Below are 115,343 nucleotides of genomic sequence, written 5' to 3'. Positions count from 1 at the left end.
ATGCGCAAGGTGATCGGGTACGTGCACCGACACATGGCGCAGCGACCCCAGGGCGACGTGAGCGACACCAGGTGGCGGCACTCCCTGATGAACTGGGGTCACGACCCGCTCAAGAAGTGACGTCCAGCACGTCAGCCAGAAGAGTGAGGGTGTCCGGCACCGAGCGGTAGTAGACCCAGGTGCCCCGCCGGTCGCAGTCGACGAGGCCGGCCTCGCGCAGGATCCGCAGGTGATGCGAGATCGTCGGCCCGGTGAGCGGGAACTCCCCGCTCAGGTCGCACACGCAGATCTCGCCCTCCGGCGCCGAGGCGATCATCGAGAGCAGGCGCAGGCGGACCGGGTCGCCGAGAGCCTTGAACATCCCGGCGATCACGCCCGCCCGTTCCGCCTCGACCGGGCCGCGCACCAGCGTGACACCGCCGGCCCGGGCGATGATCGAGAGCACCAGCGATTGCCGGGCGGCCACTTCCGGGGCGCTGAGCCCTTTTGGGGCGCTCGGCTCATTCGGGGCGCTCGGCTTCTTCGGGGCTCCCAGCTTCTTCGGGGCGCTCGGCTCGTTCGGGGCGCTCGGCTCGTTCGGGGCGCTCAGCTCGTTCGGGGCTCCCAGCTTTTTCGGGGCGCTCAGCTCGTTCGGAGCGCTCTGCGAAGGCCTGGCCTCCTCCGGGGCGACGATCTCCATCGACATCGATCCACTCGGCATCGGACCAGGGTCCCAGATCACCGCAAGCCGCGCGGGGCGAAACACCCGTTAGTGATCGGCTCCGTTCCAGTCGCGGCCGACGCCGACCGACACCTCCAGCGGCACCGAGAGCGGGTAGGCGCCGCCCATCTCCCGGCGGACCAGCTCCTCCAGCTGCTCGCGCTCCCCGTTCGCCACCTCGAACACCAGCTCGTCGTGAACCTGCAGCAGCATCTTGGAGGCGAGACCGGAGTCCCGCAGCGCCTCGTCCACCCGCAGCATCGCGATCTTGATGATGTCCGCCGCGGAACCCTGGATCGGCGCGTTCAGTGCCATCCGCTGGGCCATCTCACGGCGCTGCCGGTTGTCGCTGAGCAGGTCCGGCAGGTAACGGCGGCGGCCCAGGATGGTCGCGGTGTACCCGTCCTTGCCGGCCTGGGTGACCACGGCCTGCAGGTAGTCGCGCACCCCGCCGAACCGCTCGAAGTACTCCTCCATGAGGCCGCGCGCCTCCTCGGTGGAGATGGTCAGCTGGTTCGACAGGCCGAAGGCGCTCAACCCGTACGCAAGGCCGTAGTTCATGGCTTTGATCTTGCGCCGCTGGTCGGGAGTGACCTCGTCGAGGCCGACGTGGAAGACCGACGACGCGGTGGCGGCGTGGAAGTCGGCGCCCGAGTTGAACGCGGCGATCAGCGCGTCGTCGCCGGACAGGTGCGCCATGATGCGCATCTCGATCTGGCTGTAGTCCGCCGTCATCAGCTGCTCGAGGCCCGGGCCGACCACGAACGCGCGGCGGATGCGCCGGCCCTCTTCGGTACGGATCGGGATGTTCTGCAGGTTCGGGTCGGTCGACGAGAGACGCCCGGTGGCCGCGACCGTCTGGTTGAAGGTGGTGTGGATGCGCCCGTCGTCGGAGACGGATTTGAGCAGGCCGTCCACCGTGGATTTCAGTTTCGCCACGTCGCGGTGGCGCAGCAGGTGGGCCAGGACCGGGTCGCCGGTCTGCGCGAACAGGCTCTGCAGCGCGTCAGCGTCGGTGGTGTAACCCGACTTGATCTTCTTGGTCTTGGGCAGGTTGCGCTCGACGAAGAGGATCTCCTGGAGCTGCTTGGGCGAGCCGAGGTTGAACTCCCGGCCGACCACCTCGTGCGCCGCCTGCTGCGCCGCTTTCACCTCGGCGGCGAAGTGCGACTCCAGCTCCGACAGGTAGTCCGTGTCCGCGGCGATGCCGAGCCGCTCCATCGCGGCGAGCACCACCGACAGCGGCTGCTCGATGTCGGCGAGGATCCGCATCGACTCGCCGCCGTCGCGGGACAGCTCGGTGGTGAGCACGTCGGCCAGGTCGAGGGTGGCGCGGGCGCGCAGCATCAGGTTCATCTCGGCGGCGTCGTCGTCACCGCCGAGACCGTCCAGCGTGAGCTGGCCGTCGGCCGGCTCGTCGACCCGCAGCTCCCGCTTGAGGTAGCGCAGGGCCAGGTCGTTCAGGTCGTAGGCCCGCTGGTCGGGTTTCGCCAGGTAGGCCGCGAGCGCGGTGTCGGTGGCGACACCGGCCAGCTGCCAGCCGTGCGCCTGGAAGGCGAGCAGGGCGGGTTTCACGTCGTGCAGCGCCTTGGGACGGCCGGGCTCGGCCAGCCAGGCGGCGACCGCGCGCTCGTCGTCCTCGTCCAGCGTGGAGGGATCGAACCAGGCCGCCGGGCCGCTGCCGGTGGCGACCGCGACGCCGGTGAGCTCACCGGTGCCGCGCCCGAACCGGCCGACCACCGCGACGCCGACCGGGTCGGTGCCGGCGAACTCGCGCAGCCAGGCGGACACCCCGCCGGTGGGCAGAACCACGCCGTCGAGGTCGAAGCCGGACTCGGCCTCCGGCTCGACCGCCTCCAGGTACGAGTAGAGCCGCTCGCGCAGCACCCGGAACTCCAGCGCGTCGAAGACCGAGTGCACCGCCTCGCGGTCCCACCCGTGCCAGCGCACGTCCTCCGGGCGCAGCGACAGCTCCAGGTCGCAGACCAGCCGGTTCAGGTCGTAGTTGCGCATCACGTCGGCCAGGTGGGCGCGCAGGCTCTCGCCGGCCTTGCCCTTGATCTTGTCGACGTTGGCGATGATGCCGTCCAGGCCGTCGAACTCTTTGATCCACTTGGCGGCGGTCTTGTCGCCCACGCCCGGCACGCCGCTCAGGTTGTCGCTGGTCTCACCGACCAGGGCGGCCTTGTCGCGGTAGCGGTCCGGCGGCACGAAGTACTTCGCCTCGATCGCCTCCGGGGTCATCCGCCACACCTCGGAGACGCCGCGCACCGGGTAGAGGATCGTGACGTGCTCGTTGGCCAGCTGGAACGCGTCGCGGTCGCCGGTGGAGATGACCACCTCCATGCCGGACTCGCGGGCCTGGGTGGCGAGCGTGGCGATGACGTCGTCAGCCTCGTAGTTCTCCTTCTCCACGACCGGGATGCGGAGCGCCTCGAGCACTTCCTTGATCAGGCTGACCTGGCCCTGGAAGGGCTGCGGCGTCTCGGCACGGCCGGCCTTGTAGTCAGCGTATTTCTCGGTGCGGAAACTCTTTCGGCTGAGGTCGAAGGCGACCACGATGTGCGTCGGCTTCTCGTCGCGCAGCATGTTGATGAGCATCGACGTGAAGCCGAAGACGGCGTTCGTCGGCTGGCCGGTCGCGGTGCTGAAGTTCTCCACCGGCAGCGCGAAATAGGCCCGGTAGGCCAGCGAGTGGCCGTCGAGCAGCAGCAGGCGGGGAGTCTTGGCATCGTCGCTCACGTCGGTGAACTCTAGTCGCCGGGTACGACAGTCTTGGCTGTCACTCCCAATCGTCTGACACTTGCGGAAGGTTACGGATAGGCAACTGTCCTGTTGCAGGCCGCGTCCAGCCCTAGTGCAGCGGTCGTCCGCCCTTTAAGTTTCCACAGCATCAGCGTCATGGCAGTGGGAGCCCACCAACGCGCCCACCGCGCTGGACAAAGGAGAATTGATGATTCGCCGCAACTTCGCATGGCGCAGTGTCGCCGTGCTGGGTGCCGCTTGCCTTGCCCTGGGCGCGTGCTCGAACGACGGTGACGAGCCCGAGAGTGGCTCTTCCTCGGCCCCCGCGGCCGCTGCCGGCGACGGTGTGCTGAAGATCGGCACCCTGCTGCCGCAGACCGGTTCGCTCGCGTTCCTCGGCCCGCCCGAGTTCGCCGGCGTGGACCTCGCCGCCAAGGACATCAACGCCGCCGGTGGCGTCCTGGGCAAGGACGTCGTGGTCAGCGACACCGACTCCGGCGACACCACCACCGACATCGCCAGCCAGTCCGTGAACAAGCTGCTCGCCGAGAAGGTCGACGTCATCATCGGCGCCGCGTCCTCGTCGGTGTCCCTCTCCGTAATCGACAAGATCACCGGTGCGGGCGTGGTCCAGATCTCGCCGGCGAACACGTCGGACCAGTTCACCACGTACAACGACAAGGGCCTCTACTACCGGACCGCGCCGCCGGACGTGCTGCAGGGCCGTGTGCTCGGTGACCTCGTCGTCGCCGACGGCAACGCGACCGTGGGCATGATGGTTCTCCAGGACGCGTACGGCACCGGCCTCGCCAAGAGCGCCCGCGCCGCGATCGAGAGCGGCGGCGGCCAGGTCGTCGCCGAGGAGGTCTACGACCCCAAGGCCGCCGACTTCTCCGCCGAGATCGGCAAGATCAAGCAGGCCAACCCGTCGGCGATCGTGCTGATCGGCTTCGACGAGACCAAGAAGATCGTCCCGAAGCTGGTCGAGGCGGGCCTGACCGCGAAGACCAAGAAGTGGTACTTCGTGGACGGCAACCTGTCGAACTACGGCTCCGAGTTCCCGAACGGCACCTTCGAGGGCGCCAAGGGCACCCTGCCGGGCGCCAAGGCCGGCGAGGACTTCCAGAAGAAGCTTCTCGAGGTCGACCCGGCACTGAAGGACTTCTCGTACGCCGCCGAGTCCTACGACGCTGCGATCCTGACCGCCCTGGCCGCCGAGGCCGCCAAGAGTGACGCCCCCGGCGACTACTCGAAGCAGCTCTCCGCGGTCAGCAAGGACGGCGAGAAGTGCACCACCTTCCAGCAGTGCAAGGAAGCGCTCGCCGGCGGCAAGGACATCGACTACGACGGTGTCAGCGGCCCGATCCAGTGGAACGACGCCGGTGACCCGGCCGAGGCCACGATCGGCATCTACCAGTACGGCGCCGACAACACCTACAAGAACGTCAGCTACCAGAACGGCAAGATCGACGGCTGATAGCACGCTGGTTGTCGGTACGTCTGCTCCACCGTTTCAGCGAGAGCCCCGCCATTGGCGGGGCTCTCGCCCTTTGTGTGGGTGCCGGCTTGGGTCGCGAGGCTTTGCGGGCGCTCTGATGGGGCTGGGGCCGCCGTTCGTAGTCACCTGCGGCGCGGGCGAGGGGCGACCGATCTTGCGGGGCTTGTGGGCCGGCTGGGCCCGCGAGGCGGCCGGGCGGGGTGAAGCCGGCCGGGCGGGGTGAAGCCGGCCGGGCGGGGTGAAGCCGGCCGGGCGGGGTGAAGCCGGCCGGGCTGAAAGAGCCGGCCGGGCTGAGAGAGCCGGCCGGGCTGAGAGAGCCGGCCGGGCTGACTCAAGAGGCGTCCGGCAGCGTTGACGGCCAGCCGTGGCCCGGGACCCCCACATTCGCTCCGGCAGCTAGGTCAGCGGCACAGGATGGGTACGCGATACGGCCCGAGCCGTCGCTGGCGCAGGGAATCCTGCCTTGGAGCATGCGTGAACTACGGCTCGCATACCCCAGCCGTCGCTGGTACAGGGAATCCGAGCCCGGAAGCATGCGCGAACTACGGCTCGCGTGCCCGAGCCGTAGCCGGCGCAGGGAATACGCGCTTTTGACCTGCCCTGGCTACGGCTCGGTCGGGGCACGGGCGCCTCACTGCCGCGGATGGCGCGCATCGCCGATCGAGGCGAGCTGGAGTCGTGCATCACGGGCCAGACTTGCCAAGATCTCGGCGGGCCGGGCGGCACATGCGGGCAGGCCCCGGAACCCAACGGTTCCGGGGCCTGCCCTGACGGTGTCAGGCTCGGGCGGGTGTCAGGCTCGGGCCAGCGTGCCCAAGTAGAGCTCGATCACCTTCGGGTCGTGGATCAGGTCTCGGCCGGAGGCCGTGTAGGCGTTCCGGCCCTGGTCCAGGACGTAGCCACGGTCGCAGATCTGCAGGCACCGGCGGGCGTTCTGCTCGACCATGATGACCGTTACGCCGGTGTCGTTGATCTGCTTGGTGCGGAAGAAGACCTCGTCCTGCATGGCCGGCGACAGACCCGCCGACGGCTCGTCGAGCAGCAGGACGCTGGGCTCCATCATCAGGGCCCGGCCCATCGCGACCATCTGGCGTTCGCCGCCGGAGAGCGAGCCGGCGCGCTGCTTGCGCCGGGTGCCGAGGGCGGGGAACAGTCCGGCCACGAAGTCGAAGCGCTCCTTGAAGCGCTTCGGCCGCAGGAACGTACCCATCTCCAGGTTTTCCTCGATGGTGAGGGTTCCGAAGACGTTGTTGGTCTGCGGCACGAAGCCGATGCCCTTGGCGACGAGCTTGTTCGCCTTGACGTTGGTGATCTGCTCGCCGCGCAGGGTGACCTGCCCGGAACGGATGGTCACCAGGCCGAAGAGGGACTTCAGCAGGGTCGACTTGCCGGCGCCGTTCGGGCCGATGATGCCGACCAGCTCGCCCTCTTTGGCGTACAGGTCGCAGCCGTTGAGGATGTTGACGCCGGGCAGGTAGCCGGCGGTCACGTCGTCGACGCGGACCAGGGCGCCCTCGGCCGCGGCCAGGTGCGCTCCGCGGCCTTCGACCTCGTTGCTGGAGACTGCGTCACTCATCGGTCTTGCCCCCTTCAGACTTGCCCGAGGCCGGCTCCGCGGAAGGACCCGCCGCCGGCTCCGCGGACGAAGCCGCAGCCGGCTCCGCAGACGAAGCAGACGAAGCAGACGAAGCGGAAGAAGTAGACGAAGCGGAGGAAGCGGAAGAAGACCCGGCAGCGGCGCCCGGAACCTCGGCCTCCGCCTCGGCGGCGTCGTGCTCGGTGCCGTCGTGGTGCGAGCCCAGGTAAGCGTCGATCACCCGCGGGTCGGCCATCACGGTGTCCGGCGTGCCCTCGGCGATCACCTTGCCCTGGCCCATCACGATGACCCAGTCGCTGATGTCGCGGACCATGTCCATGTCGTGCTCGACGAAGAGCACGGTCATGCCGTCCTCGCGCAGGCTCTTCACGTGGCCCAGCAGGGACTGCGTCAGCGCCGGGTTAACACCGGCCATCGGCTCGTCCAGCATGACCATGTCGGGCTGCACCATCAGCGCCCGCGCCATCTCCAGGAGCTTGCGCTGACCGCCGGAGAGGCTGCCCGCGAAGTCGCCCCGCTTGGCGTCGAGCTTGAACCGGGCGAGCAGGCTGTCCGCCCGCTCGGTGATCTCCTGTTCCTGCTTCTTCCAGATGCCGGGGATGAGCGACTTCCAGAAGGACTCGCCCTTCTGGCCGGTGCCGCCGAGGCGCATGTTGTCGATGACCGACAACCGGGACAGCGCCTTGGTGAGCTGGAAGGTGCGGACCATGCCCCGTTGCGCGACCTTGTGCGCGGGCACGCCGGCGAGCGGCTTGCCGTTGAACTTCCACTCGCCCTCGTCGGGACGATCGAAACCGGTCAGCAGGTTGAAGAACGTGGTCTTGCCGGCCCCGTTGGGGCCGATCAGTGCGGTGATCGCGCCACGCTGGATCTCGATGTGGCCGACGTCGACCGCGGTGAGGCCGCCGAAGCGGCGCACCACGGAGTCGGCGACCAGGATCGGGTCCGGCTTGGCAGCGCCGGGCTCGTGCGGAACATCCTTGAGCGCTTCCCGCGCCCGGAGCACGCCGGGCAGAACGTCTGCTCCGGTCGCGGCGGGCGGAACCTCGGCGGGCGAAGCCGCGCCGGGCGAAACGGTGACGTCATCGGCCATCGAGCATGACCTCCTTCTTGTCGCCGAAGATGCCCTGCGGGCGGAAAATCAGCAAGAGTATGAGACCGAGGCCCACCAGGATGTACCCGACGGCGCCGGCCTGGTTGCTGTTCATCAGCCAGGACGGGATGTACCCCTCCGCGATCGCCTCCGGCAGCACCGCGTTGACGAGCGTCAGCAGGAACCAGAAGATCATCGAGCCGACGACCGGCCCGAAGACCCGGGCGGCCCCGCCGAGGATCACGATCGTGTACATGTAGAACGTGAACTCGGTGCCGTAGGTGTCCGGCTGGATCGCCGCGTTCTTCAGCGCGATGATGAAACCGCCCAGCGAACCGAGGACACCGCCGAGGATCAGCGACTGCATCTTGTACGAGACGACGTTCTTGCCGAGGCTGCGCACCGCGTCCTCGTCCTCGCGGACCGCCTTGATGACCCGGCCCCAGGGGCTGCGCATCGCCAGGAAGACGATCAGGAGCGAGATCGCGACGAGCGCCCAGCCGACCGTCATCACCCAGAGCTCGCGCTGGTCGAAGCTGATGATGGTGCCGATGTCCAGCGAGGAGCTGTACGGGTTGAGGGCGAAGAAGTCGTCGGAGAACGCCTGGAGGCCGTCGGAGCCGCCCGTCCACTCGCTGAGGGATACCGACCGGAAGAGCAACCGGACGATCTCCGCCGCGGCGATCGTCACGATCGCCAGGTAGTCGGCCCGCAGCCGCAGCGTCGGGATACCGAGCAGCAGTGCCAGCACGAGGGCGCCGGCCAGGCCGACCCCGATGCCGATCCAGAACGGCAGGCCGAACGTCGCCACGGTCATCGCCATGCCGTAGGCGGCGACGCCGAGGAACGCGGACTGACCGAAGTTCAGCAGGCCGGTGTAGCCGAACTGCACGTTCAAACCGATCGCTGCCAAGGCATAAGCGATCATCGTGGCGTTGATCAGCGACTCCAGGGAGACGCCGAGGATGATGTCCCAGCTCATCGTGCCTCCCTCAGCCAATCCGCTCGCGACGGCCCAGGATGCCCTGGGGCCGAACCAGAATGATGACGATGAGCACGGCCAGAGCGCCGACGTTCTTCAGCTCGGACGGGATGATCAGCGTCGACAGCTGCGTGGCCAGTCCGATGACGAGGCTACCCAGCAGCGCGCCGAACGCCGTGCCGAGACCGCCGAGGGTGACGGCGGCGAAGACGAGAAGCAGGATCTGGAACCCCATCTGGTAGTTCACGCCCTGGAAGATGCCGAGCATCGCACCGCTCAGCGCGGCGAGGGCGCCACCGATCATCCAGACCAGCCGGATGATGGCGTCGACGTTGATGCCGGACGCCGCGGCGAGCGACGGGTTCGTCGAGACCGCCCGGGTCGCCTTGCCGAGACGGGTCTTCACCAGCGCCAGCGAGACGATGATCAGCACCACGATCGCGACCGCGTCCATGATCAGGTTCTTCGGCGCGACAGCGATCAGGCCGAGGTCGATACCGGGCTGCGCCACGTAGTCGGCGTACTGCCGGGTCTGGCCGCCGAAGAAGTACAGGAACAGGTAGCGCAGCATCAGCGCCGCACCGATCGAGATGATCATCATCCCGATCAGGCCGGTCCGGCGACCGCGCAGCCAGCCCCAGAAGAAGCGGTCCTGCAGCCAGCCGAACAGACCGCCCAGCACGACGGCGCCCGCGACGGACACCCACAGCGGCAGGTTCGCCGTGACGTTGAACAGGAACGCCATGAGCGCGCCGAAGGTGACCAGCTCGCCGTGGGCGAAGTTGGTCAGGCCCATGGTGCCGAAGATCAGCGAGAGGCCGAGAGCGGCCAGCGCGATGATCAGACCGAAATGGATACCGGTGTAGACGAGGTCGAGGACCCGGGACAGGTTTGATGAACCGGGGATCTCCTCCTGCTCCTCGGCGCCGGGTGCGGCCGCCGAACCGAGCGGGAACAGCACGTTACGTGCGGCGCCCTCGAAAACACTCAATGTAAGACTGGAACGACCGGTGGTGACGGTGACACCCTGCGGGAGCGTCGCGGTATCGAGGTCCACCTTGTAGGTGCCCGGCCCGGGGACCCCGACTGACCACTTCCCGTCAGCCCCGGAAGTCGAATCACCGATCGAACTGCCGCCCTCGTCCGCCACCTTGATTACCACACCGGCCACTGGCTGACCGGCATTGATCAACGTGCCCTGTAGCGTCTCGCCCTCGGCCAAGGCGCTTGTGGCGCCGAAACCCAGGGAAGTGAACAGGAATCCGAGAACGGCCGTGAAGATGATCACGGCTCTACGCAACGATGCTCCTTGTGTTTAGCAGCAGAAATCCCCGCCAGACGTCTCGCGAAGGACTGGCGGGGATCATAGCCTGCTCAGGAGCGCTGCAGCCGGTCGTAACAGAGCCGTTACGAAGCCTCAATCTTTGGTCAAGTGCCAATCCGGCAACAGTGGCCTGACCAGGCGGCTGGCACCGCATGGTCCGACCCGGGCGGCTGGCGCCGCACGGGCCACCGCGGTCAAGGTAGTCGATATCAACCCGCGGCCGGGGCCTCGTCCTCGGACTCCTTGAGGATGCGGTCAGCGACCTCGCGCATCGTCATCCGGTGATCCATGGCGGTCCGCTGGATCCACTTGAAGGCCTGCGGCTCGGTCATCGCGTATTTCGTCATGAGCTCGCCCTTGGCACGCTCCACCGACTTGCGGGTCTCCAGGCGATCGGTCAGACCGGCCACCTCGGACTCGAGGGCGGCGATCTCCGAGTACCGGGAGAGGGCGATCTCGATCGCCGGCACCAGGTCGGATTTCTGGAACGGCTTCACCAGGTACGCCATCGCGCCGGCCTCGCGGGCTCGCTCGACCAGCTCGCGCTGGCTGAAAGCGGTCAGCATGACCACCGGGGCGATCCGGCCGGCGGCGATCCGCTCGGCGGCGGCCAGGCCGTCCATGATCGGCATCTTGATGTCCAGGATGACCAGGTCAGGCTTGAGGTCCTCGGCCAGGCGCACCGCGGTCTCGCCGTCGCCGGCCTCGCCGACCACGTCGTAGCCCTCCTCGACGAGCATCTCGGCGAGGTCGAGCCGGATCAGGGCCTCGTCCTCGGCGATGAGCACCCGCTTGCGCTCGGCACCAGCCTGCGTGTCGGCCACGGAAACCCCTACTCCCAGAACGTCGATGTCGCGACACCCCGGTATGCGGGTACCGCCTCCCTAAGCCTAGTAGGTAGGCTGTCGAGGACTCATCCGGGCGTGACCATCTCACGCCCTGATCAGTCGTGCCACGATGAGTGGCCGGCCCCTGTATTCCAACTGGCAGAGAAGATGGTCTCAAACACCATACAGTGTGGGTTCGAATCCCACCGGGGGCACAAAATCCGCATCTCAGCAGCGTTCTGACGCCGGTCGATGAGCCGCGTGTCGTTCCGGGCAGGTTCCCCGAAATTCCGGGCGGAACAATAAAAACGCTCCTTGGGTACGCCTTTCCGGCGGTCACCAATTTCCGGCCGATAACCGACGCGTTACCGGCCGGAAAAACGCGTGCTTCGAGACCGACCGCAACCGGAGTACCGCGAATCTGAGCGAACGCCGGGCCACGGCTCGCACTGGATGCTGTCATGACAGGGACAGCTTCAGCGGGAGGCCTCATGTTGTGGTCCGGATCTTCGCCTCTGACCGTCGCACGCGGGAGCATGTGGGGCTTCCTGATGTTCGCGGGCGCGGCGTGGCTGGCGGTCGGCTGGGCGGTGATGCGCCTGGAACCCATCGACATCGCCGCGGTGGCCGGTCCGATGATCCTGTTCGGTGCGGTCTGCGAGATGGTGCGCGCGCTGGCCGGCACCCGGACCTGGTGGCTGAACGCGGCGCTCACCGTGATCTTCGGCGCGACCGGCGCCGTGCTGATGACCGCGCCGGACTCGACGTACGCGACCCCGGCCTCCCTGGTCGGCTGGTACCTCATGGTCCGCGGCGCGGTGGACGTCGCCGTCGGGATCATGACTCGTGGCTCGGACCGGGTGTGGAGCCTGCTCGTCACGATCGGCGTGCTGGAGACCGGCCTCGGCTACTTCTCCGCCGGACCGTTCGCCCGGACCGCCGACCTGATCATCGTGACGCTCGGCGCCCTGGCCGTCCTCCGCGGCATCGCCGACCTGGTCACCTCGCTGCGGCTGCGGGAGGTCGCGCACACGATGCGCAAGAACGTCCTGGAGCTGCCGCCGGAACGCTCGGCCGGGCTGACCGGATACACCGCCGGACGCACCGACTACGAGTCGACGCCGCCGCGGGCGCGGCACCGGGCCAAGGAGGACGCCTCGGACATTCCCGCGCTGGCGCCCCGGGGCGGGACCGGTGAGATCCCCGGCGGCACGTATCACGACCATGTGCTGCGCACCACCGCCGACCTCGACGCGATGCTGCTGCAGGCGGGCATCACCGGTCCGCGGGCCGGCGCCCGTCACGCGGAGCCGGCCGACCTGCCCTCGGTCCCGGATACCGCGGAGGGCGTCACCGCCACCGAGATCGCCCCGGCCGGCCGGGGCGGCGACGAAGGCAAGAAGGCAGGCTGAGAACCCTGTTCCCCGGCCCCGCCGGTGGTGGATCCGCAGAGACGGCCAGTCGCCGGGCCGGGATCCACGACCGGCGGGGTGCCCCGATGAGAGGTCGGGCGCCACCCGGCGGGGTGCCCCGAGAGGTGGTGGTCAGGCTCCGACGCGGCGGAGCAGGCCCTCCTGGACGGCGCTGGCGATGTGCCGCCCGTCCCGGGTGAACATCCGGCCGCTGGCCAGACCGCGAGCGCCGCTGGCGGACGGGCTCGTGCTGTCGTAGAGGAACCACTCGTCGGCGCGGAACGGCCGGTGCAGCCAGAGCGCGTGGTCCAGGCTGGCGCCGATCACGCCGCCCGGGCCCCACACCTCGCCGTGCGTGGAGAGCACCGCGTCGAGCAGGGACAGGTCCGACGCGTAGGTGAGCGCGCACGCGTGGATCAGCGGGTCGTCCGGCAGCTTGCCGTTGATCCGCATCCACACCCGCTGCTCCGGCTGGACCTCCCGGTCGCCCGGCGGCACCCAGCCCGGCACGCCGAGGTACCGCACGTCGACGGCCTGCGGGGAGGACTTGAACATGCCCATCCGCTCCGGGTAACGCTCCACCCAGTCGCGCATGGTGGGCACGTCCTCCGGCGCCGGCACGCCGGTCGGCGGCGGGGTGTGGTGGTCGAGCCCCTCCTCCGGCATCTGGAACGACGCCGACATGAAGAAGATCGTCTTGTCGTGCTGCTTCGCTGTCGAGCGGCGCACCGAGAACGACCGGCCGTCCCGGATGGTCTCCACGTGGAACGTGATCGGGACGCTCGGGTCACCGGCCCGGACGAAGTAGCCGTGCAGGGAGTGCACCTGCCGGTCCGGGGACACCGTCCGGCCGGCCGCCACCAGCGCCTGCCCGGCGACCTGGCCGCCGAACACGCGCTGGGCGCCGGTCTGCGGGCTCTCGCCCCGGAAGGTGGCCGGGTCGACCTGCTCCAGATCGAGCAGTTCCAGAAGCTCGTCGACCGCGGCCTGTCCCTGAAGCGGCAAGGTCACACCGTCGCCGGGTCGACGAGCGAACCGAGCTGGTGCACGCGCAGGGTGTTCGTGGAGCCGGGCGCGTTCGGCGGGGAGCCGGCCACGACGACCACGTAGTCACCGGGCTTGGCCAGGCCGAGGCCCAGCACCTTCGCGTCGACCTGGCGGAACATGTCGTCGGTGTGCTCGACGAAGTCGGTCAGGAAGGTCTCCACGCCCCAGCTCAGCGCCAGGGTGTTGCGGATCTCCGGGACCGGGGTGAACGCGTAGAGCGGGAGGTCGTGGTGCAGACGCGCGAGCCGGCGGACGGTGTCGCCGGTCTGCGAGAACGCGACCAGGGCCTTCGCGCCGATGTTGCGGGCGATCTGCGACGCGGCGACGGTCAGCGCGCCACCGTGGGTACGCGGGTCGTGCTGCAGGCGCGGGACGCCCATGCCACCGGCCTCGGTGGTGGTGACGATCTTCGCCATGGTGCTGACGGTGAGCACCGGGTACTTGCCGACGCTCGTCTCGCCGGAGAGCATCACGGCGTCGGTGCCGTCGAGCACCGCGTTCGCCACGTCGGAGGCCTCGGCGCGGGTCGGACGCGAGTTCTCGATCATCGAGTCGAGCATCTGGGTCGCGACGATGACCGGCTTCGCGTTCTCCCGGCAGAGCTGCACGGCGCGCTTCTGCACCAGCGGAACCTGGTCCAGCGGGAGCTCGACGCCGAGGTCACCGCGGGCGACCATGACGCCGTCGAAGGCGAGCACGATGGCCTCGAGGTGCTCGACGGCCTCCGGCTTCTCCACCTTGGCGATGACCGGGACCCGGCGGCCCTCCTCGTCCATGATCTTGTGGACCAGGTCGATGTCCTCCGGCGCGCGGACGAACGAGAGCGCGACCAGGTCGACGCCGAGGCCGAGCGCGAAGCGCAGGTCCTCCTCGTCCTTGTCGCTCAGCGCGGGAACGCTCACCGCGACGTTCGGCAGCGAGACGCCCTTGTTGTTGCTGACCGGGCCGCCCTCGGTGACCAGGACGTGGATGTCCTCACCCTGGACGTCGGTCACCTCGACAGCGACCTTGCCGTCGTCGATCAGGAGGCGGTCGCCGACCTTGACCTCGTGCGGAAGCTTCGTATAGGTGCAGGAGACCCGCTCCTTGGTGCCGAGGATGTTCTCGCTGGTGATGACGACCCGGTCGCCGGTCTCCCAGCGGTGCGGCCCGTCCGCGAACTTGCCGAGCCGGATCTTCGGGCCCTGCAGGTCGGCGAGGATCGCGACGGCGCGGCCGGCCTGCTCCGCGGCGGAGCGGACCAGCTCGTACATCTCCTTGTGGTTCTCACGAGTGTCGTGGCTGAAGTTCATCCGGGCCACGTCCATGCCCGCCTCGACAAGGCCGAGCATGCGCTCCGGCGACTTGGTGGCGGGTCCCATCGTGCAGACGATCTTTACGCGGCGTGTCACGGCCATCAGGCTAGTCCTTCTCCCCGGTCGGCTCGGCGGCCGACCCCCGGCAACGGCATGAACTGCGGGTGTCGACGGCGAGGTCAAACCCGCGTCCACACGGGTGAGCTGCGTCGTCCGGCGGGCTTCGGCGACCGCGGGTTCAGCTTATCGGTCGGCTTCCGGCGGCCGTCGGCACATGCCGGACCCCCACCCGGGTACGTCCGGACGGCCGCTCGCCTTAACGCTCGGTAACCAAATTCAGAATTTGCTTCGGGTACGCGCAAAATGGCGTCCCCCGAAGCCCCGGAAATGACGGCGGCCCGCCGCAGAAAATTGCGGCGGGCCGTCGTAACGGAATTGCTCAGACCGACAAGGGCTGCGAATCCGATCGCACCGGGGCGGGCAGTTCGCCGGCCGCGCCCAGGTAATCGTGGATCGCCGACGCGGCGGCCCGGCCCTCGGCGATCGCCCAGACGATCAGCGAAGCGCCCTTGTGCATGTCACCGGCGACGAACACGCCGTCGGCCTCGGTCTGCCACTGCCGGTTCGCGTCCAGCACGTTGCGCCGGTTGCGCTCGAGCCCGAACTGAGCCAGGAGCGGCTGATCCTCCGTACCCTCGAATCCGATGGCGAGAAGGACCAGATCGGCGCGCAACTCGCGCTCCGAGCCCGGCTCGATGACCACCGTGCGCACGCCGTTGATCCGCTGCACTTGGACGTTCGCGATCCGGATCGCGGTGAGGTTGCCGTCGGCGTCACCGACGAACTCCTGCACGGCCACGCCGAAGACGCGGTCGCCACCCTCCTCGTGCGCGGCGTAGTTGCGCAGGATCAGCGGCCAGGTCGGCCACGGGTCCTTGACACCGGTCCGGGCCTCCGGAGGCAGCGGGTACTGGTCCAGCTGGGTCACCGACGCGGCGCCCTGGCGGTGGGCCACACCGAGGCAGTCGGCGCCGGTGTCGCCGCCGCCGATGATGATCACGTGCTTGCCCTTGGCGTCGATCGGCGTGGTGTCCTGCAGGCCGGCGACGATCCGGTTCGCCGGAACCAGGTGCTCCATCGCCAGGTGCACGCCCTTGAGCCCACGGCCCGGCGTGTCCGGGGTGTCCCGGCCGGCCAGCGCGCCCGCGGCCAGCAGCACCGCGTCGTAGCGTTCCCGCAGGTCGTCCGCGGTGATGTCGACGCCGACGTTCACCCCGGTCTGGAAGACGACGCCCTCGGCCTCCATCTGTGCGAGCCGGGTGTCGATGACGTCCTTCTCGATCTTGAAGTCGGGGATCCCGTACCGGAGAAGGCCGCCGATGCGGTCGTCGCGCTCGTAGACAGTGACCGCGTGACCGGCTCGCGCCAGCTGCTGGGCGGCCGCCAGGCCGGCCGGACCGGAACCGACCACCGCGACCGACTTGCCGGACGACGCCGGCGCCGGCTGCGGCACGAGACCGCGCCCGAAGGCGTGGTTCGCGATCTCCACCTCGACCTGCTTGATGGTCACCGGGTCGTCGGCGATGCCCAGCACGCAGGCCGCCTCGCACGGCGCCGGGCAGAGCCGGCCGGTGAACTCCGGGAAGTTGTTCGTGGCGTGCAGCGACTCGATCGCCGACTCCCAGTTCCCGGTACGGACCAGGTCGTTCCAGTCCGGAATCCGGTTACCGAGCGGGCAGCCGTCGTGGCAGAACGGGATGCCGCAGTCCATGCAGCGGGTGGCCTGGTCACGGATGAGCTCCTCGCCCGCGGGCGGGTACACCTCTTTCCAGTCCATGATCCGCAGCGAGACCGGGCGGCGCTTCGGCAGCTGCCGCTCGTAGCGGAGGAAACCGTTCGGATCAGGCACTGGTAACCCCCATGACCGCCTCGTCCACATTGCGACCGGCGGCTTCGGCGGTCCTGATCAGTTCCATCACGCGCTTGTAGTCGCGCGGCACCACAGCGGTGAATCGCTCCACCGCGACGGCCCAGTCCTTCAGCAGCTTGCCGGCGACCGACGAGTCGGTCTCCGCGTGGTGCTTCTCGACGAGCGAGCGCAGCACGTCGCGCTCCTCGCCGGTCAGCGGCGCCAGGTCCACCAGCTCCGGGTTGACCAGCGACGCGTCCAGGTCGAGCACGAACGCCTTGCCGCCGCTCATGCCGGCCGCGAAGTTGCGCCCGGTCGCGCCGAGAACCACCACGACGCCGCCGGTCATGTACTCGCAGCCGTGGTCGCCGACGCCCTCGACGACGGCCTGGCCGCCCGAGTTGCGCACCGCGAACCGCTCGCCGACCCGTCCCCGGAGGAACAGCTCGCCGCCGGTGGCGCCGTACAGGATCGTGTTGCCGGCGATGGTGTTCTCCTCGGCGACGAACGACGCGTCCTCGGCCGGGCGCACGATCACCCGCCCGCCGGAGAGGCCCTTCGCCACGTAGTCGTTCGTGTCGCCGATCAGCCGCAGCGTCACGCCGCGCGGCAGGAACGCGCCGAACGACTGGCCACCGGTGCCCCGCAGGGTGAACGAGATGGTGTCGTCGGGCAGGCCGTTACCGCCGTACCGCCGGCTCACCTCGCCGCCGAGCATCGCGCCGACGCTGCGCTGGTCGTTGCGGACGGCGACCTCGGCCCGGACCGGCGTGCCCTTGATCAGAGCCGGCTGGGCCAGCGCGATCAGCTCGTTGTCCAGCGCCTTCTCCAGGCCGTGGTCCTGCGCCACGATGCCGCGCCGGGACGCGCCCTCGGGCAGCTCCGGCACGTAGAGCACCGGCGCCAGGTCCAGGCCCTTCGCCTTCCAGTGGTTGATCGCCGGAACGACGTCGAGCACCTCGGCCTGGCCGATCGCCTCGTCGATGCTCCGGAAACCGAGCTCGGCCAGGATCTCCCGGACCTCCTCGGCGAGGAACATGAAGAAGTTCTCCACGAACTCCGGCTTGCCGGTGTACCGCTCGCGCAGCACCGGGTTCTGCGTGGCGATGCCGACCGGACAGGTGTCCAGGTGACAGACCCGCATCATGATGCAGCCGGAGACGATCAGCGGAGCGGTCGCGAAACCGAACTCCTCGGCGCCGAGCAGCGCCGCGATCACCACGTCCCGGCCGGTCTTGAGCTGGCCGTCGACCTGGACGGTGACCCGGTCCCGCAGCTTGTTCAGCAGCAGCGTCTGCTGGGCCTCGGCGAGGCCGAGCTCCCACGGGGTGCCGGCGTGCTTCAGCGAGTTCAGCGGGGACGCGCCGGTGCCGCCGTCGTGGCCGGAGATCAGGATGACGTCGGCCTTGAGCTTCGCGACACCCGCCGCGACAGTGCCGACACCGATCTCACTGACCAGCTTCACGTGCACCCGGGACGCCGGATTCACCATCTTGAGGTCGTGGACCAGCTGGGCCAGGTCCTCGATGGAGTAGATGTCGTGGTGCGGCGGCGGCGAGATCAGGCCGACGCCCGGGGTGGCGTGCCGGGTCTTGGCGACCCACGGCCACACCTTGTTGCCGGGCAGCTGGCCACCCTCGCCGGGCTTCGCGCCCTGGGCCATCTTGATCTGCAGGTCGTCCGCGTTGACGAGGTATTCACTCGTCACGCCGAAGCGGCCGGAGGCGATCTGCTTGACCGCGGAGCGGCGCTCCGGGTCGTACAGGCGCTCGACGTCCTCGCCGCCCTCGCCGGTGTTCGACTTGCCGCCGATCCGGTTCATCGCGATGGCCAGGGTCTCGTGCGACTCGGCGGAGATCGAGCCGTAGCTCATCGCGCCGGTGGCGAACCGCTTGACGATCTCGGAGGCCGGCTCGACCTCGTCGATGCTGATGGGGGTGCGGTCCGACTTGAAGCGGAAGAGACCACGGAGGTGTCCGGCCTCAGCGGCCAGCGTGTCCACCTTTTCCGTATATTTACGGAAAACGTCGTATTGCTTCGACCGGGTGGCGTGCTGCAGGAGGAACACCGTCTCCGGGTTGAACAGGTGCAGCTCGCCCTCGCGACGCCACTGGTACTCGCCGCCGACCTCGAGACGCCGGTGCGCCCGCTCGGCCGGGTTCGCCGGGTACGCCTTCTCGTGCCGCGCCTTGACCTCGGCGTGGATGCCGGCCAGACCGACACCGCCGATCCGTCCGGACGTGCCCGCGAAGTACCGCTGGAGCACCTTGTTGTCCAGGCCGACGGCCTCGAACACCTGGGCGCCGCAGTACGAGGACACCGTCGAGATGCCCATCTTGGACATGATCTTCAGGACGCCCTTGCCGAGCGCCTTGACGTAGTTGCGGATCGCCGCGCGCGGCTCCACACCGACCAGCGCGCCGGTCGCGATCAGGTCGTCAACGCTCTCGAAGGCGAGGTACGGGTTGACCGCCGCCGCGCCGAAGCCGATCAGCGTGGCCACGTGGTGCACCTCGCGGCAGTCACCGGACTCGACGACGAGCGCGACCTGGGTACGGGTCTGCTCGCGGACCAGGTGCTGGTGCACCGCAGCGGTGAGCAGCAGCGACGGGATCGGCGCCAGGTCCGCGTTGGAGTCGCGGTCGGAGAGCACGAGGATGCGTACCCCGTCCTCGATCGCCTCCGAGACGTGCCGGCAGATCTGGGTGAGCCGGGCCTTGATGCCGGCCGCGCCGTCCCGCAGCGGGTACAGGCCGGAGACCCGCACCGCCTTGAAGCCGGGCAGGTCGCCGTCCTCGTCGATGGAGAGCAGCTTCGCCAGCTCGTCGTTGTCGATCACCGGGTACGGCAGGACCACCTGACGGCAGCTCGCCGGTCCCGGGTCGAGCAGGTTGGCCTCCGGGCCGATCGTCATCGAGAGGCTGGTCACCAGCTCCTCGCGGATCGCGTCCAGCGGCGGGTTCGTCACCTGCGCGAACAGCTGGTGGAAGTAGTCGAACAGCAGCCGCGGCCGGGTGGAGAGCGGCGAGATCGGGGTGTCCGTGCCCATCGAGCCGAGCGGCTCCGCGCCGGTCCGCGCCATCGGGCCGACCAGGATCTTCAGCTCTTCCTCGGTGTAACCGAAGACCTGCTGACGGCGGGTCACCGAGTCGTGCGTGTAGATCACGTGCTCACGGGCGGGCAGGTCGCTGAGCTCGATCAGGCCGGCGTGCAGCCAGTCCGCGTACGGCTCGGCGGCCGCCAGCTCCCGCTTGATCTCGGCGTCGTGCACGATCCGGCCGGCCTCGGTGTCGACCAGGAACATCTTGCCGGGCTGCAGGCGGCCCTTCGCCACCACGCGGGCCGGGTCGACGTCGATGACGCCGGCCTCGGAGCCGAGGATCACGAGACCGTCGGCGGTGTGCCACCAGCGGCCCGGGCGCAGACCGTTGCGGTCCAGCACCGCGCCGATGATCGTGCCGTCGGTGAACGCCACGGCGGCCGGGCCGTCCCACGGCTCCATCAGGCTCGCGTGGAACCGGTAGAACGCGCGGCGCGCCGGCTCCATCTCCGGGTCGTTCTCCCACGCCTCGGGAATCATCATCAGCACGGCGTGCGGCAGGCTGCGGCCGGCCAGGTGCAGCAGCTCGAGCACCTCGTCGAAGCTCGCCGAGTCGGACGCCTCCGGCGAGTTGATCGGGAAGAGCCGCTTGATGTTGCCCGGGATGTTCGGCGAGGAGAGCAGCGCCTCGCGGGCCGCCATCCAGTTCTTGTTGCCGCGGATCGTGTTGATCTCACCGTTGTGGGCGATCAACCGGTACGGGTGCGCGAGCGGCCACGACGGGAACGTGTTCGTGGAGAACCGGGAGTGGACCAGCGCGATGGCGCTGTCGACCAGCTCGTCGGTCAGGTCCGGGAAGAACGCCGGCAGCTGCTCGGGCGTGAGCATGCCCTTGTACGTGATGGTCCGCGAGGAGAGCGACGGGAAGTACATCGCGATGCCACGCTGCGACGTCTCCCGCTCGGCCTGCTTGCGGATGCAGAACGCCACCCGGTCCAGCTCGATGCCGGACAGCTGCTCACCGGCCGGGCCGGCGGGCGAGGCGGAGAGCCGGTGCGCGGCCAGGAAGACCTGGCGGATCGCCGGGCGCGCGTCCTCGGCGGTGGCGCCCAGGTCGGACGGGTCCACCGGGACGTCACGCCAGCCGAGAACCTCACCGCCCTCGACGAGCACGTACTTCTCGAAGATCTTGATCGCCCGGGCCGCGTCGTCGGGGTCCGTCGGCAGGAACACCAGACCGGCGGCGTACGCCCCGGCCGGCGGCAGCTCGAAGCCGGCGGCGGCACGGAAGTACGCGTCCGGGATCTGGATCATGATGCCGGCGCCGTCGCCGGTGTTCTGCTCGGCGCCACGGGCGCCCCGGTGGTCCAGGCGAATAAGCGCCGAAAGGCCCTTGGCGACCACGTCATGGGAGCGACGTCCGTGAATGTCGGCAACAAAGGCCACACCACACGCATCACGCTCGTACGCCGGGTCGTACATCCCCTGGGGGTGCGGATATGCCACCGGGCCTCCTGTCGTCACTGGTGTTTCATTCTGAGGTCGGGACGACGTCGGCCCTGCAAAGTCTCTTGAGTCTACGTTAAGAGCCACTGATCTCCGCCAGATGCGGATTGATCACACCTCGCACCGATAGGCGGAGGAACTGAATAGCACAGCCGGTGCCGGGACCGGTAGTCTCGCGCGATGGCGCCAGTGGATTCCGGCATCTTCGACCGACTCGAACGGTTCTACGACGCTTTGCCCCGCCCCTGGGCGCGGATCGAGGAGATCGGTGCGCTGACTCTCTTCGTCCGCGAGGGAGAGGGCTGGCAATACTATGCCCGTCCGCGGCCGGGTTCGCACACCCCTTCGGCCGCGGACCTCGTCGAAACCCGCCGCCGGCAGCGCGACCTGGGCGTTCCCGAGGTTTTCGAGTGGGTTCACGAGAGCAGGCCGGACCTGCTCGCGGTGGCCCGTTCGGCCGGGCTGGACGTGCTGCTGGCGCCCCTCCTGGTGCTGGACCCCGCGGCGCTCGTACCCGATCTCCCGATCCGCGGCGCCAAGATCCGCTACCTGGACCCGGCAGCCGCCAGCTTCGCCGCCGACCTGGGCGCCTCCCGCGCGGTGGCCCGCCTCGGCTTCGGCGCGCCGGCCTACCGGGCGCCCCTGGAGATGGCGGAGAACACACTGGTCATCGACGGCGCCGGCCCCGCCGAACGGGACGCGGCCGAGCCCCCGAGCGAGGAGGCGGTGCGGCACGCGCGGGCCATGTTCGAGAGCGGCAACTACGTCACAGCCGTCGCCGAGGCCCCCGACGAGGGCATCCTCGCGACAGCGACCGGCCAGCGGGCCGGCGACGTCGCGGAGATCGTCGGCGTGGCCACCCTGCCGTCGGCCCGCAATCGGGGGTACGCGTCCCAGCTCACCGCCACTCTCACCGGCCGGCTGCTGGCCAGCGGGGTCGATCTCGTCCTGTTGTCGGCGGGAGACGACGACGTGGCCCGTCTGTACACCCGCGTCGGATTCCGCCGCGTGGGCACGGCCTGCATCGCCACGCCGGCGGCGGCGACGCTGTGATCTTCCAGGCCCGAGCGACTATCTCACTCTTCCCACAATTTGGTACGCGGTAAGCAGCCGAGCTCTGACCGATCCTTACCGCAGGAATCGTTGTTAGCGCTCACAGCGCTGCGGGCCGCCCGCATCGATCGGGTGAATCCCGTTCCCACAATCTGATCTTGCGCCCGAGCATCCCCGCTTCGCCCGCCGCCGCCCCGGTGGTCAGCCGGGCGGGGACCAGTCGGCGGCCGGGTTCAGGGTCCGTCCGAGGATTCTCGGGCGCATGTGGTTCAGCGCCGCGTCCCGGGCCCTCAGCGCCAGCCGGCCCCGCGCCTGCACCACTGCCGACATCCGCCGGTTCTGCCGGATCACGGTCGTGGTCCGGGGGCGGCGCAACCGGCTGTACTCCTCGATCGCCGCGACAAGCCGCTCCCCCGGCGCCGCCTCCGCTGCCAGGACCCGCAACGTCGCCGCGTCCTCGAACGCCAGGCACGCGCCCTGACCCAGGTGGTGCGGCATCGCGTGGGCCGCGTCACCGATCAGCACCACGCCGCCGGGTCCGCACCGGAAGCCGTACGCCCGGGGCAGCGGCCGCAGCTCACGCACACCCTGCGGGATCACATCCTCGGGCCGGGTCGCCTCCAGAAGCGCACCGACCGGCTCGTGCCACCCGGCGAACCACCGGCGCAGCAACGCCAGCTGGGTAGCCGCCGACTCGGGCCGGGCCGCCCCGGCAGCGGTCGCCACCCAGTAAACGGCGCCCCGGTACCCGCCGCCGCGGTAACCGCCGCCCTGGTACCCGCCGCTGTTGTAGCCGCCGCTGTTGTAGCCGCCGCCCGGAAAAGCCACGCCGCCGCCAGGATTGCCCACGCCGAGCGGAACAGCGACGAACCGGTACCCGGCCCCCAGCGTCTCCCCGCCGACGAACCCCGGCAGATCCGGCACCCGGAAACTCGGAACGACCGCCTGCCACGCCGCCAGCCCGGTACCGAGCGCCACCGCCTCCGGCGCCACCACCGCGCGCACCCGGCTGTCGATGCCGTCCGCCCCGACGACCAGATCAGCCTCGATCATGGTCCGGCCGTCGCCGGCCGACGGGCGCCGGTCGCGGCCGGCCAGCACGGTCGTCACGTCGAAGCCGGTCCGGATCTCCACCGTGTCGCCGAGTCCGGCGATCAGCGCGTCGTACAGGTCGCCCAGCGGGACGACGACCGGCGCCGGGCCCGTGCCGGCCCGGGATCGGGGCGCGATCAGCCACTGCCCGTCCGGGCGGCGAACCCCGCCGTCCGGCAGCGCCGACCAGATCGCCGGCCACCCGCCGTCCGGGTCGAGCGATTCCAGGGCGCGCTGCCCGTTGGGCCAGAGCACGACAGCGGTCGGGGACGCCACCACCCGCTCCGCGCGTTCCAGGACGACGACCCGCCAGCCGGTCCGCGACAGCGCCCCTGCGGCGGCGAGCCCGGACATGCCCGCGCCGACGACTACGGCCGTACGCATGACGCGGGCCGGGCGTCAGTTCTTGTCGTCCGGCGAGGAGGCCGTCGGTACCGACTCCTCCGCAGCGGAAGCCGGATCCGAGGCCGAGGCCGGATCCGAGCCGGCGGGTGCGGGCGCGAGGAACCCGGTCCGCTGGTACTCCCGGAACCGCTGCTCGTCCACCACCTGATAGGCCACCGGCGTCTTGGCCCCGCCCGTCTGCTGACCACCACCCGTGACGTCCACCTGCGAGACGTCGCCGGCGGAGTCCTCGGCGTCCGGCCCGGCGGGCGCCGTCTCCGGCGCGTCGATCGGCACCACGTACTCCCGCGGGCCGCGCACCACCACGAAGTAGACGGCCGCCGCCAGGAACAGGATGATCGCGGTGAACACGTTGAGCCGGATGCCGAAGAACTGGTTGGCCTCGTCGGTGCGCAGCATCTCGATCCAGCCGCGCCCGGCGGTGTAGAGCATCACGTAGAGCGCGAACGCCCGCCCCCGGCCGAACTTGAACTTCCGGTCGAGCAGCCACACCACACCGGCGATGCCGAGGTCCCAGACCGCCTCGTACAGGAAAGTGGGGTGGTAGAGCTCCGGCTTGGTGACCGGCTCGCCGTCGATCATGGTGGCGTGGCCGGGGTTGGCCGAGTCCATCTCGTGGATCTCGAGGCCCCACGGCAGCGTGGTGACCTTGCCGTAGAGCTCGTTGTTGAACCAGTTGCCGATCCGGCCGATCGCCTGGGCCACCGGCAGCGCCGGGGCGAGCGCGTCGGCGAAGACGCTCAGCGGCAGGCCGATCTGCCGGGCCGCGATCCAGGCGCCGAGCGCACCACCGGCCACCGCGCCCCAGATGCCGAGGCCGCCCTCCCAGATGTAGAAGGCGCGGATCGGGTCACCGCCGGCGCCGAAGTAGTCCTGCGGCGAGGTGATCAGGTGGTAGATCCGGGCGCCGATGATGCCGAACGGCACCGCCCACACGACCATGTCCAGCGAGGTCCACGGCGCCACGCCACGGTTGCGCAGGCGCTTCTCCATCAGGAGCGTGGCGACGACCATGCCGGCGATGATGCAGAGCGCGTATGCACGGACCGGGAAGGGCCCGAGATGCCACACGGACGTCGTCGGGCTGGGGATGGCGGCGATGTTCACGGGTGCACACGCTACCGCCGCGACGCTGGAAGGTGAGTGCCGGGCAAGGCTCCGATTTCGTAAAGCCGAGCCCGGTATCTCAGCGCCTTCTCAGCAGGCTCGGACACCCTCGGCCAGCTCAGCGCTCAGGGCGCGCAGCCGGTCCAGTCCGGTCCTGCGGTCCGGGGCGTCCAGCACGCAGCGGATCAGCGCGCTGCCGACGATCACGCCGTCGGCGAACGCGGCCACCTCGGCGGCCTGTGCGCCGTTGCCGACACCGAGACCGACGCCGACCGGCATCGACGGGTCCGCCGCCCGGATCCGGGCCACCAGCTCCGGCGCCTGCGAGGAGACCGACGTGCGGGCCCCCGTCACGCCCATCAGCGCGGTGGCGTAGACGAAGCCGCGGCAGTTCGCGACGGTCATCGCGAGGCGTTCGTCGGTCGAGCTCGGCGCGACCAGGAACGTACGGTCGATGTGGTGCTGATCCGAAGCGGCGATCCACTCGCTCGCCTCGTCCGGGATCAGGTCGGGCGTGATCAGCCCGGTGGCCCCGGCCGCCGCGAGGTCACGGGCGAACGCGTCGACACCGTACTTCTCGATCGGGTTCCAGTACGTCATCAGCACCACTGTGGCGCCGGCCGAGGCGACCGCGTCGATGATCTTCAGGGTGTCCCGGGTGCGGACCCCGTTGGCGAGCGCGATGTCGCTCGCCTTCTGGATCACCGGGCCGTCCATGACCGGGTCCGAGTACGGCAGCTCGACCTCGATCACGTCGCACCCGGCCCGGTGCATCTCGATCATCTGCTCGATGCTGTCGTCGACCGTCGGGAAGCCGGCCGGCATGCAGCCGACCAGCACCGCGCGGTTCTCCGACTTGGCCTTGGCGAAGGTGGCCGCAATGCTCACGTGTTCTCCCCGGGTACGACCGTCTCGACCCTGTCGAGAATGCCGAAGTAGGCGCCGGCCGTGTGCACGTCCTTGTCGCCGCGCCCGGACAGGTTGACCACGATGGTCGGGGTCCGGCCCAGCTCCTCGCGCAGCCGCGGCGCGATCTTCGCGGCACCGGCCAGGGCGTGCGCGCTCTCGATCGCCGGGATGATCCCCTCGGTACGGCAGAGCAGCTGGAACGCCGTCATCGCCTCGGCGTCGGTGACCGGCTCGTACGTCGCCCGCCCGGTGTCGTGCAGCCAGGCGTGCTCCGGGCCGACGCCCGGGTAGTCCAGGCCCGCCGAGATCGAGTGCGACTCGATGGTCTGGCCGTCGTCGTCCTGCAGCAGGTACGTCCGGTTGCCGTGCAGCACGCCCACCGAGCCACCGGTGATCGACGCCGCGTGCCGGCCGGTCTCCACGCCGTCGCCGCCCGCCTCGAACCCGTACAGCCGCACACCGTCGTCCGGCACGAACGCGTGGAAGATGCCGATCGCGTTGGAGCCGCCGCCGACACACGCCGCCACGGCGTCCGGCAGCTTGCCGGTCAGCTCCAGGCACTGCGCCCGCGCCTCGACGCCGATGCCGCCGACGAAGTCGCGGACCAGCTCCGGGAACGGGTGCGGCCCGGCCGCGGTGCCGAGCAGGTAGTGGGTGGTGTCGACGGTCGTCACCCAGTCGCGGAGCGCCTCGTTGAGCGCGTCCTTCAGGGTGCGGGAGCCGTTCGTCACCGGGATCACCGTGGCGCCGAGCATCCGCATCCGCGCCACGTTGAGCGCCTGCCGCTCGGTGTCCGTCTCGCCCATGTAGACCACGCACTCGAGGTCGAGCAGCGCGGCCGCCGTGGCGCTCGCGACACCGTGCTGACCGGCGCCGGTCTCGGCGATCACCCGGTGCTTGCCCATCCGCTTGGCGAGCAGCGCCTGGCCCAGCACGTTGCGCACCTTGTGGGCGCCGGTGTGGTTCAGGTCCTCCCGCTTCAGCAGGATCTCCGCGCCCAGTTCCGCGGAGAGCCGGGTCGCCCGGTACAGCAGCGACGGCACGCCCGCGTAGTTGAGCAGCAGGTCCTGGAAGCGCGCCTGGAACTCCGGGTCCGCCTTCGCCGACCGGTACGCGGCGTCCAGCTCGTCGAGCGCCTTGATCAGCGCTTCCGGGACGAACCGGCCGCCGTACCGTCCGAAGTGACCGGCCAGGTCCGGCAGCGACTCGACGCTCATCGGACCGGCCGCGGCGTCGCCGGGTGGTTGCCCGCGTTCACCAGCTCGGCGACCGCGTCCCGCGGCGACTTCTGAGTGACCAGGCCCTCGCCGACCAGCACCGCGTCGGCGCCGGCCGACGCGTACCGGATCAGGTCGTGCGGGCCCCGCACGCCGGACTCGGCGATCTTGACCACGTTGTTCGGCAGGCCCGGCGCGATGCGCTCGAAGACCGACCGGTCCACCTCGAGGGTGCGCAGGTCGCGGGCGTTGACCCCGATGACCTTCGCGTTCGCCTCCAGCGCCCGGTCCGCCTCCTCCTCGTTGTGCACCTCGACGAGGGCGGTCATGCCCAGCGACTCGATGCGCTCCAGGAGGCCGACCAGAACGTTCTGCTCGAGGGCCGCGACGATCAGCAGCACCAGGTCGGCGCCGTGCGCCCGCGCCTCGTGCACCTGATAGCTGGAGACCACGAAGTCCTTGCGCAGGACCGGGATCTTGACCGACTTGCGCACGGCGACGAGGTCGTCCAGCGAGCCGCCGAACCAGCGGCCCTCGGTGAGCACGCTGATGCAGCGCGCGCCACCGGCCGCGTACTCCCCGGCCAGCTCGGCCGGGTCCGGGATGTCGGCGAGCGTGCCCTTCGACGGCGACGAGCGCTTCACCTCGGCGATCACCGCCACGCCGGGCTTGCGCAGCGCGGCGTACGCGTCGATCGCGGGCGGAGCAGCCGCCGCCAGCTCACGCACCTTCTCCAGCGGCGTGCGCTCCTGGCGCGCCGCTACGTCCTCACGCACACCGGCGAGGATTTCCTCGAGAACGTTCTGCGGAGCTTTCGCGGGGCCGCCACTGCCCGCTTCCGCCTGATCGGATGTCACGTAATGACTCCCCTCTCCGGGTGTCTTCGGCCCGATGCTAGGAGGTGACGGCCGTCCCCGCCCGGCCGGGGTATGGCGCGCCTCACGGATCGGGGTGGGGCATAATGCCAGGCTGCCCCGGGAAACTGTTTTCTCCCTCACATCCTCCGGCAAGTCCTCATGCCGTTGCGCTGGGCCCCTTCCCCCGAACGGCCGATACCACGGCGCGTTGACCCTGATGTCACCGTGCGGAAATAGGACTCCACCATCATGTGACTCGGGCAGACTTGTCCCGGCAGCTCGTGCTTCCCGCACGCGTTTGCCGCCAGCCGGACGATGATTGCGGAGTCGACCTCATGGCCACTGCCGTTTCCCTCCAGTCGAGGCCCACCCCCACGCTGGGTTTCGCCACCGTCTCCCGGACCCTGGTCGCGCTCGCGGCCGATGTCGTCACCGAGGTGCAGAAGGTGGTGGTGGGCCCGGACAAGGTCCGCACCGCGCGGGACAACGCGTGGGCCGCCATCCAGGCCGACCGCGCCCGCGCCGAGGCCCGCGCGGAGACCAGCCGCGCCGTCGCCGCCATGATCAAGTCGAACCCGCGGCAGGCCGTCCGCGTCCAGAAACTGGTCGCCGCCCGCTGAGACGCCCCCGGAGCAGCCGCTGAAACACCCCAAATGGGTGAATCAGCGGACAGTGGGATCTTCCCCTCGGTCCAGCGCGTCCCACAGCGTCCTGCTGTCGGCCGAGACATCCGGTTGCGGCGGCGGCGCGCTGCTCCGCTCGTACCTCGCTGACATGGCCGACCAGAGATGGCCGTGCCGCGCGGCAAGCACCCCGCCCGCCGCGACGGCCGCGCCTCCCAGCACGCACGCCACCGGCCAGATCGCGGCCGCGGCGCCGGCCTCGCCGGCGTCCAGCGTGACGCGCGCCAGCACGCCGCCGGCGACGATGCCCGCGCCGATCAGCGCGAGCAGCACGCCCAGCCCGCGCCGCACCCGGCCGCGGGTGGCGAGCAGCGCCCCCGTCCCGGCCAGCGCGACCACCGCCAGCCCGATCAGCCACGGCTGGGACTCCGCGCCGGTCTGCTCGGTGCGCAGGTCGGAGAGGCCGGTCCGGTGCTCGACCTGGACCGACCAGACCCGGGTCACGGCATAGAGGGTGAGACCGGCGCCGGCCAGGCAGGCGGCGATCGCGGCGAGATGGGTCCGGCGGCTGGTCATCGTGCCGCGCGCAGGGTCTCGGCGGAGGCGATCGCGGCGAACACGGCGGCCGCCTTGTTGCGGGTCTCCTGCTCCTCGGCGGCCGGGTCGGAGTCGGCCACGATGCCGGCGCCCGCGCCGACGTAGGCGACGCCGTCCTTGAGCAGCGCGGTCCGGATCGCGATCGCCATGTCCATGTCCCCTGCGAAGCCGAAGTAGCCCACCGTGCCGCCGTAGAGGCCGCGCCGGGTCGGCTCCAGCTCCTCGATGATCTCCATGGCCCGCACCTTGGGAGCGCCGGAGAGCGTGCCGGCCGGGAACGTGGCGGCCAGCGCGTCGAACGCGGACCGGTCGGCACGAAGCTTGCCGACGACAGTGGACACGATGTGCATGACGTGGCTGTACCGCTCGATGCGGGCGAACTCCGGCACCTCGACCGAGCCCGGCTCGCAGACCCGGCCCAGGTCGTTGCGGCCCAGGTCGACGAGCATGACGTGCTCGGACCGCTCCTTCGGGTCGGCGAGCAGCTCGGCGGCGAGCGCGGCGTCCTGCTCCGGGGTGGCGCCCCGCCAGCGGGTGCCGGCGATCGGGTGCAGCAGCGCGGTGCGGTTCGCGCTGACCTTCAGGTGCGCCTCCGGCGACGAGCCGACGATGTCGAAGTCGTCGAAGCGCAGCAGGTACATGTACGGGCTCGGGTTGGTGGCCCGCAGCACCCGGTAGACGTCGAGCGCGTTCGCGTCGGTCGGGCGCTCGAACCGCTGCGCCACCACGATCTGGAAGCACTCGCCGGCCCGGATCGCCTCCTTCGCCGTCTCCACCGCCTTCTGGTAGTCCCCCGGCGCGGTCCGGCTGACCGGGTCACCGGCCGGCCTGCGGTCGACCGTGGAGACCATCGGCGGGGTGGGCCGGGACAGCGCGGTCGTCATCGCGTCCAGCCGGCCGACCGCCTGGTGGTAGGCGGCGAGCCGGGCGGCGTCGCCGGCGTCCTCGGCGAGCACCGCGTTCGCCACCAGCAGCGCCGAGCCCTCGTGATGGTCGAGCACCACCAGATCGGTGGCGAGCATCATGCCGAGCTCGGGCAGGGGCACGTCGTCGGCCGCGGTGGCCGGGATCCGCTCGAAGCGGCGGACCAGGTCGTAGCTGAGATAGCCGACCATGCCACCGGTGAGCGGGGGCAGGCCCTCGGCGGGCGCGGCCCCACCGGTCAGCGCGGCCACCGTCTCCCGCAGGGCCGCGACCGGATCACCACCATGGGGTACGCCGTCCGGCGGCGTCCCGAGCCATTCCGCCTGCCCGTCCTTCTCCACCAGCGTCGCGGCGCTGCGGACACCGACGAAGGAGTACCGCGACCAGGCGACGCCCTGCTCCGCCGACTCCAGCAGGAAGGTGCCCGGCCCACCGGCCAGCTTGGTGTAGACCCCGACCGGCGTCTCCCCGTCCGCGAGGAGCTTGCGGGTGACCGGCACGACCCGTCGCCGGCGCGACTCGCTGAGGAAGCCGGCCTCGTCCGGACTCACCACTCCGCTGGTCATCACGCCTCCACGGGAAGGTCGTCGGTGAAGCAGGTGTGCGTGCCGGTGTGGCACGCCGCGCCGGTCTGCACCACCGTGACCAGCAGCGCGTCGCCGTCACAGTCCAGCGACACCTTCCGTACCTGCTGATGGTGGCCGGAGGTGGCGCCCTTCACCCAGTACTCGTTCCGGCTGCGGGACCAGTAGGTGGCGCGGCCGGTGGCGAGCGTGCGGCGCAGCGCCTCGTCGTCCATCCAGGCGAGCATCAGGACGTCGCCGGTGCCGTGCTCCTGCACGATCGCGGCGATGAGTCCGTCCGGGTTGCGCTTGAGCCTGGCGGCGATCGCCGGGTCGAGGGTCGTCTCTGTTTCGGGTACGGGCACGGACTGGATTCTCCCCCATCGGTCCGCGGGCCGGTAACGACCCGCAGGGGGCCCACGATCCGGTAACCGGGGGTGTGCTGGGCCTTGCGGAGCGGTACCGTCGCCCAAGCGCGGTACGTGCCTGACTACCCGGCACCCGCCGCCCTGGGCGAGTCTGCGCACGTCGAGGACAGCCTTCGGTGGGTGCGCACTCGCGAACGGGAGTGGTGACAACCGAAATGGACCCGACGTCCAGCCCCGACAACACCCGGCCCGCACCCGGCCTCGCCCGCTTCTGGCAGGTCCGTCCCGATGCGGACGGCCCGGCCCCGGCGGCGTACCCGGCCGGTGAGGACGCGGAGATGGTGGCGCTCGGCTCCCGCCGCAAACCGGAACCTCCGGAGACGCCGGCCGACCTGCTCGCCGGTTATGTGCGCCCGGCCGCGCCGATTCCGCCTGCCACACCGGTTCCGCCGGTCGCGCAGATCCCGATCGCGCAGGTCCCACAGGCCCCGTCCGCCGACCCGTTCGGCCTGAATCGGGCGGCCCGGCGGTCCGGTCAGCGCCATCCCGCCGGTGGCCGTCCGTTCTCCGGCCCACCGGCCCGCGATCCTGATCACTCAGTCCCGACGGACGACCAGCCCGCGCCGGCTCAGGACGTAAAGTCCCAGGAGCCGGAGGCCGGTGGCCCGGCGCCGAGCCGGGACGGCGCCTTCGGCGGGTTCCGGCTCGGCGGGACCGGGCGGTTCCTGTTCGGCGGCCGCGCCCCGGCCGCCGCCGAGGCGGGGCCCGCGCCGGAGTCCGCGCCGGAACTCCCGGAGGCCCAGCTCACGGAGGCCCGACCCCCGGAGGCTCAGCTCCAGGAGGCCCAGCTCACGGAAGCTCCGGTTGCGGAAGTCGCCGAACCCGGCGACTCTCTAGTCGCTGAAAAACCGGACGGCGACGAGCCGTCCGGAGCGACACCGGCGGACGGACCCGCGGCGGAGACGCCGCCGGACGCCGATCAGGACGCCGCCGACAGGGCGGGGCCCAGCGACGAGAACGGACGTGAAGACATGAACGGACGGGCAGGGGCGCCCGGTTACGCCCAAACCGGCGAGGCGTCGGGCCCGGACGGCCAGGCGGCGCCCGGCGACTCCGGCGACAACGGCGAGGAGAAGCCCGCCGCTGCCGCCGGCTGGGCGACGGTGCCGAGCGCGAACCACCCCGTCACGCCGACCTCGGGCAGCCCGGCTGCCGGGCCGGTCTCCGGCGCTCCGGTCTCGCCCGGGTTCGCGTACCCACCGGCGCAGGCGTTCACTCCGGACCACCCACCGCTCGAGCCGGTCTCCGGCGCGCCCCACGCGGACGCGCCCGAGCCGGTGGCCGAGCCGGCCGCCGACGCTCCCACCTCGGGCGCGCCGGTCTCCAGCGCGACAGCCGCGGCGATTCAGTACCCGACCGTGCAGATCCCGGCGACGCGTACCCCGCCGGACCTCACGGCCGACCGGTCCAGCGAGACGGTGGCGCTGCCGCCGGCCGCCGACGGCGGGTACGGGTTCGGCGCGAGCGGCTACAGCCTGGGGCGCTCCGGTGAGGCGTTCGGCGTCGCATCGGTGACCCCGGCCGCGCCGGGCGTCGGTTCGGTGACCCCGCCGCCGGCCGAGTTCACCTCGTTCCCGTTCCCGGACTCCGGCGTGACCGGTCTGTCCGTGGGCGGCGCCCGCCGCGGCGGCGATGAGAACGGGCACCCGCCGGCACACCGCTCGGCCAGCCTGGAGGACGTCGAGCCGGTGCGCCGGGCCGCCCGCCGGGCGACTCCGGACGAGGAGCCGGCCACCTACCGGACCGAGGTCGCCCGCACGGTCTGGGACGAGGACGCGGCGCGGCACTTCCGGGCGGCCTGGCACGAGGTGAAGGCCGAGTTCGTCGACGACCCGGTCAACGCGCTGACCCGGGCGCACGACCTGCTCACCGACGCGGTGAACGAGCTCACCGAGGTGCTGCTGGCGGAGCGGGACGACCTGGACCCGCTGCGCGGCACCGACACGCCGGACACCGAGAGCATGCGGATGGCGATGCGCAACTACCGCGAGTTCCTGGAGCGGATCCTCTCGCTGTAAAGCCGTACAGCTGTAAAGCCGTACAGCAATGTGAGAACGACGACGACGGGCGGCACCGGAAGGTGTCGCCCGTCGTCGTTGTGGTTTGGTGTGCTCTGCCGTCCGCGGCACCGGCCGGCAGAGCACGAAGGTGGGGTCCCGCAGCCCGACGGCGGCAGAAGGGGGCTGCGGGATCCCACCCGCTCGAGGAGCGCCCGTCAGGCGCTAGGCGGCCGGGTGACCGGCCGTGCTGTCCGACGCGGTGCAGCGCCGGCAGAGGATCGGGTGCAGCAGGTGCGCCAGGTCGTGCCGGTCCGTGACCGGGCGCGGGAAGGCCAGCCGGGCGCTGCGGTTCTTGCCCATCCGGACCACGAAGCCGTACCTGTCCATCCGCACCACGCGCGGCTCGTCACCGGGCTTGGCGGCCGGTCCGAGCTGGCGTTTCACGTAGTCGCTCATCTCCTCGACGTGATGGTCGGCGAGGTCGGCGATGAGGTCGAACTCGACGGCCCGCAGCGGGTCCGGGGTCGCCTCGGCGTATTCGTCCGGGTCGATCTCGATGAGGTTCTCGTTGCGCTCGTACCGGACCTCGGCCACGTCCATCCGGTACAGGAGCTGGCTCTCGCCGATGTCGAGCAGGTCACCGCAGGCGTCGGTGTCCGCGTAGTCGAGCGCGGCGGCCCGGGCGTCGTCGCCGGTGAGCTGCACGGCCCAGCCGGAGACCCACACCCGGCCGAGGGTCGGGGAGGACGCCATCGGCGGCACGTCGCGGATGTCGAGGACGAGCGCGGTGTCGTCGTTCCCGTCCTGTGGCCGAAGCGCGGCGGCGAGGGTACCCTCGCTGGGCACGAGTAGGAGCACACGCCCCTGCGCGTCGGTGACGTGCCGGACCGGGACGGGCCCCGGACGGCAAGCGATGTGTGCGACGGCGGGCAGGTGACCGGCGGAAAGCGTGCGCGCGATCTCGGCGGGACTGGGTTGCATGACGAGCACCTCCGGGCACCGGTTAGGCTTACCTAAGTTAGGCAAGGCTTACCGTAACAGGAGATCTCTGTTGAACAACTCTCGACCCAAGGCGAAGCTCTCGCGAGCCCTCGGAATCCCGCTGACGCGTAAGTGCGTCAAGTACTTCGAGCGTCGTCCGTTCCCGCCGGGCGTGCACGGCCGGGGACGCCGGAAGAGCTCGGACTACCAGGTCCGGCTCCTGGAGAAGCAGCGGCTTCGCCACCAGTACAACATCAGCGAGGTCCAGATGCGGGCCGCGTTCGACGCCGCGCACAAGGCTGAGGGCAAGACCGGCGAGACGATGGTCACGCTGCTCGAGCGCCGCCTCGACGCGACGGTGTTCCGCGCCGGCTTCACCCGGACCATCTACCAGGCCCGCCAGCTGGTCGTGCACGGTCACTTCACCGTGGACGGCAAGAAGGTGGACCGCCCCGGCTACAAGCTGAAGCCGGGTCAGGTCATCGAGGTCAAGGAGACCAGCCGGCAGAAGCCGCCGTTCCAGATCGCCGCCGCCGGCGCGCACCTGGACGGGCCGACCGCGCCGTACCTCTCCACCGCTCTCGAGGAGCTGCGCACCACCGTGGTCCGGGCGCCGCAGCGCTCCGAGGTCCCGGTTCTCTGCGACGAGCAGCTGGTCGTGGAGTACTACGCCCGCTGATGAGGCGGCTCTCGAATCGCTGAGATGGCGGGTTTCTCGCCGCGGTTGCCGGCAGCACACGCTGACAGCAGCCGCGGCGGGCGACGCGCTCATCTCACCGGCGCACGTACTTGCCGGTCAGCGCGTCTGTTCCAACCAGCTGGCGTAGAGCTTGGCGTAGATCGAATCCTCCTCGGCGACGAGGCGTGAGTGCGGGCCGCGTTGCACGACGCGGCCCGCGTCCACGACGATCACCTCGTCCGCGGCCTGGGCCGTCGACAACCGGTGCGCGATCGCCACCGTGGTCCGCCCGCGCGTGACAAGGTCGAGCGCGTGCTGCAACCGCACCTCGGTGGCCGGGTCCACCGCACTTGTCGCCTCGTCGAGCACCAGCAGATCCGGGTCGGCGACATAGGCCCGTACCAGAGCCACCAATTGCCGCTCCCCCACGCTGAGCGCCTCGCCGCGCTCGCCCACCGGGGTCTCGAGCCCGGCCGGCAGGCCGGCGAGCCAATCGCCGAGCCCGAGTTCGTCGAAGGCCTTGCGCAGGTCGTCGTCGCTCAGCGACGGCTCCGCGAACCGGATGTTCTCCGCCACCGTGGCGTCGAAGAGGAAGCCGTCCTGCGGCACCATCACCACCCGTGATCGCAGCGACGAGAACCGCACGTCGGTGAGGCGAACCCCGCCCAGCAGAACCTCGCCCTCGGAGGGGTCCATCAGCCGGGTGAGCAGCTTCGCGAACGTGGTCTTGCCGCTGCCGGTCTCCCCCACCACCGCGACCTTGATCTTCGCCGGGATCTCCAAATCCACGTCCGACAGCACGATCGGGCCGCCGGGATAGCGGAACGACACATGGTCGAAGCGCACCGACAGCGGTCCGGCCGGCAGCGGCACACCCCGGTCGTCCGGGTCGGCCACGTCGGGCTCGACGTCGAGCACGTCCAGGATCCGGCTCCAGCCCGCCACCGCGTTCTGCGCCTCGTTCAGCATGTCGGTGGCGATCTGCACCGGCTGGATGAAGAGCGTCACCAGGAACAGGAACGCGGTGAGCTGCCCCACCGTGAGGCCACCGTCCACACCGAGCAGCGTGCCGACCACGACCACGCCGGCCAGCGCCAGCCCGGCGCCGATCTCGCCGCTGGAGAAGCTGGTCACACTCGTCTTCAGCGCCCTCTGCTGCGCCACCCGCAGGTCGTCGATCGCGGTGTCCAGGCGACGGCCGGTGCGGTCCGCCACCCCGTAGGAGCGGATCACGGTGGCGCCGACCACGCTCTCGGCGACGGCGCCCAGCATCACGCCGGTGCGCTCGCGCACCGTGCGGTAGACGAACGCGAGCCGTTTCTGGAAGAGCCGGATCACCGCGACCGCCGGGCCGAACGCGAGCAGCACCACGATGGTGAGCTGCCACGAGTAGATCGCCATCACCGCTGTCGAGACGATCAGCTGGCCGCTGGCGAGCAGCAGCTGGATGCCGCCGGTCTGCAGGAACTGGGAGATCTGGTCGACGTCGCTCGTCACCCGGGACACCATCGAGCCGCGCCGCTCGGACTGCTGGTGCAGCATCGACAGATCGTGGATGTGCCGGAACGTCCGGGAGCGCAGCGCGCCGAGCGCCGTCTCGCTGACCGTGAAGAGCCGCCGGGTCATCAGGTACCCGCAGAGCGTGGAGATCATCAGCGCGAGCAGCGTCAGCAGGACCACGGTGAGCACGACGCCCGGGTCCGGGCCGCCGGGCGCGTTGATCCCCCGGTCGATGCCCTGCTGGATCGCGATCGGCACGGAGACCCGGCCGCCCATCTGCAGCAGCGCGAGGCCGATCGTGCCGGCGAGGCCGGTGCGCAGCTCCGGGGAGAGCGCCAGCCCCCGCTTGATCGTCGCGACGGTTCCGTCGGCGCTCATCGCTCCTCCGCCTTCTCGTACGCGGTGACGAGGTCGGCGTATCCCGGCTGCGCCGCCATCAGCTCACGATGTGTCCCGGTCGCCACCACCCGGCCCTGGTGCAGGTAGACCACCTGGTCGGCGAGCGCGATGGTGGCCCGCCGGTACGCCACGACCAGGATCGAGGCGCCCGCGTCCCCGTCGCGCAGCGCACCCAGGACGGCGGCCTCGACGCGCGGGTCCACGGCGCTCGTCGCGTCGTCCAGGACGAGCAGACGCGGCCGTCCGGCGAGCGCGCGGGCCAGGGTGAGCCGTTGCCGCTGGCCGCCGGAGAGCGAGGTGCCGCGTTCGCCGACCTCGGTGTCCAGCCCCTTCGGCAGGCCGGCGGTGAACCGGTCGGCCTGTGCCAGCCGCAGCGCGTGCCGCACCTGGTCGTCGTCGACCCCGGGCCGGTCCAGCGCGATGTTGCCGCGCACCGTGTCGTCGAAGACGAACGGGATCTGCGGCACCAGCGCGGCCGCTCCGGCCAGGGCGGCGGCGGACAGGTCGGGCAGCTTCACCCCGTCCAGGGCGATGCCGCCGGAGTCCGGGTCGACCAGCCGGATAGCGAGGGCGGCGATGGTGGACTTGCCGGAGCCGGTCGCGCCGACCAGGGCCACGGTCTTGCCGGGCGGGACGGTGAACGTCACGTCCTCAAGGACGTAAGGAGGGCCTTCAGTCCGTTCTTGGGCGGTGGCGGGGTGGTTGGACGGGCCGTCGGCGTATCGGTAGCTGACCTGCTCGAAGCGGAGCTCGGCGGGGCCACTCCCGGGGAGGTCTGCTTGCCCGTACTCGAGGTCGCCCTCGGCCGAGAGAACGGCCTGGACCCTCTCCCACCCGGCCACGCTGCGCGGCAGCTCGCCGATCACCCACCCGATCGCGCGCACCGGGAACGCCAGCACGGTGAACAGGAACGCGACGCTGACCAGCTCGGCCACGTTTATCGCACCGGTCTGCAGCCGCCATGTGCCGATCAGCAGCACGGCGAGCGTGCCGACACTGGGCAGGCTGTCCATCAGCGGGTCGAAGACGCCGCGCAGCCGGCCCACCGAGATCAGCGCGTCGCGCAGATCGGTGACGAAGACGCCGAACCGGCGTGACTCGTCCGCTTCCCGGCCCATCGTCTTGACCACGAGGGCGCCGTCGAAGCTCTCGTGCGCCACCGCGCTGACCTTGGCGCGCATCTGCTGGGCGTGGATCTGCCGCGGCGACATCCGCCGGGAGTAGGCCAGGTTCAGCGCGAACAGCGTGGGGAAGAGCGCGACGCCGACCAGCGCGAGCACCCAGTCGGTGAGGAAGAGCGTGACCACCGCACCGAAGATCATCACGATCGTGCCGACCGCGAACGGCAGCGGCGCGATCGGGCTGAAGGCCGCCTCCACATCGGAGTTCGCGTTGGAGAGCAGCGTGCCGGTGGCATGCCGCTGATGCCAGGCCGGCGGCAGCGACAGATAGCGGCGGGTCACCGCGCGCCGGTACCGCGCCTGGAGCCGGAACTGCATGTACCCGGCGCCGAGCCGGCGGCCGAAGATGCTCGCCACCCGCAGCCCGCTGATGCCCACCAGCAGCGCCACGACAAGCGCGAGCGAGGCGGTGCGCACGCTCCCTGCCGCGAACGCCGGCACGATCACATGACCGGTGACGAAACCGACCACGTACGAGTTAGCGATGATCAAGAAACCGAAGACGCTGCTGCCGATCGAGCTGATGACGAAGAGCCGTGGCTCGGTGCGTATCGCCTGGCCGAGCACCCGCAGTCCCCGTCCCAGCACGTCATTGCTGGCCCTGCCGCTCAATTTCCTACCCGACTGGTAAGTGTTCGCCGAGGCTTCCGGCCTTACCTGTCCATCCTGCCGAATCAACAACTCGTTTACATTGTGTGCAGCGTTACACCGACTAGGATCGACCGGTGACGAACTATGCCCGCCGGGAACGTGCTCTCCTCGCCGACCTGCTGCTCAGCGAGGGCCCGGACGCGCCGACGCTCTGCGAGGGCTGGACCACACGCGACCTGGCCGCGCATCTCGTCGTCCGGGAGCGCCGGCCGGACGCCTCGGCCGGCATCATGATCAAACCCCTTGCCGGGTACGGGGAGAGGGTCCGCCTGTCCCGTGCCGCCCTGCCCTACGAGCAACTCGTCGACCAGGTGCGCAACCCGCCGTCCTGGGGCCTGATGACCAATCCGGTGGTCGACCCGCTCGCCAACACGCTGGAGTTCTTCATCCACCACGAGGACGTGCGCCGGGCCACTCCGGGCTGGGAGCCGCGCTCCCTGACGCCGGAGTTCGAGGCCTCGCTGTGGCGGACCGTGAAACTGATCTCCCGCGCCTCGCTGCGCCGGCTGGGCATCGCCGCCGAGATCACGCCGACCGGCCGGCCGCCCGCGCTGACCGGCGACAACCCGCAGGTCTCGGTGCGTGGCGACGCCGGGGAGCTGGCGGTCTTCTTCTTCGGCCGGCAGCGCGCCGCGCGAGTCACCGTCGAGGGCGATCCGGCCACCGCCGACCGGCTGCGCACCGCGAAACTCGGCGTTTGACGGTGGCGCTCGGTCACGGCGCGTATCCCGGCCGCGTCACTCTGCCCTGACAAACAGCTGTGAGCCCGGCGGCGCTCTGGACCTCACATGGGGGCTGACTAGGATAGAGGGCGTTCCGCCGGTGAAGTTGGTTGATCCCGCAGTCTAGCCGTGGTGCCGGACACATATTACTGTGCGGTAACACCGACGTTACCAGCTCCCCGTTCAGGTCGAAGGCGGCACCCGATATGGCTCTCGCGGTTCCCTACCGGTCAATTCCGGACATGCTCTTTCAGCGCGTGGCCAAAACCCCCGATGCGCGGGCGCTGGCGAAGCCGAACGCGACCGACACCGGTCCCGAGTGGCTGACGTGGCGTCAGGTCGGCGACCGCTGCCGGGCCATCGGCGCCGGCCTGCGCGAGCTGGGCGTCGGCCTGGAGGACCGGGTCGCGATCCTCTCCAACACCCGGCTCGAGTGGATCCTCGCCGACCTCGGGATCAACGTCGCCGGCGCGGCCGCGACCACCGTCTACCCGACCACCGAGCCGGAGGACACCCAGTTCATCGTGTCCGACTCCGGGTCGAAGGTGCTGATCGCGGAGAACGCTAAGCAGGCGCTGAAGATCTCCGGCATCGAGACGGCCGTGACCAAGGTGGTGATCATCGAGGGGCCCGCCGACGCCGGCGCCACCCCGCCGCAGATCACCCTGACCGAGCTCGAGGAGCTCGGCGCCGCGGCCCTGCGGGCGAACCCGTCGCTGATCGACGACGTGGTGTCCCAGCTCGGTCCGGACAACGTCGCCACCCTGATCTACACCTCCGGCACCACCGGCCGTCCCAAGGGCGTCGAGCTGCTGCACAAGGGCTGGACCTGGGAGGGTGTGGCGCAGGAGGACCTGGGCCTCTTCTCGCCGGACGACCTGCACTACCTGTGGCTGCCGATGTCGCACGCGTTCGGCAAGACGCTGCTCTGCGGCATCGTGCACGTGGGCGTCCCCACCTACGTCGACGGCCGGGTGGACCGGCTGATCGACCTCCTCGCGGTGATCAAGCCGACGCTGATGTGCGCGCCGCCCCGGATCTTCGAGAAGGTCTACAACAAGACCGTCACGAGCGGCACGGCCGGCAGCGGCCTCAAGCCGAAGATCTTCGCCTGGGCGGTCGCGACCGGCAAGAAGAAGGTCGCGCTGGAGCAGGCCGGCAAGCCGGTCCCGGCGGGCCTGGGCCTGCAGTACTCGATCGCCGAGAAACTGGTCTTCTCGAAGCTTCAGCAGAAGCTCGGCGGCAACCTGCGGGTGCTGGTCAGCGGCTCGGCGGCGCTGAGCCGGGACATCTCGGAATTCTTCGCGGCGGCGAACCTGCCGATCCTCGAGGGCTACGGCATGACCGAGGCCTGCGCGGCGAACGTCGTGAACCGCCGCGGCAAGCTCAAGATCGGGACGGTCGGCCAGCCGGTCGGCGACCTCGAGGTGCGCATCGACAGCGACGGCGAGGTGCTGCTGCGCGGCGCGCCGGTCATGCGGGGCTACCACAACCTGCCGGAGGCCACCGCCGAGGCGTTCACCGAGGACGGCTTCCTGCGCACCGGTGACATCGGCGAGCTCGACGCCGACGGCTACCTCAAGATCACGGACCGGAAGAAGGACCTGGTCAAGACGTCCGGCGGCAAGTTCATCGCCCCGTCGGCGATCGAGGGCGCGTTCAAGGCGGTCTGCCCGTACACCTCGCAGGCGATCGTCGTGGGCCAGAACCGCAACTTCGTCACCATGCTGATCTCGCTCGACGAGGACGCGATCAAGTCGTGGGCCGAGGGCGGCCCGCTCGCCGGCAAGAGCTACGCGGAGATCGTGACCGCGCCGGAGACCGAGAAACTGGTCGAGGGCTTCGTCAACGAGCTCAACGCCAAGCTGAACCGCTGGGAGACGATCAAGAAGTTCGCGATCCTCCCCCGCGACCTCAGCATCGAGGCCGGCGAGGTCACCCCGTCCATGAAGATCAAGCGGCGCAGCGTGGAGACCAACTTCGCCGAGCAGATCGACAAGATGTACGCGGGGTCGCTCGCCCAGCTCTGACCTGCGACGTTGTGAACGGGGCCGGACCTGTCCGGCCCCGTTTTCTCGTAGGCTCGTCCGGTGACCATTCGCACGATCATCGTCCCGGTCGCGGACCTGGACCGGGCCAAGGTGGTTTATCAGACGCTGCTCGGCGTGGAGCCCTACGTCGACCAGCCGTTCTACGTCGGCTTCCGCCCGCCGGGCGCGCCCGAGGTCGGCCTCGACCCGCACGGTGACGTGACCGCCGGACCGATCGTCCACTGGTCGACGGACGACATCGAGACCGCGGTCGGCGCCCTGATCGTGGCGGGCGGTTCCGCGGAGCGCTCACCGCACGACGTGGGTGGCGCTCTGATCGCGACGGTTCGCGACGCCGACGGCCACCTGATCGGCCTCTACCAGCCGACCTGACTCAGGTGATGACCACCGGGCTCCGCCACGTCGGGCGCGGCGCGTGATCGAGGTCGTGCCGGACCGCCGCGATCCGCCGGACGGCCTCCACCAGATCGTCGGCCGCCAGGGTGAACGGCACCCGCAGGAACCGCTCCAGCGTCCCGTCCAGGCCGAACCGCGGCCCGGGCGCCAGCCGGACCCCGAGATCCTCAGCGGCCCGGGACAGGGCGCTGGAGATCGGCCCGTCCAGCTCGGCCCAGAGCGTCACCCCGCCGGCCGGCACCACGAACCGCCATTCCGGCAGCATCTCGCGCAGCGCGGTCACCACGGCGTCCCGGCGGAACCGCAACTGCGCGCGCCGGGCCGCCACGATCTCCGGCGCGCCGCGGAGCAGGTGGACGGCGACCAGCTGCTCCAGGACCGGGCTGCCCAGGTCGACGCCGACCCGGATCGCGGCGAGCCGCTGCACGAGCGGCGCCGAGGCGCGGACCCAGCCGATCCGCAGACCTCCCCAGTACGCCTTGCTCATCCCCCCGATCGACGTGACGCGGGAGTGCCTGTCGAAGACGGCGACCGGCGGCGGCATCTCCTGCCCGTCCAGCGGCAGGTCGACGAAGGACTCGTCGACGACCAGCTCGGTGCCCGCCGCGTGCGCGCCGACCACGAGACGTTCCCGCAGCTCGGCCGGCATCAGGTGACCTGTCGGGTTGTGGAACTCGGGAATCACGTACGCGAGCCTGGGTCTGGTCTGGCGCAGCGCGCCGAGCAGCATCTCGCCGTCCCAGCCGGTCTCGATGTCGAGGCCGTGGGTGCTGATCCGGGCGCGCCTGGCGGCGAGCGCGGCCAGCGCGTTGGGGTACGTCGGCGTCTCCACGAGCACCGGTGACCCGACCGGCACGGAGAGCCGCAGCACCAGGTCGAGGGCCTGCTGCGTGCCGCTGGTGATCATGATCTGCTCGGGCGAGGTGGTCACACCCCGAGCCGTGTACGCCTCCGCGACCGCCGCCCGCAGCTCGGGCAACCCGGTCGGGTGGTACCCGGCGCTGCCCAGGTAGCGCGGCAGGTCGTCGGCGGCGGCCCGGGCGGCCGGCACCAGCTCGACCGGAGCGGCCGACGCGGCACAGCCCAGGTCGATCATGTCGAGGTCGTCGTCGGGCGTCCACAGCCCGGAGGTGGCGACCCGGTGGCCGTGCGGCAGCGTGGTCCAGCTGCCCGCGCCGCGCCGGCTGGTCAGGTGGCCGGTCTCGCGCAGCGCCCGGTACGCCGCGGACACCGTGGTGCGGCTGATCGCGAGTGCTTCGGCGAGCTCCCGTTCGGCCGGCAGCCGCACGCCGAGGGCCAGCCGCCCGTCGGCGAGCAGACCGCGGACCGCGCCGGCCAGCGCGGCGTAGTCAGGGCTGCGCCGGCGGCCGGGCAGCGAGTGCCACCGCCCCAGCAGCCGGGCCAATTGGTCACCGCGTACCGACGTTGTCATAGCCACCTCCGCTCGATTGGCACTTTAACATCGCCGGATTGGCATTAAGACTGCCAAGCATGGACCTTTTTCGGCGCGTCCCCCAGCTGTTCGCCGGGCTCTTCCTCTACGGGGTCTCGATGGCCCTGATGGTCGAGTCGAACCTCGGCCTGAACCCCTGGGACGTCTTCCATCAGGGACTCGCCGAGGTGACCGGGATCAGCTTCGGCTGGATCGTGTTGCTGGTCGGCGTGCCGGTGCTGCTGCTCTGGATCCCGCTGCGCCAGCGGCCCGGGTTCGGCACCGTCGCGAACCTGGTCGTGGTCGGCTTCTCCGCCGACGCGGCCCTCGCGGTGCTGCCGGCCGGCGAGGGGCTCCCGGCCCGGATCGGCTACCTGGTCGGCGGCATCCTGCTGAACGGTTTCGCCACCGGCCTCTACATCGGCTCCCGGATGGGCCCCGGCCCGCGCGACGGCCTGATGACCGGCCTGGCCGCCCGCTTCCCCACGATCTCCCTGCGGCTGATCCGCACCGGCCTGGAACTGAGCGTGCTGGGCGCGGGCTTCCTGCTCGGCGGAACGGCGGGGATCGGGACCATTGCGTACGCCGTGACGATCGGTCCCCTGGTGCACCTCTTTCTCCCGGCGCTGACCGTCCGCCCTCGACCGGCGCCCGCCGACCACCGAGTACTCCCTGTCCGGGTCTAGCCCCGGTTGATCCACTTCCACCGCCGACGGCGGCGCGTTGATCATCCGGACACATTCGCTTCCCGGCCGGGCCACGACACGGCATCATTGCGGCATGGGGGTCGGCGACTGGCACTGGAACGACGCTTGGGTCTTCGTCTCCGCGGTCATCGCCGAGCGCCTGGAACGCGACAGGGCGATGCATGCCGCCCTGCCGGTCACCGGAGCGACCCTGGCCGACCTGCTGGCGGCGGCCGACTTCCTGCACCACAGCGTGCCCAGCCGCGAGGACCTCGAGGAATCGCTGCGCCGCCTGGCCGGCGCCGGTCTGATCACCGTGGAGGACGACCTGATCGAGGTCGCCCCGGCCGGTGAACAGCTCTGGCGCACGAGACCGTTCAGCGGCCTCTCCTCGGCAGTGATGACCTTGCAGGCCCAGCTGAACCGAGGCCCCGCGCCGGGCGACGCGGACTACGTCCTGGACGAGCAGGCCTACACGGCCGCCCTCCGCGAGTACCGCCTACGCCTGGCCGACGGCCGCTGAGCGGCTCGGTCATCGCTGACGAACCCGTCCGTACGGTTAAATGACCTCGTAACGGGCTGTCCGGGCGATCGATGGGGGGTGCGGGATGGCAGAGGCCACCTTCCTTCCCATGGCCCGGGTCGTGGACGCGATCGTCGAAGGCCGATTCCGGCTTCCACCCTTCCATCGTCCCTATGTCTGGACGGCGGAACAGGTCGTGCCCTTCTTCGAGAGCATCCTGGCCGGGCGGCCGACCGGGATGATCACCATCATGGAGAGCCCGGCGGGACCTTCCACCGAGTGGATCGGCCCGGTGCGGATCACCGCTCCCGGCGACCCGTCCGCGTGGCTGGTCATCGACGGATCACAACGGCTCGGCACTCTCGCCGGCGCCCTTCTGGCAGTGGACAAGGCCGGGTCCGGCGCGATCCGCCTCGCTTACGACCTCTCGTCGGAGACCCTGATCCCGCAACGGGAGCCGGGTGAGCCGCTCGATCTCCCCCTGGATGCGGCTCTGGATCCGTACGCGTTCCATTCCTGGTTGAACGGCCTCGACTCGGATCCTCTGGTCGAACGAGCGCTGGAGATACGTTCCCGCATCCTCGACTACAGGGTCGGAGTGGTGCGGATCGCCCACACCCCGCTGGAGTCCGCCGCGGAGATCTTCGTGAGCCTGAACAACGGTGGCGTCCGTCTGAACGAGGCCGACCTCTTCCATACCCGGCGGCCCGGGAATCGCGGCGTGGCGCAGGCCTCCGATCCCGCGTTCGGGCCGCTGCCCGACAGCAGCGTTCTGGAGACGATGATCCTGATCGGTTCGTGGACGCCGCGGCTCTCCGGTTCGAGCCCCGAGCGAACCACGGACGCGCTGCGCCGGGCGACGGCGTGGCTGAGCGAGGAGGCCGGAATCCCGCATCTGACGGTGTGGGAGAACCACCTCGCGCTGCTTCCGGTCCTGGCCGGATTCTTCGATCTCAACCCGAACCCTTCCGCACGTGCGCGTGTTCTTCTCGACCGCTGGTTGTGGCGATCCATGGGATACGCCGAATCGCCCGGCCGCCAGCCGCCACTGCACGGTGCCGACTCCCTCGACGTGGCCGAACTGCTGCGCCTGTTGCCGGCCACGATCCCGGAGGCCGAGCATTACCTGGCACGGGCCGGCACGAGGCTCGCCTTGAGCACGCTCGAGCCTCGCTCCCTGCTGACCGGTGAGCCGTTGCCGATCGCAGGCCTGCTGCAGGCGCGCGGGTCGGCGGTCTTCCGCGAATTCGCCGGGTCGACCTTCTTCTCGCCTCCGGAGGAGGGGCCGCTCGAAGAGCTTCTCCTCTCGCGGGCGCCCGACCGGGATGTCCTCGCATCGCACGCGGTCGGCAGCAGAGCGCTATCGCTGCTGCGGGCGGGCGATCTCGATGGCTTCGACCATGACCGAAGCCGGCTCCTGGCGTCGGAGTTCTTTCTCAAGGCCCGAAGGCGGGCGCAGTGGGGCGCCTCCGATCGACCGGCGATCAGCGACCTGCTGATCTCCGACGAGCCGGAGGACGCGGACAGCCATGCGCGCTGAACAGAGATGGCTCCTCGTCGTCCGGCTGCACGACCGCCGGGTCGGTGAGATCACGCTGGACGGCAACACCGCACGATTCACACCGGACAGCGCCTATTCACGCACGACCGGACGTCCGGTTCTGGGCCAGACCTTCGAGGACGACCCGGAACGCGTCCGCTCGACACACCAGCGGCTCACACCGTGGTTCTCGAATCTGCTCCCGGAGAAGGGCGGCCCACTGCGCGACATCGTGGCGCGGCAGCTCGGCATCCATCCGGAACGCGAGTTCTTCATGCTCGCCGGCCTCGGGCACGATCTGCCGGGAGCGGTCACCGTCGCCCCCTCCGAACCGTGGGCAAGGCTCCCGGAGCCGCACGAGGCGCCGCCCGCGTCCGAGTTCCCGGACGGCGTCCGGCTCAAGTTCTCCCTGGCCGGCATCCAGTTGAAGCTGTCCCTGCTCAAGACCCATCGCGGTCTCACCCTTCCCGCCAGCGGCGAGGGGGGCGACTGGATCGTCAAGCTGCCGTTCCACGACTTCCGCAAGGTGCCCGAGAACGAATACTCGATGATGCTGTGGCTGAAGGAGTCGGGAGTCGATGTTCCCGCCATCGAGCTCTTCCCCGCGGCGGAGGTACAGGGTGTTCCCGCGGGTCTGGTCGACCGGAGTGCCAAGGTCTTCGCCATCGAACGGTTCGACCGGCTCGGCGGCGCCCGTCAGCACATCGAGGACTTCGCCCAGATCCTCGACGTCTATCCCGAGCGGAAGTACCAGAACGCGAACTACGAGTCGATCGGCCGGATCCTGCTGACTCTGGCCGGTGTGGAGGCCGTTCAGGAATTCGTCCGGCGGCTGGTGGCCATCGTCCTCATGGGCAACGGGGACGCACACCTCAAGAACTGGTCGCTGCGATACGGGCGGTCGGGACTCACCGAGCTGAGTCCCGCCTACGACTTCGTGTCGACCATCGTCTACCAGCCGTTCCGTGCGGACACGCTGGCTCTCAACCTCGACCGGTCGAAGGACTTCGCCTCGGTGACGCCGGCGACCTTCCGCCGCTTCGGCGAGCGGATCGGCTACCCCGACCCCGAGGAGCTGGCGACGCTCGCGGCGGCTTTCGTGGAGAGGATGCGCGAGACGTGGTCCGCGCTCTCCACCGATCTGCCGCTCTCACCCGAGATGGCCGAACTCATCAACGGCAGACTGCGTGATCTGCCGCTGGCCCGGACCGCCTGAGGTCAGCGGATCGGGTTGCCGGCCTCGCGCAGGGAGTTCTTGACCTCACCGATCGTCAGGTCGCCGAAGTGGAAGACGCTCGCCGCCAGCACCGCGTCCGCGCCGGCGTCCACCGCCGGCGGGAAGTGCTCGACCGCGCCCGCGCCGCCGCTGGCGATCACCGGGATGTCGACGACCGCGCGGACCGCGCGGATCAGCTCGAGGTCGAAGCCGGCCTTGGTGCCGTCCGCGTCCATCGAGTTCAGCAGGATCTCGCCGGCGCCCAGGGACGCCACCCGGGCCGCCCACTCGATCGCGTCCAGGCCGGCGCTGCGGCGGCCGCCGTGGGTGGTGACCTCCCAGCCGCTCGGCTGGTCCGGCGAGCGGCGCACGTCGAGCGAGAGCACCAGGACCTGGTTGCCGAACCTCTCCGCGATCTCCCGGATCAGCTCGGGACGGGCGATCGCCGCGGTGTTCACGCCCACCTTGTCGGCGCCGGCGCGCAGCAGCACGTCCACGTTCTCCACCGAGCGGACGCCGCCGCCCACGGTGAGCGGGATGAAGACCGACTCGGCGGTGCGCCGCACCACGTCGAGCATCGTGCCCCGGTCGTCGGAGGAGGCCGTCACGTCGAGGAAGGTCAGCTCGTCGGCGCCCGCGGCGTCGTACGCGGCGGCCAGTTCCACCGGGTCACCGGCGTCCCGCAGGTCGACGAAGTTGACGCCTTTCACCACCCGTCCGGCGTCCACGTCCAGGCAGGGGATTACACGAACCGCGACCGTCATGCCTCAACCCTAACCAGGCTCCTTCTGGCGAGGAGAGGGCCCCGGACCAGTCCCAGAAGCACCCCGCCGACGACGAGCACCCCGCCGATGACGTCGACCCGATGGATCGGCTCCCCCAGGAACACGGCAGCCGACGCCATCCCGAAGAAGGGGACCAGCATCGAGAACGGCGCGACGGTCGCGGCCCCGTACACCCGCAGCAGTAATCCCCAGCCGGCGAAGCCGGCGAGCGTGCTGATCAGCGCGATGTACAGCAGCGAGAGCAAGGCCTCGGTGTTGATCGCGCGAAGCGCGGCGAGGTCGGCGGACGGGCCGTCGATCAGCAGCGAGAGCACGACGAGCGGGCCGGTGGCGAGGGCGCTGACCCAGACCATGAAGCGCAGGCTGTCCGGCGGCGAGGCTTTGCGGGTGGCGACGTTCGACAGGCCCCAGGCCACCGCCGCGCCGATGACCAGCAGGAACGCCGGCAGGTTGGCACCCATCCGGGTGGCCACGAGGAGGACGCCGGCGACCGCGACGGCGAGGCCGGCGATCTGGATCCGGCGCGGGCGTTCACGGAGGAACAGCACCGCGAAGAGCATCGTGAAGATCGCCTGGCTCTGCAGGACGAGCGAGCTGAGCCCGGCCGGCATGCCGGTGGCCATCCCGGCGAAGAGCAGCGAGAACTTGGTGACGCCGAGGATCAGGGCGACGGCGATGATCCAGCGCCACGGCACCTGCGGGCGGCCGACGAAGAGCAGCGCCGGGAACGCCGCGAGTCCGAAGCGGAGCGCGGAGAACAGCAGCGGCGGGAAGTGGTCGAGTCCGGCGTCGATGGCGACGAAGTTGAAGCCCCAGATCGCCGCGACGGCGACGGCGAGGGCGAGGTGGCGCGGTCTCATGCGAGCAAGCGTTCACCAGATGGACCGTTAAGCACCAGCAAAATAACCTACACCGACGATGTAGCATCGCTACATGATTGACCTGGGCCGGCTGCGGGCGCTGCACGCGGTGGCGAGTTACGGCACGGTGCTCGCGGCGGGCGAGGCGCTGCACTGCACGCCGTCCGCGGTCTCCCAGCAGATCACGAAACTCGAGCGGGAGACCGGCGCGGTCCTGGTCGAGAAGGACGGCCGCAGGCTGCGGCTCACCGACGCCGGCCGGGTTCTCGCCGATCACGCCGAGCGGGTGCTGACCAGCGTGCACGAGGCCGAGTCGGCGCTCGCCGCGCATCGGGACACGGTGACCGGCCGGCTCACCGTGGCGGCCTTCGCGACCGCGTGCCGGGCGCTGATGCCGCATGCGCTGCGGCGGCTGGCCGTCGATCATCCGCAGCTGACCACGGGCCTGATCGAGGTGAATCCGCACGAGGGGCTGGAGCTGCTCCGCCGGGGTCACGTCGATTTGGCCGTGCTGGACGACTGGCCGGAGGTCGGGCTGAAATATCCGGACACGGTGACCAAGGTGGAGATCGGCGCGGACCATGCGGACCTGATCGTGCCGACAAATCATCGCTTGAAGGGAAGAGTCACCCTGGCGAACGCTCGGGACGAGCGCTGGATCGCCGTCCGCGCCGGCGACGTCTGCTACGAGTACCTGGTGCGGAAACTGCCCGGCCTCGTCCCCGACTTCCAGGTCGGCGAGTTCGAGACCCAGCTGACCCTGATCGCGGCCGGTCTCGGCGTCGGTCTCATCCCCCGGCTGGCCCGCCCGGCCCTCCCCGACGGCGTCCGGGTGGTCGCCGTCACCCCGCTGCCCACCCGGCGCGTGGTGATCGCCTGGCGTGACTCCTCGGCGGCCCGTCCTGCGATCAAGGCCGCCGAGGAGGCGTTGCGCGACGCCTGGGATCAGGCGGTCGCCAGGGCGGTCAGCGCCTCACGAACCGTGAACGCGCCGGCGTAGAGCGCCTTGCCGGCGATCACGCCCTCCACCCCGATCGGCTCCAGGGTGGCGAGAGCCCGCAGGTCCTCCAGCGTGGAGACGCCACCGCTGGCGATCACCGGCTTGTCGGTGGCGGCGCAGACCTCGCGGAGCAGGTCCAGGTTCGGCCCGCGCATCGTGCCGTCCTTGGTGATGTCGGTGACGACGTAGCGGGACGCGCCCGCCTTGTCGAGGCGCGCGAGCACCTCGTACAGGTCACCGCCCTCGCGGGTCCAGCCACGGGCGGCGAGGGTACGGCCCCGCACGTCCAGCCCGATCGCGACCCGGTCGCCGTACTCGGCGCAGATCCGGTCGCACCACTCCGGGTCCTCCAGCGCGGCCGTGCCGATGTTGACGCGGGTGGCGCCGGTGGCCAGCGCACGGGTCAGCGACTCGTCGTCGCGGATGCCGCCGGAGAGCTCCACCTTCACGTCGAGCTGGCGCACCACGTCGGCGAGCAGCTCGGCGTTGGAGCCCCGGCCGAAGGCCGCGTCCAGGTCGACCAGGTGGATCCACTCGGCCCCGTCGTTCTGCCAGGCCAGCGCGGCTTCGAGCGGGTCGCCGTAGGCGGTCTCCGAGCCGGCGGCGCCCTGCACCAGGCGGACGGCCTGGCCCTCGGCGACGTCGACGGCGGGAAGCAGTTGGAGTGTCACGATTCTCCTAGGAGGAACGGCGGCCGAGCACCACGACGACGAGGGCCGGCACGGCGAGAACGAGCAGTGCGGTGAGGATGACGCGGAGCGCCAGTTCCGGGATGAAGGTCCAGACGGCGGCGATGGCCAGCAGCGTCACGACCGCGATGCCGATCCGCTCACGGCGGCTGCGGTGGTAGAGCCGCCCGTTGCGCCCGAACCGCGGAGTCAGGTCGCGCTTGACCTGCCGGAGACGGCTGCGGCGGGCGACCTTCCGCGCCCGGACCGCCTTCTCCTTCTCCAGGACGGCGAGCCTCTCGGCCCGCCGTCGCGCGCGTTCCTTGCTCACCCCAGGCCTGCGACCCAGTTGCGGAGCAGCAGGTAGCCGGCGTCCGACGATTTCTCCGGGTGGAACTGCGCGGCGCTGAGCGCGCCGGCTTCCACCACGGCGACGAACGGCAGGTCATGGCTTGCGGTGGTCACCGTGGCGCCGGCCTCGGCCAGCAGATCAAGATCTTGGGCAGCGTACGAGTGGACGAAGTAGAACCGCTCGTCTCCGGCGAGACCGGCCAGCAGCCGTGAGTCCCGCGGCACTTCCACGGTGTTCCAGCCCATGTGCGGGATCCGCTCGGCGGAGAGCTTGGTGACCGAGCCGGGGAGCAGCCCGAGCCCTTTCGACTCCACGCCGTGCTCGACACCGGAGTCGAACAGGATCTGCATGCCGACACAGATCCCGAGCACCGGACGGCCGGCCGCGACCCGTTCCGCGATCACCGGTCCGGCGTTCAGCGCCTCGATCCCGGCCATGCAGGCCGCGTACGCCCCGACGCCCGGCACCACCAGGCCGTCCGCCTCGGCAGCCGCGGCGAGGTCGCTGGTCACCGTCACGTCGGCGCCGGTACGCGCGACCGCCCGCTCCGCCGACCGCAGGTTCCCCGACCCGTAGTCGAGGATGACGACGTTCTTACCCATCACGCGTCCCCCATCGGCCACCAGGCGAACCCGCCGGCCGTGGCGAGCGCCGCCAGCACACCGGTCAGCCCGATGCTGAACCGGGTGGCTCCCGACTTGACCAGCTGGATCACGCCGCCGACCAGGATGCCGGCGATCGCGAACAGAACCAGCGAGATCACAGCACCCCCTTGGTGGACGGCAGCGCCCCGGCGTTGCGGGGGTCGATCTCGACGGCTTCGCGCAGCGCCCGGGAGAACGCCTTGAACTGCGCCTCCACCACGTGGTGCGCGTCCGGGTGGCCGCCCGGACGGCAGGCGCGCAGCACGTCAACGTGCAGCGTCGCCCTCGCCGCGTGGCCGAACGCCTCGAAGATGTGCCGGGTCATGCTCGTCGCGTAGACCGGCCCGATGTACGGGGTGAGCAGCGGCTCGTCGTGCACCACGTAGGGCCGGCCGGAGAGGTCCACGGCGGCCCGCACGAGCACCTCGTCCATCGGGATGGTGGCCGACCCGTACCGCCGGATGCCCCGCTTGTCGCCGAGCGCCTGCGCGAACGCCTCGCCGAGCGCGATCGCGGTGTCCTCCATGGTGTGGTGCGAGTCGATCTCCAGATCGCCTTCGGTACGCACCAGCAGGTCGAACCCGCCGTGCTTGGCGAGCTGGTTGAGCATGTGGTCGTAGAACCCCACGCCGGTGTTCAGATCGCCCTTGCCGGTGCCGTCGAGGTCGATCTCGATCAGCACCTTGGTCTCGTTGGTGACGCGTTCGATACGCGCGGCACGGGTCACGACAGGATCTCCTCGGCGGCGTTCAGGAAAGCGGTGGTCTCGGATTCAGTGCCGGCGGTGACCCGCAGCCAGCCGGGCAGGCCCACGTCGCGGATCAGCACACCGCGATCGAGGAAGGCCTGCCAGGCGGCTTTCTGGTCGTCGCCGGTGGCGAACAGCACGAAGTTGGCGTCCGAGTCGGCGACCCGCACGCCACGGGCGCGCAGGGTGTCCACGATCCGGTCGCGCTGCTCCTTGATCTGCTCCACGGTGGCGAGCAGCGACGCCCGGTGCACGACAGCGGCCCGTGCGGCGGCCTGGCTGATCGCGGAGAGGTGGTACGGCAGCCGGACCAGCTGCACGGCGTCCACCACGGCCGGGTCGGCGGCGAGGTATCCCAGCCGGCCGCCGGCGAAGCCGAACGCCTTGCTCATCGTGCGGCTCACCACCAGACGCGGGTGGCCCGGCAGCAGCGCCAGCGCGCTGGGCGTGCCGGGCCGGGCGAACTCGGTGTACGCCTCGTCGACGATCACCATGCCCCGCGAGGTCGCCAGGATCGCGTCGATCACCGCCGGGTCCAGCGCGGTGCCGGTCGGGTTGTTCGGCGAGCAGACGAAGACCAGGTCCGGGTCGTGTTTCTCGATGTCGGCCACCGCGTGCTCGGGCGCGAGCCCGAAGTCGGGGTCGCGCCGGGCGCCGATCCAGCGGGTGCCGGTGCCCTGCGCCAGCAGCGGGTGCATCGAGTACGACGGGCCGAAACCCAGCGCCGACCGGCCGGGGCCGCCGAACGCCTGCAGCAGCTGCTGCTGCACCTCGTTGGAGCCGTTCGCCGCCCACACGTTCGCCGTGGTGAGGCCGTGGCCGAGGTATCCGGCCAGTTCGCTGCGGAGCGCTGTCGCGTCGCGGTCGGGGTACCGGTTCAGGTCACGCAGCTCGGCCTGCACGGCCTTGCTGATCGCCTCCACCACGTCGTCCGGCACCGGGTACGAGTTCTCGTTGGTGTTCAGCCGGACCGCGACGTCGAGCTGCGGCGCGCCGTACGGCGTCTTGCCGCGCAGATCGTCCCGGATCGGCAGATCGTCAATGGTCGTCATCGCGGGAACCGAGCCTTAACCGCATCACCGTGCGCGGGCAGATCTTCGGCGGTGGACAGGGCCACCACATGCCCCGCCACGTCCTTGAGGGCGGCCTCGTCGTACTCGACGACGTGGATGCCGCGCAGGAACGACTGCACCGACAGGCCGGACGAGTGCCGCGCGCAGCCGCCGGTGGGCAGCACGTGGTTGGAGCCGGCCGCGTAGTCGCCGAGCGACACCGGCGACCAGGCGCCCACGAAGATCGCACCGGCGTTGCGGACCCGCAGAGCCCACTCCCGGGCGTCCCGCGTCTGGATCTCCAGGTGCTCCGCCGCGTACTCGTCCACGACGCGGAGACCCTGCTCCAGGTCGTCGACCAGCACCACACCGGACTGCTCGCCGGTCAGCGCCGTCCGTACCCTCTCGTCGTGTTTGGTGTTCGTCACCTGCACGGCGAGCTCCGCCTCGACCGCGTCGGCCAGGGCCGGCGAATCGGTGACCAGCACGCTCGCGGCGAGCGGGTCGTGCTCGGCCTGGCTGATCAGGTCGGCCGCGACGTGCCGCGGGTCGGCGGTCTCGTCGGCGAGGATCGCGATCTCGGTCGGACCGGCCTCGGCGTCGATCCCGACCACGCCGCGGAGCAGGCGCTTCGCGGCGGTCACCCAGATGTTGCCGGGCCCGGTGATCACGTCGACCGGCTCGCAGTGCTCGAAGTCGCCGGCGCCGGCTGAGTCGTCCGAGGCGGCCACGCCACGCGAGCCGTAACCGAGCATCGCGATCGCCTGGGCGCCGCCGACCGCGTAGACCTCCGTCACACCGAGCAGCGCGCAGGCGGCCAGCACCCGCGCGTCCGGCAGGCCGTCGTTGGCGACCTGCGGCGGCGACGCGACCACCAGGCCCTCGACGCCGGCCTCCTGGGCGGGCACCACGTTCATGACCACGGTGGACGGGTAGACGGCCAGGCCGCCCGGCACGTAGAGGCCGACCCGGCGGACCGGCACCCAGCGCTCGGTCACCGTGCCGCCCGGCACCACCGTGGTGGTGACGTCGGTGCGACGCTGGTCACGGTGCACCTTGCGGGCCCGCTTGATCGCCTCGAGCAGCGCGGCGCGCACGTCGGCGTCGAGCGTCTCCTCGGCCGAGGCGATCGCCTCGGCCGGAACACGCAGGCGCTCCAGCCGCACGCCGTCGAATTTCTCGGTCGCCTCCCGGATCGCGCTGAACCCATGCTGATGGACCGCCTCGACGACCGGGCGGATCCGCTCGACGGCAACCGAGACGTCGAGCTGGGCACGGGGCAGCAGGCCGCGCGGGTCACGGGAGGAGCCGCGCAGGTCGATCCGATTCAGCACACGCCTAGTCTAGGCGGCACCCGGCTCGACACCCGACGGCGACGCCCCCGGCCCAGGCGTTGGGACACGCCGGGTTGACCAAGGAGGGTCGGCGACTAGGCTGAACGCGTGAGCGATCGGCTGCCGGTCTTCCCGCTGAGCACGGTGCTCTTTCCCGGCCTGGTGCTGCCCCTGCACATCTTCGAGGAGCGCTACCGCGCGCTCGTCCGGGAGCTGGTGGCCCAGTCCGCGGACGAGCCCCACGAGTTCGGCGTGGTCACCCTCCGGCACGGCAGCGAGGTGGCGCCCGACCCCGGCGACGGTCCGGCGGCGGTGGCGCCCCCGGTCCGGGCCGAGGACATGTACGAGGTGGGCTGCACCGCCGAGCTGCGGCACGTCACCGAGTTGCCGGACGGGCGGTTCGACATCATGACTGTCGGGCGCCGCCGGTTCACCGTGCTCGGCGTCGAGCAGGGCCCCGAGCCGTACCTGTGCGCCCGGGTCCGCTGGCTGGCCGACGAGGACCAGGTGGACGAGTCCGCTCACCTGCTGGCGCCGCGGGTGCTGACCGCGTTCCGGGCGTACCTGGAGCTGCTGCGGCCGAACAGCGAGATCCTGGACCAGGTGCCGGACGACCCGACCGTGCTGTCCCACCTGGTCGCCGCGACCGCGCAGCTGACCGTGGAGGAGCGTCAGCTGCTGCTCGCCACGCCGGACACGGCGAGCCGCCTGCGCACCGAGCTGCGGCTGCTCAACCGCGAGTCGGGGTTACTGGCGCGGGTCCGCGCTGTCCCGGTCCCGCTCTCCGATCTCGCTCGGCCCGCCAGCCCCAACTGAGTACGGCGGGTGGTTCGGGCCGTAACCGGGCTGCGCGCCGGGCTGGTCCAGATCCGGGTCGTTCGACCAGCCGGCCAGCAGGGTGAGCACGATCGCCGCCGCGAACGCCGGGACCAGCGTCGGGCCGAGCGAGTGCACCTCCGGCGGCGCGAGGTAGCCGGCGCCCTGCGCCGCCGTGGCACGCCACTGCTGGTACGCGTCCCGGCCGATCATCTCGCCGATCCAGGGCGCCACTCCGTACCCGGCGAGGAACGTCCCGGCGACCACCGCGAGCAGCAGGAACGGTCCGCGGTCGCGGCGCAGCAGCAGCCAGGCGCCGAGCGCGGCGAGCACCCCGAACGCGAGACCGAGCAGCGTGAACCAGCCGTCGGCCGCGATGTACTGCTCGGGTGACGGGTCGTTGACCACGATCCCGTTGTCGCCGGCGTCGACCACCGGCACGCCCGGGGCGATCCACGCCCAGAGCAGGCCGAGCGGCGCGCCGAGCGCGGTGATCACCGCGAACGTGACGACCGTGACGGTCAGGGTCCGCCGCACCGGACGGCGGCTGCCGCGCTGCACCCGCCACCACGGCGACGGGCGCCACCGCGGCGCGCCGGGATCGTAGGGCGGTTCGCTGTCACTCGGTTGCACCCTACGATCCTTCCAGATCAGCGCCGGTCGTCGGGCGACGGTCAGGCGACGGCCGACGGGCCGAGAATCATCTTGAGGTCGGCCCGCAGCGCCGGGGTCGGCGCGACCCGTACCCCGCCGAGGCGCATCACCGTGGTGCGGCTGCCGTTCTGCAGGTGGACGTGCACCTCGGTGTCCCCGGGGTGACTGATCAGGATCTCTTTCAGCTCGTCCACGAGCGGCGGCGTGCACCGGGTGATCGGCATGGTCAGGGTGACCGGCTTGCTGTCCGGGTTGCTGGTGATGTCCGGGATGGACATGTCCATCGCCATGATCCGCGGGGTGTCGTCGCGCCGGTCCACCCGGCCCTTGACCACCACGATCGCGTCCTCGGCGATGTACTGCCCGACCAGCTCGTAGGTGTTCGGGAAGAACAGCGCCTCGACGCCGCCGGCCAGGTCCTCCAGGGTGGCCGAGGCCCAGGCCCGGCCCTGCTTGGTGATCCGGCGCTGCACGCCGGTGAGGATGCCGGCGAGCGTGACGACCTGGCCGTCCGGGACCGAGCCCTCCTCGTTGAGCGCCGCGATGCTGGTGTCCGCCGCGTTCTGCAGCAGCACCTCCAGGCCGGCGAGGGGATGGTCGGAGACGTAGAGGCCGAGCATCTCGCGCTCGAAGGCGAGCTTGTCGCGCTTGTCCCACTCGGAGTCGCCGATCACCGGCATCGCGACCGTCGACGAGACCCCGCTGTCGGTGTCGCCGAACGCGCCGAACAGGTCGAACTGACCGGCCGCCTCGTTGCGCTTGACGTCCGCGTACGCGTCGATCGCCTCGGCGTGCACGGCGAGCAGCCCCTTGCGGCTGTGTCCCATCGAGTCGAACGCGCCCGCCTTGATCAGCGATTCGATGGTCCGCTTGTTGCAGGCCACCGCGTCCACCTTGGAGAGGAAGTCGTAGAAGTCGGCGTAGTCGCCTTTCTCCTTGCGGCAGCGGGCGATCGCCTCCACCACGTTGCCGCCGACGTTGCGGACCGCGCCGAGGCCGAACCGGATGTCGGTGCCGACCGGGGTGAACGGCCCGGCGGACTGGTTCACGTCCGGCGGCAGCACCTGGATGCCCATCCGCCGGCACTCGGCCAGGTAGACCGCCATCTTGTCCTTGTCGTCGCCGACGCTGGTCAGCAGGCCCGCCATGTACTCGGCCGGGTAGTGCGCCTTGAGGTACGCCGTCCAGTAGGAGACCAGCCCGTACGCCGCGGAGTGCGCCTTGTTGAACGCGTAGCCGGCGAACGGCACCAGGACGTCCCAGACCGCCTGGATCGCCTCGTCGGAGTACCCGTGCTCGCGGCAGCCGTCGCGGAACGGCACGAACTCCTTGTCGAGGATCTCCTTCTTCTTCTTACCCATGGCGCGGCGGAGCAGGTCGGCCTGGCCGAGCGTGTAACCGGCGAGGATCTGCGCGGCGCGCTGCACCTGCTCCTGGTAGACGATCAGGCCGTAGGTCGGCTCCAGGATCTCCCGCAGCGGCTCCTCCAGCTCCGGGTGGATCGGGGTGATCTCCTGGAGCTTGTTCTTGCGCAGCGCGTAGTTGGTGTGCGAGTCGACACCCATCGGGCCGGGCCGGTACAGCGCCAGGACCGCGGAGATGTCCTCGAAGTTGTCCGGTTTCATCAGCCGCAGCAGGGACCGCATCGGGCCGCCGTCGAGCTGGAAGACGCCCAGCGTGTCACCGCGGGCCAGCAGGTCGTACGCCGCCTTGTCGTCCAGCGGCAGAGCGAGCAGGTCCAGGCCGTTGCCGTGGTTGAGCTCGATGTTCTTCACGGCGTCGTCGAGGATGGTCAGGTTCCGCAGGCCCAGGAAGTCCATCTTCAGCAGGCCGAGCGTCTCGCAGGTCGGGTAGTCGAACTGCGTGATGATCACGCCGTCGCTGGCCCGGCGCATGAGCGGGATGTGGTCGATGATCGGCTCGGCCGACATGATCACGCCGGCGGCGTGCACACCGGTCTGCCGGATCAGTCCCTCGATGCCGCGGGCGGTGTCGATGACCTTCTTGACGTCCGGGTCGGTCTCGTACAGGCCGCGGATCTCACCGGCCTCGTTGTAGCGCTTGTCGTCCTTGTTGAAGATGCCGCCGAGCGTGATGCCCTTGCCCATGACGTCCGGGGGCATGGCCTTGGTGATCTTGTCGCCGACCGCGAACGGGTACCCGAGAACCCGGGCCGAGTCCTTGATCGCAGCCTTCGCCTTGATCGTTCCGAACGTGGCGATCTGGGCGACCTTGTCGTCGCCCCACTTCTCCGTGACGTACCGGATCACCTCACCGCGCCGGCGCTCGTCGAAGTCGATGTCGACATCGGGCATCGAGACACGCTCGGGGTTGAGGAACCGCTCGAAGATCAGGCCGTGCGGCAGCGGGTCCAGGTCGGTGATGCCCATCGCGTACGCGACGAGCGAACCGGCCGCCGAGCCACGGCCCGGTCCCACCGCGATGCCGTTGTTCTTGGCCCACTGGATGAAGTCCGCGACCACCAGGAAGTACGCCGGGAAGCCCATCTGGATGATGACGCCCAGCTCGTACTCCGCCTGTTTGACGTGGGTGTCCGGGATCCCGTCCGGGAAGCGCCGGCGCAGGCCCTCGAAGGCCGTGTGCCGGAAGTACTCCTCCTCGGTGAAGCCGTCCGGGATCGGGAACCGGGGCATCAGGTTCTTGAACGTGAACATCCCGTCGGTGTCCACCTTCTCGGCCACCAGCAGCGTGTTGCGGCAGCCCTCCTGCCACGCCTCGGAGGAGTCCACCGCACGCATCTGGTCGGCGGACTTCACGAAGTAGCCGTTGCCGTCGAAGCGGAACCGGTTCGGGTCGGCGATGTTGCTGCCGGTCTGCACGCAGAGCAGCACGTCGTGCGCCTCGGACTGGGACTCGTAGACGTAGTGCGAGTCGTTGGTCACCAGCGGCTTTATGCCGAGCTTCTTGCCGATCTCCAGCAGGCCGTCCCGGACGCGCTTCTCGATCGACAGACCGTGGTCCATGATCTCCAGGAAGTAGTTGTCCTTCCCGAGCGCCTCCTGGTACATCGCCGCGGACTTGAGCGCCTCGTCGAACTGGCCCAGCCGCAGGCGGGTCTGCACGGCGCCGGACGGGCAGCCGGTGGTGCCCATGATGCCCTCGGCGTGCTCCGCGATGATGTCGAAGTCCATCCGCGGGTACTTGCCGAGCTGGCCCTCGATGGAGCCCCTCGAGTTGAGCCGGAACAGGTTCTTCAGCCCGACCGCGTTCCGCGCCCACATGGTCATGTGCGTGTACGCACCGTTACCGGAGATGTCGTCGCTCTTTTGTTCTGGACGACCCCATTTGATCCGGTTCTTGGTCAGCCGGGACTCCGGAGCGACATACGCCTCGACACCGATCACCGGGATCAGGTCGGCCGCTTTCGCCTGCTTGTAGAAGTCGTACGCGCCATGCATGTTGCCGTGGTCGGTGATCGCCGCGGCCGGCATGCCAAGTCGTTTCGCCTCCGCCAGAAGGTCCTTGATCCGGGCGGCCCCGTCGAGCATCGAATACTCAGTGTGAACATGAAGATGCACGAACGAGTCGGACACCCGGACCCCCCTGTAAGTCGACGGCCCAGAATATTACTCGGCGAACGGCTCCAGCATGGTCGCCGCCGCACGAAGCCATGCCTGCCGGGTGTCGGCTTGCAGATCCCCGTACTCGATCGAGGAGCCGACCTCCAGCGCCGGGTCGTAGGGCACGACCGCTACCGCGCGGGTCCGCGTGGCGAAATGCCTCTTGAAATCCTCGAGCAGCGGCAGGTGACCCGGCGACGGACAGGAGATCAACGTCACGGCGTTGGCCACCATGTCGCCCATCCCGCTCTCCTCGAGCACGTCCAGCATCCAGTCGGCGGTGAACGCCGCGTCCTCCCGGGGCACCGTGGTGATCACCAGCTGGTCGGCGGTCCGCATCACCGTCTGCCAGTTGACGCTCTCCACGTTGTTGCCGGTGTCCACGCAGATGACGTCGTGGGTGCGCCGCAGCAGGTCCATCACGCGCCGCACGGTGGCCTGGTCCAGCCGCTGGGCGAACCGCGGGTTCTCCTCGCCGGCGAGCACGTCGTAGGAGCCGTCGGAGGCGTGCCGCAGGTAGGCGTCGAGCTCCTGCAGCAGCGCGTCCCCGTGCAGGTTCTCGATCCGCATCAGGTCGGCGAGCAGGTGCTTTATCGTCCGGGCGTGCCGGGCGCTGCCGGCCCGCAGGCCGAGCGTGCCGCGCAGCTCGTTGTCGTCCCAGGCCAGCACGCCCCGGCCGCGCACACTGCCGACGGTGGCCGCGGCGAGCACTGTCGCGGTGGTCTTGTGGACGCCGCCCTTCGGGTTGGCGAACGCCAGCACCCGCGGCTTGCCGAGCTTGCGCCGCAGCACCGCGGCGGCCCGGTCCGTGCCGTCGTCGCTGCGCGTCTGCCGCCACTCGATCCGGGCGGCCGCGGGGGCCGCCGGGGAGATCGGCGCCGGCTGCGCGGCGGGAATGCGCGGCGCGGCCTGCGGGGGCACCACCGGGCCCTGGGCGGCCGGATTGCGGGGGTACGCCGGAGCGGGCGGCGCCGGCGGGTAGGCGCCCGCCGGCACGGCCGGGGGCTGCACCGCGGGCGGCGGAGGCGTCACGGGTGGAGCCGGCGAGTACGCCGTGCCCGAGTACCCGCCGGCAGCGGGCGGCGGATAGCCGTTGGCCGGCGGCGGCGGATAGCCGTTCGCGGGCGCCGCGTAACCACCGGCCGGATAGTCGCGAGCCGGCGCCGCGTACCCCTGACCGGCCGCGCCGTAATCCCGGGCCGGCGCCGGCGGCGGCGTCTGAGCCGGCGGCGGTGCGGCACGCCCGCCCGGCTCGAAGAAGCTGCTCGGCTGTTCCTGGTCGCGCCGGGCCTGCCAGCGCGGGTCGAGCGGGTTGATCGGCCGCTGCGGCACCTGGCGCGGCTCGGCCGGCGGCTCCGGAGCACGGCGGTCGAGACCCTGCCGCTCGGAACGCTCGGCACGCGGGTCGAGCGGGTTGAACGGCCGCCGCTCCACTCCGGCAGCGGCCCGCCCCGGCGGCTGCTGACCCCACGGCGACTGCTGCGCCGGCGGTTCCTGCTGCTGCGGAGTCTCCTCCGGCTCGTCACTGCGGCTGCCATGCCGAGCCCGGTCGAGCAGCGCCCGCCAGCGCGGGGCTGGTTCCGCAGGCCGGCCCCAGCCGGTCTCGGTCCCGTCCACGGCTCGTCCTCTCTGCGCCTACCCGATGGTCAATCCTCGGCGATGGTCCACGGCGAAGTTCTCACCGGATGGGCGATGTTCCCGCCCGACTGACAGGCTACGGACGAGAACCCTATTCGGGCCACCGGCCGACCGCCCATCTCGCGGTCAATCTTGATCACATAGCGGCACGCTGGTCGTGCACGTGCATCCGGCCGAACGTTTCGCAGTCGGAAAACCTAACGTCCGGAGCGGCCGGTGGATGCTCCTTCAGAGGGTTTCCCCACCGTCCCGAACAGCGATCAACCCGTCGCGAACAGGACTCGCGTCCGCCGCCGAGGGTACGGCACGCTCACCCGCGGAGGGGAGTACGGACACCGGCGGGGCGGCAGCCGAACTTTCGGGTGAGGCGGATGTCACAGGGTCCACGACGGACGACGGTATCGGCGCGGGTGTGGTCTCGGCAACGGCCGGCGACGCGGAAGGCAGGACGGGTGCCGACGGCTGCGCGGAGGGTGACGCCGACGGCTGCGCGGAGGACGGCGACGACGGCTGCGCCGAGGCGGTTCCGGTCTCCTCGGGCAGGGGCGGGCGGAACTCCGTACGCTCCAATTCCCGCACCTCCGGCGCCGGATCGACGGCCCGGACCACCGGGGTCCCGGCCAGGCCGCTCAGCACGGCCGGGGCGGCCCGCACCACCGCGGCGAAGACACAGTCGCAGCCGGCCCGATAGGCGGCCGCCTCCTCCGCCGCGGTATGCGCGGCCGTCCGGTACGCGGCCCGCAGCCGTTGCTCGTTGTGGCCGTCGCCGGTCAGCGCGCGACTGAGCTGCTCGTACTCGGCCTGCTCCTGATCGCGGGCGACCGCCGCGGCGAGCATCCCGTCGATCACGTCACCGGGCAGCCGGCGCACCGGGATCCGGGTGATCGGAGTGCGGGCGTCCGCGAGCGGCACCCGCACGTAGACCTGGGCGACCGTCGCGCCGGCCAGCAGCGCGGGCAGCAGGCCGGGCGCGGCGTAGGACCGCAGCGACACCAGCGCCCAGGTCTCCGCCGCCCCGGGCAGGGCCGCCACCTCGTGCCGCGCGGCGTCCAGGTAACCGTCGACCGACTGGCCCTCGACCACGCCCACCCGGACCACCTCGCCGGAGACCTCGCCGCTGGGCAGCTCACGGTCCGCCAGGATCATCGTCGAGATCATGGTCACGATAGCGGCCAGCGCCACACCGGCCATGATCACTGACCGGAGCGAGCCGCTCCCGAACCTGAGGAGCGCCCGCAGACGATACGCGGGGCCCACGCTGCACTCCCGATCTTCAGCTGCCGTCCTCCAGGACGTCCAGCGCGTATTTCAGGTCGTCAGGGTAGTCGCTGACGAAACGGACCTCATCGTGCGTCCGGGGATGAAGAAATGCCAGTTCGCGGGCGTGCAACCACTGACGGTCCAGTTTCAGCCGGGCTGCCAGGGTGGGGTCGGCGCCGTAGGTCAGGTCGCCCACGCACGGGTGCCGCAGCGCGGAGAAGTGCACCCGGATCTGATGGGTACGGCCGGTCTCCAGCCGCACGTCGACCAGGCTGGCCGACCGGAACGCTTCCAGGGTGTCGTAATGAGTGACGCTCGGCTTGCCGCCGGACATCACCGCGAACTTCCAGTCCGAGCTCGGGTGCCGGTCGATCGGGGCGTCGACGGTGCCGCGCAGCGGATCCAGGTGCCCCTGGACCACGGCGTGGTACCGCTTCTCCACCTCGCGCTCCTTGAACGCCCGCTTCAGCGCCGTGTAGGCCAGCTCGGTCTTCGCGACCGCCATCAGCCCGGTGGTGCCGACGTCGAGCCGGTGCACAACGCCCTGCCGCTCGGCCGCACCGGTGGTCGCCACGTTCTGGCCCATCGCGGCCAGCCCGCCGATCACGGTCGGTCCGGTCCAGCCCGGGCTCGGGTGCGCCGCGACACCGACCGGCTTGTCCACCACGACGATGTCGTCGTCGCTGTAGATGATTTTCATCCCGTGCACCGGCTCGGCCACCACGACCGGGGCGGCGGCCGGCGCGGGAAGCGTGACCTCCAGCCAGGAGCCGGCGTTCACTTTCTCGGATTTCGCCCGGGCCACGCCGTCGACCAGCGCGTCACCGGCCTCGACCAGATCGGCCGCCGCCGTGCGTGACAGCCCGAAGAGACGGGAGACCGCCTGGTCCAGGCGCATGCCGTGCAGGCCGTCCGGCACCGGCAGAGATCGCTGCCCACTCATGCCGTCTTCTCCTCGGTGCTCTTCTTCTTGACGCTGACCCGGCTGCCGTCCCGTTGCCTGCCGGTCAGTTCCAGCAGGACCGCAAGCACCACGCCGACGCTCAGGCAGCTGTCGGCGATGTTGAAGATCGCGAAGTACTGCCCGTTCGGCCCGAACACGCTGATCATGTCCACCACGTGGCCGTGCAGGAAGCTCGGTGCCCGGAACAGCCGGTCGCCGAGATTGCCCAGCGCGCCACCCAGCACCAGGCCGAGCGCGATCGCCCAGGGCAGCGACCGCAGGCGGCTCGCCATCCAGCCGATCCAGCCGACCACGACGAGCGTGATCAGCGGGAAGACCCAGGTGTAGTCGCTACCCAGGCTGAACGCCGCGCCGCCGTTGCGGAACAGCGACAGATAGACCAGCCCACCGAGGATCCGGACCGGCTCGCCCGGTTCCAGGTTCTCGGTGGAGAGGTGCTTGACCCACTGGTCGACCGCGACGGCGATCACAGCTGTCGCGGCCAGCACGGCCACGGCGCGGGGGGCGAACCGCGGTTTCACGGTCGCCGGCTCATCGGCGTTCAGCGTCGTTCCTCCAACTGCTTGCATGAGACACAGAGCGTCGCGGACGGGAACGCCGCCAGCCGCTCGACCGGAATCTGGTTACCGCACTTCTCACACCAACCGTAATTGCCCGACCCGAGCCGATCGATGGCGCGTTCCACCTGTGTGATCCGCTCGAGCAGGTTGTTGGCCAGCGTGATCTCCTGCTCCCGCTCGAACGTCTTGGTGCCGGTGTCGGCCTGGTCGTCCCCGGCCGAGTCGGCGAGCCGCTCGCGCTGCAACTCGGTGATCTCGCTGAGCGACTGATCGTACTCGGCCTGCAGCTCGGTGAGCCGCGCGACCAGAGCCTGCCGGATCTCCTCGGTCTCCGCCGCGCTGCGGCTCCGCTCCGCAGCGGACGAACCGGACCGGACTTCGGTTGCCTTGGCCATCGTCGCTCCCTCGGCCGCGCTCGGCGCGCGGCGACAGCGGTCTCCGGGATCCGCGCGGTTTCGTCCCCGCGGGTCCCCTGGTCTGTTCCCGTGCTCCCGGGACGGATCCCCGGCCGTGATCTTCCCCCACCTGCACAAACGGCGCGGCAAGAAACAGCCGCGCACGCGTGAGGGTGGCAAGGATACGGAAGGTGAGGTGCCCCGACAACCCACCATCCCACCCGCTTGGCGACAAACCGGCTGAAACGAGTCAGGAGGTCGTCGGATAACTGACGATACACCGATGGTGATCCGGCACTTACCAACAGTTATTGAAGGAGCGCGGTAAGACGCTGCTCCCAATCCCGGTCCGCGGCGGTGACGGTGAACACCTTGTCCCGGCTGGTCGCGCCGATCCGCAGTTCCACCTCGGCGGGACGGACACCGAGCGCGTCGGCGAGGGCTCGGCGGACGGCTTCGGTGGCCCGGCCGTCGACGGCGGGCGCGCTGACCGCGACGATCAGGGCGGGGCCGTGCGGGCCGTCATACCGCCCACCGACCCGGTTCCGCCCCGCGCCGGGCCGCACCCGCACCGCGACGGAATCCCCCGAGCTGCTCACCGGGCGGTTGCCGCGGCTCACTGCGAGCTCGATGCCGGGCGGTCGCGGCGGCTCGATGCCAGGCGGTCGCGGCGGCTCGATGCCGGGTCACGGCGACTCAGTGCCAGGCGGTCGCGGCGGCTCAATGCCGGGCTCGATACCGGGCGACCGCGGCGACTCGATGCCGGGCTCAATGCCGGGCGACCGCGGCGACCAGCCGGTCCACCGGCCGGCACAGGCCGCACGGGCTGAAACCGAGCTCGACCGCCTCGTTCGCCGGCAGCGGCTCGGTCAGCCGGCCGACCAGGTGCGGGCAGTCCGCCAGGTGATAGCGCGGACGGCCGTCGACCACCAGCACTTCGGCGTCGAGCCGGGCCACCAGGACCGCGTCGGCCGGCCGCACCGACTGCGGCAGCGGCTCGTCGTCCGGGTCGTCGTCATCCGGCTCGCCGAACTCGTCGGCGGCGGCGTCCCCCGCCGGCACGCCATCCGGGCCGAACGCGGCATCCGAGCCCATCCCAGCAGCCGAGCCCATCCCGGCGGCCGAGCCACGGGCAGCGTCCGGGCCCAGCCCGGCAGCCGAACCGCGGTCGGCATCCGGACCCAGCGCGGCATCCGGATCCAGCGTGGCATCCGGGCCCCGGGTGCCGTCCGGACCCCGCGGAGCATCGTCAGCACGTCCCGCGTCTGCGGCCTGTGCCGTCTCGGCCGGGCGGCGCCAGGACGGATCCTCGGACTCCGGCGCGCGGGAGGCGCCGATCGTGGAGGAGGCATGGTCGTAGTCCGCGCCGGCCGGCTCGGCTCGGGAAGCATCGAATTCAGGGGCCGAGTCAGATTCGGCATAGTCTGCGGCAGGGGACGAAACACCACCGCGCTCCGCCGCGAAATGCTCCGCCGAGTCCCGCTCCCCGGCCCACCGGGCCCGGTCCGCATCCGACATATCGGTCAGGTCCGGGTCGTCATCGGCCGGCAACCGGTCGGCGGGCGCCGCGGCGCCAACCTGATCGGCGAAGTCGGATTCGGCTGCGAACGCCGTCCCGGGCGAGGCAGAATTTCCGGCGTAGGAGTCCTCGCCCCCGGCGTACTGAGCGGACTCGGCGTACTGGGCGGACTCGGCGTACTGGGCAGAGTCGGCATACTGGGCGGACTCGGCGTACCCGGCGGAGTCCGTGTACTCGGCGGAGTCCGTGTACTGCGGCGTCTCCGGTTCCGGGCGCCGGCTACGAGGCGGGGCCTCGGAGAAGCGTTCCCGGGACTCCTGTGCCGCGCTGCGGCGAGCCGCGGCCTGGCGCGCACCGAGAACCAGTGCGGCCGAGACCAGCAGGCTGACCACGATCGAGGCTATGAGCAGGTTGCTCGATCCGTTGATCAGACCGAGCGCGAGAAACACCACCGCGACGGGGATGAGCAGGAGACTAGCAACGATCATGGCTCATCCTCGTCGCGGTACGGTTTCTCGATCGCGGTGCCGGGGGTTGCCGGTCAGCGACCCGATTCGATGGAGTTGGTCCGGCCGCCGTACGAACCGGCGAGGCCCGCAGCGGCGAGGCCGCCGGAACCGCCCACCGCGCGGCTGGCATCGGCCCTGGTCAGCTCGGCCTCCAGGCCCTGACCACGACCGTCCAGGTCACGCAGCTGGCTCTCCAGGTACGCCTTCAGCCGGGTGCGGTACTCCCGCTCGAACTGCTTCAGCTCCTCGATGTGCTTCTGCAGCGCGGTCCGCTTGGCGTCCAGGCCGCCCATGGCCTCCTGGTGCCGCTGACGCGCGTCGCGCTCGAGGGCGTCGGCCTTGGCCCGGGCCTCACGGGTGACCTCTTCGGCCTTGGAACGGGCGTCGGAGAGGAGCTTGTCGGCCTCGCGGCGGGCGTCCGCCACGTGGTCGTCAGCCGTGCGCTGGGCCATCATCAGCACCCGCAGCGCCTGCTGCTCGCCGTCGGCGGCGCTCGGGCCGGCGCCGGGGCCGGGGCCCTGCGCGCGGAGCTGCTCCAGCTCGGCCTGCATCTGACGCGCGGCCTGCTCGGCCGCCGACTTGTCCCGCTGCACCCGGTCGAGCTGGGCTTTCAGGTCGTTGAGCTCGGCCGCGAGGCGGGGGTCGGCACCCGGGACGGCTGGTGCGCCACCCCGGCCGCCGCGCTCCACCTGGGCGCGCAGCTCGTTGTTCTCCTCGATCAGACGGGCGAGTTCGCGCTCCACCTCGTCAAGGAAAGCGTCGACCTCCTCCTCGTCATACCCCCGCTTGCCGATCGGGGGCTTCTTGAAGGCGACGTTATGAACGTCGGCCGGGGTCAGCGGCATCGAAACTCCTCGGGTCAGTCGCGGCCGCGGTTGGGGCTGCTGTCTAGCTGTAACTGATGATCAGTGGACGTAGCACGAACTCCATGAGCACGAACAGGATAACCAGCAGCACGATGGAAGCCAGGTCCAAACTCACGTTACCAATGCGCAGCGGTGGGATCACACGCCTCAACGCCTTAAGGGGCGGATCCGTGACGCTCCACACCGATTCGAGTCCGGCCGAGGCACCCCGGCTGGGCTGCCAGCGCCGTCCGTACTGGAGCACCGCACCCAGCACGAACCTGGCCAGCAGCACCATGTAGAGGAGGTACAGCACGACATAGAGAATCTGGAACACGATCGACAGCACGTTCGGCGGATCCCTCGTTCGGGTCAACTCTGAGTGAAGAAGCCGCCCTCAGCGATTTTGGCCTTGTCCTCCGCGGTGACCTGGACATTCGCCGGTGAGAGCAGGAAAACCCGGTTGGTCACGCGCTCGATCGTACCCCGCAGGCCAAACGCCAGCCCGGCGGCGAAGTCGACGAGCCGGCGGGCGTCGGATTCATCCATCTCGGTGAGATTGATGATTACCGGCACACCGTCGCGGAAATGCTCGCCGATCGTGCGGGCCTCCCGGTACGTGGTGGGGTGCAGCGTGGTGATCTGGTAACGCTGCTCCTCCTCCACCGGACGCGGCTGGACCTGGGGCTGAACCTGCGGCTGCGGCTTGAGCGCCAGGTTCTCCCGGGTCGAGTAGCTCATGGCGTTGCTCTGCTCCGGCGCCGGCTGCGGACGGGTGATGGAACGCACGCTCGCCCGATCGAGGCGCTCGCTCTCCTCCCGGTCCAGGTCGGCGCGGGCGGCGGAGAGCCGGTCGAGCCGGCTGCGGTCGGACCGCGCGCGGGGAACGGCGCGCTCGTCCTCGTCCTCGTCCTCGGCGAACTCGTCGGCGTACCGATCGCTGGAGTAGCGCTCCCGGTCACGCTCGCGCCCGCGGTCACGATCCCGGTCACGGTCGCGGTCACGGTAGGAGCTCTCCCGGTAGCCGCGGTCGTCATACCCGCGCTCGTCGTCTTCCTCGACGAGGCCGAGCCAGACGCCGGCCTTACGCAACGCGCTCATGCCCCCACCTCCGTGTCCGCTGTGCGGCCCGCGCCCCCTTGGCGTGCCGCGTCCCCCCTTGTGCGAGCCGAACACACGGATCCGATTCGGACCCACGACTCGCCGCGACGCTGCGTCGTCGGACGCGGCGGCCACCGTGATGGGAATCCGTCGCGCAAAACAACACCTGTGTAGTTTGCTGCCCGGCGCAAGGCTACCGCAGCGAGTTTCGCATCCCGAGTAAAGATGTACCGATCCGTACGTGTGTCGCACCGTGCCGGACGGCCGCCTCGAGATCCCCGCTCATGCCCGCGGAGACCGTCGTGGCGCCCGGATGCCGTTCCCTCAAACGCCCTGCCAGGACGGCAAGCCGCTCGAACGCGCGATCCGGGTCCCAGCCCAGCGGCGCCACAGCCATGACGCCGGCGAGCCGGAGACCGTCCGATGAGGTCACCGTGTCGGATACCCGCCAAAGATCATCTTCAACCACGCCGCCGCGCGCCGGGTCGCCGTCGATGCTGATCTGGATCAACACGTCGAGCGGGATCTCGCGGTCCTCGGCGGCCCGTCCCAATGCGACGGCCAGCCGCTCCGAGTCGACCGACTCGACCACGTCGGCGTACCTGATCACCGACTTCGCCTTGTTGCGCTGCAACTGGCCGACGAAGTGCCAGCGCGGCCGCACGCCCTCGGCGGACACCGCGGCCGCCTTGGCGGCCGCTTCCTGATCCTTGTTCTCCCCGACGTCGGTGACGCCGAGCCCGGCGAGCAGCACCACGTCGCTCGCCGGGTACGTCTTCGTCACAGCGGTCAGGATGACGCTCTCCACCGGCCGGCCGGCGGCCTCACAGGCCCGCGCGATCCGGCCTCGTACCTCGACAAGATTGGCGGCGAGCTCAGCCCGCCGCCCTCCATCATGTTCCATCAGCAGTGCTCAGGAGCCGTTCTTCAGGAAGTCCGGCACGTCCACGTCGTCGAAGAGCACCCGGCGCGGCGGCGGCGTGGTCGCGGCCGGCTGGACCGGCGGCGGGGTCACCGGCGTGCTGACCGGCGGCGTGGTGGGCTGCGGCACCACCTTGCGCACCGGCTCGGCCGGCTTGTACGAGGGCGTTCCCCCGTCGAAGCCCGCGGCGATCACGGTGACCCGCACCTCGTCGCCGAGCGCGTCGTCGATCACCGCACCGAAGATGATGTTGGCGTCCGGGTGGGCCGCGTCGGTGACCAGCTGCGCCGCGTCGTTGATCTCGAACAGGCCGAGGTCCGAACCGCCGGCGATGGAGAGCAGCACGCCGCGCGCGCCGTCCATGCTCTGCTCCAGCAGCGGGCTGGAGATGGCCCGCTCGGCCGCCTCGACCGCACGGTTGTCGCCGCGCGCGCTGCCGATGCCCATGAGCGCGCTGCCGGCGTTGCTCATGACGCTCTTCACGTCCGCGAAGTCCAGGTTGATCAGACCCGGCGTGGTGATCAGGTCGGTGATGCCCTGCACACCGGAGAGCAGGACCTGGTCGGCCTGACGGAACGCGTCCATCATGCTGATCCCGCGGTCGCCGAGCGCGAGCAGCCGGTCGTTCGGGATCACGATCAGCGTGTCGCACTGGTTGCGCAGCTCGTCGATGCCGGCCTCGGCCTGGACCTGACGCCGCTTGCCCTCGAACGAGAACGGGCGGGTGACCACGCCGATGGTGAGCGCGCCGAGCTTGCGGGCGATGTTCGCCACGACCGGAGCGCCACCGGTGCCGGTGCCGCCGCCCTCGCCGCAGGTGACGAAGACCATGTCGGCGCCCTTGAGCACCTCTTCGATCTCGTCCCGGTGGTCCTCGGCGGCGTTCTTGCCGACCTCGGGCTGCGCGCCCGCGCCGAGGCCGCGCGTCAGTTCCCGGCCGACGTCGAGCTTCACGTCGGCGTCGCTCATCAGCAGCGCCTGGGCATCGGTGTTGATCGCGATGAACTCAACGCCCTTGAGCCCAACCTCGATCATGCGGTTCACTGCGTTCACGCCACCGCCGCCGATGCCGACGACCTTGATGACCGCAAGGTAGTTGTGTGGAGGTGTCATCGGTGTCCAGCCTTCCCTTCCAGGGTGGGCGAATGTCGACGGCCCCTGCGGTCCTTCGAAATTCCGCACTTCGCCATCCGCTGCCGTACAAGGGAGGGCGAGGAAACCCTCACCCTCTACTAGAGGTTTAGAGTTATGTCAACTACTCGAACCTCTCGACGCAACGTAAGCAATACATCTGCTGCGACCAAAGACCCCGAGCGGCGTGTCGCCCGCCGCTTACGTGGCGAGTATCCGACTCACCCGTAACCTTAGTCGGTTTATTACGTTTGCACCGCTTGTCCGTTTAAATCGTGTATTTACCGAATAGTCACGACCGTCGGGGCGCTCACGTCGATCTCGTCGCCCTTCTGGCCCAGCAGCTCGGTCGCCACCTTGCTCTTCTCGTCGCTCTTGGTGTCGTCGCCCCAGATGACGACACGACCCTTCCGCAACTCCAACCGGATCTTCACCGGCGAGGGGACGGCCACCGCGACGACTTGTTTGCGAAGTTCGTCACTGAGCGACTCCAGCACGGTCAGCGCCGACTCGGTGTTCTCGTCCAGCGGACCGGGTTTCGCGAGGCGGGCCAGCGGCAGCCCGGCCGGCTGCTCGGCGACCGCCCGGAACGGCACACCGTCGTCGTCGATCAGGATGAAGCCCTGCCGGGCCGGCACCGCCGCGACAGCGGACCGCTCCACCACCTCGATCACCACGGTCGACGGCCAGCTCCGGCTGACCACCACCCGGTCCACGGCCGGCAGACCGCGGACCCGGGCGCCGGCGGCGCTCAGGTCGACCCGGGCCAGCGGCCGGTCCGGCGGGATCGCGGCGGCCGCGCGCACCTGCTCCTGGCTGAGCAACTCGGCGCCGACCACCTCGACGGTGCGCACACCGAGCACCGAGGTGCCGTAGACCAGCCAGACCAGGAGCCCGGCGACCAGCAGCACGCCGGCGGCGATCAGCCACGGCATCGCGGCCCGCAGCTTGCGCTGCCGGGCCCGGGCCATGAACCGGCGAGCCGACGGCGGCACGGCGTCCGGGTCGGCCCGGACCAGCCGCCAGTTCCGCGAGCCTGCGCCGGCCACGGTCAGCGGGCCGGGTCCGGCAGCTGGTCCGCCTCGGCGAGCGCGGCCAGCAACTCGTCACCCATCAGCGAGATCGGCGGCGCGCCCATCGTCACCACCACGTCGCCGGGGCGGCTGCGGCGCACCACCTCGGCCGGCACGTCGTCCCAGTCCGGCACGAAGACCTTGCGGTCCTCCGGCAGGTCGATCGCGGCGGTCAGCGCCCGGCCGCCCTCGCCCGGCCCGCGGGTCTCCCCCGGGCCGAACACCTCCATGCAGATCACCTCGTCGGCGACCGCGAGGCCCTCGGCGAGCTCGGCCTGCAGGTCACGGGTGCGGTACACCCGGTACGGCTGGAAGACCACCAGCAGCCGCCCGTCGCCGGCCACCTCGCGCAGCGTCCGCAGGGCCGCCTTCACCGAGGTCGGGTGGTACGCGTACTCGTCGTAGACCCGCACCCCGGCGGCGATGCCCTTGCGCTCGAACCGCCGGCGGACACCCGGGAACGACTCCAGGGCCTCGATCACCTTGTCCAGCGGCAGGCCCAGTTTCAGGGCGGTCAGCACGGTCGCCGCGCTGTTCAGCCCCATGTGCTTGCCGGGCAGCGCCAGCTTGATCTCGCCGAGCGGCTTGCCGTCCAGCGACGCCTGGTAGCGCACACCGCTCGTCGACGAGACGATGTCGCTGATCCGCAGGTCGGCGCCCTCCGACTCGCCGTACGTGTAAACGGTCTTGCCGTTGGCCCGGAGCCCGGCGATCAGCTCCTCGGTGCCCGGCCCGTCCGCGCAGGTCACCACGAAGCCGTCGGCGAGGGAGCCGAACTCCAGGAAGCCCGCCTTCAGCGAGTCCAGGTCGCCCCAGTTGTTGAGATGATCACCCTCGATGTTCGTGATGATCGCGACATGCGGCCGGTAGATCAGGAACGACTTGTCGCTCTCGTCGGCCTCGACCACGAAGTGCGGCCCGGTGCCGTGGTGCCCGGCCGCGCCGGCCGCGGAGATCTCGCCGCCGATCACGAACGACGGGTCCTGCCCGGTGTGCTGCAGGATCACCGTCATGATCGAGGTGGTGGTGGTCTTGCCGTGGGTGCCGGCGATCGCGATGCTCTGCCGGTTCGTCATGGCCGCCGCGAGCGCCTCGGAGCGGTGCAGGACCCGCAGGCCACGGCGGCGCGCCTCGGCGAGCTCGATGTGCTCGTACGGAATCGCGGTCGAGTAGACGACCGTGTCGACACCGTCCAGGTTCGACTCCACGTGCGACATGTGCACGGTGCCGCCGAGCGCCCGCAGCGCCGCCAGAGCCGGCCACTCCCGCAGCTCGCTGCCGGAGACCGGAACGCCCCGGGTCAGCAGCAGGCGGGCCAGGCCGGCCATGCCGACCCCGCCGATGCCGATCAGATGCACACTGCCCAGGTCCTCGGCGGTCAACTCACCGGCCGGCGTCAGCTCCGCCGTGTTCACAGATCCACTCCCTCGACGAACTCCAGAAAAAGCATCAGCTCACCGCTTCGAGGACGTAGCGCAGCAGCGCCTCGTCGCCGTCCCGCCGCCCGTACTGTGCCGCCGCCGCGCCCATCTGGCCGAGCCGCTGCCGGTCCCGGGCCAGCGGGATGATGTTGCGTTCGATCCAGTCCGGGGTCAGCTCGCTGTTGTCCACCAGCAGGCCGCCGCCGGACTCCACCACGGGCAGCGCGTTGCGGCGCTGCTCCTGGTTGCTGAACGGGTACGGCACGTAGATCGCCGGCATACCGAGCGCCGTGGTCTCCGCCACCGTGATCGCCCCGCCCCGGCAGAGCATCAGATCCGCGGCCGCGTAACCGAGCTCCATCTCGGAGAGGTACGGCACCACCACGTACGGGACCGGCAGGTCGTTCGGCACCTCGAACGGGTCGTTGCGGCCACCCTGCACGTGCAGCACCTGAATGCCGGCGTGCGCGAGCCGTTTCGCGGCCGCGGCGACCGCCAGGTTGATGGTCCGCGCCCCGGACGAGCCACCGGAGACGAAGAGCACCGGCAGGTCCGGGCGGAGCCCGAAGTGGTACAGGGCCTGCGGGCGCAGCGCCGGCCGGTCCATGTGCGTGATGCCGGTGCGCAGCGGAACGCCGACGAGCCGGGCGTTGCGCAGCGACTCGGCCTGCTCCAGCTGGTGCGGGAAACCCACCGCGACCCGCTTGGTGAACTTCATGCCCATCCGGTTCGCGACACCCGCCGGCACGTTCACCTCGTGGATCACGATCGGCAGCTCCCGGCGCCAGGCCGCGAGGTAGGCCGGGACCGACACGTAGCCGCCGAAGCCGACCACCACCTCGGCCTGCACCTCTTCGATGATCTCACCGGCCGCGTGCGCCGACTTGTACATCCGGTCCGGCGTGCGCAGCAGGTCCAGGTTGAGCGCCCGGGGCAGCTGGAACGCCGGGATCACCCGCAGGTCGTACCCGGCCGCCGGGATGAGCTGGTTCTCCATGCCCTTCGGGCTGCCCAGCGTCGTGATCCGGATCTGCGGGAAATGGCGCCGCAATGCGTCGGCGAAGGCGAGCAGCGGATAGATGTGACCACCGGTGCCTCCTCCGGCGAGCACGACCGACCGCAGCTGGCTCATCACCGTCTCCTTCCGTCCCCCACACCCACGGGACCTTTTTTCTGGGCCGGCGGACGCGGCGTTCCCGGCCGCCGCGGCGGGGGAAGCGGCGGCAGCGGGGCCCACACTAGTCGTACCCATCTCGGGGTCGGACGGGCGTTCAGCGCTCGCGCCGCATCCGGCTCCGCGCGAGCGAACGACGCGAGCATGCCGACCGCCGCCATCGTCACCACGAGAGCGGTGCCACCTGCGGAGATGAACGGTAGCGGAAGGCCGGTGATCGGCAGCAGCCCGACCACCCCGCCCATGTTGATCACAGCCTGGGCGACCAGCCACGTGGTGATCGCGGAAGCGGCGAGACGCCGGAACGGGTCGCTGGACCGCCGCGCGATCCGGAAACCCGTGTAGGTCAGCACGGCCAGCAGCACCAGCACCACGGTGCAGCCGACCACGCCGAGCTCCTCGGCCACGATCGAGAAGATGAAGTCGTTCTCGGCCTCCGGCACCCAGCCCCACTTCAGCGCGCCCTTGCCGAGGCCGACGCCGAACCAGCCGCCCTCGAAGATCGCCGAGCGCCCCTGGATGATCTGGTAGCAGGCCTTGTCGATGTCACACTCGCTGAGCGGCGTGAGGAAGCTGGTGAGCCGCTCCAGCCGGTAGTTCGACTCACCCACCGCGCCGGAGCCCGCGCCCCGCGACGCCGCCGCGATCAGCAGACCGACGCCCGCGAGTCCCAGCACGCCGAGCGCCGCGAAGAACCGCATCCGCACCCCGGCCGCCCAGAGCAGGCCCACGATCAGCGCGAGCAGCACCAGCATGGTGCCCAGGTCGTTGTAACCGACGAGCACGAACAGCAGGCCCACCACCGGGAAGAGCGGCATCGCGAGCTCACGCCAGTGCGCCAGTTTCGGCCCCTTGCCGGCGATCACGTCGGCGCCCCAGAGCACCATGCCGACCTTGGCGAACTCACCCGGCTGCAGGCTGACCGGCCCGAAGTACAACCAGTTCAGGTCCGACTTGATCGGACCCAGCTGCCCCGACCCGATCTTGGCCGACTTGAGCGCGTGCAGCACCGCCAGCAGCGCCAGCAGCACGATCGCGATGCCCATGATGTATTTCCCGAGCGTCCGCAGCGTCTGCGCCGGCAGCCGCTGGCACACCCAGAACGCGACGAGCCCCAGCAGCGCGTAGACCGCCTGACTCGAGATCTCCGCGAACGCGTTCCCGTTCTTCGCGTAGGCCTCCACGCTGGTCGCCGAGAACACCATGGTGAGCCCGATCAGCAGCAGCAGCCCGGAACTCGCGATCAGCAGGTAGTAGGACGAGAGCGGTCGCGCCAGCAGCCCGTGCACCGCGGGCAGCAGCTGCCGGCTCAGCGACGGGCGGTCCTTTTGCATACGGTCGTCCGCCATAACCCCATCATCGCCGGATGTCCACGAACCACCCCTTCACCCCCCGGCGTGTCGCCCGCCGACTCTCTCACCCTCAACCCTTCATCAGGTACGGCCGAAGGCCCCTGCCAACCACATCCGAGCCGTCCCCGCCCCCCGGACACCTGACGGCCCCTCCCGCCGGCGCGACCCGCCGCCGGCCCCGGCGCCCCGTCACCCCCACCCCAGTGCCGCGATCTTGGCTACTTGCCAACGCACGGACGTCTTTGCACAGCGGCACAAGATCGCGGCAGGGGCCGAGCGGCGGTCAGCCCATGACCGCCAAGTGGTCGCTGTAGAACAGCCCCAGGCCGATCGCCGCGCAGATCCCGGCGATGATCCAGAAGCGGACCACGATGTTGACCTCGGACCAGCCCGCCAGCTCGAAGTGGTGCTGCAGCGGGGACATCCGGAAGACCCGCTTACCGGTTGTCTTGAACGAGATGATCTGGATGACCACCGACATCGTGATGATGACGAAGAGGCCGCCGATGATGACCGACAGCAGCGTCGTCCGGGTGGCCACCGCGAGGCCGCCGATCAGGCCGCCGAGGGCCAGTGCTCCGGTGTCGCCCATGAAGATCCGGGCCGGGTTGGTGTTCCACCAGAGGAAGCCGACGCACGCCGCTGCCGCGGCTGCCGCGATCATCGCGATTTCCAGCGGATCTCGCACTTGATAGCAGTGCTGTTCGGTGAGCGCGCTGGTGGTGCGGTAGTCGTCGTCGCCGCACCAGTGGCGGTACTGCCAGAAGCCGATCAGCGAGTACGCGCCCAGCACCAGGATCGACGCGCCGGTCGCCAGGCCGTCGAGGCCGTCGGTGAGGTTCACGCCGTTCGACATCGCCATGATGACGAAGACGAAGACCATGACCGAGCCGACCTTGCCGACGTCCAGCCAGCTCACGTCGCGGATGAAGGAGATCTTCTCGCTCGCCACGGTCTGGCCGTTGGTGCTCTTGAAGTAGAGCGCCGCGATACCGAAGCCGGTGCCGATGATCAGCTGACCGAGGAGCTTGCCCTTGGCGCTGAGACCGTCCGAGTTCTTCTTCCGGACCTTCAGGAAGTCGTCGAGGAAGCCGACGGCGCCGCAGAAGACGAAGAGGCCGAGCAGGACCAGCGCGGTCATGGTCGGCTTCTCCTGCGCGATCTGCCGGTCCGGCAGGGTGGTCAGCGCCAGGTGGCCGGCCACGTACGCGAAGACCGTGGCGAGGATGAACGCCACGCCGCCCATCGTGGGGGTGCCCCGCTTGCCCAGGTGGGTCTGCGGGCCGATGGTACGGATCGGCTGTCCGGCCTTGAGCGCCGAGAAGACCCGGATCGCGATCGGGGTGCCGAACAGCGAGATGAGAAAGGCGACCGCGGCCGCGACGATGACTGCCCTCACGTGGGCTGAACCTCCTCGGGACGGCGCAGCCAGTCGGCGACGTCCCATGTGCGGTACCGGGAACCCTTGACCAGCACGACGTCGTCGGCGCGCAGGTCCTGTTTCAGAATGGCGATGGCTTCGGCCTGGTCGGCGGCGAGATGCTTGTCCGCCAGCGCGGCGGCGCCGTCCAGGATGGGGCGGGCGTTGTCGGCCACCACGATCAGGCGGTCGATGTTCAGCTCGGCGGCGAGACGGCCGACCTCGGCGTGCCCGGAGATCTCGTGCTCGCCCAGTTCGGCCATGTAGCCGAGGACCGCCGTGGTGCGCCGGCCGTCACCCATCGACGCCAGCGCGCGCAGCGCCGCCGCGGTGGAGGACGGGTTGGCGTTGTACGAGTCGTCGATCACCGTCACGCCGGCCGGGTTCTGGAAGACGTCCATGCGCCTGCCGGAGACGATACCGACCTCGCCGAGCGCGATCGTGAGCTCGTCGAAGTCCATGCCGGCGGCGAGTGCCACGGCGGCGGCCGCGAGGGTGTTGGCGACCTGGTGCCGCCCGACCACCCCGAGCGCGACGTGCCCCGACTTCCCGCCGGCTCGCAACAGGTACGACGCCCGGCCGGCCGGGTCCAGCCGCACCTCGGCCGCCTGCACGTCGGCGGTGTTCTCGCCGGTGAGCACGACGCGCGCGGATGTCCGGGACGCCATCGCGGACACCAGCGGGTCGTCGGCGTTGAGCACCGCGACGCCGTCGGCCGGCAGAGACTCCACCAGCTCACCCTTGGCGAGCGCCGTGCCCTCGACCGACCCGAACTCGCCGATGTGCGCCGCGCCCACGTTGAGCACGACACCGATGCTCGGACGGGCGATCTCGGTCAGGTAGCGGATGTGCCCGACGCCCCGGGCGCCCATCTCCAGCACCAGGAAGCGGGTCTCCGGCGTGGCCTGCAGAACGGTGTAGGGAAAGCCGAGCTCGTTGTTGAGCGAGCCGGCCGGGGCCACGGTGGGCCCGAGCCGCGACAGCAGCTGCCCGATGTAATCCTTCGTCGTCGTTTTACCGGAAGACCCGGTAAGTCCGACGACAGTCAGCTTGTCGAGATTTTTCACGACGTGGGCTGCCAGGGCCGCCAGCGCCGCCAACTGGTCCTCGACGAGCACCGAGGGCACCCCGACGTCCTTCGTCCCGAGCAGCCCAGCGGCGCCGCCGGCGATCACCCCAGCAGCGTACGAATGCCCATCGACCTTCTCCCCGTCGAACGCGACGAAGAGCCCGCCCGGTCCCACCTTGCGGGAGTCGTACTCCACCCCGCCGGTCACCGTGACGTCCGGCGCGGCGTTGACCAGCCGCCCACCGGTGATCGAGGCGATCTCGCCCAGAGTCAGAGGGATCATGAACGCTCTCCCAACGCGGCGGCCAACTCGATACGGTCGTCGAACGGCAGCACCTCGCCGTTCACCTCCTGGCCCTGCTCGTTGCCCTTGCCGAGGACGGCGATGACGTCACCGGCCGAGGCCAGCCGGACCGCCTCGCCGATCGCCGCGCGCCGGCCGGCCACCTCGATCACCTTGGCAGGCGCCGCGGCCTGCTCGGCGCCCTGGCGGACGGCGGCCCGGATGACGCCGGGATCCTCGGTGCGCGGGTTGTCGTCGGTGACGATCACCAGGTCCGCGCCGTGCGCCGCGGCGTCACCCATCAGCGGCCGCTTGCCCTTGTCCCGGTCGCCGCCGGCGCCGATCACGCAGATCAGCCGGCCGCCACGACCGGTGGCGAGCTCGCGGAGCGCGGCGAGGGCGGCGACGATCGCGTTCGGCTTGTGCGCGTAGTCCACCACGCCGAGGATCTCGCCGGGCGCGTCGACCTGCTCGAGACGGCCGGGCACGCCCTTGCACGCGGCGATGCCCCGGCCGGCCACCGTCGCGTCGATGCCCGCGCCGACCAGGACGGCGAGCGCCAGCAGCGCGTTCGCGACGTTGTGCAGGCCGGGAAGGGCGACGCCGGTCTCGACGGTGATCCCGTCCGGCCCGTGGGCGGTGAAGGTCTGCCCGAAGTCGGACGGCCGGACATCGGACGCCCACCAGGTCGCCCGCTGATCACCGCTGGCCGAGTAAGTGACCGATTTTTCCCGATTTAAGCGCATAACTGCGTCGTCATCGCGATTCAGTACTTCAACCGCCGACCTACCGTCGAAAAGCCGGGCTTTGGCCTCGAAATACTCCTCGGACGTCGGGTGGAAGTCGAGGTGATCCTGCCCGAAGTTCGTATAACCCGCCGCCGCGAACCGGATCCCGTCCGCCCGCCCCATCACGAGAGCGTGGCTGGACACCTCCATGACGACGGCGGACACCCCACGCTCCACCCCCGCGGCGAGGATCGCCTGCAGGTCGGTGGCCTCCGGCGTGGTCCGCACGCTCTTCACCACGACGTCGCCGATCCGCGTCTCCACGGTCCCGACCAGCCCGGTGACGAGCCCGGCCGCCCGCAGCCCCGCTTCCACGAGGTACGACGTGGAGGTCTTGCCGGCGGTGCCGGTTATGCCGATCATGGTGAGCCGCCGCGACGGCTCACCGTAGATCGCTGCCGAGACCGCGCCGAGCACCGCCCGCGGGTCGTCGACGACGAGCACCGGCAGCCCGGCGTCGACCGCCGCCTGCCGGCCCGCCGGGTTGGTCAGCACTGCCACGGCGCCGGCCTCAACCGCCGCCGCGATGAACTCCGCGCCGTGCCGGTTCGCACCGGGCAGAGCCGCGTACAGGTCGCCGGGGCGTACCGCCCCACTACTGTGAGTGACCCCAGTGACATCGATGTCAGCGCCCGCCGGTTCCGTGCTCAGCAACTCAGCGAGCTGCCTCAACGGGTACGGCGCGACGTTCATGGGTCGGGGAATGCCGGACACGGCGTCAGACCCTACCCCGTGCCGCACAGGTTCTCGTCAACGCCATGCGGCCGGAGTTCATGGATGGATCTTGAAAGTCGGTGGCTTCGTACCGGATGGTGGCACACGGTAATGGAGCAGTGTGTAAGACATCATCTCGCTGAAGGCCGGCGCGGCCACGTCGCCGCCGCCGCCGGTGGCGACGTCCATCGACACCGCGATCACGTACCGCGGGTTCTCGGCGGGCGCCATGCCGATGAACGAGCTGGCGTTGTGGCTGGTGTACTGCCCGTCGATGAGCATCTTGCCGGTGCCGGTCTTGCCGGCCACCCGGTACCCGGTCACGGCCGCCGCCCCGCCGGTGCCACCCTTCACGTCGACCACGGCCTCCATCATCGTCCGCAGCTGCGAGGCGACCGCCGGTTCGAGCACTTTGTGGGTTTTCGGCGCGGCGGCCGGGGTGACCTTGCCGTCGGCCCCGGAGATGGTCGCCTTGATCAGGTGCGGCTGGACGTAGGTGCCGTCGTTCGCGATCGCCCCGTAGGCCGCCGCCATCTGGATCAGGGTCGCCGAGACGCTGTGCCCGATCGGCACCGAGCCCGCGGCCGAGCCACTCCAGTCCTCCGGCCTCAGCAGCATCCCCTCGGCCTCACCCGGCATGCCCACGCCGGTGGCCTGGCCGAGGCCGAACTTCTGCTGGTACTCGTAGATCTTCTCCTTGCCGAGCTTCTCCCCGATCAGGATGGTGCCGACGTTGGAGGAGTACGCGAGCAGGCCCGGCATGGTCATCTCGGTGCCCTTGGGCTGCGGGTGGGTGTCCTCGAACGGCTCGCCGCCCCGCTCCAGCGCCGGCCCGATCTTGAGCGTGGAGTCCGGCGTGATCAGGCCTTCCTGCAGCGCCGCGCCGAAGATGAACGCCTTGTGGCTGGAGCCGGGGTCGGTGACGACGCTGGTCGGCACGTCGATCCGCTCCTGCGCGTCGGAGTCCTCCGGCTTCGCGGCGTTGTAGGACGGGTAGCTGGCCTGCGCGAGCACCTCACCGGTGCGGGCGTCGAGCACCACGGCGCCGGCCACCGTCGCCTTCTTCTTCTCCGCCTGGGCGTCGAGGAACCGCTGCACCTCGTACTGCACGTCGCGGTCGATCGTGAGCTGCAGCGAGTTGCCCGGCTTGGCGGCCGTGAACTGCTCGTACCCACCCGGGATCGGCGCGCCCAGGCTGCCCTTGCCGACCTCGAAGACCCGCTTGCCGTCGGTGCCGTGCAGCAACTCGTCGTAGCGCGCCTCCAGCCCTTCCAGGCCGTGGTGGTCGTCGCCGGTGAAGCCGATCAGGTTCGCCGCGAGGTCCTTGCCGGGCACGTCACGCCGCTCGTCGCTGTGCGTGTAGATGCCGTCGAGCTTCATCGCCTCGATCTTGTCGGCGACCGCCACGTCGACACCGCGGGCCAGGTAGCGGAACTTGAGCCAGCGGCCCAGCGACTGCTTGCGCTGCATCAGCTCGATCAGCTTGGACTGCTGGATCCGGAGCAGCGGCGCGAGCTTGGCAGCGGTGCCCGGGATGTCCTTCTGGAGCTCCGCGTTCTCCGGGTCGACGTAGACGTACCGTGCCTCCACGCTGTGCGCGAGAACGTTGCCGGAACTGTCCAGGATGCTGCCGCGCGGCGCCGGCAACTCGACAGTGCTGAGCCGGCGCTCCCGCAGCTCGAGCAGGCTGGCGGCCTCCTCCGGCGACGTCGCGACCTGGAGCACGACCAGGCGCACCCCGATCATCACGAAGAGCGAGAGCGCGAGCACGGTGCCGAGCCGCAGCCGCCGGGTGCTGTTCGCGAGCTTCGGCGGTTCCGCCGGCACCCGCTTCTCCGGTCGTCGGGCCGGCCGCTCCACCCGCCTGTCGGACCCGCGCTCCACCCGCTTCTCGGGCCTGCGCTCCGGGCGTTTCTCCGGCCGGGCGGGCTGCCGGCGCCGCGGTGCGGCTTCCGGTTCCTTCTTGGTACGGGGGACAGCTTCCTTCTTCGTACGAGGGACAGCACGCTCCCGCTCACCCCGGCGCGAGTCCGTCCCGTCGTCGGTGGCATCGCGAGCACCCTGGTTCCGGCCGCGGGCGCGCGGCGCCGTGTCGCCGCCGTCGAGCACCTGCAGAGCCGGCCGGAACGGATCAGTGGTCCGTCCGGAGCGCGGCAGCCGTCCCCGCTCGGCCACGGTCCGCCCGCGCGGCGTGTAGGCCCGCGCGTCGGAGATGCTGGACCGCCCGCGGCGACCGGTGGTCTCCTCGGGCTCGTCGGCGGGCAGGTCACGTGACGAACCGCGCCGGGGCTGAGTACCCCGGCGCGGTGTCTCGTCGTCTCGCGGCGACATGTCGGTTACCGCCCGGCGCCCGTGGTCGGCGTACCGGCGTTGTCCAGACCGCTCTGCGCGGTCACGCCCGGCTGACCGCGGCCCGGCGTCGGAATCCGGCTGATCTTGCCGTCCGGAAGCCGGATCATCGCCGGCGACTCGGCCATGACCAGCCCGAGCCGGCGCGCCGCGGCGTGCAGGTTGCCCGGGTTGGACGCCTGGATGAGCTGCTGTTCCAGGCCCTGCTGCTGCTTGTCCAGCGAGGACTGCTCCTTCTGCAGCGCGTCGAGCTGGAAGGACTGCTCCATCGTCTTCGTGTTGATCAGGAGGATGCCGAGCACACCCACGAGCACCACGGCGATCACGGACGCGGCGAAGGTCGCCCGCGGCGCCCGCATCGGCAGCGGCGGCGCGACCCACAGACGGGGACGGCCGGCGGCGACCGGCTCACCGGAGCTGACCGAAAGGTCCGTAACTTCGAGCGCCAGGGCGGCCGTGCCGTCCGCTTCGCCATTCCGCCCCATCCCGGAGCGGGGCGTGTCGGGCCGGCCGGAGGACTGGCGCACCCCCCGGGCGCCAGTTCCCTTGGTGTCACGCGGCGCGGCACGGCCCCCCGGCCGCGGCGCGTCGATTCGCTCACTCATGCTCATCCCTCCCCCTCTTCTTTTCGCCCCCGGGCGTAACCGCCCCTGTCCCCCGCGCGTTCAACCCCGGGGTTATTGCTCTTCGCGAGGCGTAGGCCCGGACATCCGGGGCCGTTCGCGGCGGCTCACCGGTGCCTGGCTGTACTTACGCCCCTGTCCCTGCCCCTGCTCCTGCTCGTCGATCCGTTCCACCGCCCGCAGCTTCACCGAGGCTGCCCTCGGGTTGGCCGTCACCTCCGCCTCGCTGGGCAGCTCGGACCCCCGGGTGAGCAGCCGCAGCGTCGGACCGGTGCCGGGCAGCTCGACCGGAAGGTCGATCGGCCCGGTGCTACGTGCCCTCTCAGCGAGCGCACGCTTCACGATTTTGTCCTCAAGTGATTGATAACTCATCACCACAAGCCGCCCCTTAGGCGCCAACGCATCCAAAGCCGCCGGAACCGCACCCTCGAGAGCGTCCAGTTCGGCGTTGACCTCAATGCGTAGTGCCTGGAACGTCCTTTTTGCGGGATTGCCACCCGTTCGGCGCGCGGCGGCCGGGATCGCATCCTTGATCAGCTCCGCCAGCCGCGCCGTCGAGGTGATCCGGGCTTTCGCCCGCTCGCGCACGATCGCCGAGACGACCCGCGGCGCGAACTTCTCCTCGCCGTACTGCCGGAGAATCCGGACCAGTTCGCCCGGCTCGTACCCGTTGACCACTTCCTCGGCGGTCACGCCCCGGGACTGGTCCATCCGCATGTCCAGGGGAGCGTCCTGCGCGTACGCGAAACCGCGGTCCGCCTCGTCCAGCTGCAACGAGGAGACCCCGAGGTCGAACAGTCCGCTGTGGATCGCCGGGATGCCGAGCTCGGCCAGAACCCTCGGCAACTCGTCGTAGACCGCGTGCACCAGATGCGTCCGCCCGGCGAACCGGGTCAGCCGGTGCCGCGCGTGAGCGAGCGCCTCGGTGTCCCGGTCGAGGCCGACCAGGACGATGTCCGGGTACCGCTCGAGGACTGCCTCGGCGTGCCCGCCGAGACCCAGCGTGAAGTCGACGTGGACGGCGCCCGGCAACTGCAGTGCGGGAGCGAGCAACTCAAGACAGCGCTCGAGCAGCACCGGCACGTGTGTGCCTCGCGGCTCCCCCATTACGACCCCCATTGCCTGCCCGTTCGCGTCTCACCCAGGTGTTGCTCGTTCGCCGTACCGGCCCGGCCGCCCGTCCGTACCGCCAGATCCCCATCCGCTCGTGTCCCGTGCCGGGCTGTCCCATAGCGGGACGGCCGGCCCCGGACACGCGCCTGGCGCCGGGGAAGAGGCGCCAGGAGCGGGAGCGGCTGGAGATCTCGCAGTACGGCGGCAGTGGCGTCCGGGCCGCGTTGCGGCCACCGAGGTGCCACGCCTTACAGTCCGCCGGGCAGCACCCCCTCCTCGATGTCGGCGAACTCTTCCTCGCTCGCCGTGAGGTAGTCGTCCCAGGCCTGCTTGTCCCAGACCTCGACCCGGGTGCTCGCCCCGATCACCACGAGGTCGCGGCCGAGACTCGCGTACTCCCGCAAGTGCGCCGGGATCGTCACCCGGCCCTGCTTGTCGGGCACCTCGTCGTGCGCGCTGGCGAAGAACACCCGGCTGTAAGCCCGGGCGGCCTTGTTCGTCACCGGCGCCTCACGGAGCTGACCGGCGATGCGCTGGAACTCCGGCATCGGGAACACGTACAGACAGCGCTCCTGCCCCTTCGTGATCACGACACCTCCCGCCAGCTCATCACGGAACTTCGCCGGGAGGATCAGCCGGCCCTTTTCGTCCAGGCGCGGGGTGTGCGTGCCGAGGAACATCGGCCAACCCCCCTTGCCGTGGCGTCGCACTCCTTCGCGGTGGAGCGGTCTCGCCTGTCAACTCGGGCCGACAGTCCCGGTTCATTTCCTCGGTCCTGCCACTGCGCCCCACTCTACTCCACTTCCCTCCACCTGCAACCCGAATGGAGCCGCTCGCGAGCCCTTTTCGCGGACGTATTCCCAGTTCACAGGCGGTGCCCCCAAGTGGAGGGCCGAACCATGATCGACGGAGTCTCGTTTCCGACATCGAGCCCAGCCGGTCCGAAAGCTCCCTGTTCAAAGTGTGGGAGGCCACCCTTCACCGCAAAGGTGGAGCAAAGTGGAGCCCCCAGGTGGAGCAAAAGTGAGCCCCCCAGGTGGAGCAAAACGGAGCCGCCAAATCCCGAGCCGTAGCGCACACAGGTATCGCGCCACCCCACCCCCGCGAGCCGTAGCCCACGCAGGTACCGCGCCACCCCACCCCCGCGAGCCGTAGCCCAGGCGGGTAAAAGCCCTGTGATCACAGGCCTCAGCTACGGCCCGGCGCCGCGAGCCGTAGCCCGCGCAGGCAACAACCCCGTGATCACAGGCCCCAGCTACGGCCCGGCATCGCCAGCCGTAGCCCCGACAGGCAACAGGCCCTTGATCACAGGCCTGAGCTACGGCTCGCCCACCCGGGGCCGCCCGAACCGCCGGCGATCACCCGGCGAGCCCGTAGCGCGTGCCCATGCACCGGTAGCGAAACCCGCCGGACGGCCCGGACCACCCACCCGGCCGCGCGGACTCACGGGAACGGCTCGTCTGCGGCGGGGAACGGGGTCACCCGTACCCGAAAAAGAAACGCCTGTGGGGCGTGACCCATCATCGGGCCACACCCCACAGGCGTGATCAACGGCTACGGCGCCACCACGCCGCGTGCCGGTCCTTCCTTACTTACTACAGACGTCACCCAACTACAGGCGACACCCAACTACAGACGTCAGGCGACGAGACGCCGGACGACGTAGTTCTTGCTCCAGATCTTGTGCTTGCCGACCCGGGCGCCGGTGTGCGGCGAGTCGTAGATGTAGCCGTTACCGGCGTAGATGCCGGCGTGGTAGCCGTACGACCCGTTGCGGAAGACGATCAGGTCGCCGACCTTCTTCTTGCTCTTGCTGACGCTCTTGCCGTACTTCTGCTGCGAGTTCGCCTTGTGGGGCAGCGACTTGCCGGCTGCCTTCTTGTAGACGTACTTGGTGTAGCCCGAGCAGTCGAAGCGCTTGGGGCCCGACGCGCCGTACTTGTACAGGGCGCCCTTGTGCTTCTTCGCCTCAGCGAGGATCTTCGCGCCGCTGGCCTTGACGGTGATCTTCGTCTTGCCGGTGCTCGCGGTGCTGAAGCCGGAGCCCGTGAAGAGGGTCCGGATGTAGTACGTGTTCTTGGGGGCGTACTTGAGGGTGACCGTCCCGTTCTGGTTCTTGACGGTCTCGGTGTCCCACGTCTTCCACTTGCCGCCGACCAGGCCCTGGAGCCGGACCGTGCCCTTGGCGACCTTGCCGGTACGCGGGTCGATGACCTTGGCGGTCACCTTGAGGGTGGAGCCCCAGGGGAGCTTCCGGGTGCTGGCCTTGGCGGTCAGCTTGGGCTTGACCTTCGCGGCCGCCGCGGAAGCGGCGACCTTGACGACCGGGGTGGTGCTGGCCGCGACCGCGGGAGACGCGGTGACCAGCTGCCCGGCGCAGAGGCAGAGACCCAGAGACAGTGCGACTGTGCCGGCGCCGCGAGACACGCGGCTGCCACGGCGCGAACTGTGTTCGTGCACGGTAGAGATATCCCTCCGGCACGCCTGCGAGGTTAGCTGTCGGGTTCGGGCGGGAAGGTGTGCCCGGTCGCTAGGCGACTTCACCCCGAGGCCGGTGTGGAGCTGAACCGGCCGGTTATGGGTCCCCCGTCCCTGCCCCCTGATGCCTTGTGTGTGGTTCCGGTGTTGCGGTGGTCGCACCGTCCAGCTCGGGGCAGGGCTCGGCGTGGGCCGGGCTGGTGCGAGCCGGATGCGTTTGCACCCGGCCCAACCTTGGTACCCGACCTTCCGCGTGATCGTCAGGGCCGAAAATGTCACGCACAGTAATTGGCACACATGTCGGTGTCCGGTTTGTTACCGCCCGGAGACAAATGCCATTACCCCTTGGGGTCGTCCGAACACGATCAGTCGAAGGTTACGGGTGAAACAGAACACACAATTCTTCGGCCGCCAACCCGGAACCCATGTCAAAACGTTGAGAGCGGTACAAACACAAGTCGCATCCGATCTTGACCGGACGGCAACTCGACGTAACCTTTCGGTCCGGTACCCTCGCTGGCGTGACGGACGGGAAGATGCCTCTTATCGCCAAGGTCGCGACCACTGCGTCGAAGACCGCCGCGGCGCTCTCCAGGGCTGCTGGACGCGGCGACGGCTCGGTCATCGGCGGCTGGATCGGCCTCAAGATCGACCCCGACCTGCTGGCCCACCTCTCGTCCGGCCGGGCTGTGGCGCTCGTCTCCGGGACCAACGGCAAGACCACCACGACGCGGCTCACCGCCGCGGCGGTCGGTGTGCTCGGCCGGGTCGCCACGAACTCATTCGGCGCGAACATGCCGACCGGCCACACCTCGGCGCTGGCGAAAGAGGGACACACCCCGTTCGCCGTCCTCGAGGTCGACGAGCACTATCTGGCCCAGGTCATCGAGGCCACCCGCCCCAAGGTGGTGGCCCTGCTCAACCTCTCCCGCGACCAGCTGGACCGGGCGAAGGAGGTGGCGATGATGGCGCAGCTGTGGAAGACCACGCTCGCCAGCCACCCCAACATCAAGGTCGTGGCGAACTCGGACGACCCGATGGTCGTCTGGGCCGCCAGCAGCAGCCCGCAGGTGACCTGGTTCAGCGCCGGCCAGCGCTGGCTCGACGACTCGTTCGTCTGCCCGGAGAGCGGCCATCCGATCGAGCGCGCCAACGGCGACTGGTGGTGCACCGGCTGCCCGCTGCGCCGGCCCCGCGCGCACTGGTCGGTCGAGGACGAGGGCGTGATCGACCCGCGCGGCGACTGGCACCTGGTGAAACTTCAGCTTCCCGGCAAGGTGAACATCGGCAACGCGGCCACCGCGCTCGCCGTCGCCGCCGAGTTCGGGGTGCGCCCGATAGAGGCGCTGCCCCGGCTCTCCCGGGTGACGTCGATCGCCGGGCGGTACGCGCAGGTCGACCGGGACGGCCGCAACATCCGGCTGCTGCTCGCCAAGAACCCGGCCAGCTGGCTGGAGGCGTTCGACATGGCGGAGCACGCGCCGACACTGCTCTCCATCAACGCCCGCGACCCCGACGGCTTCGACACCTCGTGGCTGTACGACGTCGACTTCTCACCACTGCGCAACCGCCCGGTGCTGATCACCGGCGACCGCGCCTACGACCTGGCCGTCCGGCTCCAGGTGAACCAGGTGCCGTTCCGGCACGTACAGAGTTTCGACGAGGCGCTGCGGGCCGTTCCGCCCGGCCGACTCGAAGTGATCGCCAACTACACGGCGTTCCAGGACATCCGAGCGGAGTTGGACCGTGTCAACTGAGAGCCTCCGGATCGTGTGGATCTACCCCGATCTGCTGTCGACCTACGGCGACCGGGGCAACCTGTCGATCCTGGCCCACCGGGCGGCCGCCCGCGGCATCCCGGTGGAGACCTACGAGGTCCGTTCCGACCAGCAGATGCCGACCTCGGCCGACATCTATCTGATCGGTGGCGGCGAGGACGGCCCGCAGGCTCTCGCCGCGCAGCGCCTGCTCACCGACGGCGGCCTGCACCGGGCCGTCAACCAGGGCGCCGCCGTCCTGGCGATCTGTGCCGGTTATCAACTTTTCGGGCACTCTTTCTTCGCAAAAGGGGCGAAGTGCTCGGGTCTCGGTTTGCTCGACATAACCTCGGACCGGGGTGTCACCCGGGCGGTCGGAGAGCTGCGCGGTGACATCGACTCGCGACTCGGTCTGCCCCCGCTGACCGGCTTCGAGAACCACGGCGGGCGCACCCACCTCGGTGCGCACGCGGCCCCGCTCGCCCGCGTCACCGCGGGCGTCGGCAACGACGGCCAGACCGAGGGCGCGTGGGCCGGCAAGATCCTCGGGACGTACTCGCACGGCCCGGCGCTCGCTCGCAACCCAGCTATAGCCGATCTGCTACTGCGCTGGTCAACCGGCGCGGATAGGCTTGCGCCCCTGGACGACACGTGGGCCGACCGGCTACGCCAGGAGCGGCTGGAAGCTGCAAGCGCCGTTTGATTTTTTACGGAATCGACGACAGTTGGGGCGGTAGGCCTGCATGACCGACATCCTGATCGCCCCGCGGGGCGCAGTTCAGAACTCCGCGGACCCTCAGGACGCCCCTCCGATCACGTGGAAGCGTCGTCTCATCCGGTTCGGCATGCTCGGCGGCGTGGTGGGCGCCCTCGCGGTCGCGGCCGCCACGCTCCCGCTGCGGGAGATCGGCGCCAGCGTCGAATCCCTCGGCGCGGCCGCCCCCGCCGCCGTCGCGGTGATCGGCGGCCTGCTCCTCTCGGTGCTGGTCCCGCGCACCGCGATCACCCTGCTCTGCGGCCTCCTGCTGGGCGCCGCCACGGGCGCCCTCGCCGCCCTGGCCGCAGCGATCATCGCGGCGACGGCCACGTACTACGCGGGCCGCTGGGCCGGCCGCGGCGCCCTGAAGGCCCGCGCCGGCAGCAGACTGGACCGTCTGGACGGCTGGCTCAACCGCCGAGGCCTCTCCGCCGTCCTGCTGGTCCGTTTCCTCCCGCTCGCCCCGTTCGGCCTGGTCGGCTACGCCTACGGCACCACAAGCGTCTGCCGCAAGCGCTACCTCCTCGGCACCACGATCGCCGCCATCCCGTCGACTGTCACCTACGCCGTGATCGGCGCCGCGGTGGCCGCCCCGGGCGAGATGAACGCGGCAACCCTCGCCCCCGCGGCGATCGGCTTCGCCATCTCCACCGCGATCGTCCTCCGCTGGCGCTACACCTCCCGCCGCGCCGCCACAGCCGCCGCTGCCGTCCCGGCCTGATCGAGCGCCTTTTTCGCCCGCCCCCGCGTCTCTCTCACGGCCCGGCCCCGGTCACCCACCGGTTGGCCGGGCTGAGGCGTTCCGCCGGCGGCTTTCCTTCTCATTACGCGCCACAACTCCCCAACCGCACCCCACCGTCCCCGGGCTATCGCCACCTGACGGCCCCTTCCGCCGGCGCCCGCCACCGCCGGCCCCGGCGCCCCCTCACCCCGAAGGGCCCCGGCGGGCCCCGGCGTCCCCTCACCCCGGAGGGCCCCGCGTCCCCTCACCCCGCAGGGCCCCGCCGTGCCACCCACAGGGGTCCCGCGGGTGGTGACGGTCAGCGCCCGCGTCGCAGGTTCGTGCGCACAGCACTGACCTTGCCGGCTGATCGACGAACCGTCGCCCGGTAGGGACGTGAGGTGGCGCCGCCCGGTTGTCGATCGTGGAGCGGTCCGGGCGGGCTGGCGCTCAGTGCTCTCCAGACAGGTAGCCGGCAACGCTGGTGACCAGCTCGTCGTGCCCGGCTGGCTGCCAGTGTCCTCGCCGGCTCGCCGGAGCAGCACTGAGCGCCAGCCGGACCACGCCCTTCCACGATCCACACCACCCGAGAACAGCACTCACGACCAGCTGGCCCGGCTGGTTGTGAGTGCTCCGGACGCGTCAACGTTGCCGGGGGCAGGGTTCATCGCCGCTGCGGGGGGCCAGCCGACGACCAGGGCCGGGACGCCGCCTATCAGCGCGAACCGTCGTCACCCAGCGTGCCGGCATCCGCGGTCAACCCCGCGCTGCACGGAAACCCGCGGACGCCCCAGGCCCTGCAGAATGACGCAAACCCCCAGCGCTCCACGGTCAGCGGCGACCGACCGTGACGCGCGGCCGCATCGGCGCACTACCGGGTGCGGCCGCATCGGCGCACTACCGGGCGGCGGGCATCAGCCAACAGGGTCAGTGCTCCCGAGCGCCCGATTCGTGAACCCTGCGCGCCAGCCGGACCAGCTGGTTCGCAGGGTGGAACCCGCGGCGGCCTCTTCAGCCGGGAGGCCGCCCCCGGCACGCTCAGCGGCGCGCGTTCCAAGAGCATCCGCCGATTCAGCGTCGCGCGATCCAGCCCCGTTCCCCGGGCATCGAAGCAAACGGCCCGCCGCGCCGAAGCGCGACGAGCCGTGCTGCACAACAGCTGTCAGACGACGACCGAGACCAGGCGGCCCTTCACCACGATGACCTTCTTCGGCTCCCGGCCGGCCAGCGCCTCCGCGACGGCGGCCAGCGCGGCCGAGCGGACCTCCGCCTCAGCGGTGTCCGGCGACACCTCGACCCGGCCGCGCACCTTGCCGTTGACCTGCACCGGGTAGGTGATCGAGTCGGCGACCAGCTGGGCCGGGTCGGCGACCGGGAAGTCGGCGTAGGCCAGCGTCCCGGTGTGGCCCAGCTTGCCCCACAGCTCCTCGGCCAGGTGCGGCGCGAACGGGGACAGCATCAGCACCAGCGGCTCGACCGCCTCGCGGGACACGGTCGGCAGCGGGGTCAGCGTGTTCGTCAGCTCGATCAGCTTGGCGATCGCGGTGTTGAACCGCAGCTCGGCCATGTCCTCCCGGACACCGGCGATGACCTTGTGCAGGACCTTGCGGGTCTTCGGGTCCAGCGGCTCGTCGGTGACCCGGGTGGCGCCGGTCTCCTCGTCGACGACCAGACGCCAGGCACGCTGCAGGAAGCGCTGCGAGCCGACGACGGCACGGGTCTCCCACGGGCGGGAGACGTCCAGCGGGCCCATCGCCATCTCGTAGACCCGGAACGTGTCGGCCCCGTACTGATCGCACATCTCGTCGGGGGTGACGACGTTCTTCAGCGACTTGCCCATCTTGCCGTACGAGCGGGTGACCTCCTGCTCGCCGTAGAAGTACTTGCCGTCGCGCTCGACGACCTCCTCGGCGGGCACGTAGAAGCCACGGTCGTCCTGGAAGGCGTACGCCTGGATGTAGCCCTGGTTGAACAGCTTCCGGAACGGCTCGAACGACGAGACGTGACCCAGGTCGAACAGCACCTTGTGCCAGAAGCGGGCGTACAGCAGGTGCAGCACGGCGTGCTCGACGCCGCCGACGTACAGGTCGACGCCACCGCAGTCACCGGCCGCCTCGGGGCCCATCCAGTAGGCCTCGTTGGCCGGGTCGACCAGCTGGGAGTCGTTGTGCGGGTCCAGGTAGCGCAGCTCGTACCAGCAGGAGCCGGCCCACTGCGGCATGGTGTTGGTCTCGCGGGTGTACATCTTCGGGCCGTCGCCCAGGTCCAGCTCGACCTGCACCCAGTCCTTCTTGCGGGACAGCGGCGTCTCCGGCTCGGTGTCCGCGTCGTCGGGGTCGAAGGTGCGCGGCGAGAAGTCGTCGACGTCGGGCAGCTCGACCGGCAGCATCGACTCCGGCAGCGCGATCGGCAGGCCGCTCTCGTCGTAGACGATCGGGAACGGCTCGCCCCAGTACCGCTGCCGGCTGAACAGCCAGTCCCGCAGCCGGTAGGTGGTGGCGCCCCGGCCCTTGCCGTTCTCCTCCAGCCAGGCGATCATCGCGGCCTTCGCCTCGGCGACGCCCTGGCCGTTCAGCCAGTCGCTGTTGATCGCCGGTCCGTCGCCGGTGAAAGCCCCTTCAAAACCTTCAGGAGCTTCCACGGTACGGATGATCGGCAGCTCGAAGACCTCGGCGAAGGCCCAGTCCCGCTCGTCCTGGCCGGGCACCGCCATGATCGCGCCGGTGCCGTAGCCGGCCAGCACGTAGTCGGCGATGAAGACCGGCACGCGGACCCCGTTGACCGGGTTCACCGCGTACGCGCCGGTGAAGACGCCGGTCTTCACCTTGCCGTCGGCGGTCCGCTCCTCCTCGGTCTTCGCGGCGGCCGCCGCCTGGTACGCCGCGATCGCCTCGGCCGGGGTCGCGTGACCGCCGGTCCACTTGGCGTTGGTGCCGGCCGGCCACGCGGCGGGCGTGATCACCGGGACCAGCTCGTGCTCGGGCGCCAGCACCATGTAGGTCGCGCCGAACAGGGTGTCCGGACGGGTGGTGAACACGGTGATCGTCTCGGACCCGACCGGGAAGTCGACGTGGGCGCCACGGGACCGGCCGATCCAGTTGCGCTGCATCAGCTTGACCGGCTCCGGCCAGTCCAGCGTGTCCAGGTCATCGACCAGCCGGTCACCGTACGCGGTGATCCGCATCATCCACTGCTTCAGGCTGCGCTTGAAGACCGGGAAGTTGCCGCGCTCGCTGCGGCCGTCCGGCGTGACCTCCTCGTTGGCCAGCACGGTGCCCAGCCCGGGGCACCAGTTGACCGGCGCCTCGCTCATGTAGGCCAGGCGGTGGTCGTCGATCCGCTTGCGGCGCTCGTCCGGGGACAGCTCCGCCCACTCCGGGTCGGAGGTCTCGAACCGCTCGATCAGCTCACTGATCGGCCGCGCCTTCTTCAGCTCCGGGTCGAACCAGGAGTTGAAGACCTGCAGGAAGATCCACTGGGTCCAGCGGTAGTACTCCGGGTCGGTCGTCGAGAACGAGCGCCGTTCGTCGTAGGCCAGGCCCAGCCGGCGCAGCTGCGACTTGTAGCGCTCGACGTTCGCGGCGGTGGTGACCGCCGGGTGGGTGCCGGTCTGCACCGCGTACTGCTCGGCGGGCAGGCCGAACGCGTCGAAGCCCATCGGGTGCAGCACGTTGTAACCGGCCATCCGCTGGAAGCGGGTGTAGCAGTCGGTGCCGATGTATCCCAGCGGGTGGCCGACGTGCAGGCCCGCGCCCGACGGGTACGGGAACATGTCCTGCACGTGCAGTTTGGGGGCGCCGGCCCGCGGGTGCGTGGGGTCGGCCAGCTCGCCGACCGGGTTGGGTGCCTGGAACGTCCCGTTCTCGGCCCAGTAGGCCTGCCAGCGCAGCTCGATCTCACCGGCCAGCGCGGCGGTGTAACGGAACGGCGGGGTCTCGGTCTCGCTCATCTTCACCATCTCGTCTAAGTAAGTCGGGCGGGTCGGGCGCTCCAGGGCATAAAAAAGCCCCTCACGCAGGAGGGGTCGCCGTGCCTGGTCCGGTTACCGGATCAGCACGGCCGACTAAGGAGCAGAACGGACCGAGCCATGGCTGCATGATACCCGCCGCCGGTCACACACGGCGACTGGCATGCCGTGTGGGTGATATAGCCAGAGCTGTCCACAGGCGACCGTTTCCTTATCTCGAATTGGTCTCGATCAGGCCTTTCGGCGATGTGTGCGTACAGAGATAACCTGTGGGGACGGGCGGCGAGCGCCGGAGGCCCACGGCCGCTGGGCGCCCGCAACCTTCGATGCCCTTGACCGTGGGTGATATCCACCGCAGGGGTAAAAACAACCTGGAGGAGGCCCGTGACAACGCCGACCTGGGGCGAGCCAACCGGCCCGCTGACGAGCGCTGAGTTCGCCACCGCGACGCACGCCATCATGGCCAACATCGAGCAGGTCATCGAGGGCAAGAGCGCCACGGTGCGGCTGGCGCTGGCGGTGCTGCTCGCCGAGGGACACCTGCTGATCGAGGACGTGCCGGGCGTCGGCAAGACGAAACTCGCCAAGGCGCTCGCCCGGTCCATCGACTGTTCGGTGCGCCGGATCCAGTTCACGCCCGACCTGCTGCCCAGCGACGTCACCGGCGTCAGCGTCTACAACCAGGAGACGCGGGACTTCGAGTTCAAGCCGGGCGCCGTGTTCGCCAACCTGGTGGTCGGCGACGAGATCAACCGGGCCTCGCCGAAGACGCAGTCCGCGCTGCTCGAGTGCATGGAGGAGCGGCAGGTCACCGTCGACGGCACGACGTACGAGCTGCAGGCGCCGTTCATGGTGATCGCGACGCAGAACCCGATCGAGATGGAGGGCACCTACCCCCTTCCCGAGGCTCAGCGGGACCGGTTCACCGCCCGGATCGCGATGGGCTACCCGGACCCGCGCGCCGAGCTCGCCATGCTCAGCGGGCACGGTGACCACGACCCGCTGAACGACCTGCGCGCCGTCACCGACGCCGCCATGGTCCGCCGGCTGATCGCCACGGCTCGTGACGTGCACGCCGCCGAGGCCGTCCAGCAGTACGCGATCGCCCTGGTCACGGCGACCCGGGAAGCGCCGGAGATCCGTCTCGGCGCCTCGCCGCGGTCCACCCTGCAGCTGCTGCGCACCGCGAAGGCGGTCGCCGCGCTGGAGGGCCGGGACTACGTGCTCCCGGACGACCTGCAGGCGCTCGCGGTGCCGGTGCTCGCGCACCGGATCATCCCGACCGCGGACGCGCAGCTGAACCGGCGTACCACCGACACCATCGTGTCGGAGATCGTGCACCGGCTGCCGCTGCCGCACGACCGCGCCCGCAATCCGTACGACACCCGTGACGGACGTACGTCGACGTCGTACGAGTCACGGGGGCGGTGAGAATGCGGGAGGCGCTGCGGGGACTCACCACGCGCGGCCGCTCGTTCCTGGCCGCGGGTCTCGCGGCCGCGGTCTCGGCGCTGATCCTCGGCGAGCGTGACCTCCTGCGGGTCGCGGTGCTGCTGGCGGCGCTGCCGATGCTCGCCGCGTGGTACGTCGGACGCAGCCGTTACAAGCTGGCGTGCACCCGCTCGCTGGACCCGGTCCGGACCCCGGTCGGCTCCAGCGCGCGGGTGATCCTGCGGCTGCAGAACCTGTCCCGGCTGCCCACCGGCACGATGCTCCTGGAGGACCGCCTGCCGTACGCGCTGGGCAGCCGTCCGCGGGTCGTGCTGGAGCGGCTCGGCGCGCAGCAGGCCAGCTCGGTGGCGTACACGGTGCGCGCCGACGTCCGCGGGCGGTACCCGATCGGCCCGCTGATGATCCGGCTGACCGACCCGTTCGGCCTCTGCGAGCTGAACCGCTCGTTCCCCTCGGTCGACAAGCTCATCGTGATCCCGCAGGTCACCCAGCTCCCCCGGGTGCGCCTCGCGGGCGAGTACGCGGGCACCGGCGAGAGCCGGGCCCGGTCGGTGGCGGTGCACGGCGAGGACGACGCGGCCACCCGGGAGTACCGGCGCGGCGACGACCTCCGGCGGGTCCACTGGCGCTCGACCGCCCGTACCGGTGAATTGATGGTCCGCCGCGAGGAGCAGCCCTGGGAGAGCCGGGCCACGGTGGTCCTGGACACCCGGCTGCACGCGCACCGCGGCGAGGGGCCCACCGCCAGCTTCGAATGGGCGGTCTCCGCGGCCGCCAGCATCGCCATGCACCTGCGCCAGTCCGGCTACAAGCTGCGCCTGGTCACCGGCACCGGCGTCGATCTGGACGCCTCGGAAGCCGGTGGGGAAGGACTGATCCTGGATACCCTGGCCGACGTCAAGCTCAGCCCGAACGGCGACGTCTCGGTGCTTGTCGAGCAGGTCCGGCGGCGCTCCGACGGGGGCCTCGTGATCGGCCTGTTCGGCGCGCTCACGGTGGCCGAGGCGGAGGTGCTCACCGGCCTGCGCGGCAACGGCGCCACCTGCGTCGGGTTCGCCATCGACAGCTCCACCTGGGTGCCGATGACCAACGGGGACCGGCAGGACGCCGACCGCGAGCACGCGGCGGCCTCGCTCGCGCTGGTCCGCAGCGGCTGGAAATCGGTGCCCGTGACACACGGCGACACCCTGCCCGCGCTCTGGCCCGCCGTGGCCCGGGGCTCGCAGGGCTTCGCGTACCGCGCGGCGATGGCCGAGACCGTGAGCGGGGTGAACCGATGACCGGGCGGCGTCGACTCGGGCTGATCGCGGCGTGCGCGACGCTTCTCGCGGCAGCGCCACTGTCGGCCATCTTCGACACCTGGACCTGGCTGTTCCAGAGCCTGCTCGCGGTCATGCTGATCGCCGGGGCCGCGGTCGCCGCCCGTACCCTCAGGTTCCCGACCTGGGCACAGACCGTGAGCATGGTCGTCGCGCTGGCGCTCGCGCTCACCTGGATCTTCCCGAGCGGCAAAGAGATCCTGATCCCGCAGCCGGCGACGTTCACCCACTTCGCCGAGCTGATCCGGCAGGCCGGGGAGGACACCCGGTCGTACGGCGTGCCCGTCCCGGACCGGGACGGCCTGCAGTTCGTGGCGGTCCTCGGCATCGGCGCTGTCGCGATCGTGGTCGACCTGCTCACCGCGGTGTTCCGCCGCCCGGCCCTCGCCGGGCTGCCGATGCTCGCGATCTACTCGATCCCGGTCGCGGTCTACCTGGACAGCGTGCCGGTGTTCCCGTTCATCATCGGCGCGTTCGGGTACCTGTGGCTGCTCGTCGCCGACAACGTCGACCGGGTCCGCCGGTTCGGCCGCCGCTTCACCGGCGACGGCCGTGACGTCGACGTCTGGGAGCCGTCACCGCTCGCCTCGGCCGGTCGCCGGCTCGGCGTGGTCGGCGTGCTCGTCGCGGTGCTGCTGCCGCTCGCCGTCCCGACCGTCTCCGGTGGCCTGCTCACCCGGCTCACCCAGACCGGCAGCGGGATCGGCTCCGGGCCCGGTGGCGCCGGGAACGGGCGGATCAACCTGTTCGCCGCGCTCAGCGGCCAGCTCAACCAGAACACGACCGTCAACCTCATCAAGGTGCGGACGAACGAGAAAGAGCCGTTCTACCTGCGCTTCGGCGTGGCTGACGTGCTCAACGCGGATGGCGTCGGCTACACCACGCCGCGCGGCGACTCGCTGAACGAGGGCCTGCCGAACCCGGCGACGCTGGGATCGTCCGAGCGGGCGACCTACACCGAGTACCAGGCCGCGATCGAGGTCAGCGACGCGCTGCGGCAGAACATGCTGCCGGTCTACACCTATCCGACGGGTGTGGAGGGCATCAAGGGCAACTGGTCGTACGACGACGGCCAGCAGGTGATCTACTCCGGTCGCACCACGACGGGCAACCAGCAGTACACGATCAACTACCTGCGCCCGCGGTACACCGCCGCGCAGCTGCGGACCGCGCCGCCGCTGCCCGAGAACAACCCGCTGTACCAGCAGTACACGGCCGCGCCCGCCGACCCGGCCGTGCAGAAGAAGGTCGACGAGCTGACCAGCGGCGAGGACACCGACTACGACAAGGTACGGGCCATCTACGACTCGTTCTCGTCGGAGAACGGCTTCCGGTACCAGATGTCCACGCTGAACAACGGGAACGCCTCGGAGATCGCGGCGTTCCTGGAGAACAAGGTCGGTTACTGCCAGCAGTACGCGGCGGCGATGACCTGGATGGTCCGGGCCGCCGGCATCCCGGCCCGGGTGGCGTTCGGCTTCACCCGCGGGACGGCGCTGCCCGACAACACGTTCCAGATCACCAACCGGAACGCGCACGCGTGGACCGAGGTCTACCTGGACGGTTTCGGGTGGGTCCCGTTCGACGCGACACCCGCCGCCAGCGTGCAGGGCTCCGCCCGCTCGTCGTGGGCGCCCGACGTGGAACGCCCCGAGCCGGAGGCGTCCGCCTCGACCGGCGCCGCCGCACCCGGCAGCGAGTCGTCCGCCGCACCCGGCCGCGTCGAGCGCCCCGAGCTGGCGAACGACGGCGCCACGTCCGCGATCGACGAGGGCGTCGTGCCGGACGACGGCTCGTGGACGCCGCTGTTCGTGGCGGTCGGCATCGCCCTGCTGATCGCGCTCCTGCTGGTCCCGGCGTTCCTGCGGGTCCTGCTCCGCCGCCGGCGCCACACCGCGACCACGGGCGGCCCGGCACCGGTGGTGACCGCCGCGTCCGGCGGCGTCTCCGGCATCACTGTCACCACGGAGTCCACCCGCGCCCGCGAGGACGCCCACGCCGCCTGGGACGAGCTCATCGACACGATGATCGACTTCCAGGTCCCGGTGGATCCGACCGAGACGCCCCGGGTCACCACCCAGCGCCTGGTCAAGGACACCCTGCTGTCCGGCGAGCCGGCCTCGGCGGCGACTCTGCTGGGCCGGGCCGAGGAACGCGCACGGTACGCCCGGCAGCCGTTGCAGGGGGCGGAGCTCTCCGCGGCGCTGCACCAGGTGCGGGACGGGCTGGCCTCGACGGCCACTTTCCGTACGAAGGCACGCGCGTCCCTGCTGCCCCCGTCGGTGCTGCTCAGCTGGCGTCTGGGCATCACTGAAAAGTCGGCGCGGGCGGCCGAGGCGATGAGCCGGTGGCGGGAGTCTGCTGGGCGCTTCAACCCGCGGCGCTTGTTGTCCCGAGCCCGCTGACAGCACCGAGGGTGGGAGGCCGCTGCACCGTCAGCGGCCTCCCACCCTCAACGTCACCGCCCCGCCGCGAGCCCTCGCAGCGCGCCACCCGCCGGCGCGGCGCCCAGCGGGCGCACAACACCCAGCGGTCGCACAACACCCAGCGGGCGCACAACACCCAGCGGTCGCGCAGCACCCAGCGGGCGATCAGCCGCGGCCGGGCGACGGCATGAGGATATGACGAAGGCGGCCGGTCACCGGCCGCCGTTCGTCGGGAGCCGGCCTGTCAGCCGGCTCGGCTGGTCAGCGATGACCCTCCGGCCGCTGACGCCACCGGTCCTCGAGACGGTCGATGAGGCCGCCCCGGCGGTCGCCCTGCCTCGTCCGGCGTGTCGCGGTGCCGCCGACCGATTTCAGGTCGGGGGCCTGGCTGCGGCGTCGCGACTGCATCGCGAAGGCGGCCGAGCCGAGCATGACGACGAAGCCGGCCACGCCGAGCCACGTGGTCTGGCTGACCGTTCCGTAGACGACGAGGGCGAGACCAAGGACGATCACGAACGCGGCGATGAGGAGCCGGCGCCGTGCGTGGAAACGCGGGTCGCTGGCCCGCACAGCCGAGGCGAACTTGGGGTCCTCGGCAAGCGACCGCTCGATCTGATCGAACAGCCGCTGCTCGTGCTCCGAGAGCGGCACGGCATTCCTCCCCGGGCGCTGTCCGGCTCCGAATTCCGGGCCGGCGGTGGTGCAGGTGTGGTGATGCGGGGCAGCCGTCGGCTGCCTTATCACGCAAGTCTACGAGCGGGTTGGCGGGTCGGAAAGCCGGACGACCGCCGAGTGCGGGTGATTTTCCGTGCCCCCAAGATTGGTTCGTCCCAAAAGACCGACTGAAGGGTGTCATCACTCCACCGAGTGGTGTCGATCACCGGGAGTGAACCAGCAGCGGGATGGTCATCTCGGCCGCGGTGGCCGAGCCGTGGTACGCCACCAATTGTCCGGCCTTGACCGGCTCCCACCCGGAGGCGACAGCCACGGCGCGCCCCTGGCAGAACACCACGACGTCCCCGATCCGACCGGCGTGCGCGGGCGGAACCGGCCCGAACCAGCCTTCGCCGATCGCCTCGTCGCGGGTCAGCACCCGGGCGTCGGCGCCGAACACGCCCCGCCAGTTGTCGATCACGTCGGGGACGGCGCCGCCGGCCGCGTACAGATAGCGCACCCTCGGCTCACCGGTCACCGCGACCACACCGTCCCGCAGCGCCGGAATGTCCGCCATGTCGTAACGGCCGGCGGACGGCACGTTGAGCTGGCCGTGGTCGGCGACGACGAGCAGCGCGGCGTTCGGCGGCAGGCCGTGCAGGATCCGGTCCAGGATCCGGTCGACGCCCCGGGCCGCGGCCTGCCAGCTCAGCGAGTCGATGCCGTCCTCGTGGCCGTAGTGGTCGAGGTCCGGGTGGTAGCCGTAGACCAGGCCCGGTGAGCGCCGCAGCGCGGCGAGCATCCCCTCGGCGACGGCGTCACCGTCGTCGGCGCCGGTATAGCGGCCGCCACGGTTGGCGGCGAGGCTCAGCCCGCTGCCCTCGAACGCGGACCTGCTCACCACGGTGACAGCGACCCCGGCCGCCGCGGCGGTCTCCAGCCGGGTCGGCACCGGCTGCCACTCACGCGGATCCGGGTCGTCGCCCCAGGCGATGTGGGTCAGGGTGCGGCCGTCCGGGCGGCGCACCGTGAACCCGAGCACGCCGTGCGCGCCGGGCGGCGTTCCGGTGCCGAGCGTGACCAGGCTGACCGGGGTGGTCGACGGGAACCCGGCGGTCAGCGTGCCGGCATGACCCCCGCCACCGGCGGCGAGATCGGCGAGGACCGGCGCGTGCCTGGCGACCAGCGGCATCTGGTACGCCCCCAGCCCGTCCACGAGCAGCACACCGATCCGATCGACCCCGTCGAGCCGCGCGCCCAGCCCGAGGACGTCGGTGGCGCCGGGCACGCCGAGCACCGCCGACACGCTGGGCAGCAGGTCGGCGAGGCTGCCCGTGCCGTACGCCGGTGGGACGATCCGCAGCGCGTCGGCCGGCAGACCGTCGTCCGGGACGATCATGACCGGCGGGCGAACAGGTGCAACTGCGACGCGATGTCCCGGAACGGCGGCTGGGAGCTCAGTTCGAGTTCGAGTTCGAGCACGGCCTGCGGGTCGTCCTCGAGGACCGTCGCCGGAAGCAGGTCGGTCACCACCCGTACCCCATGGGTCTGCTCGACCGTGAGACCCGCGGCCGTGAGCAACGCGGTGGCCCCGGCCGCGTCGAACCTGCGCAGCAGGGTGTCGCGCGGGCCGGCCCGGCCCGCCGGATCGGTGACCAGCGCGGCGGCGGCACGCAGATGACCGTTCACGGCCCGGGCCAGGACGGCGGCGGCCCGGCCGGCGACCAGCAGGCTCAGCGCGCCGCCGGGACGCAGCGCGGCCGCGATCGCGCTGGCGACCTTGGCCGGATCGTCGACGACCTCCAGGACCGCGTGGCAGAGGATCAGGTCGGCGCTGCCGGGATCGACGAGCGTGGCGAGCGCGTCGCCGTCGCCCTGCACGGCCCGGATCCGCTCGGCGACGCCCGCGTCGGCGGCCCGGCGGGTCAGCGCGGCGAGCGCGTCGGGGCTCGCATCGATCACCGTGACGGTGTGCCCGGCTTCGGCGAGCGGCACGGCGAATCCCCCGGTCCCGCCGCCGACGTCGAGAACGGTCAGTGTCTTTCCGGCGTGCCTGTCGAGCTCCTTGCGGAGGACGGCCCAGACCGCGGCGTTGCGGGCCGTGACGAGCGGACGTCCGGTGCGCGCAGAAGTTTCCACCCCGGCAGCCTAGCGACCGTCAGAACCGGAACAGGACACCCGTTGCACGGTTCATCTCGCAGGTGTTGCCGTAGGTCTGCCGCCACGACACCTCCCGCCCGCGCCAGACGCCTTTGATCTCCGCGGTGACCGGCTGGTAGAGCAGGATGCAGAGCTTGTCGCCGGCCGGTAGGCGGTCCGGGTCGGCGTCGATCTCGCGCAGCGTGGCGCACGCCTCGGCGGTCTTCGGATGGCCGCCGCCGTCCGGATCGCAGGTGAGTTTGACGGCCGACGCGAACCCGGCGTCCGCCATGTAGGTCAGCGTGAGGTCACCGCCCGGCTTGCCGTCGGCGAGTGCGACGCCGGCCGCGAGAAGAGCGATCAGAGTACGGATCATGGGGCACTCCCGAGAAAGCCGATAAAAGGTACAATTTATCGGAAATCCCGCGATGCCGGCTTGACCGGCGGCGTCACCTCCTCCAGCCGGTCCGCGACCAGGTTGAGCACGCCCTCCACCTTCTCCAGTCGTCCGCGCACCAGCAGCGCCGTGCTGCTCCGGGCCACCCGCCGGTACCGCTGCCACAGGCCCGGCGAGCAGGTCACGTTGAGCATCCCGGTCTCGTCCTCCAGGTTCACGAACGTCACCCCGCCCGCCGTCGCCGGCCGCTGCCGATGGGTGACGATCCCGCCGACCCGGATCCGGGTGCCCGCCTCCACCTGCGGCAACTCCGATATCGGCAGCGCGCCGGACTCCGTCAGCTGGGCACGGAGGAACCGGGCCGGATGCGTGTCCGGCGACAGGCCGGTCGCCCAGACGTCGGCGACCAGCACGTCCACCTCGCTCATGCCGGGCAGCATCGGGGCGTCGATGCCGGTCACCGTGCCGGGCAGCCGGTCCGGCTTGTCCTGGGAGGCGGCGCCGGCCGCCCAGAGCGCCTCCCGGCGGGACAGGCCGAAACTCGCGAACGCGTCAGCGGTGGCGAGCGCCTCCAGATGCGTGGTGGAGCAGCCGGTCCGCCGGGCAAGATCCGTCATTGACCGGTACGGACCATGGTCGCGCCGTTCTATCTCGATCCTCTCGGCGAGCTCCGCTCCGATCGTACGAATGCTGGAAAGCCCTTGCCGGACGGCCGGGCCGTGCAGTCCCCACGCGTGCGGAGGCTCCCCCGGCTCGGATTTCCGGCGGCTCGCCGGTGTAGTCTCCAAGGTCGCCGCGGCGCCGCTGCGGTTGATGTCCGGCCGGCGCACCTCGACGCCGTGCCGCCGCGCGTCGTCGACCAGGGACTGCGGGGAGTAGAAGCCCATCGGCTGCGCGTTGAGCAGCGCCGCGCAGAACGCCGCCGGGTGGTACCGCTTCAGCCAGGCGCTCGCGTAGACCAGGTACGCGAAGCTCATCGCGTGGCTCTCCGGGAAGCCGTAACTGGCGAACGCGGAGAGCTTGTGGAACAGGTCGTCGGCCAGCTCACCGGTGATCCCGTTGGCGGCCATCCCCTCGTACAGTCTGGTTTTGATCCTCTCCATCTTTGTTATCGATCTTTTGGAGCCCATGGCCCGGCGCAACTGATCGGCTTCGGACGGATCGAAACCGGCGACATCGATCGCGAGCTGCATCAGCTGCTCCTGGAAGAGCGGCACCCCGAGCGTCTTGGCCAGCGCGTTCTCCATGCGTGGATGCGGCACGCTGGGCGCCTCCAGGCCGTTCTTCCGCCTGATGTACGGGTGAACCGAACCGCCCTGAATCGGTCCGGGACGAATCAGCGCCACCTCGATCACCAGGTCGTAGAACTCGCGGGGCTTGAGCCGGGGCAGCGTGGCCATCTGCGCGCGGCTCTCCACCTGGAAGACGCCGACCGAATCGGCCCGGCAGAGCATCGCGTAGACCTCGGGGTCGTCCAGCGGCATCGTCCCCAGATCGAGCTCGTCGTCGATCATGTCGTACGCGTAGTGCAGCGCCGACAGCATCCCGAGCCCGAGCAGGTCGAACTTGACCAGGTCGACGGCGGCGCAGTCGTCCTTGTCCCACTGCAGCACCGAGCGGCCCGGCATCCGGCCCCACTCCACCGGGCAGACCTCGATGATCGGCCGGTCGCAGATCACCATGCCGCCCGAGTGGATGCCGAGGTGCCGGGGGAAGTTCTGCACCTCGTTGGCGGCCTCGACGACGCTGTCCGGGATGTCGTTGTCGGTCGTCGCGACGTCACCCCAGCGGTCGATCTGCTTGCTCCAGGCGTCCTGCTGGCCCGGCGAGAAACCGAGCGCCCGGGCCATGTCCCGCACCGCCGACCGGGGACGGTAGGAGATCACGTTGGCGACCTGCGCGGTGTGCTCGCGGCCGTATTTCGCGTAGACGTGCTGGATGACCTCCTCACGCCGGTCGGACTCGATGTCGACGTCGATGTCCGGCGGGCCGTCGCGTTCCGGGGCGAGGAAGCGCTCGAAGAGCAGGTTGTAGCGGACCGCGTCCACATTGGTGATGCGCAATGCGTAACAGACGGCCGAGTTGGCGGCTGAGCCGCGGCCCTGGCAGTAGATCTTCTCTTGCCGGCAGAATTCCACGATGTCGTAGACGACCAGGAAATATCCGGGGAAACCCAGCTCCTCGATCATCTTCAGCTCATACTCCAGCTGCTCATAGGCGCGGCGGTTGTCGTCGCCGTAACGCTCCCGGGCGCCCCGCATGGTCAGCTCGCGCAGCCAGCTCATCTCGGTGTGCCCCGGCGGCACCGGATAGTCGGGCAGCCGGGGCGCGACCAGGTCCAGGTTGAACGCCAGGTCCTCGCCGTACATCGCGGCGTTCGCCACCGCGCCCGGGTAATCCGCGAACCGGCGGGCCATCTCGTCACCGCTGCGCAGGTGGGCGGCGCCGGCCGCGGGCAGCCAGCCGTCCATGTCGTCGAGGCTGCGCCGGGCCCGGACCGCGGCGAGGGCTGTCGCGAGCCGGCGGCGGGACGGGGTCGCGTAGTGCACGTTGTTCGTCGCCACCACCTCCAGCCTGCGGCTGCGGGCCAGCGCGAAGAGGTAGTCGTTGCGGTCGCCGTCGCTCGGGTCGGCGTGGTCGCTCAGTTCCACTGCCACGTTCGGGGCGCCGAACAGGTCGACGAGACGGTCCAGCTCGTACGCCGCCCGCTCGGGACCGTGCGTGGCCAGGGCCAGCGGGACCGTCCCCTTGCGACAGCCGGTCAGTACCAGCACGTGATCCTTCAGCACCTCGGCGGCCTGCTCCAGGCTTCCGTAGTCCGGTTTGCCCTTCTCACCGCCGCGGAGGTGCGCCTGCGAGATCACCCGGGCCAGCCGGGCGTACCCCTCGTGGCCGTGCGCCAGCGCGAGCAGGTGGGCGCCCTCCGGATCCGGCTCGCCGTTCTGCGGCTTGGTCAGCTCCAGCGACAACTCCGCGCCGAAGATCGTCGGCAGGTTCAGCTCGCGGGCCGCCTGGGAGAAGCGGACCACGCCGTAGAAGCCGTCGTGATCGGTGACGGCCAGCCCGGACAGGCCGAGGCGGGCCGCCTCCTCGGCCAGTTCCTCCGGGTGGCTCGCGCCGTCGAGGAAGCTGAAGTTGGTGTGGCAGTGCAGCTCCGCGTACGGCGTCGCGCTCTCGGCCCGGACCAGTCCCGGCGCCGCGCGGTACGGCTCACGCTTGCGGCTCCAGGCCGGCGAGTCGCCGCCGTCACCGTCGATCGCCAGCGGGTCGACGACCGCCGGCCCGCCACCGCTCAGTGCCCGCTCCAGCTGGGCCCACGGCACGTCGGGGTTGTAAAAACCCATGTTCCACCCCGTCAGTCATAGATCGCTTCCACGCGCCAGTGGCCCTGCGCGAGGGAGAGCAGCAGCGCCCGCCCGTCCTCGGTCGTCACCTGGAACCGGGCCCGCCGCCGCGCCTCCTCCGGCGCCCACCAGCGCTCGTCGATCGGCCACGGCCCGGCCCAGCCGGTGATCACGCCTTTCTCAGCGCTTTTTCCCACTGTCAGCGTCGCCGGCGTCCCGGTCAGCTCCAGGCGGGCGCTCACACCGACCGGATGCCCGTCCGCGTCCCGCACCACGGCGGGCAGCGGTTCCGGCAGCACGATCGCCGGCGACGGCCGCGGGATCCGCCCCGGCCACGGCGGCAGCGCGGGCTTGCCCCTGGCGCTCCGGCTCCTGGCCCCCCGGTTCCTGACGCTCTTGCTGGCGGCGCTCTGGCTCCTGGGGCTCTGGCCCCCGGCGTCCTGGACAGGTCTGGTTTCGATCAGCAGGTTCTCGGCCGTGTCCAGCACCTGGATCGGGCGCAGATGCGTCACCGAGGCCATCTTCCCGACCAGCGGCTCGGTCACGATCCCGGGAATCGGCTCGCGGTGCGGCGCCGCCGGCCGGGACGGCTCCCGCTCGTCACCCCAGGGCACCAGCCGGACCTGGTCGTCCGCCGACCGCCCGCCATCCAGCACCATCGTCACCACCGATTCCGGCCCGAGCAGACCCTGCACCCGGCTGAACGCGCGATGCGCGCGCTCCCGCTCCGCGCCCGCCTCTCCCCAGAGACCGGGCTGAAGTCCGAGATGGACCATCACGCCGTCCGGCACCAGGCGCAGCCGGACCAGTCCCGCGGTGGGCCCGTTCCCCCCGCCGCGCCGGGCGCCGGTGAGCCAGCCGTCCAGCTGCCAGCGCACCCGCTCGGCGATCGCGGCCGAGGTGAGCACGCCGTCGTGCCGCCACACCCGGTACAGCTCCTGACCGTCCGCGGTGACCGCCTCGACCCCGAGCCGGGTGCAGGCCAGGCCGTGCGCGGCGAGCCGTTCGTGCAGCCGCTCGGCGAGCGCCCGCCCGGCGAACGCGGCCATGTCCACCCGGTCCAGCGGCTCGTCGTAGTTCTCCTCGACGGCCACGTCCGGCGGCGGCTGCCGCACCGCGAGCGGCCGATGATCGGAACCGGACGCCAGTCGATGCGCCAGCGCCCCCTCGAACCCGAACCGGGTGAGCACGTCGCTGGCCGGCAACGCCGCGAACTGCCCGAGCGTCTTCACCCCCAGCCGCTTCAGCAGGTCGGCCAGGTCCGGCTTCTCCAAAGCCGACACGGGTACGGGTGACAGGAACTCCCGTGTCTCCCCCGCCGCGACGACCACCCCGGTCCGCGCCGCGATCCCCGCCGCGAACACCCCGTCGGCGATCCCCACCTGGCTCTCCACAGCGCACGCCTGGGCCACCTGCTCGACGATCCGCTCCGCCGCGGCCTCCTCGCTCCCGAAGTACCGAGCCGGCCCGCGCGCCGCCACCGCACACGCGCCGGGCCGGATCACCTCGATGCCGGCCACCACCTCTTCGATCGCCGCCACCACTGGCTCGAACGCCCGGGCGTCCCGCCCCGGATCGTGCTCCACCACGATCACATGCGGACAGCGACTCTGCGCCTCACGCCGTCGCAGCCCGCGCCGGATGCCCTCGCGCCGAGCCGCTTCCGAACACGCCAGCACCCGGTTCCCGAAGAGCACCACAACGGGGGCGTCAGCCGGAACCCCGTCCACGATCTCCGCAGCGACGATCGGCCAGTCCGGACACCAGACCAGCAACGCCCGAACGGCCGTCTCCACTAGGCGCCCTCCCCGGTCTCCACGAGACGCAGCGCCCGGGTCGCACGGTCGCCGCCGCGCACGAGCTCACCGCCGCCGGCACGAGGGTCCACAGGGGACGAAGCGGACGAATCGGCAGCATCCGCCCACTTCGAGGGACCCGTCGGCACAGCACCGGCCCGCACACCACTCCCCGAAGCCACCGAGGCAGCAGCGGGTTGCGGCGCAGCGGGCCGGTCAGCGCGGGCCGCCGGGAACGCTGCCGCGTGGGCCGTCACGCCCGGCATCCACATCGTGATCTCGCGGGGCCGGGCAGCCGCGCCGCGCCCCCGGGCCGTCACCGTCACCTCGCGACGCCGCAGCCGCCCCCGGCCGTTGCCGAGGCCTTCCCAGCGGCCGTCGCCCACCCGCAGCGTGACGTCCGCGCCGGACCACTCGCCGAACGGGACGAGCACACTTCCCCGCTGCCGCGCCCGTGCCGCCAACCGGCTCACGATCGACGCCGAGACCGCCCCGGGAACCGCCGTCACCACCACGTCCACCCCGTCGATCAGGGCGGCGACCACGGTGGGCCAGTCCGGTCCGGGGTGCGGCACGAGGGCGAGCCGTTCCAGGGCGATGCCGCTCTCGGCGGCGGCGAGCGCACCCAGCGCCGGCACGCCGACGACCGCGCACCAGGACCCGGACCGGGACGCGGCGGCGAGCAGCGCCAGCATCAGCGAGGTGCCACCGCCGGCCGGCGCGGCCCGTCCGGTGTCCACCGACACCGTGCTTCCCCGGCGCAGCCCCCGCCCGGGAAGCAGCCCGCTCAGCTCGGGCGCGACCGGCAGCATCCGGTGCGCCCCCGGTTCATCGGTCCCGGTAGCCGTCCGGACCATCCCCGCAAGGGCAGCCGCATTACTGATCATGCGCCCCGCCACGTCATGCCCCGCTCTAACCCGCTGCGATCACCCACTCACCCGCCCAGCCGCGGGCAGCACTCACCCACCCGGCCACGGGCAGCGATCCCCCGCCGCCGGCCGGTATGTCATGCCGATTCACCCCGCCGGCGGCAGCCGGCGCACAACGCCGATTCATCCCGTCGGCCGCGGCCGACGAGCAATGCCGATTCGTCCCGCCGACCGCGGCCGGCGGCATGTCAGCCGAGTCACGCTGCCAGCGGCGGCTGATATGTCATGCCGAGCGACGACTCGGCCACTGTCACGAACTGCTCGGCCGCCCGCAACAGGTCGTCGGCCTCCCGGGCGCTCACCACCCGGGGAATCCCCGCCTCGGCGGCCGCGCGCTTGCCCGCGCCGAGCGCGAAATAGCCGGCCCAGTCGCTGAACTCGGGGGCCACCAGGGAGAGCAGCGACCAGACACTCGTCGCCCGCGCGCGCCGGCCGGACGAGGCCGCCGGTCTGGCCCTCGCCGCCAGCAGGGCGGCAGCCGCGCGCAGGGCGGCGAGGTGCGCCGCCGCATAGCGAAGTCCGTCAGGTGTGGTGTGCGATGCCTCGATCAAGCCCGCGCGGGCGATCGCCAGCAGTTGAGCCGGTGTGCGGTGCGGCAGCATGTGCGCCGGGATCGCAGGCGTCTCCGCCTTGCCGGTCGCGCTGGGTGCCTGTGACAGCCCGGGGGTCAGAGCCGGGCCGGCCGCGCCGGGCGTCTGTGACAACCCGGGGGCCAGGCCCAGGGCCGGGCCGGCCGTGGTGCTCGCCATGCTCGTTTCTCCTCGCCTGTTCCGCATCCGACGTGTGGTCGAACCGAGTGCCGCGGAGGAAGACGCAGCGGGTGACACCGTGCGTGCTCGCCGGCCGGGTGCAGAGCTTCCCCACACCACACCCGGCCGGCACCGCACTGCCGGCGGGTCCGCCGCCCGCCACCGGGGGTCGGAGGCGGCGAGCGACGGCCTGCCATGTGCGGATCCGGGTCCGCGAATACCCGGATCTCACGTGCGGCGCTTCGCGGGCGCCACACCCGGGAGGCGAGCCGCGAAACACGCTCCCGGAGCAGAACGAACGGCCCGAGCCGCCGAAGCGGGTTCGAACATCCGTTCTAACTACAGCAGAGACTAACACTCCCCTACGACAAAACCGCAACCTTCAGCACGCCTCGGCGCGGACTTTTTCGAACGGATGATCGAATGGGCGGGCGAGGGGACAAATCACCCCGAAGACGCCGCCACCACGGCGTCGCCGGCGGGCGTACGCGCGTACAGAACACTCCGCCCCGCCCGCCGCCGGAGCACCAGACCGGCCTCCAGCAGGACCTTCAGATGCCGTCCCACCGAACCCAGCCCCTGCCCGGTGATCGCCACCAGTTGCGTCGTGCTCTTCGGCGGATCCAGCTCCACCAGCACCCGCGCCCGCCCGGCCCCGATCAGCCGCTCCAGCGCGCCGGCCGCGGTGGCGCCGGTGCCGGCGAGCAGCCCGGAACACCGGTAGATCACCGCGTATCGGTCGGCCGACCAGGCCACCCAGCCGTTGGTCATGGTCACCGGCACGAACAGCAGACGGTTCCCGGAGATGTCGTGCGGCGGATAGTCGAACGCGTTGATCTGCAGCCGCCCTTCGCCGAGCCAGCGCATCCCGTCCCGCATCCGATCGAGCGCGGCCGCCCAGCCACCCAGGCTGAGCTGCCGGGTACGGGCCAGGATGTCCGCCTCGAGAAGCCGCCCGCGCCGCGCCCAGTCCGGCTCCACGGCGCTCCGCCACACCCAGGCCAGCAGATCCGCCATCCGCTCACCGAGATCCACCCGCCGGGAGAGCTCGGCGAACGGCGAGGAGTCCGGCATGACAGCGGATCGCCCGGCGGTGAACGCCACGGCGAGGTCCTCCCGTACCTGTGCCGGCGTCGCCGCCCGGACGGCCTCGGCCTCCTCCGCGAAGCTCGTCTCCACCAGGGACGGGGCGGGTGAGACGAAGTCGGCGATCCACCGGGGCCGGAAGACGGCGTCGACGAGCGCGGCGTCGACCGGATCGGCGGCGAGCCGCGCCCGGTACGCCCGGTGCGCGTCCCGATGCCCGCTCAGGAGCTCTACCGGCGACTCCGCCGCCCCGCGATGCAACCGGATCAGCACGGCGAGCGTCTCGGCCAGCGGCGACCGCACGAACCGGCTGCCGGCCAGGGTGTCGGCGTCCACGTTCCACCAGCCCACGACCCCACCTTTCGCGCCTGTGCGAAACATTAACCGGGAGCGCTGAGTCCGGCGAAGACTCAGCGGCCATGCAGACCTATCGCGATCTGTTCCGGAACCGCGAGTTCACCGCCCTCTTCACCACGGCCTGCGTGCAGAACGCCGCGAGCACGGTGACCGGCCTGGCCCTCGCCACCGCCGTCTACCGCAGCACCGGCTCGCCGCTCCTCTCCGCGCTGAGCATGTTCGGACCCTCGGTGGCTCAGCTGGCCGGCGCCACGCTGCTGCTCTCGGCCGCGGACCGGCTGCCGCCGCGCGCCGCGATCAGCGGCCTGGCCCTGGTCACCGCCACCCTGGTGGCGATCCTCTCGACCACGCCGCCGACCGTGGTCGTCTTCGGTGTGCTGCTGGGCATGGGTCTGGCCGGCTCGGTCGCCGGCGGTGTCCGGGGCGGGTTGCTCACCGAGATCGTGCCGGAGCGGGCCTACCTGCTGGGCCGCTCCGCGCTGAACATCTCCACCGGCACCATGCAGATCGCCGGCTTCGCCACGGGTGGCCTGCTGGTGGTGGTGCTCTCGCCGGGACAGACCCTGCTGGCCGGCGCGGGCCTGCATCTCCTGGCGGCCGCGGTGGCCCGGTTCGGCCTGTCCCGGCGCGCTCCGCGCGCTGCGGGACGGCCTTCGGTGGCACAGACCTGGCGGGTCAACCGTCGCTTGTGGGCGATTCCCGGGGTACGCCCGATCTACCTCGCCCTGTGGATCCCGAACGGCCTGATCGTCGGCTGTGAGGCGCTTTTCGTCCCCTGGTCACCGTCGGGTGCCGGGATCCTGCTGTCGGCAGCGGCGGCCGGCATGCTCGCCGGTGACGTGCTGGCCGGGCGGTACCTCACCCCGTCGTGGCGGACGCGACTCGCGCCCTTCCTGCGACTGCTTCTCGCCGTACCCTATCTGCTCTTCGCTCTTGATCCGGCGCTGCCGATCGCGGCGTTCGCCGCCGCGATCGCGTCGGTCGGCTACTGCTCGACGCTGCTGCTGCAGGAAGGTCTCGTCGCGATCACCCCGCCGGACGCTCGCGGGCAGACGCTGGGCCTGCACACCTCCGGGATGCTGACCATGCAGGCGGTCTGCGCGGCGCTGGCCGGGACGGTGGCCGAGTACACCGCGCCGGGCACCGCGATCGCCGTGATGGCGGTCGCGTCGATCATGGTGACTCTCGCCTTGGCCCCCGCGCTGCGGAGAGGGACGGCGCTGGAAAAGCGTGCGACCATGGCACCGGCATAGGAGGAGGCAGCGTGGGACGAACCATCGTGGTGACCGGCGGCAGCTCGGGTGTCGGGCTCGCCGCCGCCGAGCAGTTCGCGGCTCTGGGCGACGACGTCGTGCTGGTGGGCCGGAACCCGGAGCGCCTGGCGGCCGCTGTCGCCCGGGTGCGCGAGGCGGGCGGCGGACGGGAGCCGGGGCGCTTCCGCGCCGATTTCGAATCCTTCGCCGAGGTACGCGCGTTGGCCGACCACCTGCTGACCAGCCTGCCCCGGATCGACGTGCTGGCGAACAACGCCGGTGGCATGGTCGGCGAGTACCGGCGGACGGCCGACGGGTTCGAGGCGACGATGCAGGGCAACCACCTCTCGCCGTTCCTGCTGACCAACCTGCTGCGGGAGCGGCTGCGCGACGGCCGGGTGGTGAACACCGCGTCCCGCGCGCACGTGCAGGGGAAACCCGATCCGGACCGGCTCGCCGGCGACCCGGAGAAATACCGCGCGTGGCAGGCCTACGGCGCCGGCAAGGCGGCCAACATCCTCTTCGCGGCCGAGGCGGCCCGCCGCTGGCCCGACATCACCAGTGTGTCGTTCCACCCGGGCGTGGTGCGCAGCAACTTCGGCGTCGGCCGCATGGTGCGGTTCTTCTACAAGTACGCGCCCGGCCTGGTCACCCCGGAGAAAGCCGGCGAGCTGCTGGTCTGGCTGGCCACCGCACCGGCGGCCGACCTGGTCCAGGGCGGTTACTACGTGGGCCGGGACAAACCGGCCACGCCCGCCCCGCACGCTCGCGACGACGCGCTGGCTGCCAAGCTCTGGGAGAGAAGCGCCGAGGCGACGGGATAGATCATGCAGAACCACCCCAACGTGACGGCGGTCCGCGACGCCCTGGAGAGCGCGGGCGTCACCGCGCCGGTCGCCTGACCGCACCGACGATGGATCTGGTCAGCCTGCACGTCTGGCGCATCCCGCGCCGTGCCGTCGGCACCGCCATGCTGCGCATGGCCTTCGCCCGGCGCGATCTGCCCGGGGTCGATTTCGCCAAATTCCTGGGTACGGGCACCGGGCTCACGTTCGGACCGGGCGACTCCGACCTGACCCGCTGGGCCGCGATCACGGTCAGCCACAGTCCGGTGCGATACCCGTCCTGGGACGCCATCGCCGTGGCACAGGCCCGCGTCGACCTGGAACCCCTGGTCAGCCGCGGCCGATGGTCCGGCCGGGAGCCGTTCCAGCCGACCGGGCGGAAAGCGGACGGCCCGCTGCTGGCGATCACCCGGGCCCGGTTGCGTCCCACCCGCGCCCTGCGGTTCTGGACCGCCGTCCCCCCGATCGCCCGGGAACTCGCGTCCGCGCCCGGCCTGCTCGCCCGGTTCGGCATCGGCGAGGCGCCGATCGGCTGGCAGGGCACGGTGAGCGTGTGGCGCAGCGCCACGGACCTGACCGCGTTCGCGTACCGTCAGCCGCAGCACCGCGCCGCGATCGCCCGCACCCCGACAGACCGCTGGTACGCCGAGGAGCTCTTCGCCCGTTTCGCGGTGCTCGACATCAGCGGCGACCGGTCCGTCCTGGGATGGGAGCATACGTAAGCATGAGGCTCGTTGCTTGGCAGCCGGACGACCTGCTGCGACGGCTCGACGACGTGGTCGCGGTCTACGGAGAGGCGATGGGTTACCGGCCGGAGCTGCTGCAGACCCGCCGCGGCTACATCGGCTCCCACGTGCGCCGGCCCGGTTTCCGCGCGGTCGCGACGCTCACCCCGGAGGGCCGGCTCGCCGGTTTCGGGTACGGCTACACCTCAGTGCCCGGCCAGTGGTGGCACGACCAGGTCCGCTCGGGGCTGGACGAGCCCGGCCGCAAGCACTGGCTGCCGGACTGTTTCGAGGTCGTCGAACTGCACGTGCGCCCGGCCGCCCAGGGGCACGGCCTCGGCTCCCGCCAGCTCCGCGCCCTGCTCGCGATGGCGAAGGGCCGGACCGTCCTGCTGTCCACACCGGAGGCCGACGAGCAGGCGTCCCGGGCGTGGCGGCTGTACCGGACGTTCGGCTTCACCGACGTGCTGCGCAGCTTCTACTTCCCCGGTGACGAGCGGGCCTTCGCGATCCTCGGGCGGGAGCTGCCACTCGCCGACCGGCTGGCCGAGGAGAGACACTGAGCACGAGACTCCTCCCGTGGTGGCTGCTCGGCGGCCTGATCCTCGCGCAGATCTGCTACCCGCTGACGTCCGGCGACCTGCGGGCCGGCCTGACCGTCACCACCGTGCTGATCGGCGTGCTCCTGTCCGTGTCGCACGCGCTGCTGACCCGTGGCCGGCGAGCGGCTCTCGCGCTGGTCGGCACGGCGACGCTGGGCGGGTTCGCGGTGGAGGCGATCGGGGTGGCGACGGGCTTCCCCTTCGGCACGTACGACTACTCCGGTGAACTCGGCCCGAAGATCCTCGGCGTCCCACTGATCATCCCGCTGGCCTGGACCTGGATGGCCTGGCCGGCATGGCTCGCCGCGGTACGGGTGACACGCGCCCGCCTCCCGCGGATCGTCCTGGCCGCGGCCGGGCTCGCCACCTGGGACCTCTTCCTGGACCCGCAGATGGTGGCCGAGGGATATTGGCGCTGGCACGACCCGGTACCCGCCCTGCCCGGCGTGCCCGGCATCCCGATCGGCAACTATCTGGGCTGGCTCGGATTCGCGCTGCTGCTCATGACGGCCCTCGCCACCGCTTCGCGCGTCACCGAACCGGATCCCGCTGACACTCCGATGCTGGCCCTCTGGCTCTGGACGTACGCCTCGTCGGTCCTCGCCCACGCGGTCTTCCTCGGCCTGCCCGCGTCGGCGGCGTGGGGCGGGGTGCTGATGGGCGCGGCAGTCCTGCCGCTGCTCACGCGTCTCCGCCGTCCGATCCGGACACTGGTGTGATCGGCTGGGTCCTGCTCGTCCCGTTGCTGCTGCTCACCGTGCACACCGCGGTCAACGCGCTGCTGCTGCGCCGCCCGCGCCGCGACGCGGTCTCCGGCGAGCGCGTCGCCGTCCTGCTGCCGCTGCGCAACGAGGCCCGTCGCGTCACGCCCTGCCTGGAGTCCCTGCTGGCCCAGCGCGGCGTGGCCGACCTGACGATCCACGTCCTCGACGACGGCTCCACCGACGGCACCGCGGACGTGGTCCGCTCGGTGGCCGGTGACCGCGTGCGCCTGCGTCGCGGGGTCGAGCCGCCGGCCGGCTGGCTGGGCAAACCCCACGCCTGTCAGCAGCTCGCCGACGCGGCCGGTGACGTGGACGTGCTGGTCTTCGTCGACGCCGACGTCGTGCTCGAACCCGACGCGATCGCCGGTGCTGTCACGTTGCTGCGGGAGGCCGGGGTGACGCTGCTGTCGCCGTACCCTCGAATTGTCGGTTCCGGGCGGCTGGTGCAACCGCTTCTGCAATGGTCCTGGCTCACGTTCCTGCCGCTGCGCGCCATGGAACGCTCCCCGCGCCCGTCCCTCGCCGCGGCCGGCGGGCAGTGGCTGGTCCTGGACCGAGCCGGGTACCACCGGGCCGGCGGGCACGCCGCTGTTCGCGACGACATCCTGGAGGACATCGGGCTGGCCCGCGCCGTGAAACGCTCCGGCGGCCGGATCGCGCTGGCGGACGGGTCGGGGCTGGCCACCTGCCGGATGTACGACTCGTGGCGCGAGCTGGCCGACGGTTACGGCAAATCGCTCTGGGCGTCCTTCGGCTCCGCGATCGGCGCGGCCGCCGTCGTGGTCCCGCTTCTCCTCCTGTACGCGTCGCCGCCGCTCCTGTTCATGATGGGATGGTGGGCGGTGGCCGCTTACGCGCTCGGCGTGATCGGGCGGGTGCTCAGCGCGGCGGTGACGGGTGGTCGCCTGTTCCCCGATCCGCTGCTGCATCCGGTGTCGGTGGTGGTGTTCGCGGGGCTGATCGTCCGGTCGTTCCACTTGAGACGACGCAGGTCGCTCCAGTGGCGGGGGCGGCCGGTTTAGGCTTTTCCGCGCCTGGGCGGGTGGCCTCGCCAGCACCCGCCCCGCTCCCGTGGCCTGGCCGCGACGTCACTCCTGGTGGGCGCGTGGCTAGCTGCCGGTGCGCGCAATCAGCTTTCGCGCGCGCTCTCCACCGGGTGACATTTCGGACTTGTCGCCCGTGTGCCGCTCCCGTGCGTCGATGAGGGCGCACGGAAGCATCCGCCAGCGGGGACAGCGGCACACGGAACTCCGCACCAGCAGAGGCGAGGGCACACCGAAGCGGTTCGTGTGCCTTCATCCCTGCCATGGAGCCTGTTGGTTTTTGGGGTTGGCTGCTCGTGGGCAGTGGCTGGTGATTCGGTTCGGGTGGGTGGTGGGCTGCCGCTGGGGCGGCCCGTAGG

General features: G+C 70.8%; 95 protein-coding genes, 1 tRNA gene, 1 pseudogene and 1 riboswitch (1 of these 98 running past the window's edge). Of the genes and pseudogenes, 29 read left to right on the top strand and 68 right to left on the bottom strand.

From position 1 onward, the window contains the following. A protein-coding gene (locus tag AB0F72_RS24095) for a DUF3140 domain-containing protein (protein WP_360435268.1) crosses the window boundary here: on the top strand, positions 1 to 120 show its 3' portion. It extends 210 nt beyond the left edge of the window; the window shows 120 of its 330 coding nt (coding positions 211–330); its start codon lies off the left edge, out of view; it ends in the stop codon at positions 118 to 120. On the opposite strand, the gene AB0F72_RS24090 is transcribed toward AB0F72_RS24095, so the two are convergent. Beyond that, positions 110 to 409 carry a metalloregulator ArsR/SmtB family transcription factor gene (locus AB0F72_RS24090; RefSeq protein WP_360435348.1) on the bottom strand — a complete coding sequence of 100 codons (300 nt, stop codon included), beginning with the start codon at positions 407 to 409 and terminating at the stop codon, positions 110 to 112. The two genes, AB0F72_RS24095 and AB0F72_RS24090, sit on opposite strands and share 11 nt — an antisense overlap. Before the next feature lie 339 nt (positions 410 to 748). Continuing rightward, positions 749 to 3,442 (bottom strand): DNA polymerase I, encoded by a 2,694-nt coding sequence (gene polA, locus AB0F72_RS24085; protein WP_360435266.1) that lies wholly within the window; start codon positions 3,440 to 3,442, stop codon positions 749 to 751. 211 nt (positions 3,443 to 3,653) lie between these two features. Here polA and AB0F72_RS24080 point away from each other — a divergent pair, with 211 nt between their 5' ends. Beyond that, positions 3,654 to 4,922 (top strand): ABC transporter substrate-binding protein, encoded by a 1,269-nt coding sequence (locus AB0F72_RS24080; protein WP_360435264.1) that lies wholly within the window; start codon positions 3,654 to 3,656, stop codon positions 4,920 to 4,922. 814 nt (positions 4,923 to 5,736) lie between these two features. Here the strand turns inward: AB0F72_RS24080 and AB0F72_RS24075 are convergent. The 5 genes from AB0F72_RS24075 to AB0F72_RS24055 all read right to left on the bottom strand — a co-directional run bounded on the left by AB0F72_RS24075 (position 5,737) and on the right by AB0F72_RS24055 (position 10,763). Then, on the bottom strand, positions 5,737 to 6,519 hold the full coding sequence (locus AB0F72_RS24075; protein ID WP_360435262.1) for an ABC transporter ATP-binding protein: 783 nt from the start codon (positions 6,517 to 6,519) through the stop codon (positions 5,737 to 5,739). Continuing rightward, the gene (locus tag AB0F72_RS24070) at positions 6,512 to 7,633 is read right to left on the bottom strand and encodes an ABC transporter ATP-binding protein (RefSeq protein ID WP_360435260.1); all 1,122 of its coding nucleotides are present in this window, start codon (positions 7,631 to 7,633) and stop codon (positions 6,512 to 6,514) included. Before AB0F72_RS24070 ends, AB0F72_RS24075 begins: the two co-directional genes overlap by 8 nt. Beyond that, positions 7,623 to 8,615 (bottom strand): branched-chain amino acid ABC transporter permease, encoded by a 993-nt coding sequence (locus AB0F72_RS24065; protein ID WP_360435258.1) that lies wholly within the window; start codon positions 8,613 to 8,615, stop codon positions 7,623 to 7,625. The genes AB0F72_RS24070 and AB0F72_RS24065 overlap by 11 nt, the downstream gene beginning before the upstream one ends. A 10-nt stretch (positions 8,616 to 8,625) precedes the next feature. Continuing rightward, positions 8,626 to 9,915 carry a branched-chain amino acid ABC transporter permease gene (locus AB0F72_RS24060; protein WP_360435256.1) on the bottom strand — a complete coding sequence of 430 codons (1,290 nt, stop codon included), beginning with the start codon at positions 9,913 to 9,915 and terminating at the stop codon, positions 8,626 to 8,628. Positions 9,916 to 10,148: 233 nt separating this feature from the next. Beyond that, on the bottom strand, positions 10,149 to 10,763 hold the full coding sequence (locus AB0F72_RS24055) for a response regulator (RefSeq protein WP_360435254.1): 615 nt from the start codon (positions 10,761 to 10,763) through the stop codon (positions 10,149 to 10,151). A 144-nt stretch (positions 10,764 to 10,907) separates the two neighbouring features. On the opposite strand from AB0F72_RS24055, the gene AB0F72_RS24050 reads away from it, so the two are divergent. Together AB0F72_RS24050 and AB0F72_RS24045 are read left to right on the top strand one after the other, a co-directional pair. Next, a tRNA-Leu gene (locus tag AB0F72_RS24050) sits at positions 10,908 to 10,981 on the top strand. Positions 10,982 to 11,302: 321 nt separating this feature from the next. Next, positions 11,303 to 12,178, top strand: a complete 876-nt coding sequence (locus AB0F72_RS24045) for a DUF308 domain-containing protein (protein ID WP_360435252.1) — start codon at positions 11,303 to 11,305, stop codon at positions 12,176 to 12,178. A 132-nt stretch (positions 12,179 to 12,310) separates the two neighbouring features. On the opposite strand, the gene AB0F72_RS24040 is transcribed toward AB0F72_RS24045, so the two are convergent. From AB0F72_RS24040 to gltB, 4 genes are all read right to left on the bottom strand, one after another. After that, positions 12,311 to 13,189: an acyl-CoA thioesterase II gene (locus AB0F72_RS24040; RefSeq protein WP_360435250.1), complete on the bottom strand. Its 879-nt coding sequence runs from the start codon at positions 13,187 to 13,189 to the stop codon at positions 12,311 to 12,313. After that, a complete protein-coding gene (gene pyk / locus AB0F72_RS24035) occupies positions 13,186 to 14,622 on the bottom strand; it encodes a pyruvate kinase (protein ID WP_360435248.1) in 1,437 nt (478 codons plus the stop codon). Before pyk ends, AB0F72_RS24040 begins: the two co-directional genes overlap by 4 nt. A 337-nt stretch (positions 14,623 to 14,959) precedes the next feature. Next, positions 14,960 to 16,429 (bottom strand): glutamate synthase subunit beta, encoded by a 1,470-nt coding sequence (locus AB0F72_RS24030; RefSeq protein ID WP_360435246.1) that lies wholly within the window; start codon positions 16,427 to 16,429, stop codon positions 14,960 to 14,962. Continuing rightward, positions 16,422 to 20,951 carry a glutamate synthase large subunit gene (gltB, locus tag AB0F72_RS24025; RefSeq protein WP_360435346.1) on the bottom strand — a complete coding sequence of 1,510 codons (4,530 nt, stop codon included), beginning with the start codon at positions 20,949 to 20,951 and terminating at the stop codon, positions 16,422 to 16,424. Before gltB ends, AB0F72_RS24030 begins: the two co-directional genes overlap by 8 nt. Before the next feature lie 204 nt (positions 20,952 to 21,155). Here gltB and AB0F72_RS24020 point away from each other — a divergent pair, with 204 nt between their 5' ends. Beyond that, positions 21,156 to 22,028, top strand: a complete 873-nt coding sequence (locus tag AB0F72_RS24020; RefSeq protein ID WP_360435244.1) for a GNAT family N-acetyltransferase — start codon at positions 21,156 to 21,158, stop codon at positions 22,026 to 22,028. A 201-nt stretch (positions 22,029 to 22,229) separates the two neighbouring features. Here AB0F72_RS24020 and AB0F72_RS24015 read toward each other — a convergent pair whose 3' ends face one another. The 5 genes from AB0F72_RS24015 to trpC form a co-directional block, all read right to left on the bottom strand. Next, positions 22,230 to 23,504: an NAD(P)/FAD-dependent oxidoreductase gene (locus tag AB0F72_RS24015; RefSeq protein ID WP_360435242.1), complete on the bottom strand. Its 1,275-nt coding sequence runs from the start codon at positions 23,502 to 23,504 to the stop codon at positions 22,230 to 22,232. Positions 23,505 to 23,519: 15 nt separating this feature from the next. Continuing rightward, a complete protein-coding gene (gene lgt / locus AB0F72_RS24010) occupies positions 23,520 to 24,632 on the bottom strand; it encodes a prolipoprotein diacylglyceryl transferase (RefSeq protein WP_360435240.1) in 1,113 nt (370 codons plus the stop codon). Positions 24,633 to 24,722: 90 nt separating this feature from the next. After that, positions 24,723 to 25,520, bottom strand: a complete 798-nt coding sequence (trpA, locus tag AB0F72_RS24005) for a tryptophan synthase subunit alpha (protein ID WP_360435238.1) — start codon at positions 25,518 to 25,520, stop codon at positions 24,723 to 24,725. Continuing rightward, positions 25,517 to 26,758, bottom strand: a complete 1,242-nt coding sequence (gene trpB, locus AB0F72_RS24000) for a tryptophan synthase subunit beta (protein WP_360435236.1) — start codon at positions 26,756 to 26,758, stop codon at positions 25,517 to 25,519. The genes trpA and trpB overlap by 4 nt, the downstream gene beginning before the upstream one ends. After that, a complete protein-coding gene (gene trpC / locus AB0F72_RS23995; protein WP_014441682.1) occupies positions 26,755 to 27,615 on the bottom strand; it encodes an indole-3-glycerol phosphate synthase TrpC in 861 nt (286 codons plus the stop codon). The genes trpB and trpC overlap by 4 nt, the downstream gene beginning before the upstream one ends. 335 nt (positions 27,616 to 27,950) lie before the next feature. Between trpC and AB0F72_RS23990 the strand changes: the two genes are divergently transcribed. Continuing rightward, complete coding sequence (locus AB0F72_RS23990; protein WP_360435234.1) at positions 27,951 to 28,235, top strand: hypothetical protein; 285 nt, start codon at positions 27,951 to 27,953, stop codon at positions 28,233 to 28,235. 42 nt (positions 28,236 to 28,277) lie between these two features. Here AB0F72_RS23990 and AB0F72_RS23985 read toward each other — a convergent pair whose 3' ends face one another. From AB0F72_RS23985 to hisI, 3 genes are read right to left on the bottom strand one after another with little or no spacing between them, the layout of a single operon-like run. After that, positions 28,278 to 28,814, bottom strand: coding sequence for a Trp biosynthesis-associated membrane protein (locus AB0F72_RS23985; RefSeq protein ID WP_360435232.1), 537 nt, complete (start codon positions 28,812 to 28,814; stop codon positions 28,278 to 28,280). Beyond that, complete coding sequence (locus AB0F72_RS23980) at positions 28,811 to 30,325, bottom strand: anthranilate synthase component I (protein ID WP_360435230.1); 1,515 nt, start codon at positions 30,323 to 30,325, stop codon at positions 28,811 to 28,813. Before AB0F72_RS23980 ends, AB0F72_RS23985 begins: the two co-directional genes overlap by 4 nt. Next, positions 30,325 to 30,687, bottom strand: a complete 363-nt coding sequence (hisI, locus tag AB0F72_RS23975; RefSeq protein ID WP_360435228.1) for a phosphoribosyl-AMP cyclohydrolase — start codon at positions 30,685 to 30,687, stop codon at positions 30,325 to 30,327. Before hisI ends, AB0F72_RS23980 begins: the two co-directional genes overlap by 1 nt. 218 nt (positions 30,688 to 30,905) lie before the next feature. Between hisI and AB0F72_RS23970 the strand changes: the two genes are divergently transcribed. Beyond that, positions 30,906 to 32,768, top strand: coding sequence for a hypothetical protein (locus AB0F72_RS23970; protein WP_360435226.1), 1,863 nt, complete (start codon positions 30,906 to 30,908; stop codon positions 32,766 to 32,768). Positions 32,769 to 32,972: 204 nt separating this feature from the next. Here the strand turns inward: AB0F72_RS23970 and AB0F72_RS23965 are convergent, their stop codons facing one another. After that, a complete protein-coding gene (locus tag AB0F72_RS23965) occupies positions 32,973 to 33,731 on the bottom strand; it encodes a DUF2470 domain-containing protein (protein ID WP_360435224.1) in 759 nt (252 codons plus the stop codon). A gap of 70 nt (positions 33,732 to 33,801) precedes the next feature. Here AB0F72_RS23965 and rpsD point away from each other — a divergent pair, with 70 nt between their 5' ends. Further along, positions 33,802 to 34,410, top strand: a complete 609-nt coding sequence (gene rpsD, locus AB0F72_RS23960; protein ID WP_360435222.1) for a 30S ribosomal protein S4 — start codon at positions 33,802 to 33,804, stop codon at positions 34,408 to 34,410. 117 nt (positions 34,411 to 34,527) lie between these two features. Here the strand turns inward: rpsD and AB0F72_RS23955 are convergent, their stop codons facing one another. Then, entirely contained in the window at positions 34,528 to 36,288 is a 1,761-nt protein-coding gene (locus tag AB0F72_RS23955; RefSeq protein ID WP_360435220.1) for an ABC transporter ATP-binding protein, read from the bottom strand. Continuing rightward, positions 36,285 to 38,102, bottom strand: coding sequence for an ABC transporter ATP-binding protein (locus AB0F72_RS23950; protein ID WP_360435218.1), 1,818 nt, complete (start codon positions 38,100 to 38,102; stop codon positions 36,285 to 36,287). The genes AB0F72_RS23955 and AB0F72_RS23950 overlap by 4 nt, the downstream gene beginning before the upstream one ends. Positions 38,103 to 38,215: 113 nt before the next feature. Here AB0F72_RS23950 and AB0F72_RS23945 point away from each other — a divergent pair, with 113 nt between their 5' ends. The 3 genes from AB0F72_RS23945 (at position 38,216) to AB0F72_RS23935 (ending at position 41,286) form a co-directional block, all read left to right on the top strand. Then, positions 38,216 to 38,842, top strand: coding sequence for a TIGR03085 family metal-binding protein (locus tag AB0F72_RS23945; protein ID WP_360435216.1), 627 nt, complete (start codon positions 38,216 to 38,218; stop codon positions 38,840 to 38,842). 227 nt (positions 38,843 to 39,069) lie between these two features. After that, positions 39,070 to 40,893, top strand: a complete 1,824-nt coding sequence (locus AB0F72_RS23940; protein WP_360435214.1) for a long-chain fatty acid--CoA ligase — start codon at positions 39,070 to 39,072, stop codon at positions 40,891 to 40,893. Between the two features lie 60 nt (positions 40,894 to 40,953). Continuing rightward, positions 40,954 to 41,286, top strand: a complete 333-nt coding sequence (locus tag AB0F72_RS23935) for a glyoxalase (RefSeq protein WP_360435212.1) — start codon at positions 40,954 to 40,956, stop codon at positions 41,284 to 41,286. A gap of 1 nt (position 41,287) precedes the next feature. Here AB0F72_RS23935 and AB0F72_RS23930 read toward each other — a convergent pair whose 3' ends face one another. Further along, positions 41,288 to 42,742 (bottom strand): PLP-dependent aminotransferase family protein, encoded by a 1,455-nt coding sequence (locus AB0F72_RS23930; RefSeq protein ID WP_360435210.1) that lies wholly within the window; start codon positions 42,740 to 42,742, stop codon positions 41,288 to 41,290. A gap of 59 nt (positions 42,743 to 42,801) precedes the next feature. Here AB0F72_RS23930 and AB0F72_RS23925 point away from each other — a divergent pair, with 59 nt between their 5' ends. The 4 genes from AB0F72_RS23925 (at position 42,802) to AB0F72_RS23910 (ending at position 46,707) form a co-directional block, all read left to right on the top strand. After that, positions 42,802 to 43,428, top strand: a complete 627-nt coding sequence (locus tag AB0F72_RS23925; RefSeq protein WP_360435208.1) for a hypothetical protein — start codon at positions 42,802 to 42,804, stop codon at positions 43,426 to 43,428. A gap of 94 nt (positions 43,429 to 43,522) precedes the next feature. Then, positions 43,523 to 43,951, top strand: a complete 429-nt coding sequence (locus tag AB0F72_RS23920) for a hypothetical protein (protein ID WP_360435206.1) — start codon at positions 43,523 to 43,525, stop codon at positions 43,949 to 43,951. A gap of 121 nt (positions 43,952 to 44,072) precedes the next feature. Next, positions 44,073 to 45,491, top strand: coding sequence for a DUF262 domain-containing protein (locus AB0F72_RS23915; RefSeq protein ID WP_360435204.1), 1,419 nt, complete (start codon positions 44,073 to 44,075; stop codon positions 45,489 to 45,491). Continuing rightward, positions 45,481 to 46,707, top strand: a complete 1,227-nt coding sequence (locus tag AB0F72_RS23910; RefSeq protein WP_360435202.1) for a HipA domain-containing protein — start codon at positions 45,481 to 45,483, stop codon at positions 46,705 to 46,707. The genes AB0F72_RS23915 and AB0F72_RS23910 overlap by 11 nt, the downstream gene beginning before the upstream one ends. A 2-nt stretch (positions 46,708 to 46,709) precedes the next feature. Here the strand turns inward: AB0F72_RS23910 and hisF are convergent, their stop codons facing one another. Together hisF and AB0F72_RS23900 are read right to left on the bottom strand one after the other, a co-directional pair. Beyond that, positions 46,710 to 47,471, bottom strand: a complete 762-nt coding sequence (gene hisF / locus AB0F72_RS23905; protein ID WP_360435200.1) for an imidazole glycerol phosphate synthase subunit HisF — start codon at positions 47,469 to 47,471, stop codon at positions 46,710 to 46,712. Next, on the bottom strand, positions 47,468 to 48,352 hold the full coding sequence (locus AB0F72_RS23900) for an EamA family transporter (protein ID WP_360435198.1): 885 nt from the start codon (positions 48,350 to 48,352) through the stop codon (positions 47,468 to 47,470). The genes hisF and AB0F72_RS23900 overlap by 4 nt, the downstream gene beginning before the upstream one ends. 73 nt (positions 48,353 to 48,425) lie before the next feature. On the opposite strand from AB0F72_RS23900, the gene AB0F72_RS23895 reads away from it, so the two are divergent. After that, complete coding sequence (locus tag AB0F72_RS23895) at positions 48,426 to 49,352, top strand: LysR substrate-binding domain-containing protein (RefSeq protein ID WP_360435196.1); 927 nt, start codon at positions 48,426 to 48,428, stop codon at positions 49,350 to 49,352. Here AB0F72_RS23895 and priA read toward each other — a convergent pair. From priA to hisD, 7 genes are read right to left on the bottom strand one after another with little or no spacing between them, the layout of a single operon-like run. Then, positions 49,298 to 50,023 (bottom strand): bifunctional 1-(5-phosphoribosyl)-5-((5-phosphoribosylamino)methylideneamino)imidazole-4-carboxamide isomerase/phosphoribosylanthranilate isomerase PriA, encoded by a 726-nt coding sequence (gene priA, locus AB0F72_RS23890; protein WP_360435194.1) that lies wholly within the window; start codon positions 50,021 to 50,023, stop codon positions 49,298 to 49,300. The genes AB0F72_RS23895 and priA overlap by 55 nt on opposite strands. 7 nt (positions 50,024 to 50,030) lie before the next feature. Then, positions 50,031 to 50,351, bottom strand: a complete 321-nt coding sequence (locus AB0F72_RS23885) for a hypothetical protein (protein ID WP_360435192.1) — start codon at positions 50,349 to 50,351, stop codon at positions 50,031 to 50,033. Next, positions 50,348 to 50,974 (bottom strand): imidazole glycerol phosphate synthase subunit HisH, encoded by a 627-nt coding sequence (gene hisH, locus AB0F72_RS23880; protein ID WP_360435190.1) that lies wholly within the window; start codon positions 50,972 to 50,974, stop codon positions 50,348 to 50,350. The genes AB0F72_RS23885 and hisH overlap by 4 nt, the downstream gene beginning before the upstream one ends. Continuing rightward, complete coding sequence (locus AB0F72_RS23875; protein ID WP_360435188.1) at positions 50,974 to 51,135, bottom strand: hypothetical protein; 162 nt, start codon at positions 51,133 to 51,135, stop codon at positions 50,974 to 50,976. Before AB0F72_RS23875 ends, hisH begins: the two co-directional genes overlap by 1 nt. Continuing rightward, complete coding sequence (gene hisB / locus AB0F72_RS23870; RefSeq protein WP_360435186.1) at positions 51,132 to 51,743, bottom strand: imidazoleglycerol-phosphate dehydratase HisB; 612 nt, start codon at positions 51,741 to 51,743, stop codon at positions 51,132 to 51,134. The genes AB0F72_RS23875 and hisB overlap by 4 nt, the downstream gene beginning before the upstream one ends. Beyond that, complete coding sequence (locus tag AB0F72_RS23865; RefSeq protein ID WP_360435184.1) at positions 51,740 to 52,816, bottom strand: histidinol-phosphate transaminase; 1,077 nt, start codon at positions 52,814 to 52,816, stop codon at positions 51,740 to 51,742. Before AB0F72_RS23865 ends, hisB begins: the two co-directional genes overlap by 4 nt. Next, positions 52,813 to 54,150 carry a histidinol dehydrogenase gene (hisD, locus tag AB0F72_RS23860; protein WP_360435182.1) on the bottom strand — a complete coding sequence of 446 codons (1,338 nt, stop codon included), beginning with the start codon at positions 54,148 to 54,150 and terminating at the stop codon, positions 52,813 to 52,815. Before hisD ends, AB0F72_RS23865 begins: the two co-directional genes overlap by 4 nt. A 108-nt stretch (positions 54,151 to 54,258) precedes the next feature. Here hisD and AB0F72_RS23855 point away from each other — a divergent pair, with 108 nt between their 5' ends. Further along, a complete protein-coding gene (locus AB0F72_RS23855) occupies positions 54,259 to 54,966 on the top strand; it encodes an LON peptidase substrate-binding domain-containing protein (RefSeq protein ID WP_360435180.1) in 708 nt (235 codons plus the stop codon). Here the strand turns inward: AB0F72_RS23855 and AB0F72_RS23850 are convergent. From AB0F72_RS23850 to AB0F72_RS23725, 26 genes and pseudogenes are all read right to left on the bottom strand, one after another. Continuing rightward, the gene (locus AB0F72_RS23850) at positions 54,898 to 55,599 is read right to left on the bottom strand and encodes a hypothetical protein (RefSeq protein WP_360435178.1); all 702 of its coding nucleotides are present in this window, start codon (positions 55,597 to 55,599) and stop codon (positions 54,898 to 54,900) included. The genes AB0F72_RS23855 and AB0F72_RS23850 overlap by 69 nt on opposite strands. 41 nt (positions 55,600 to 55,640) lie before the next feature. Beyond that, on the bottom strand, positions 55,641 to 59,174 hold the full coding sequence (gene dnaE / locus AB0F72_RS23845; RefSeq protein ID WP_360435176.1) for a DNA polymerase III subunit alpha: 3,534 nt from the start codon (positions 59,172 to 59,174) through the stop codon (positions 55,641 to 55,643). 33 nt (positions 59,175 to 59,207) lie between these two features. Continuing rightward, on the bottom strand, positions 59,208 to 60,818 hold the full coding sequence (locus AB0F72_RS23840; RefSeq protein ID WP_360435174.1) for an AAA family ATPase: 1,611 nt from the start codon (positions 60,816 to 60,818) through the stop codon (positions 59,208 to 59,210). Between the two features lie 249 nt (positions 60,819 to 61,067). Beyond that, positions 61,068 to 62,030, bottom strand: a complete 963-nt coding sequence (locus AB0F72_RS23835; RefSeq protein ID WP_360435172.1) for a hypothetical protein — start codon at positions 62,028 to 62,030, stop codon at positions 61,068 to 61,070. 82 nt (positions 62,031 to 62,112) lie between these two features. Next, a complete protein-coding gene (locus AB0F72_RS23830) occupies positions 62,113 to 63,042 on the bottom strand; it encodes an RluA family pseudouridine synthase (RefSeq protein WP_360435170.1) in 930 nt (309 codons plus the stop codon). Then, entirely contained in the window at positions 63,039 to 63,632 is a 594-nt protein-coding gene (gene lspA / locus AB0F72_RS23825; RefSeq protein ID WP_360435168.1) for a signal peptidase II, read from the bottom strand. The genes AB0F72_RS23830 and lspA overlap by 4 nt, the downstream gene beginning before the upstream one ends. Then, a complete protein-coding gene (locus AB0F72_RS23820; RefSeq protein ID WP_360435166.1) occupies positions 63,605 to 64,018 on the bottom strand; it encodes a TraR/DksA family transcriptional regulator in 414 nt (137 codons plus the stop codon). Before AB0F72_RS23820 ends, lspA begins: the two co-directional genes overlap by 28 nt. 308 nt (positions 64,019 to 64,326) lie before the next feature. Then, a complete protein-coding gene (locus tag AB0F72_RS23815) occupies positions 64,327 to 64,638 on the bottom strand; it encodes a DUF167 domain-containing protein (RefSeq protein ID WP_360435164.1) in 312 nt (103 codons plus the stop codon). A gap of 148 nt (positions 64,639 to 64,786) precedes the next feature. Next, a pseudogene (locus AB0F72_RS23810) lies at positions 64,787 to 65,023 on the bottom strand (hypothetical protein); the annotation flags it as partial. Between the two features lie 1,055 nt (positions 65,024 to 66,078). Further along, entirely contained in the window at positions 66,079 to 66,891 is an 813-nt protein-coding gene (locus AB0F72_RS23805; RefSeq protein WP_360435162.1) for a DivIVA domain-containing protein, read from the bottom strand. A gap of 43 nt (positions 66,892 to 66,934) precedes the next feature. Next, complete coding sequence (locus tag AB0F72_RS23800) at positions 66,935 to 67,240, bottom strand: YggT family protein (protein ID WP_014441646.1); 306 nt, start codon at positions 67,238 to 67,240, stop codon at positions 66,935 to 66,937. A 23-nt stretch (positions 67,241 to 67,263) separates the two neighbouring features. Continuing rightward, positions 67,264 to 67,992: a cell division protein SepF gene (locus tag AB0F72_RS23795; protein ID WP_360435159.1), complete on the bottom strand. Its 729-nt coding sequence runs from the start codon at positions 67,990 to 67,992 to the stop codon at positions 67,264 to 67,266. A gap of 193 nt (positions 67,993 to 68,185) precedes the next feature. Beyond that, a complete protein-coding gene (locus tag AB0F72_RS23790) occupies positions 68,186 to 68,896 on the bottom strand; it encodes a YggS family pyridoxal phosphate-dependent enzyme (RefSeq protein WP_360435157.1) in 711 nt (236 codons plus the stop codon). 9 nt (positions 68,897 to 68,905) lie between these two features. Continuing rightward, entirely contained in the window at positions 68,906 to 70,027 is a 1,122-nt protein-coding gene (ftsZ, locus tag AB0F72_RS23785; RefSeq protein ID WP_360435155.1) for a cell division protein FtsZ, read from the bottom strand. A gap of 299 nt (positions 70,028 to 70,326) precedes the next feature. Further along, a complete protein-coding gene (locus AB0F72_RS23780) occupies positions 70,327 to 71,094 on the bottom strand; it encodes an FtsQ-type POTRA domain-containing protein (RefSeq protein ID WP_360435153.1) in 768 nt (255 codons plus the stop codon). 2 nt (positions 71,095 to 71,096) lie between these two features. Then, positions 71,097 to 72,533, bottom strand: a complete 1,437-nt coding sequence (murC, locus tag AB0F72_RS23775; protein WP_360435151.1) for a UDP-N-acetylmuramate--L-alanine ligase — start codon at positions 72,531 to 72,533, stop codon at positions 71,097 to 71,099. Positions 72,534 to 72,567: 34 nt separating this feature from the next. After that, positions 72,568 to 73,671: an undecaprenyldiphospho-muramoylpentapeptide beta-N-acetylglucosaminyltransferase gene (gene murG / locus AB0F72_RS23770; RefSeq protein WP_360435149.1), complete on the bottom strand. Its 1,104-nt coding sequence runs from the start codon at positions 73,669 to 73,671 to the stop codon at positions 72,568 to 72,570. Beyond that, positions 73,671 to 75,062 (bottom strand): putative peptidoglycan glycosyltransferase FtsW, encoded by a 1,392-nt coding sequence (locus AB0F72_RS23765; protein ID WP_360435147.1) that lies wholly within the window; start codon positions 75,060 to 75,062, stop codon positions 73,671 to 73,673. The genes murG and AB0F72_RS23765 overlap by 1 nt, the downstream gene beginning before the upstream one ends. Before the next feature lie 286 nt (positions 75,063 to 75,348). Further along, on the bottom strand, positions 75,349 to 76,464 hold the full coding sequence (mraY, locus tag AB0F72_RS23760) for a phospho-N-acetylmuramoyl-pentapeptide-transferase (protein WP_360435145.1): 1,116 nt from the start codon (positions 76,462 to 76,464) through the stop codon (positions 75,349 to 75,351). Next, entirely contained in the window at positions 76,461 to 77,837 is a 1,377-nt protein-coding gene (gene murF, locus AB0F72_RS23755) for a UDP-N-acetylmuramoyl-tripeptide--D-alanyl-D-alanine ligase (RefSeq protein ID WP_360435143.1), read from the bottom strand. The genes mraY and murF overlap by 4 nt, the downstream gene beginning before the upstream one ends. Further along, the gene (locus tag AB0F72_RS23750; RefSeq protein WP_360435344.1) at positions 77,834 to 79,318 is read right to left on the bottom strand and encodes a UDP-N-acetylmuramoyl-L-alanyl-D-glutamate--2,6-diaminopimelate ligase; all 1,485 of its coding nucleotides are present in this window, start codon (positions 79,316 to 79,318) and stop codon (positions 77,834 to 77,836) included. The genes murF and AB0F72_RS23750 overlap by 4 nt, the downstream gene beginning before the upstream one ends. Before the next feature lie 78 nt (positions 79,319 to 79,396). After that, positions 79,397 to 81,670, bottom strand: coding sequence for a penicillin-binding transpeptidase domain-containing protein (locus AB0F72_RS23745; RefSeq protein WP_360435141.1), 2,274 nt, complete (start codon positions 81,668 to 81,670; stop codon positions 79,397 to 79,399). Positions 81,671 to 81,675: 5 nt separating this feature from the next. Then, the gene (locus AB0F72_RS23740; protein WP_360435139.1) at positions 81,676 to 82,293 is read right to left on the bottom strand and encodes a hypothetical protein; all 618 of its coding nucleotides are present in this window, start codon (positions 82,291 to 82,293) and stop codon (positions 81,676 to 81,678) included. A gap of 72 nt (positions 82,294 to 82,365) precedes the next feature. Beyond that, positions 82,366 to 83,430: a 16S rRNA (cytosine(1402)-N(4))-methyltransferase RsmH gene (gene rsmH / locus AB0F72_RS23735; protein WP_360435137.1), complete on the bottom strand. Its 1,065-nt coding sequence runs from the start codon at positions 83,428 to 83,430 to the stop codon at positions 82,366 to 82,368. 242 nt (positions 83,431 to 83,672) lie between these two features. Further along, a complete protein-coding gene (gene mraZ, locus AB0F72_RS23730) occupies positions 83,673 to 84,104 on the bottom strand; it encodes a division/cell wall cluster transcriptional repressor MraZ (RefSeq protein WP_014441632.1) in 432 nt (143 codons plus the stop codon). Positions 84,105 to 85,062: 958 nt separating this feature from the next. Further along, the gene (locus AB0F72_RS23725) at positions 85,063 to 85,851 is read right to left on the bottom strand and encodes an NlpC/P60 family protein (RefSeq protein ID WP_360435135.1); all 789 of its coding nucleotides are present in this window, start codon (positions 85,849 to 85,851) and stop codon (positions 85,063 to 85,065) included. A gap of 39 nt (positions 85,852 to 85,890) precedes the next feature. Beyond that, a riboswitch (cyclic di-AMP (ydaO/yuaA leader) is annotated at positions 85,891 to 86,059 on the bottom strand. 379 nt (positions 86,060 to 86,438) lie between these two features. On the opposite strand from AB0F72_RS23725, the gene AB0F72_RS23720 reads away from it, so the two are divergent. Genes AB0F72_RS23720 through AB0F72_RS23710 form a run of 3 tightly spaced genes read left to right on the top strand, consistent with a single transcriptional unit; the run spans position 86,439 to position 89,137 of the window. Then, complete coding sequence (locus AB0F72_RS23720) at positions 86,439 to 87,659, top strand: MurT ligase domain-containing protein (RefSeq protein ID WP_360435343.1); 1,221 nt, start codon at positions 86,439 to 86,441, stop codon at positions 87,657 to 87,659. Next, positions 87,649 to 88,362, top strand: coding sequence for a glutamine amidotransferase (locus AB0F72_RS23715; RefSeq protein ID WP_360435133.1), 714 nt, complete (start codon positions 87,649 to 87,651; stop codon positions 88,360 to 88,362). The genes AB0F72_RS23720 and AB0F72_RS23715 overlap by 11 nt, the downstream gene beginning before the upstream one ends. Before the next feature lie 40 nt (positions 88,363 to 88,402). Beyond that, positions 88,403 to 89,137, top strand: a complete 735-nt coding sequence (locus tag AB0F72_RS23710) for a VTT domain-containing protein (RefSeq protein ID WP_360435131.1) — start codon at positions 88,403 to 88,405, stop codon at positions 89,135 to 89,137. A gap of 1,162 nt (positions 89,138 to 90,299) precedes the next feature. Here AB0F72_RS23710 and leuS read toward each other — a convergent pair. After that, positions 90,300 to 93,086: a leucine--tRNA ligase gene (gene leuS, locus AB0F72_RS23705; protein WP_360435129.1), complete on the bottom strand. Its 2,787-nt coding sequence runs from the start codon at positions 93,084 to 93,086 to the stop codon at positions 90,300 to 90,302. 477 nt (positions 93,087 to 93,563) lie between these two features. Between leuS and AB0F72_RS23700 the strand changes: the two genes are divergently transcribed. The 3 genes from AB0F72_RS23700 to AB0F72_RS23690 are packed head-to-tail and all read left to right on the top strand — an operon-like array spanning position 93,564 to position 98,280. Beyond that, positions 93,564 to 94,535, top strand: coding sequence for a MoxR family ATPase (locus AB0F72_RS23700; RefSeq protein ID WP_360435341.1), 972 nt, complete (start codon positions 93,564 to 93,566; stop codon positions 94,533 to 94,535). A 2-nt stretch (positions 94,536 to 94,537) separates the two neighbouring features. After that, positions 94,538 to 95,836 (top strand): DUF58 domain-containing protein, encoded by a 1,299-nt coding sequence (locus tag AB0F72_RS23695; protein ID WP_360435339.1) that lies wholly within the window; start codon positions 94,538 to 94,540, stop codon positions 95,834 to 95,836. Continuing rightward, entirely contained in the window at positions 95,833 to 98,280 is a 2,448-nt protein-coding gene (locus tag AB0F72_RS23690; protein ID WP_360435127.1) for a DUF3488 and transglutaminase-like domain-containing protein, read from the top strand. Before AB0F72_RS23695 ends, AB0F72_RS23690 begins: the two co-directional genes overlap by 4 nt. 282 nt (positions 98,281 to 98,562) lie before the next feature. On the opposite strand, the gene AB0F72_RS23685 is transcribed toward AB0F72_RS23690, so the two are convergent. From AB0F72_RS23685 to AB0F72_RS23645, 9 genes are all read right to left on the bottom strand, one after another. Further along, entirely contained in the window at positions 98,563 to 98,952 is a 390-nt protein-coding gene (locus AB0F72_RS23685) for a DUF3040 domain-containing protein (RefSeq protein WP_360435125.1), read from the bottom strand. Between the two features lie 226 nt (positions 98,953 to 99,178). Then, positions 99,179 to 100,354, bottom strand: coding sequence for an alkaline phosphatase family protein (locus AB0F72_RS23680; RefSeq protein ID WP_360435123.1), 1,176 nt, complete (start codon positions 100,352 to 100,354; stop codon positions 99,179 to 99,181). Beyond that, the gene (locus AB0F72_RS23675) at positions 100,351 to 101,094 is read right to left on the bottom strand and encodes a methyltransferase domain-containing protein (protein WP_360435121.1); all 744 of its coding nucleotides are present in this window, start codon (positions 101,092 to 101,094) and stop codon (positions 100,351 to 100,353) included. The genes AB0F72_RS23680 and AB0F72_RS23675 overlap by 4 nt, the downstream gene beginning before the upstream one ends. 19 nt (positions 101,095 to 101,113) lie before the next feature. Then, positions 101,114 to 101,470, bottom strand: coding sequence for an SSI family serine proteinase inhibitor (locus AB0F72_RS23670; protein ID WP_360435119.1), 357 nt, complete (start codon positions 101,468 to 101,470; stop codon positions 101,114 to 101,116). A gap of 35 nt (positions 101,471 to 101,505) precedes the next feature. Beyond that, positions 101,506 to 104,835: an error-prone DNA polymerase gene (locus AB0F72_RS23665; protein ID WP_360435117.1), complete on the bottom strand. Its 3,330-nt coding sequence runs from the start codon at positions 104,833 to 104,835 to the stop codon at positions 101,506 to 101,508. Positions 104,836 to 104,846: 11 nt separating this feature from the next. Next, on the bottom strand, positions 104,847 to 106,631 hold the full coding sequence (locus tag AB0F72_RS23660; protein WP_360435115.1) for a DNA polymerase Y family protein: 1,785 nt from the start codon (positions 106,629 to 106,631) through the stop codon (positions 104,847 to 104,849). Beyond that, positions 106,631 to 107,530 carry a hypothetical protein gene (locus AB0F72_RS23655; RefSeq protein ID WP_360435113.1) on the bottom strand — a complete coding sequence of 300 codons (900 nt, stop codon included), beginning with the start codon at positions 107,528 to 107,530 and terminating at the stop codon, positions 106,631 to 106,633. The genes AB0F72_RS23660 and AB0F72_RS23655 overlap by 1 nt, the downstream gene beginning before the upstream one ends. 227 nt (positions 107,531 to 107,757) lie before the next feature. Next, a complete protein-coding gene (locus AB0F72_RS23650) occupies positions 107,758 to 108,162 on the bottom strand; it encodes an SAV_6107 family HEPN domain-containing protein (RefSeq protein ID WP_051042409.1) in 405 nt (134 codons plus the stop codon). Between the two features lie 591 nt (positions 108,163 to 108,753). After that, a complete protein-coding gene (locus tag AB0F72_RS23645) occupies positions 108,754 to 109,746 on the bottom strand; it encodes a helix-turn-helix domain-containing protein (RefSeq protein ID WP_360435111.1) in 993 nt (330 codons plus the stop codon). 68 nt (positions 109,747 to 109,814) lie between these two features. On the opposite strand from AB0F72_RS23645, the gene AB0F72_RS23640 reads away from it, so the two are divergent. The 6 genes from AB0F72_RS23640 to AB0F72_RS23615 all read left to right on the top strand — a co-directional run bounded on the left by AB0F72_RS23640 (position 109,815) and on the right by AB0F72_RS23615 (position 114,963). Continuing rightward, positions 109,815 to 111,005: an MFS transporter gene (locus AB0F72_RS23640; protein ID WP_360435109.1), complete on the top strand. Its 1,191-nt coding sequence runs from the start codon at positions 109,815 to 109,817 to the stop codon at positions 111,003 to 111,005. 11 nt (positions 111,006 to 111,016) lie between these two features. Further along, entirely contained in the window at positions 111,017 to 111,829 is an 813-nt protein-coding gene (locus AB0F72_RS23635) for an SDR family NAD(P)-dependent oxidoreductase (protein ID WP_360435107.1), read from the top strand. Between the two features lie 89 nt (positions 111,830 to 111,918). Beyond that, a complete protein-coding gene (locus AB0F72_RS23630) occupies positions 111,919 to 112,572 on the top strand; it encodes a monooxygenase (RefSeq protein WP_360435105.1) in 654 nt (217 codons plus the stop codon). A gap of 2 nt (positions 112,573 to 112,574) precedes the next feature. Continuing rightward, the gene (locus AB0F72_RS23625) at positions 112,575 to 113,138 is read left to right on the top strand and encodes a GNAT family N-acetyltransferase (protein ID WP_360435103.1); all 564 of its coding nucleotides are present in this window, start codon (positions 112,575 to 112,577) and stop codon (positions 113,136 to 113,138) included. Further along, positions 113,135 to 113,896: a carotenoid biosynthesis protein gene (locus AB0F72_RS23620; RefSeq protein WP_360435337.1), complete on the top strand. Its 762-nt coding sequence runs from the start codon at positions 113,135 to 113,137 to the stop codon at positions 113,894 to 113,896. Before AB0F72_RS23625 ends, AB0F72_RS23620 begins: the two co-directional genes overlap by 4 nt. Further along, positions 113,896 to 114,963, top strand: a complete 1,068-nt coding sequence (locus AB0F72_RS23615; RefSeq protein ID WP_360435335.1) for a glycosyltransferase family 2 protein — start codon at positions 113,896 to 113,898, stop codon at positions 114,961 to 114,963. The genes AB0F72_RS23620 and AB0F72_RS23615 overlap by 1 nt, the downstream gene beginning before the upstream one ends. The last annotated feature ends 380 nt before the right edge of the window (positions 114,964 to 115,343 follow it).

This window comes from Actinoplanes sp. NPDC023936 (assembly GCF_040639325.1).
GTDB lineage: Bacteria > Actinomycetota > Actinomycetes > Mycobacteriales > Micromonosporaceae > Actinoplanes.
The sequence above is the reverse complement of the archived record's forward strand: the minus strand, read 5'-3'. Positions and strand labels throughout refer to the sequence as shown.

Excerpts from the sequence above, each read along its gene's own strand:
- AB0F72_RS23910 (WP_360435202.1), top strand. The coding sequence starts at position 45,481 with ATGCGCGCTGAACAGAGATGGCTCCTCGTCGTCCGGCTGCACGACCGC.
- AB0F72_RS23795 (WP_360435159.1), bottom strand. The coding sequence starts at position 67,992 with ATGAGCGCGTTGCGTAAGGCCGGCGTCTGGCTCGGCCTCGTCGAGGAA.
- murG (WP_360435149.1), bottom strand. The coding sequence starts at position 73,671 with ATGAGCCAGCTGCGGTCGGTCGTGCTCGCCGGAGGAGGCACCGGTGGT.
- AB0F72_RS23830 (WP_360435170.1), bottom strand. The coding sequence starts at position 63,042 with ATGAGTGGGCAGCGATCTCTGCCGGTGCCGGACGGCCTGCACGGCATG.
- AB0F72_RS23970 (WP_360435226.1), top strand. The coding sequence starts at position 30,906 with ATGGACCCGACGTCCAGCCCCGACAACACCCGGCCCGCACCCGGCCTC.
- AB0F72_RS23740 (WP_360435139.1), bottom strand. The coding sequence starts at position 82,293 with ATGAGTGAGCGAATCGACGCGCCGCGGCCGGGGGGCCGTGCCGCGCCG.
- AB0F72_RS23930 (WP_360435210.1), bottom strand. The coding sequence starts at position 42,742 with ATGACAACGTCGGTACGCGGTGACCAATTGGCCCGGCTGCTGGGGCGG.
- AB0F72_RS23920 (WP_360435206.1), top strand. The coding sequence starts at position 43,523 with ATGGGGGTCGGCGACTGGCACTGGAACGACGCTTGGGTCTTCGTCTCC.
- AB0F72_RS23680 (WP_360435123.1), bottom strand. The coding sequence starts at position 100,354 with ATGATCGTCCCGGACGACGGTCTGCCGGCCGACGCGCTGCGGATCGTC.
- AB0F72_RS23990 (WP_360435234.1), top strand. The coding sequence starts at position 27,951 with ATGGCCACTGCCGTTTCCCTCCAGTCGAGGCCCACCCCCACGCTGGGT.
- AB0F72_RS24080 (WP_360435264.1), top strand. The coding sequence starts at position 3,654 with ATGATTCGCCGCAACTTCGCATGGCGCAGTGTCGCCGTGCTGGGTGCC.
- AB0F72_RS23630 (WP_360435105.1), top strand. The coding sequence starts at position 111,919 with ATGGATCTGGTCAGCCTGCACGTCTGGCGCATCCCGCGCCGTGCCGTC.
- AB0F72_RS24065 (WP_360435258.1), bottom strand. The coding sequence starts at position 8,615 with ATGAGCTGGGACATCATCCTCGGCGTCTCCCTGGAGTCGCTGATCAAC.
- AB0F72_RS23790 (WP_360435157.1), bottom strand. The coding sequence starts at position 68,896 with ATGGAACATGATGGAGGGCGGCGGGCTGAGCTCGCCGCCAATCTTGTC.
- lspA (WP_360435168.1), bottom strand. The coding sequence starts at position 63,632 with ATGCAAGCAGTTGGAGGAACGACGCTGAACGCCGATGAGCCGGCGACC.
- AB0F72_RS23820 (WP_360435166.1), bottom strand. The coding sequence starts at position 64,018 with ATGGCCAAGGCAACCGAAGTCCGGTCCGGTTCGTCCGCTGCGGAGCGG.
- AB0F72_RS23865 (WP_360435184.1), bottom strand. The coding sequence starts at position 52,816 with ATGACGACCATTGACGATCTGCCGATCCGGGACGATCTGCGCGGCAAG.
- trpB (WP_360435236.1), bottom strand. The coding sequence starts at position 26,758 with ATGAGCGTCGAGTCGCTGCCGGACCTGGCCGGTCACTTCGGACGGTAC.
- AB0F72_RS23955 (WP_360435220.1), bottom strand. The coding sequence starts at position 36,288 with ATGAGCGCCGACGGAACCGTCGCGACGATCAAGCGGGGGCTGGCGCTC.
- AB0F72_RS24070 (WP_360435260.1), bottom strand. The coding sequence starts at position 7,633 with ATGGCCGATGACGTCACCGTTTCGCCCGGCGCGGCTTCGCCCGCCGAG.
- AB0F72_RS23640 (WP_360435109.1), top strand. The coding sequence starts at position 109,815 with ATGCAGACCTATCGCGATCTGTTCCGGAACCGCGAGTTCACCGCCCTC.
- AB0F72_RS23980 (WP_360435230.1), bottom strand. The coding sequence starts at position 30,325 with ATGACCAGCGGAGTGGTGAGTCCGGACGAGGCCGGCTTCCTCAGCGAG.
- AB0F72_RS23695 (WP_360435339.1), top strand. The coding sequence starts at position 94,538 with ATGCGGGAGGCGCTGCGGGGACTCACCACGCGCGGCCGCTCGTTCCTG.
- AB0F72_RS24045 (WP_360435252.1), top strand. The coding sequence starts at position 11,303 with ATGTGGGGCTTCCTGATGTTCGCGGGCGCGGCGTGGCTGGCGGTCGGC.
- AB0F72_RS23895 (WP_360435196.1), top strand. The coding sequence starts at position 48,426 with ATGATTGACCTGGGCCGGCTGCGGGCGCTGCACGCGGTGGCGAGTTAC.
- AB0F72_RS23765 (WP_360435147.1), bottom strand. The coding sequence starts at position 75,062 with ATGGCGGACGACCGTATGCAAAAGGACCGCCCGTCGCTGAGCCGGCAG.
- AB0F72_RS23835 (WP_360435172.1), bottom strand. The coding sequence starts at position 62,030 with ATGGCCGGTGTGGCGCTGGCCGCTATCGTGACCATGATCTCGACGATG.
- AB0F72_RS23665 (WP_360435117.1), bottom strand. The coding sequence starts at position 104,835 with ATGGGTTTTTACAACCCCGACGTGCCGTGGGCCCAGCTGGAGCGGGCA.
- AB0F72_RS23745 (WP_360435141.1), bottom strand. The coding sequence starts at position 81,670 with ATGTCGCCGCGAGACGACGAGACACCGCGCCGGGGTACTCAGCCCCGG.
- gltB (WP_360435346.1), bottom strand. The coding sequence starts at position 20,951 with ATGTACGACCCGGCGTACGAGCGTGATGCGTGTGGTGTGGCCTTTGTT.
- AB0F72_RS24015 (WP_360435242.1), bottom strand. The coding sequence starts at position 23,504 with ATGCGTACGGCCGTAGTCGTCGGCGCGGGCATGTCCGGGCTCGCCGCC.
- AB0F72_RS23805 (WP_360435162.1), bottom strand. The coding sequence starts at position 66,891 with ATGCCGCTGACCCCGGCCGACGTTCATAACGTCGCCTTCAAGAAGCCC.
- hisF (WP_360435200.1), bottom strand. The coding sequence starts at position 47,471 with ATGACGGTCGCGGTTCGTGTAATCCCCTGCCTGGACGTGGACGCCGGA.
- murF (WP_360435143.1), bottom strand. The coding sequence starts at position 77,837 with ATGATCCCTCTGACTCTGGGCGAGATCGCCTCGATCACCGGTGGGCGG.
- AB0F72_RS23750 (WP_360435344.1), bottom strand. The coding sequence starts at position 79,318 with ATGAACGTCGCGCCGTACCCGTTGAGGCAGCTCGCTGAGTTGCTGAGC.
- AB0F72_RS23985 (WP_360435232.1), bottom strand. The coding sequence starts at position 28,814 with ATGACCAGCCGCCGGACCCATCTCGCCGCGATCGCCGCCTGCCTGGCC.
- ftsZ (WP_360435155.1), bottom strand. The coding sequence starts at position 70,027 with ATGACACCTCCACACAACTACCTTGCGGTCATCAAGGTCGTCGGCATC.
- AB0F72_RS23700 (WP_360435341.1), top strand. The coding sequence starts at position 93,564 with ATGGCCAACATCGAGCAGGTCATCGAGGGCAAGAGCGCCACGGTGCGG.
- pyk (WP_360435248.1), bottom strand. The coding sequence starts at position 14,622 with ATGGCCGTGACACGCCGCGTAAAGATCGTCTGCACGATGGGACCCGCC.
- AB0F72_RS23650 (WP_051042409.1), bottom strand. The coding sequence starts at position 108,162 with ATGCTGCCGCACCGCACACCGGCTCAACTGCTGGCGATCGCCCGCGCG.
- AB0F72_RS23720 (WP_360435343.1), top strand. The coding sequence starts at position 86,439 with ATGCCTCTTATCGCCAAGGTCGCGACCACTGCGTCGAAGACCGCCGCG.
- mraZ (WP_014441632.1), bottom strand. The coding sequence starts at position 84,104 with ATGTTCCTCGGCACGCACACCCCGCGCCTGGACGAAAAGGGCCGGCTG.
- AB0F72_RS23925 (WP_360435208.1), top strand. The coding sequence starts at position 42,802 with ATGGACCTTTTTCGGCGCGTCCCCCAGCTGTTCGCCGGGCTCTTCCTC.
- leuS (WP_360435129.1), bottom strand. The coding sequence starts at position 93,086 with ATGAGCGAGACCGAGACCCCGCCGTTCCGTTACACCGCCGCGCTGGCC.
- AB0F72_RS23900 (WP_360435198.1), bottom strand. The coding sequence starts at position 48,352 with ATGAGACCGCGCCACCTCGCCCTCGCCGTCGCCGTCGCGGCGATCTGG.
- AB0F72_RS24020 (WP_360435244.1), top strand. The coding sequence starts at position 21,156 with ATGGCGCCAGTGGATTCCGGCATCTTCGACCGACTCGAACGGTTCTAC.
- AB0F72_RS23710 (WP_360435131.1), top strand. The coding sequence starts at position 88,403 with ATGACCGACATCCTGATCGCCCCGCGGGGCGCAGTTCAGAACTCCGCG.
- AB0F72_RS23670 (WP_360435119.1), bottom strand. The coding sequence starts at position 101,470 with ATGATCCGTACTCTGATCGCTCTTCTCGCGGCCGGCGTCGCACTCGCC.
- AB0F72_RS23965 (WP_360435224.1), bottom strand. The coding sequence starts at position 33,731 with ATGCAACCCAGTCCCGCCGAGATCGCGCGCACGCTTTCCGCCGGTCAC.
- AB0F72_RS23940 (WP_360435214.1), top strand. The coding sequence starts at position 39,070 with ATGGCTCTCGCGGTTCCCTACCGGTCAATTCCGGACATGCTCTTTCAG.
- hisH (WP_360435190.1), bottom strand. The coding sequence starts at position 50,974 with ATGGGTAAGAACGTCGTCATCCTCGACTACGGGTCGGGGAACCTGCGG.
- AB0F72_RS23690 (WP_360435127.1), top strand. The coding sequence starts at position 95,833 with ATGACCGGGCGGCGTCGACTCGGGCTGATCGCGGCGTGCGCGACGCTT.
- AB0F72_RS23625 (WP_360435103.1), top strand. The coding sequence starts at position 112,575 with ATGAGGCTCGTTGCTTGGCAGCCGGACGACCTGCTGCGACGGCTCGAC.
- AB0F72_RS24075 (WP_360435262.1), bottom strand. The coding sequence starts at position 6,519 with ATGAGTGACGCAGTCTCCAGCAACGAGGTCGAAGGCCGCGGAGCGCAC.
- rsmH (WP_360435137.1), bottom strand. The coding sequence starts at position 83,430 with ATGGGGGTCGTAATGGGGGAGCCGCGAGGCACACACGTGCCGGTGCTG.